This window comes from Pseudomonas sp. 31-12, assembly GCF_003151075.1.
Lineage (GTDB): Bacteria > Pseudomonadota > Gammaproteobacteria > Pseudomonadales > Pseudomonadaceae > Aquipseudomonas.
On record NZ_CP029482.1, the window covers coordinates 461373 to 572375 of the forward strand.

The window sequence follows — 111003 nt, forward strand, 5'->3', positions numbered from 1 at the left end:
AACGTCAGGGCCAGCCACAGCACCACAAAACTGTAGGCCAGGGTCTGGCGGCTGAAGCCGATTTTCTCGCCGATGAACAGCATCAGCGCCAGCAGGATCAGGCCGAAGGTGATGATGATCGTGGTGTGCATGATGCATTCCGTCCTTTAGATGTGTGCTGCCCTCAAGATCGCCTTCGCGGGCAAGCCCGCTCCCACAGGGATCGTCAGTGAACATAATGCTTGTGTTTACCGGCATCCCCTGTGGGAGCGAGGCTTGCCCGCGAAGGCGTCTGGCCTGCCTGCAAACCAGCTTAAACCAATCCACCATTAGCCCGCAGAATCTGTCCATTGACCCAAGCCGAATCCGATCACCGCGCCGATGCCGCGGGAGGCGCCGGTCACGAGGGCAACTTTCGAAGTTTGAGGGGGCATGGCGGTGATTCCTACTGTCCATCAGCGAGGCCGACCGCTTTGTCGACCTGATCGCAGAAGGCGACGACCGCGTCCTGCGCGCCGGCACCTTGAGTGATTTGGCGCTGATCGGAAAACGCATCTCCAACCTGCGCAGGCAGTCACCATCAGTACAAGCATCCGGGCAAGCCCGGAAGGGTGACGATAAAACACCCTGACTCGGATCTTCCAAAAGGGACGATCAACAGCATATTGAAACAGGCGGGTCTGAAATGAGGCCCGAGATCGGAAACGAGAGCCTCGAAGGGCCACATCACAGGAAGGGCTCGCCGAAATGAAATTCCCGGTCGTTCTGCACAAGGATGCCGACTCAGACTACGGAGTGATTATCCCGGACGTACCGGGTTGCTTCTCCGCAGGCGCTACTGTGGCGCAGGCATTTGAAAACGTAAAAGAGGCGTTGTCATTGCACTATGAAGGCCTGGTCGCCGATGGCGATCCACTTCCTCAGATACGCGAGATCGATGCTCACCTTGATAATCCCGATTACGCTGGTGGCGTGTGGGGTGTGGTCGAGTTCGATATCACGCCGTACTTCGGTAAGTCAGTGCGTTTCAATGCCACATTGCCGGAGCAGTTGCTTGAGCGTATCGATCAGACGGTCAGGCGGGATCAGCGATATAGCTCAAGGTCTGGCTTTTTGGCGGCTGCCGCGCTACGTGAGTTGTCGGCTTAAACGTTGAAGGATTAAAAATCTGTGAAACGTTTCAGCATTTTCTCGAGTCCGAGGTTTATCGGCGTTTGTCTGGGCGTATGCTGGGCAACTTGCGAAGCAGTCGATACCAACTTCAAGACAGACAAGAGAGGATTCGATGACTTACACCGCTGCCGAAAACCGCTACGACTCTATCCCTTACCGCCGCGTGGGCCGCAGCGGTCTGGTGCTGCCGGCGCTGTCCCTGGGCTTGTGGCACAACTTCGGCGACAGCACGCCGATCGATACTCAACGTTCGTTGTTGCGCACCGCGTTCGACCTGGGCATCAACCACTTCGACCTGGCCAACAACTATGGCCCGCCGTACGGCAGCGCCGAGATCAACTTCGGTCGTTTGCTGCGTGAAGACTTCAAGCAGTACCGCGACGAGCTGATCATCTCGAGCAAGGCCGGTTGGGACATGTGGCCCGGTCCTTACGGTCAGGGCGGCGGTTCGCGCAAATACGTGCTGGCCAGCCTCGACCAGAGCCTGCAACGCTTGGGCTTGGACTACGTGGACATCTTCTACTCCCATCGCTTCGACCCGGACACGCCACTGGAAGAAACCGCCAGTGCGCTGGCCACTGCCGTGCAGCAGGGCAAGGCGTTGTACATCGGTATCTCGTCGTATTCCGGGGTGAAAACCCGTGAGATGGCGGCGCTGTTGAAAGAGTGGAAAGTGCCGTTGCTGATTCACCAACCGGCGTACAACCTGCTCAATCGCTGGGTGGAAAACGACCTGCTGGATGTCACCGACGAACTTGGCACCGGCGTGATTGCGTTCACGCCGCTGGCGCAGGGCTTGTTGACCGACAAATACCTCAATGGCATTCCGAAGGATGCTCGGGTCAACCGTCCGGGTGGTGGTTCGTTGCAGGAATCTCATCTGTCCGAAGCCAACATCGCCCATGTGCGTGGGCTCAACGAAATCGCCAAGCGTCGCGGTCAGAGCCTGGCGCAACTGGCGCTGGCGTGGACGCTGCGCGATCCGCGCGTGACTTCGGCGCTGATCGGCGCGAGCCGGCCGGAGCAGATTATCGAGAACGTCGGGGCGTTGAAGAATTTGAGCTTTAGTGCTGAGGAGCTGGCGGAGATTGATCGGTTTGCCCAAGAGGGTGGGATCAATCTTTGGGAGAAGCCTTCGACGGCTGAATAAGTGTTCGGCGCCGGGTCTTCCGGCGCCTGTCATGTCGCCTTCGCGAGCAAGCCCGCTCCCACAGGGGAACGCATTCCCAATGTAGGAGCGGGCTTGCTCGCGAAGGGGCCAGACCAGTCAATAAAGAAATCAGCGTTCAGTTAAAAAACGGCACATCCCCCAACACCGTAGCCCGCTGCATCACCCGCCGTGCCGGCCGGTAATCGTCCACGGCGTAATGCTGTGTCACACGGTTATCCCAGAACGCCACATCGTCTTTCTGCCAACGCCAGCGGATCGTAAATTCTGGCCGCGTTGCGTGAGCAAACAGAAACTTCAGAATCGTTTCACTCTCGGTTTCCGACAGCTCATTGATCTTCGATGTGAAGCCTTCATTGACGAATAACGACCGACGCCCGCTCACCGGGTGCGTGCGAATCACCGGGTGCGACAATGGCGGATTTTTGCGGCGCACTTCTTCCCACTGAGCCAATGCTTCAGGCGTGTTGCCATAACGCTCCAGCGGGAACGAGCGAGTGAAATCGTGAGTGGCGGTCAGCCCTTCGAGCAAGCTTTTCAGCGGCGCCGACAACGCTTCATACGCCGCAATGCCGCTGGCCCACAACGTGTCGCCACCAAACTCCGGCAACAGCTTGGCACTCAGCACCGCGCCCATGGCCGGGGTCGGCAGGAAGGTCACGTCGGTGTGCCAGATCGCGTTGTCGCGCACGTCGGTGACGGCGGTGTCGAGGATCAACACTTCGGGCTGTTCCGGCACGTTCGGGTAGATAGGGTGGATGTGCAGATCGCCAAAGTTTGCGGCGAATCGTGCCTGCTGCTGAGGTGTGATCGGCTGGTCGCGGAAGAACAATACTTGATGCTTGAGCAGCGCTTGCTCGATGGCATCGCGCTGTTCCCGATTCAGCGGCTGGCTCACGTCGATGCCGCTGATTTGCGCGCCGAGGGCGTAGCTGAGGGGAACGATGGTCAGGTTACTCATGGTCTTTCTCTTCAATCCAGGGTGCCGAGCTGTCGGCATGGTCAATGACAAATCTTTAGTGAGCCTGGCCGTGCCACGGCACCAGTTTGCGCTGCAGGGCGCGCAGGCCCATTTCCATGGCGAAGGCGATCAGCGCGATGACCAGAATCCCCAGCACCACCACATCGGTGACCAGGAACTGCGCGGCCGACTGCACCATGAAGCCCAAACCGCTGGTGGCGGCAATCAGTTCGGCGGCGACCAGCGTCGACCAACCCACACCCAGACCGATACGCACGCCAGTCAAAATATCCGGCAAGGCACTCGGCAGAATCACATGGCGAATCAACTGCGCCCGGGTCGCGCCCAACGATTGCGCGGCGCGCAATTTGGCCGGGTCGACGGTACGCACGCCGGTCGCGGTAGCGATGGCAATCGGGGCGAAGATCGCGAGGTAGATCAGCAAGACTTTCGACAGCTCACCGATGCCGCACCAGATCACGATCAGCGGCAGATAAGCCAGCGGTGGAATAGGGCGGTAGAACTCGATCAGCGGATCGAGAACGCCGCGCGCGATGCGGTTGTGGCCGATGGCGATGCCGACGGGCACGGCGGTCAGCACGGCAAAGCCAAGGCCCAGACCGATACGGCTGAGACTCGCGCCCAAGTGCTGCCACAACGTGGAATCCATGTAGCCGGTGGTCACCAGTAGCCAGCCTTTTTGCAGCACGGCGGACGGTGGCGGCAGGAACAGCGGTTCGATCATTCCAGTGGCGGTAACGGCCCACCAAATGACAACGAGCGCCACCAGCGTCAGCAAGCTGATCCACCGAGTGCTGAGGCTGCGTCGCACCGGAATGGCTGCGGACCCTGGTTTCACCGCAACGGTAGGAATTTCATAGCTGCTCATGCGCGCTCCTTCCGCTGGGCGGTACTGCGTTGGGAGAACACTTTGGCGAGCACGTGTTCGCGGGTTTCGATGAAGCGCGGGTCGGATTTGATCGAGCGAGCCGACTCACCGGCCGCGTAACGCTGACCGAAATCCAGGCTCAGGCGCTCAACGATTTGCCCAGGATTCGGCGCCAGCAGAATCAAATCCGTGGCGAGGAACACCGCTTCTTCGATGTCGTGGGTAATCAGGAATACCGGTTTGGCGGTGCGCTGCCAGACTTGTAGCAGCAGCTCCTGCATCTGTTCGCGGGTGAAGGCGTCGAGGGCGCCGAAGGGTTCATCCATCAGCAACACGCGCGGGTCGGCGGCGAGGGCTCGAGCCAAACCGACACGCTGTTTCTGACCGCCCGAGAGCTGCCAGATGCGGCGGCTTTCGAAACCGGAAAGGTCCACCAGCGCGAGCATTTCCCGAGCACGGATTTCGCGTTTTTCTCGGGATACACCCGCCAGTTCCAGGCCGAAACCGACGTTGGCCAACACGTCCTGCCAAGGCAGCAGGGCGTCGTCCTGGAACACCACGCCGCGTTCGGCGCTCGGGCCTTTGACCGGTACGCCGTCCAGGGTGATGCGCCCGGCGCTGGGCTCGACGAAACCGGCAATCAGGTTCAACAGCGAAGTCTTGCCACTGCCGGACGGGCCGAGGGCCACCAGCAATTGCTGGGGCCCCAGGCTCAGGGAAATATCCGCCAGTACCGGTTCGGCGGCGCCGGGGTACTGTGCGCTGATGCGCTCCAGCTGTAGCAAAGCCATCGCGGTTAACTCCCGATTAGTTGGTGATGTACTTGGCGCTGACGTACGGCGCGTAGTCCGGCAGCACAGCCTCGACCTTGCCTTGTTCCTTGAGGAACACAGCGGTGTCGGTGATGGCCTTGGTGGTCGGCGCGCCGAGAGTAATCACTTGATCAGCCGCCAGCGGGAAGACGTTGCCCTGCAGCAGCAACGGAATGTCGCTGGCTTTGGCGCCGGAGAGTTTCACCAGTTTGTCTACGTTGGATTGATTGGCGAGCCAGGCTTTGGGGTCTTTGCGGTAATCGGCGTAGGCATCCAGGGTCACTTTGGCGAACGCGGTGACGATTTCCGGGTGCTTCTCGGCGAAGTCTTTACGCACGATCCACGCATCGAAGGTCGGCGCGCCGAACTTGGCCAATTCGCCGGAGGTGATCAGCACCTTGCCGTTTTCCTTGGCGACGCCGAGTGCTGGGTCCCACACGTAAGTGGCGTCGATGTCACCGCGTTTCCATGCGGCGATGATGGCGGGCGGAGCGAGGTTGAGTACGGTGACTTTCGACGGGTCGATGTTCCAGTGCTTCAGCGCCGCCAGCAGGCTGTAGTGGCCGGTGGAAACGAACGGCACGGCGATTTTCTTGCCGATCAGGTCCTGCGGGGTTTTGATCCCGGAACCGTCGCGGGCGACCAGGGCTTCGGCGGCGCCGATCTGGGTGGCGATGAGGAAGGTTTCGACCGGGACTTTGCGGGTGATGGCCGCCGTTAGCGGGCTGGAACCGAGGTAGCCGATCTGCACATCGCCGGAAGCGATGGCGGCGATGATGTCGGCGCCATTGTCGAATTTGCGCCAGTCGATCTTGGCGTTGGTGGCTTTTTCGTAAGCGCCGTCGGCCTGGGCGACTTTCGCCGGGTCTACGGTGGTCTGGTAGGCGACGGTGACGTCAGCCGCCTGGGCAAAGAAACTCGCCGCAGCCAGAGACGCGGCCGCCAGGAGGCGAAGGGGGAAAGTCAGTTTCATTGAGAAGCTCCTTGTCAGGCGACCGAGAGTCGGCGTGAAAAGGAGACTAAATGATCTAAGAATCCGAAAATAAATAACTTTTTCGAATGAGCATATGAGCGGAAAATTCTAAGGCCCGTTACTGTGGATTGCTTTTGTGGCGAGGGGATTTATCCCCGTTGGGCTGCGAAGCGGCCCCAAAACCTTCAATCGCAGTGCATCAGTAAAACCGAATCGAATAGCTTGCGACTGCTTCGCAGCCGAACGGGGATAAATCCCCTCGCCACAGAAAACCCTGTTACCAGAGAGATTGCAGATTAGTTGCTGATCGCCAGAATGCTCGCCTGGTACGACCCGACAAACACATCGAAATCGCCGACTTCGTTCTGCTCCAGCTCCACTTGCTCAGCCAGAGAGGAACGGGCGCGTTCTTCAAACTTCGCCTGGTCTTCGCTATTCAACGGCTCGCTGCGGAAAAACTCCGCATGCGCCTGGCTTTGGCGCAGGGAGAATTGAGCAAAGCTCTCCTTGTGCTCCGCCATCGCCGCCAGCACTTGGGCCGATGGCGTCAGGGACGAGTCCTTGACCTTGGCCAGTTGCGAATCCAATGCCTTGCTGTGGGCATCGCCGCCATGGCTCTGATCCAGCAACGCTGCCAAAGGCGCAATCTTCTCCAGCAATTCGCCGGCCCATTCCTTCAGGTCGACCGGTTGACCATCGCGCTGCAATTGCAGGCCCGGACGACGACCTTCCTTGACCACGCTGAGGAAGTTCGAGGTCGCGTTGCCGCACGAAGTATTGGTCAGCAGCGGGCTGTCGTTCAGCGCGCAATACAGCAGGAACGCGTCGAGGAAACGCGACTCGGTGAGGTCGATGCCCATCGGCAGGAACGGGTTGATGTCCAGGCAACGTACTTCGACGTACTGAATGCCACGGGCCACCAGCGCCTGGATCGGCCGCTCGCCGGTATACGTCACGCGTTTCGGGCGGATATTGGAGTAGTACTCGTTTTCGATCTGCAGGATGTTGGTGTTGAGCTGAACCCACTCACCGTCCTGATGCGTGCCGATTTCGACGTAGGGCGCATACGGCGTGGCGACCGCTTTGCGCAGGCTGTCGGTGTAGCTCGCCAAGTCGTTGTAGCACGGGGTCAAACCGGCCTGGGCGTTGCTCTGGTAACCCAGGTCACTCATTCGCAGGCTGGTGGCGTACGGCAAATACAACGTGTCCGGGTCCAGTTGTTCCAACTGGTGCGAACGACCGCGCAGGAAACCTGCGTCCAGCGCCGGCGAAGCACCGAACAGGTACATCAGCAGCCAACTGTAGCGGCGGAAGTTGCGGATCAGCGCGATGTAGGCCGACGACTGATAGTCGCGGTCGGTGCCGACAAAGCCTTCAGTCTCGCTCAGCAGCGGCCAGAGCTTCTCGGGCAGGGAAAAGTTGTAGTGAATCCCGGCAATGCACTGCATGGTCTTGCCGTACCGCAGGGCCAGGCCCTTGCGGTAGACGTACTTGAGCTGACCGATGTTGGACGTGCCGTAATAGGCGATCGGGATGTCTTCCTCGGCCGGCAACGGGCACGGCATCGATGGGCTCCACAGAAACTCGTTGCCGAGCTTGCTGTAGGCAAAACGGTGGATCTTGTCCAGGCTCGCCAGCGTATCGGCCGGGTCTGGCAGGGCCGGGGTAATGAATTCCAGCAGCGACTCGGAATAGTCGGTGGTGATTTGTTCATTGGTCAGCGCGGAACCCAATTCTTCCGGGTGCGGCGTTTGCGCCAGGCGACCTTCGCCGGTCACGCGCAGGCATTCACGTTCGATGCCGTGAAGGCACTGTTCGAGCAGAGAGAGGTTAGCGCGCTCGCCGAGCAGAGCCAGGCGGCGGTTGAGAAGTTCGCTCAAGTTGGATTCCTTCACGCGTCAGTCGCCCCAATATGGGGGTGGGCAAGACGGTCTACAAGGGTGAAGTTAAAACTGGCGTTTTCGCCTGGTTTTTGAGCCGGTCAGACCAATGTCAGTCAGCCAAGTCGCCACAATCCCTGTGGGAGCGACCTGTGGCGAGGGGGCTTGCCCCCGTTTGAGTGCGTAGCGCTCACAAGATCCTGGAAATTCAGAGATTTTGGGGCTGCTTCGCAGCCCAACGGGGGCAAGCCCCCTCGCCACAGGCTCCCACAGGTTTTCTTAGCGCTGAAATTAACTCAAATCGATGACATCTAGCTACAGGACAGCGAACGTGCCTTGTGCTTTTGCGACGAGTTTGTCGCCTTGCATCACGTCAGCTTCGACCACCAGCGTGCGACGGCCCGGGTGAATCACCCGCGCCGTACACATCACTTCGCCGTCTGAAACAGCGCGAATGTAGTTGATCTTGCATTCGATGGTCGCGCTCTGCTGGTCAAAGCCGTGGGTGCTGGAACAGGCCAGCCCCATGGCAATGTCCACCAGACTGAACAAGGCCCCGCCGTGCAGCTTGCCGCCGCGATTGCGCAGTTCTGGTTCAAGCGCCAGGGCGACTTGCGCCACCCCGGTTTCCAGGCTGTGCAAGCGACAGCCCAGCAGCTTGAAAAACGCGCTTTCGGTCAGGCCGGCGGGAATCTCCATCAACGTTTCTTCAACTGCTTGGCGTTGGCGAACAGCGAAGCCATGGCGTTGTTGGCGGGGGCCGCCGCCGTGGTTTCTTTACGCGGTGCGTTGTTCTGGGACTGGCGTGGAGCCGACCCCGGACGTGCGCCACGGGCACCGTCGATTTTCTCGCCCGGGGTGTCGCTCATGCGCATCGACAGACCCACGCGTTTACGCGGGATATCGACTTCCATGACCTTCACTTTCACCACGTCACCAGCCTTCACCGCTTCACGCGGATCCCTGATGAACTTCTCCGAAAGCGCGGAGATGTGCACCAAACCGTCCTGATGCACGCCGATGTCGACGAACGCGCCGAAGTTGGTCACGTTGGTTACCACGCCTTCGAGGATCATGCCCAGTTGCAGATCCTTCAAGTCTTCGACGCCTTCCTGGAACTCGGCAGTCTTGAACTCGGGACGCGGGTCGCGACCGGGTTTTTCCAGCTCTTGCAGGATGTCGGTGACCGTTGGCAGACCGAAAGTCTCGTCGGTGTACTTCTTCGGATCGAGACGTTTGAGGAAGCTCGCATCGCCGATCAGCGAACGAATGTCACGGTCGGTCTCAGCGGCAATGCGCTGCACCAGCGGATAGGCTTCCGGGTGAACCGCCGACGAATCCAGCGGGTTGTCGCCGTTCATGACACGAAGGAAACCGGCGGCCTGTTCGAAGGTTTTTTCACCCAGGCGTGCGACTTTCTTCAACGCGGCGCGGGTTTTGAATGCGCCGTGCTCGTCGCGGTGGCTGACGATGTTCTGCGCCAGGGTCGCGTTGAGGCCGGAGATGCGCGCCAGCAGCGCCACGGAGGCAGTGTTCACGTCGACGCCCACGGCGTTCACGCAATCTTCGACCACAGCGTCCAGGCCGCGCGCCAGTTTCAGCTGCGACACGTCGTGCTGGTACTGACCGACGCCGATGGATTTCGGATCGATCTTCACCAGTTCGGCCAGCGGATCCTGCAGGCGACGGGCAATCGACACCGCGCCACGGATCGACACGTCGAGGTCCGGGAATTCCTTGGAAGCCAGTTCCGATGCCGAGTAAACCGATGCACCGGCCTCAGAGACCATGACCTTGGTCATCTTCATGGCTGGGTATTTTTTGATCAGCTCAGCGGCGAGCTTGTCGGTTTCACGGCTGGCGGTGCCGTTGCCGATGGCGATCAGGTCGACCGAGTGCTTGGCGCACAGGGCGGCGAGAATCGCGATGGTCTGGTCCCACTTGTTATGCGGCACGTGCGGGTAAACCGTGGCGTGATCCAGCAGTTTGCCGGTGGAATCGACCACGGCGACCTTGCAGCCGGTGCGCAGACCCGGGTCGAGGCCCAGGGTGGCGCGCGGACCGGCCGGGGCCGACAGCAGCAAGTCGTGCAGGTTGTGGGCGAACACGTTGATCGCTTCGGTTTCCGCGCCATCGCGCAGCTCGCCCAGCAAATCGGTTTCGAGGTGGGTGTAAAGCTTGACCTTCCAGGTCCAGCGCACCACTTCGCCCAGCCATTTGTCGGCAGCGCGGTTCTGGTTCTGGATGCCGAATTGCTGGCCGATCATGCCTTCGCACGGGTGCATGGTGCCCGGCAGCTCGTCGCCGACTTTCAGCGCCGAACTCAGAATGCCTTCGTTACGGCCTCGGAAAATGGCGAGCGCGCGGTGCGACGGCATGCTTTTCAGCGGCTCGTCGTGTTCGAAGTAGTCGCGGAATTTGGCGCCTTCCTCTTCCTTGCCGGCGATGACGCGGGCACTGAGGGTGGCTTCCTGCTTGAGGTAGCTGCGCAGTTTGTCCAGCAAGCCGGCGTCTTCGGCGAAGCGTTCCATCAGGATGTATTTGGCGCCTTCGAGGGCGGCTTTCACATCGGCGACGCCTTTTTCGGCATCGACGAAGCGCGCGGCTTCAGCGTCTGGCGTCAGGGTCGGGTCGTTGAACAGGCCGTCGGCCAGCTCGCCGAGGCCGGCTTCCAGGGCGATCTGGCCCTTGGTGCGGCGCTTCTGCTTGTACGGCAGGTACAAGTCTTCGAGGCGGGTCTTGGTGTCGGCGAGCTTGATGTCGCGTTCGAGCTGCGGGGTCAGCTTGCCTTGCTCTTCGATGCTGGCGAGGATGCTGATGCGCCGTTCGTCGAGTTCTCGCAGGTAGCGCAGACGCTCTTCCAGATGACGCAACTGAATGTCATCGAGGCTGCCGGTCACTTCTTTCCGGTAACGGGCGATGAAGGGAACGGTAGAGCCCTCATCGAGTAGCGCGACGGCCGCTTCGACCTGTTGTGGGCGTACACCGAGTTCCTCGGCGATGCGGCTGTTGATGCTGTCCATAAAACCACCTGACAAATTGTGAAAGCAGGCTCGCAGGCGCAGAGATAAGGCCTCGGCGAGTCTGGTTGAGCGGCCTGGCCTGCGCCGCTACCTGGATCAACAGGTATCCCGTTGACCCGTGAAATCGAACAATGACTGCCGGCGCCATGAAAATAAAAAGCGGCCACCTGCAGCCATGATCAGACGTTGCCTGACACAAAAGGCCGCGCATTATAACCAGCGTTCTATCATTCAGGGGCATCGCAGGCGGTAGCGCGAGGGCCGGATTTCTGGCGGTGAAGGAAAAATCTGCTAACAATGCACACGGTGCGTATAACGGCAGCTACGCCATAATGCGCGCCGAGATCAAAGGAGCATCTAATGAGCAGCACTGCAAACAATGCTGAAGGCGAAAAAATTCTTATTGTTGACGACGATCCAGGGCTGAGCAGCCTGCTGGAACGTTTTTTCGTCAGCAAGGGCTACCGAGCCCGCGCCGTACCGAACACTGAACAAATGGATCGCCTGCTGGCGCGTGAAGTGTTCAACCTGGTCGTCCTCGACCTGATGCTGCCCGGCGAAGACGGTCTGACCGCCTGCCGCCGGCTGCGCACGGCGAACAATCAGATCCCGATCATCATGCTGACCGCCAAGGGCGATGAGCTGAGCCGCATCAAGGGCCTGGAACTGGGCGCCGACGATTACCTGGCCAAGCCGTTCAACCCGGATGAGCTGATGGCCCGTGTCAAAGCGGTCCTGCGTCGCCAGTCGACGCCTGTGCCGGGCGCACCGGGCAGCGAAGACGAAAGCGTGACCTTCGGTGACTACGAGCTGTCCCTGGCCACCCGCGAACTCAAGCGCGGTGACGAAGTGCACATGCTGACCACCGGTGAATTCGCGGTGCTCAAGGCCTTGGTCATGAACGCGCGTCAGCCACTGACCCGCGACAAGCTGATGAACCTGGCCCGTGGCCGTGAATGGGATGCCCTGGAGCGTTCCATCGACGTGCAGATCTCCCGTCTGCGCCGGATGATCGAACCCGATCCATCCAAACCGCGTTACATCCAGACGGTCTGGGGCGTGGGATACGTGTTCGTACCGGATGGCGCCGCCACCAAGTGATCGGCGATTTGTAGGAGCGGGTCTTGCGGACGATTGTCCGCAGACTCGCGATCCGCAATATGCGAGCATCGCTCGCTCCTGCAAGTGTGTAGCGGTTATCCATGAAAACCCCCGTTTGGTTCCCCCAGAGTTTCTTCTCCCGCACCCTGTGGCTGGTGCTGATCGTCGTCCTGTTCTCCAAGGCGCTGACCCTGGTTTATCTGTTGATGAACGAAGACGTGCTGGTGGACCGCCAATACAGCCACGGCGTCGCCCTTACGCTGCGCGCCTATTGGGCTGCCGATGAAAAAAATCGAGAGAAAATTGCTGATGCCGCCACGCTGATCCGGGTCGTGGGCGCGGGTGTGCCGGAAGGCGAGCAACACTGGCCTTACAGCGAGATCTATCAGCGGCAGATGCAGGCGGAGTTGGGTGCCGACACCGAAGTGCGATTACGCATGCACTCGCCGCCGGCCCTGTGGGTTCGGGCGCCTAGCCTGGGCGACGGCTGGCTGAAAGTGCCGCTCTATCCGCATCCGTTGCGCGGCCAGAAAATCTGGAACGTGCTTGGGTGGTTCCTTGCTATCGGCTTGCTGTCCACCGCCTCGGCGTGGATCTTCGTCAGCCAGCTCAATCAACCGTTGAAACGTCTGGTGTATGCCGCACGGCAACTCGGTCAGGGGCGCAGCGTGCGCCTGCCGATCAGCGACACGCCGAGCGAGATGACCGAGGTGTACCGTGCCTTCAACCAGATGGCTGAAGACGTCGAGCAGGCCGGTCGCGAGCGTGAGTTGATGCTGGCCGGGGTATCACACGACCTGCGTACGCCGCTGACCCGTTTGCGCTTGTCCCTGGAGTTGATGGGCGACCATAGCGACCTGTCGGACGATATGGTGCGTGACATCGAGGACATGGACGCGATTCTCGACCAGTTCCTGGCGTTTATCCGCGATGGTCGTGACGAGTCTGTCGAGGAAGTAGACCTGAGTGACCTGGTTCGTGAGGTTGCGGCACCGTACAACCAGAACGAAGAAAAAGTGCGGCTGCGCCTGGAGCCGATTCAGCCGTTTCCCCTGCGTCGGGTATCGATGAAGCGGTTGCTGAACAATTTGATCGGCAACGCTTTGCACCATGCTGGCAGCGGGGTTGAGGTGGCGGCTTATGTGTCTGGCGATACCAGCGCGCCTTATGTGGTGCTGAGCGTCATGGACCGTGGGGCGGGGATTGATCCGTCCGAGCTGGAAGCGATCTTCAACCCATTCACCCGGGGTGATCGTGCCCGGGGTGGGAAGGGGACAGGACTTGGACTGGCCATCGTGAAGCGGATTGCTTCGATGCATGGCGGGAATGTTGAGTTGCGCAATCGGGCCGGTGGTGGTCTCGAAGCTCGGGTGCGGTTGCCGCTGGGGTTGATGTTGCCTAGAGACGCGGTGTAGCCAAGAGCCACCCCTCTCCCCACAGGGGAGAGGGGGAAAGGGAGCAGATCTCGGTTGTTTTCAAAACCTGAGCTCGACTCGATTTTTCAGGTCGATGTAGCTCGAAAGAACACCACTGTCAGTCCCCTCGCCCCTTTGGGGAGAGGGTTAGGGTGAGGGGGCTCTTAGCTTTAGCCCTTGCCTTTGGTCCGGGTCATATTCGGCCCGCCATTTTTCTCAAGATGCTCAATGATGATCCCCGCCACGTTCTTCCCGGTGGTGGTCTCAATCCCTTCCAATCCCGGCGACGAGTTCACTTCCATCACCAGCGGCCCGTGATTGGAGCGCAAGATATCCACCCCCGCCACCGCCAACCCCATGACCTTCGCCGCACGCAACGCCGTCATGCGTTCTTCCGGGGTGATCTTGATCAGGCTGGCGCTGCCGCCGCGATGCAGGTTGGAGCGAAATTCTCCAGGCTTGGCCTGGCGCTTCATTGCCGCGATCACCTTGTCGCCGACCACGAAGCAGCGAATGTCCGCGCCCCCGGCTTCCTTGATGTATTCCTGAACCATGATGTTCTGCTTCAGGCCCATGAAGGCTTCAATCACCGATTCTGCGGCGGTCGCCGTTTCACACAACACCACGCCGATGCCCTGAGTGCCTTCCAGCACCTTGATCACCAGAGGTGCGCCGTTGACCATGTCGATCAGGTCGGGAATGTCATCCGGTGAGTGCGCAAACCCGGTCACCGGCAAACCGATGCCACGGCGCGAGAGCAATTGCAGCGACCGCAGTTTGTCCCGCGAGCGGGCGATGGCCACCGACTCGTTGAGCGGGAAAACCCCCATCATTTCGAACTGGCGCAACACCGCACAGCCATAAAACGTCACAGACGCACCGATCCTCGGGATCACCGCATCGAAACCTTCCAGCGGCTTGCCACGGTAGTGGATCTGCGGTTTGTGGCTGGCAATGTTCATATAGGCGCGCAGGGTGTCGATCACCACCATTTCATGGCCACGCTCGGTACCGGCTTCGACCAGACGACGAGTGGAATACAGACGCGGGTTCCGCGACAGCACAGCGATCTTCATGCAACACCTGTGGAGGAGGTAGATACCGGGAACACCGGCTTGTCTTGTACATATTTAATCCCCGGATTGACCACCAGCTGGCCGTCGATCAGGGCTTTGGAACCGAGTAACAGGCGATAACGCATGGATTTGCGGCAGGCGAGGGTGAATTCGACCCGCCATACCCGATCACCCAGGGCCAGTGTGGTGCTGACCACATAACGCATCTGCGCGTGACCGTTGGAGCTTTTAATGGTTTTGCGCGTCACCAGTGGCGCCTCGCAGCGTCGATGACGCAACTGCACCACCGTGCCCAGGTGCGCGGTGAAGCGCACCCAGCTTTCACCGTCGCGCTCGAACGGCTCGATGTCGGTGGCGTGCAGGCTCGAGGTGCTGGCGCCGGTGTCGATTTTTGCGCGCAGGCCCGCGACTCCCAGATCCGGGAGCGCCACCCACTCGCGCAGACCGATAACGGTCAAATGGTCAAATGTCTTCAATAGGAAAAAACCGGCGATTAACGCGTCCACGCCTCAGGCGTTACCTGGGCCAACGCTTTGAATGCAGGCTTGGCGAACCAGTAACCCTGCATCAGAAATATTCCACAGTCCGCCAGGAAATCCCGTTCTCCGGCGCTTTCGATGCCTTCGGCGATGACTGTAACGTTCAACTCCGCACACATTGTGACAACCCCTCGAACGATAGCCTGACGAACACGATCGCGATCGACATCGCGGATCAGTGCCATGTCGAGTTTGATCAGGTCCGGTTGGAAATCAGCCAGCAGATTGAGCCCCGAGTAGCCCGCGCCGAAATCGTCGATGGCGGTCTTGAAGCCGAATTCGCGGTATTCACGCAGAATATTAGTCAAATGGCGATAGTTATCTACGTGCTGGCTTTCCAGCGTTTCGAAAATCAGACGGTTGATGGGGAAGTTGTGTTTTTTCGCGGCCTCCAGAGTAGTGCGGATGCACAGTTCCGGGCGGTACACGGCGTTGGGCATGAAGTTGATGGACAAGTGTGTCTGCATGTTTAGATTGGCCGCCCCTTCAATGGCGCGGGTCCGGCAGAGCTGGTCGAAGCGGTAGCGATTTTCCTCGTTGACCTGATCGAGCACCGACAGTGCGCCTTCCCCGGCAATGCCGCGGACCAACGCTTCATGAGCAAAAATCGACCGGTCGCGCAGATCGACGATCGGTTGGTAGGCAAAAGAAAAATCGAAGCCCAGCGGCTCGCTTTGCTGACAGCCTTGGCAACCGCCCTGGGGCGAAGTCAATGAAGACGGGAATATAGTCACTCGATCACTCCATGCCGGTGAGCCGGCCAAGATCACAGTTTATCTGGAGGGCCGAGTTCTTGCGCCCGACAGAAACGGTAGTACAGTTCCGACTATGGGCTGAAAGAGGAATTCAAGTGGCACAAAAAAACGAAGAGGACGACAAGGTCCGTCTCGATAAGTGGTTGTGGGCTGCGCGTTTTTACAAAACACGTGCCTTGGCCAAGGCGGCGATTGAAAGTGGCAAGGTGCATTGCCGGGGTGAGCGCTGCAAACCGGGCAAGGAACCGAGGGTCGGCGACGAGTTTCAGATTCGTGCAGGGTTCGAGGAACGTACGGTGGTGGTTCAGGCGCTATCGATTGTGCGTCGTGGCGCGCCTGAGGCTCAGACGTTGTATGCGGAAACCGATGCCAGCATCGCCAAGCGCGAAGCGGCCGCGGCCATGCGCAAGGCCGGCGCGTTGGGCGTGAGCACCGATGGCAAGCCGAGCAAGAAACAGCGGCGGGATTTGTTCAAGTTTCGCGGTAGTAGCAACGACGAGTAGTCATTGCTCACATGATTTGTGGCGAGGGAGCTTGCTCCCGCTGGAGGCCGAAGGACTCCCTATACCGACAACCGGGTTCTTTCAGATAGATCCCTGTCGCCTGGTTTTGCGGCTGCTGCGCAGCCGAGCGGGAGCAAGCTCCCTCGCCACAGAAATGGCATCAAGGCATTAGCCGGCCGCCCTTACCACACTCATCCGCGAAACCACCGGCAATTTCCCTAGCAACCCGAACACCGGTGCCGTCACCTTCAGGAAAAACGCCGAAGCGTGATAGGCAAACGGCGTGTAGTAACCCCAGCCCAACGCCCATACCGCCAGCAACACACCACCAATGTAATCGTCCTGGCCCCAATGGGCGCCCGCCACCAAGCGCGGCATCATGAACAGCAGCGCCAAGGACCAAATCACCAATGTCTGCCAGGAATTTCGGCTGAACACGGTCATGAACAGCGCCCAGATCAGCAACACCGAAGCGTGGTCACCCGGAAAGCTTTGCGTCGACCGATCCTTCAATTCCCAGGACTTCTCAAGGCCCGGGAAATAGTCACTCATACGAATCGCACCCTCGATCATCATCGACGGGCTGCTGTGTTGCCAGCTCATGTATACGGCAAGCTTTGAGAACAGCATGCGGATAAACAGCAGCACCAGCAGAACCGCGAGAAAACCGAAAAACGCCTGGCGCACCTCAGTCTTCTCGAACACCCAATCGCCCTTGATCAGCAGCGTCAGCAGAATCACTCCAACCACCACATCGAACGGGCGCAGACTTGCAATCGCCCAGATGCGTAGCCATATCGGGTTGCTGGCCAGCGGCGCATTCAGCAGATGAAATAGCCACTCGTCGAAAATCATACACAGCATCTGACCCGTAGGCCATAACCAGAAGGCCAGCAGTGCCAGAGGCACGAAATTGCATAGAGCCAACCGGCGGAGGTTCCACCTTGCTTGGAACAAACCCGGATTGTTCATAATATGCCTCCCATGGCTGAACATCGCGCACCAAAGCGGTGCTGCAAAGGCGCAATCTTCACGATTTGTAACCATTTTGTCATTACTTCAGATACCCAGACCTATGACCGATCTACCGGATACCGACTACACCCAACGCTTCATCTTCGATGACAGCGACACCCGCGGCGAGCTGGTTTCGTTGGAACGGAGTTACGCCGAAGTGCTCGCCAAGCACCCGTATCCGGAGCCGGTCGCGCAACTGCTCGGCGAGTTGATGGCGGCCGCGTCGTTGCTGGTCGGCACCTTGAAGTTCGATGGCTTGCTGATTCTTCAGGCCCGTTCCGACGGCCCGATTCCGCTGCTGATGATCGAATGCTCCAGCGAGCGCGAAATCCGAGGCCTCGCCCGTTATGAAGCCGACCAGATTGCCCCCGACGCGACCCTCGCCGACTTGATGCCCAACGGCGTTCTGGCGCTGACCATCGACCCGACCCAGGGCCAGCGTTACCAGGGCATCGTTGATCTGGATGGCGAAACCCTGTCGGAGTGCTTCACTAATTACTTTGTGATGTCGCAACAGGTCGGCACCCGATTCTGGCTGTATGCCGATGGCCGTCGTGCCCGTGGCCTGTTGCTGCAGCAGCTGCCTGCCGACCGCTTGAAAGACCAGGAAGAGCGCGACGCCAGTTGGCAGCACATCACCGCGCTGGGCGGCACCCTGACCGCTGACGAATTGCTGAGCCTGGACAACGAAACCGTGCTTCACCGCCTCTACCACGAAGAACAGGTGCGCCTGTTTGATGTGCAGAGACTGCGTTTCCGTTGCAGCTGCTCGCGCGAACGTTCAGGCAATGCTCTGGTCAGTTTGGGTATGGAAGACGCGCAGGCGTTGGTTATCGAGCACGGCGGCAACATCGAGATCGATTGCCAGTTCTGCAACCAGCGTTACCTGTTTGATGCGGCCGATATCTCTCAATTGTTCGCGGGCGCGGGTGTGGATACGCCGTCAGATACCCGGCACTAAAACGGTTCAGCGCAGGTAAATTCACTGGATAGCGCCGGAATAACGCCGTTCTGACGGGAGGGCCCTACTATTTTTGGGCGTTTCTGGCATAATCCGGCCCACTTTTTGTCGCGGTAGTAGTGCACGACTTTCTACTACAAAACGTTTGGAGCACACTCGGCCACTGGCCGACGGGGAATCTCATGACGCAAGCCAATAACGCCGTGTACACCGATCTGAGTGTTGATGATCTGGTAAAAGAAGCCTTGAATCGCGGTGAAGGCGAGCTTGCCGACACTGGCGCGCTGGTTGTTCGCACCGGTCACCGTACCGGTCGCTCGCCAGTCGACCGTTTCATCGTTGAAGAACCGTCCACTCAGGCCGCCATTGCCTGGGGCCCGATCAACCGCAAGTTCCCGGCCGACAAGTTCGATGCCCTGTGGGACCGCGTCGAGGCCTTCAACAACGCGCAAGAGCATTTCGTTTCCCACGTTCATGTAGGTTCGGCTGAAGAGCACTACCTGGCCGTGAAAATGACCACGCAGACTGCCTGGCAGAACCTGTTCGGTCGTTGCCTGTTCATCAATCCGGCTCAGTACAACCCGGCCGGTCGTGAAGAGTGGCAAGTTCTGAACGTCGCCAACTTCGAGTGCGTTCCAGAGCGTGACGGCACCAACTCCGACGGCTGCGTGATCATCAACTTCGCCCAGAAGAAAGTGCTGCTCGCCGGCATGCGTTACGCCGGTGAAATGAAGAAAGCCATGTTCTCGGTGCAGAACTTCCTGCTGCCAGCCGCCGACGTGCTGCCAATGCACTGCGCTGCCAACATCGGTGAAGCGGGCGACGTGACCCTGTTCTTCGGTCTGTCGGGCACTGGTAAAACCACCCTGTCCGCCGACGAAAGCCGTTACCTGATCGGTGACGACGAACACGGTTGGGGCGAAGGCGTTGTCTTCAATATCGAAGGCGGCTGCTACGCCAAGTGCATCGACTTGTCCGAGAAGAACGAGCCGGTCATCTGGAAAGCCATCAAGCACGGCGCAGTCCTGGAAAACGTCGTGATCGACGAGGCCAAGCACGCCGACTACGCTGACGTCAGCCTGACCCAGAACAGCCGCGCCGCTTACCCGCTGGAGCACGTTGCCAAGCGTTCCGAGAAGAACCTCGGCGGCGAGCCAAACGCTGTGATCTTCCTGACTTGCGACCTGACCGGCGTCCTGCCGCCAGTCTCGATCCTCAGCGAAGAACAAGCGGCCTACCACTTCCTGTCCGGCTACACCGCTCTGGTGGGCTCGACTGAAATGGGTTCCGGTAGCGGCATCAAGTCGACCTTCTCCACCTGCTTCGGCGCACCGTTCTTCCCGCGTCCGGCCGGCGAATACGCAGAACTGCTGATCAAGCGTATCCGCGGCTTCGGCTCCAAGGTCTACCTGGTCAACACCGGCTGGACCGGCGGCGGCTACGGCGTTGGCAAGCGCTTCAACATCCCGACCACGCGTGGCGTGATTGCAGCGATCCAGAGCGGCGCGTTGATCGGTGCTGAAACCGAGCACCTCGACACCATCAACCTGGACGTGCCGTTGGCAGTGCCGGGCGTTGAGACTGGCCTGTTGAACCCACGTAACACCTGGGCTGACAAGGCTGCTTATGATGAAGCTGCCAAGGCGCTGGCCGGGTTGTTTGTTGAGAACTTCAAGAAGTTTGAAGTGAGCGACGCGATCAAGGCTGCGGGTCCTAAGCTGTAAGGCTTGGATTTAGCGAATGAAAAAGCCGCCCTTTGAGGGCGGCTTTTTTGTGGGCGCTCGGTTCAGGTTTTCAGGTGCAGAACGAACGCTCCGACTAACACCAAGACCACGCCCAGCACCTGTATTTTCGCCAGCCTCTCCTTGAAGAATACGTAGCCCAGAATCGCCGCAATGCCTCCGGATAACGTGCTGATCACTGTCACCACCGATACCGACCCCGCCACCGCGCCCCAGGCGAATGATGAAAATCCACCAAGGTTCATGAGACTGGCACCGGTCAGCGTCACGCAGTTCTTCAGCGGTGGAATTTTCAGACCATCCTTCACCCTCAACACAATGACCACCAGCACGATCAACCCGATCAGATACGCGAGCCACAGCATCGTCACCGGACCCAGCACCGGAAGAACGAAGCGGCCTTGCAGCCAGAAACTGGTGCCATAAAAGACAGCCGCCAACAGTGCATAGGCAATCGAACTGCTGGCCTGAGTGGTGTGTGGAAGTTTCGAGTCAGAGTGGATGCTGGAAAGGATGACCCCGATCACGCACAGCGCGATGCACAGCAGTTGGATCAGGTTGATCTGTTCACCGCCGGCCCAGGACAGCAACGTGGTGACCACGCCGTAAGAGGTTACCAACGGTGCGACGATAGAGGCTTTGCCGAGGGCGAACGCCTTGGACAAGGCCAGTGCTCCTGACACGGTCAACACAGCGGCGACAATGCCGATCAGCCAGACATCGAGCGATGCCGACAGGGATTTGAGAATGAAGGCAGGAAAGGCGATCAGCAACAGGCTCATGATGCTGAAGCCCAGTGCCTGACCGAAATAGACAGCGCGTTTAACGCCGACCGCGCGGGCGTTCAATCCCACCAGAAAATCCGTGCCGCCCCAAAGCAAGGCGGCGAGCAAACCCATCAATACGTCCACGCTATGTCCTTATAGGTGTGCACTGCGGACGTTAGAGGCTTTCCAGCGTCTGAGTGTCCCAGCGTTGGGCCTTGATGGCCTGGTAGAGCATTGCGATGGTCAGCGGCAGTTTGTCGGCGCGTCCCTTGGCTCTGTGTTTGAGGAACACATCGTAGCCTTGGGAGTGGAAGTAGCGATAGGCGTCGTAGTCCACGAGGTCGATCCCGAACTGCTCCTCCAGTGCTTCCATCAGGTGTCGCGCATCGACGCCGTTGCAGCCCAGGTCGAAGTTGATCGAGGTGGTGAGGCTGATGGTTTTGCGTTCTGGCAGGCCGAGTTCCTCGTGCAGCAGCTGCATGAGCAGGTGCATGGTGTGGTCGTCGGGGAAGTTGGGGGCTAGGTTCATTGCGGGGTGTCCGGTTGGGCTTGGGTGGGTCTTATTGGTCGTCAGGCTTGTGGGGAAGGGCGGAAGCGGATTGCGGCGGTTTGTCTTGTTGGTATTTGGTGAGCGCTTCTTCTCGCGTAGGCAGTGGTTTGTCGAGGTCTGCCGGTGATGTGTCGAAACCAGCGAGATGCAGACTGGCCAGGTAATTAGAGCGGCGGACCTTTTCGTAGTGCGCTTGTTTGTGTTTGAACGTTAATTCAGACATCACGATTGTCTCAGGCGTTGAAGGCTTGATCGTTCCCACGCAGAGCGTGGGAACGATCTTTTCACTCGGCGTCAGGCGGGTGCTTTCCAGCCCATCATGCGTTGTTGGGCGACTTGGAGCAGGTCGCAGCCGTCCTGGGCCAAGAGGAAGAGCGCGTGGGTGATGTGGGGGATGTCTTCGACGTCGCCGTGTTTGAAGCAAACGCAGTGCAGGGTTTTGAGGAGGTCACTGGAGGCTCGGATGCGCTGGAGGGCGGCTTCGAGGATGTCCTGGGGGTTGGCCTCTGTGTCGATGATCAGGGGCGGGGAATCGGTGAGGTTGGTTTGTAGTGGGAGGTAGCGATCGTTTGTAAGTGTCATTATTTGTAGCCTCAAATGCATCAGAAAGAACCGCCGCCACCGTGACCAAGCGATGGGAGGCGGACTGTGTTCGGGTTGGTCAACCGATGAGGCTCACATCCCGGCACGCCCGAAGGCGTCCCAAACACAGCCGCCATAAAGCGTGCAGGCACTTGAAGTGCCGCCAGCATACAACGGACGCTAAGATATGAGCCATTCGGGTGACCAAGCCCGAGTCGCTGATTTGGCAGCGACAGTCACGACTATAGATACGAGCCACCAGCCAGCGATAGACGACAAAGAGTCCCCACTTGTAGGATCTTGCCGAACCTCGGCTAAGCCCTTTCTATAGGACTATTCCGCGACGTATTTTCTCGCGTTTTTCCGCCATCAGCTTCCTTGCGTCCTCATCGGAAATGCTCGGTCGTGGATCATCGATGCTGGCTTGAACTTGCCGGATGAACCACGCATCGTAGGCAGCATCGTCGATGGGAGCCTCACAGCATTTGCATGTCGCTTTTTCCTTCATCGGTTTTACCTCTGATTATTTGCAATTGAGCTGACGACCCCACCCTCATCACTTAACCAATATGCTGATAAGCCGCCACATCCTGCAGGCCAGTGGTCAACCCGGTCGCCGGCGCGTAAATCGTGCCTCTCACCGCCGAGAACTTGACCCCGTTGCTGCCTAGCGAAACGTAGCGCTCGCCCTGGTCCAGTTCGGTGAAGTAGGTGTAGGAGAATTTTTCCATCGCTTTGTATTTAGCGGCGACGCTGGCCATGGCGCTGTGGTGGTTTTGCAGGTCGGTCGGGGTCAGGTTGGAGGTTTTGATCAGCGGAACGCCCCAGCGTTTCAGGCACACTTCGGCGAAGTGGCGGACGATCAGGCCGGGTTCGGCCAGCGCTTTAGGGCCGCTGACACCATCGACTGCGGCGTTGCCAACCAGCGTGCCGTGGCGGCCGGGCATCGGGTAGATGTGGGTTCGGGTGCCGGTGGCCGTTTGCGGGATGACGCAGCTGAAGCCTTTGGAGCGTTCGTCCCGGGCGTAGAAGCCAACGTATTCTTTTACGTTGGCATTCAGTTTTACTTTGTCTTCCTGAAAGTTGCCGATGCCGGGGACCGGATCAATAGCGAAGATATTCACCGGGATGTTCTTCAGTGCGCTGTCCTTGAACATGGCATTGGCCAGCATGTGGCAACTAATGCCGCCGCGGCTCCAGCCAACCAAGTTGACGTAGGTTGGAATAATTCCGTCCTTGCGGAATGTCTTGATAATTTGCTCCTGTAACTTCTGTTGTGTCACGCTGCGGTCGCCGTAGTTGTACTTGCGCCACATCCAGGAGCCTTCGACGATCACATCTTCAATAGGAATGCCGGCAGCCTTGAGACGGTTGTATTCTGCCTCCGTCAGTTTTTCACGCTCCCAGTCACACTTACCTTTGATGATGTTGATGGCGTGCTTGACGTTCTCTTCCCAGCCCTTGCCGAACAGCGTGCCGCTCAGGCCGTAGTCCTTGGATTGGGTGAACAGTTCGTCAGCTTGCAGATTGCTGGTGCCAGGGCCGTCAATCACGATCCAATCGGCAAATTCGCGACCACCGTGATGGGAAGCCAGTGTCGAGACCAACTCTCCATTCCAGTAAGTTGGGTTCTGGCTGTCGAATTTGGTCGAGCCGGTGCCGCAAAAGAAAATAGTTAATGTAGTCATTGTAGTGCTCTTGATTGGTTTAAGAGCTTGCAGACTAATGTTTGTTGTTTGTGAGTTGAAGAAGTTAGTTGTTTCTATGTTTGTGATTTTAAAGTTCTATTCTTTGTCTTCCGATGTCGAGAAGTTCACAGCCATCCTGCGTTAATAAATAAAGTGCATTCACTATATGGGGGATGTCTTTTACATCAGCTTGTTTGAAGCACAGGCAATAAAGTGTTTCGAGCAGGTCGCTGGCGGCACTCAGGCGTTGGTGAGCGGCGTCGAGGACGGCGCGGGTGCTGGCGGCGGTATCAATGACCAACACGGGCGTTTCGCTGTAGCTGGTTTTGAGCGGGCGATAGCGGTCTTGCATGAGGTCAGTCCTGTATTCAGGGGCGCGGCAAACTATAGAGGCGCGGATACAGGCGTCGCAATACAGCGCAAATGGACAGTGTTTGTAGGGGATTTACCTGCGTTGTGGCCTTTTGCCTACGTGTAACCCGAGGCTTTTTTCAGCAATTCCCCTAGAGGTCGAATTTCCTACGGGTTTGTCAGGCGCAACGCACCAATCCTCTGTATCGTGCGCGCCAGAATCTGTAGGACGTTAAAAAACGTCTGTCTAACGCTTAAAGGGAATTAAGTATGCAATGGCTACGTATGGCCTCGATTTTGTTGCTGTGGGCGGGTGTTTGTCGTTTGGCGGGTGCAGCTGACACGGATAACTCTTTGATCCTCGCCAATATGGATCGCACCGGTTGGCCGGATGCGCTGACAAGCCAGGCGAACGTGGACACTGCGTCCCGCGCCGAGGTGTTGATGTTCGGCAAGGCACTGCTGGCCAGCGAAAGGCTCGACGAACAAAGTCTGAAACAGCGACTGGGCGTGCAGGATGTGAAGCTCAAGTCGGTCAGGCAAGTGCGTGACGGTCTGTGGGATCGGTTACTGACCACCTACCGCAGCGCCAGTCAGAACTGCGACGGTGAACCCTTCTGTCCCCGCGTGCGAAGCGTTGCGGATTTGCGTCAATTGGCGGCCGCGTTCACAGGCGAAATCAGCCCGGCTCATGCGGTTTGGGCGAGCAAGAGCCGGGTGTATCAGGAGCAGATATTGAACGAGCAACTGCGGGTGGCGGTGATGGTGCCGTAGCCACCTATGGCGTAGTCGTCAGGACGTTCGCCAGGCTTGTTGGGCTGCGCATTCCAGGGTGTCGCACGTAGCGAGCAATGGGGGTTCTTCGGGAATCCTGTCGCAGCCGTTCAGCAGCAGGGATGTCAGGATCAGGGCGATCGCGAAAAGCGATTTTTGGGACATGGTCGTTCCTTGTTCAAATGCCGCGCTCATCAGGCGTCCTGCCATGATGTGAAGTGCACGGGCGGTGGTTGTGCGAGAAGACCTTAGCGTCAGATCCAAGGGCTGCGCGAGGAACAAAGAGTTTCGTTTGTTTCATCCTGTGGCAAAGGACCCTGGAGCGAGGCTGTATCATCCCGTATCGTTTTGGTCCCCGACCTTTTCTCGACTCGCTGCGTTTGCCGGCTAGGCTTTGGGCTTCGCAGCGGTCAACGGAGTGACAGCTTATGCACAACACCCTGGAACAGGTTTTCGGTTATCCACAGTTTCGGCCCGGCCAGGAGGCGGCGGTCAGCGCGGTGTTGGCCGGGCGCTCGGCGGCGGCGATTTTCCCCACCGGCTCAGGAAAATCCCTTTGCTATCAATTATCGGCCTTGTTGCTGCCGCACCTGACGCTGGTGGTCTCGCCGCTGCTGGCGTTGATGCAAGATCAATTGGCCTTCTTGCAGCGCCACGGTATTGCGGCGGGCAGCATCGATTCGGCCCAGAGCCGCGATGACGCCAGCGAAGTGATGGCCCGGGCCAAGTCCGGCGAACTGAAGATTTTGATGATCTCTGTGGAGCGCCTGAAGAACGAGCGCTTCCGCAATTTCCTGCAGCAGGTGCCGATTTCGCTGCTGGTGGTGGACGAGGCGCACTGCATCTCGGAGTGGGGCCACAACTTCCGCCCCGATTACCTCAAGCTTCCCGATTACCAACGCCAGTTCAACATTCCGCAGGCGCTGCTGCTGACCGCCACCGCAACGCCCAAAGTAATCGCGGACATGGAGGCCAAATTCGGCATTGCGCCGGAAGATGTGGTGACCACGGGTTTCTACAGGCCGAACCTGAATCTGTTGGTCGAGCCGGTACGCGGTCAGGACAAGCGCCGACGTCTGGTCGAGTGGATGAGCGAACGACCCGGCCAGCCGAGCATCGTCTACGTCACCCTGCAAAAAACGGCTGAGCACATCGCCGAACATCTTGAGCGTAATGGCATTCAGGCCGAGGCCTATCACGCTGGTTTGCCCCACGAACAACGCGAAGCCATCCAAAAGCGTTTCATGAGCGGGCAGTCCAATTGCATTGTCGCGACCATCGCCTTCGGCATGGGCATCGACAAGAGCGATATCCGCAACGTGGTGCATTTCGACCTGCCCAAATCCATCGAAAACTACAGCCAGGAAATCGGCCGTGCCGGGCGTGACGGGCAGCCATCCGATTGCCTGGTGCTGGCGAATCGCGACAGCCTTAACGTGCTGGAAAACTTCGTCTACGGCGACACGCCAGAGCTGGATGGCATTCGCTGTGTGCTCGATGAGATGCAAGCTGCTGCGCCAGAGGGGCAATGGGAGTTTCTGTTGGGACCCTTGTCGGACCAGAGCAACATTCGGCAGCTTCCGCTCAAGACCTTGCTCGTGCAACTTGAATTGCGCGGTTTGATCGCACCGCGTTACGCCTACTACGCGGAATACCGCTTCAAGTATTTGCAAGAGCCGGAAGCCTTGCTGGCCCGTTTCGAGGGCGAGCGCAAAGACTTTGTCGCGGCAATCATCCAGACCTCCAGTCGCGCGCGGACTTGGGCCACGGTGAATTTCGACGCGCTGTACGAACAGCATCAAGCCGAGCGCAACCGGGTGGTCAAGGCGCTGGATTATTTCCAGGAGAAGGGCTGGGTCGAGCTGGAAAGCAAGCAGATGACTGAGGTCTACAGTCTGCTGCAAACCGACTTTGATGCTCAGGCCCTGAGTGAAGAATTGCATGCCTATTTCACTCGCCACGAACAAACCGAGATCGCGCGGATTCACGCGATGCTGGATCTGTTCGCCACCGATCATTGCCTGGGCTATCGCCTGGCCGAGTACTTTGGCGACGAAAACGCGCCTCGTCAGTGCGGGCATTGTTCGGTGTGTCATGGGCACGTGGCGCGGCTGCCATCGCCGCCGGAATTGCCGGCGCTTATGGATAAAAACTTTGAAGCGCTGTGCGGTGACTTTATCCACAGGCATGAACAGCACACGGGCAACGTACCGTCGGCCGAACGGATAACGCGGTTTTTGTGCGGGATCAGCGTGCCGCTGTTTACCAAGCTCAAGGCGCGTTCGATTCCGGGATTCGCAGCATTGGAAAATTATCCATACGCCGAGGTGCGGGAGTGGGCAGAAGCGCATCTGCCCAGTTGAAACGCGGACTATTGTGGGAGCGGCGGTGCGACGATTCGACTTGCTCGCTCCCACAGGGATCTTTGGTGTATTCGCGGGTAGATCCATCCGCTGAATGTCCCTCATCACAGGAATAAATTTCAAAAATACCCAGCGGCTGACTATGGTGAGGGCTGTCTTTGGATCGCCAACAAGAGAACAACCATGAGCCAGACACCGTTCAACATTCAGCGCGCCGCCGTGATCGGCGCGGGCACCATGGGCCGTGGCATTGTCATGTGCCTGGCCAACGCCGGCGTCCCGGTGCAATGGGTGGATAACAATCCGCAGATGCTGGAACAGGCGCTGGCCACCGTGGCGGACACTTACGCACACAATGTGCGACAGGGCCGCATCGATCCGGCTGAGGCGGACGCGCGGATCGCTCGGGTCACGGCGGCGGCTGATTATGCGGCGATCCGCGATGTTGATCTGGTGATCGAAGCGGTTTACGAAAACCTGGAGCTCAAGCAAAAAATTTTCCGCGAACTGGACGGACTGCTCAAACCCGAAGCGATTCTGGCCAGCAACACTTCAGCGCTGGATATAGACGCCATCGCCGCGGCGACTCGCCGTCCGGCTCAGGTCCTGGGACTGCACTTCTTCAGCCCGGCTCACATCATGAAACTGCTGGAAATCGTCCGCGGCGCGCAGACTTCATCGGCAGTGCTTGATGCGGCGCTGGAGTTGGGCAAACGCATGGGCAAGGTCAGCGTAGTGGCGGGCAACTGCGACGGTTTCATCGGCAATCGCATGCTCAATACCTACGTGCTTGAAGCGCGCAAGATGCTGCTGGAAGGCGCTTATCCCTATCAGGTGGATGCGGCGTTGCAAGGCTTCGGTTTTGCCATGGGGCCGTTTCGCATGTACGACGTGGTTGGCGTCGATCTGGGATGGCGCGCTCGGGAGTTGGCGGGTACAGGGCAGGATGCGCCCGAGGTTCAGGTGGACAACCGTCTGTGCGAATTGGGGCGTTTTGGTCAAAAGAGCGGCAACGGCTATTACCACTACGAGCCAGGTAGCCGACAGGCTGAGCACGATCCGGAAGTCGATGCGCTGGTGTTACAGGTCAGCGAAGGGTTGGGCTTCCAGCGTCGCGAGATCAGCCCTGAAGAGATTCTCGAGCGCTGCCTGCTGGCACTGGTCAATGAAGGGGCGAAGATCCTTCAGGAAGGTATTGCGGGGTCGGCGCACGACATCGATCTGGTGTACCTCAACGGCTACGGTTTCCCGGCGGATAAGGGCGGGCCGATGGCGTGGGCGGACCAGCAAGGGCTGGCGGATATTCATCAGCGGTTGATGGCGCTGGAGACCCGCCAGGGTGATCACTGGAAGCCGGCGCGGTTGATTGGTGAGTTGGAGGCGGCAGGTAAGGGCTTTTTGGCAGGTGATTGATACAGCGCTTTTGAAGGCCTCTCCGCGAGCAAGCCCGCTCCCACAAGGAACGCGGTCGTGCACGAACGCTGTGTCCATTGCAGATGAACTGTGGGAGCGGGCTTGCTCGCGAAGAACGATAACGCGGTATTCGCCTTAGACTGGCAATCCAACTCCAGGAATCGACACTGATGTCCAACCCGATGCCCCAACGCACCGATTACCCGCACTTCCAGCCCATCACCACCCGCTGGCACGACAACGACGCCTATGGCCACGTCAACAACGTCACCTACTACAGCTTTTTCGACACCGCGGTGAACACTTACCTGATCGACGTCGGTGGCCTGGATATCCATGACGGCGAGGTGGTGGGTTTTGTGGTGAGTTCGTCTTGCGATTACTTCGCCTCCATCGCCTTTCCGGACCGGATCGAGATCGGTCTGCGGGTGGGCAAGTTGGGCAACAGCTCGGTGCAATACGAGCTGGCGGTGTTCAAGGCTGGGGAAGACGAGGCCTGCGCAGCCGGGCGCTTCGTGCATGTTTTTGTGGATCGCGCGTCGAATCAGCCAGTGGCGATTCCTGCCGGGTTGCGCGGTGCATTGGAGCGGTTGGTCGTTTGATGGACAAAAAAATCGCAGCCCTTGGGCTGCGATTTTTTATCTAGCTGTCAGTGATGCCGTTCAGGCCTCAATGATGACGATTGTGTTTGTGATGTTTGCGATGACCATAGGCATGACCACGGCCCGGGTGGCCGTCACGGTAGTAACGACGATCATCGCGGCCGCCGCGATAGGAGCGACGATCATCGTCCTCATCGCTTTTGTTGCCCATGTAGTTACCTAGTGCGCCACCGGCGCCGCCGCCTGCTGCGGAGCCGATCAGGCTGCCGGTGGTGCCGCCCATGCTGCGGCCGACCACGTTACCGCCTGCTGCGCCCAACGCACCGCCAATGGCGGCTTCGCCACGGCTGCGTTTGTCTGCGCCAACTGCGCTACCGCCCGCGCCGCCCAGGGCCGCGCCGATGGTGGAACCTGTATTGCCGCCCAGCGATTGACCGACGACCGAGCCAAGAACCCCGCCCAATGCGCCGCCCACACCTGCTTCGGTGGTGCCTCCGGCAGAAGCGAAGCCACTGACCAGGCCAAGGGACAACAAGAGAATCGAGGAGAACTTCATAGAGGAACCTCAAGGGGATGACGGCGCGATCCTGAGGCTGTGTCATGGTTGTGACAATCGAAATCCGACGAGTAACACGACTTGAGCACATTTCTATAAGTTGCTGTTTTTTGGGCGGAACTTAACGGTTTTTCGCCGGTCTTTAGCTACTTCGGACAGGCCGTTTTTGTGAAAAAACGGCCTTTTTTGTGGGCGATTGGAAAGTTGCCTGCAGTTGAACTGGCAGCCGGCATTCTGCTGTGGCGAGGGAGCTTGCTCCCGCTGGGTCGCGAAGTGGCCCAAAAAACAGCGAACCCAATCTATCGGTCAGATTGGGTTGCCAGGTTTGCGGCTGCTGCGCAGCCGAACGGGAGCAAGCTCCCTCGCCACAATGGTGGTTGTGTACTTTAAGCCGACTTGGCCAAAATCAACCCGGTCTCACTCGCCATTTCCAGACGGATCGCCACAAACTTCGACGTCGGCGTATGGCTGCCATCCCCGGTGCTTTCCAGCGGCACCAGCGGGTTCACTTCCGGGTAATACGCAGCAGCCTGCCCTGCAGGAATATCAAACGCCAGCAGGGTAAAGCCCTTCACCCGACGCTCACGGCCATCATCCCAGATCGAAACGATGTCAGCCTTCTGCCCAGGCTTGAAGCCCAGGCGAATGATGTCAGCTTCGTTCACAAACAACACATCCCGCTGCCCTTTCACGCCACGATAACGGTCATCCAACCCATAAATCGTGGTGTTGTACTGATCGTGAGAACGCATCGATTGCATGATCAGGTCCGGCAACACGCCGGTGGCGCGGGTGCGTTCGTGCACCAGGTCCTTCGGCAGGGCGTTCGGCCGGAAATTGGCGCGTCCTGACGGGGTGTTCCACTTGCGCGCACCGGCACTGTTGCCGAGGTAGAAACCGCCTGGATTCTTGATCTTCTCGTTAAAGTCGCGAAAGCCCGGAATGGTATCGGCGATCAGATCGCGAATGCGGCTGTAATCGGCCACCAGCCAGTTCCAGTCCACCGGTTTGCTGCCCAGGGTCGCGGCAGCTATGCCGGCGATGATCCACGGCTCCGAGCGCATCTGATTCGACAGTGCCTGCAACTGGCCGTTGGAGGCGTGGACCATGCTGAACGAGTCTTCGACGGTCACCGCTTGCGCGCCTTCGGTCTGGATGTCGATGTCGGTACGGCCCAGGCACGGCAGGATCAGCGCGTCTTTACCGTGCGCCAAGTGGCTGCGGTTGAGCTTGGTGCTGATCTGCACGGTCAGGTCGCAATTGCTCAAGGCCTGGAAGGTGCGCGAGCTGTCCGGGGTTGCCTGGGCGAAGTTGCCGCCCAAACCGATGAAGACTTTTGCGCGACCGTCGGCCATGGCGTGGATCGCCTCGACCACGTTATGCCCGTTTTCACGCGGCACCTTGAACTGGAAGCGCCGCTCCAGGGAATCGAGGAACGCCACCGGTGGACGTTCGTTGATGCCCATCGTCCGGTCGCCCTGCACGTTACTGTGGCCGCGCACCGGGCACAGACCGGCGCCCGGCCGGCCGATGTTGCCGCGCAGCAGCATCAGATTGGCGATTTCCTGGATGGTCGCCACCGAGTGGCGGTGCTGGGTGATGCCCATGGCCCAGCACATGATGACGTTCTTGCCTTTGGCGTACATCCGCGCCGCTTGCTCGATTTCTACCAGGGGCAGGCCGGACTGCTCGACGATCTGCTCCCACGAGGTGTCGTCGACGATGCCCAGGTATTCCAGCACGTTGACGCTGTGTTCATTAAGGAAGTCGTGGTCGAACACCGCAGGCTCACCTGCTTTCTGCGCGTCGCGCTCCCATTGCAGCAGAAATTTGGCCATGCCGCGCATGATCGCCATGTCGCCGCCCAATGCCGGACGGAAGTACGCGGTGTTGGTCGGCTTGTCGCCGTTGGTGAGCATCTCGATCGGGTGTTGCGGATGCTGGAAGCGCTCCAGGCCGCGCTCTTTCAGCGGGTTGATGCACACCACTTGAGCGCCGCGTTTAACCGCTTCACGCAGGGGTTCGAGCATCCGTGGATGGTTGGTGCCCGGGTTCTGGCCCCAGACAAAAATGGCATCCGCATGTTCGAAGTCGTCGAAGGTCACGGTGCCTTTGCCGACGCCGACACTTTGCGCCAATGCCACACCGCTGGCCTCGTGGCACATGTTCGAGCAGTCGGGGAAGTTGTTGGTGCCGTAGGTGCGCACGAACAATTGATAGAGGTAGGCCGCTTCGTTGCTGGCGCGGCCTGAGGTATAGAACTCGGCCTGATTCGGGCTCGACAGGCCCTGCAAATGTTTGGCGATCAAGGCGAACGCCGCTTCCCAGCTGATCGGCTTGTAGCGATCAGTGTCGGCGTCATAGCTCAATGGCTCGGTCAGGCGACCCTGATATTCCAGCCAATAGTCACTTTGTTCCAGCAACGAACTGACGCTGTGTTTAGCAAAGAAAGCGCCGTCGACACGCCGTTTGGTCGCTTCCCAGTTCACCGCTTTGGCGCCGTTCTCGCAGAACGCCACCATGCCGGCTTCGTTGGAATCGCCCCAGGCGCAACCGGGGCAATCGAACCCGCCGTTCTTGTTGGTTTTGAGCATCATGCGCAGGTTTTTCAGCGCGTTGTCACTGGTCAACCAGGCCCGGGCAACGCTGGCCAGTGCGCCCCAGCCACCGGCCGGGCCTTTGTAGGGCTTGTAGCGAGGGACGGGTTTCTGGTCGGCTTGACGGTGTTGACTCACGCTTGATTCTCCAATGCCGGGCTGTAGACCCGCGGTGCATTTTTCTGGGGCAGATGGATGAGATTGAGGTTGTGACGACGAGCCCATTGCACGGCAAGGCCCGTGGGCGACGACAGGCTGACGAGGGTCTGGATGCCTGCGCGCAACACTTTCTGGATCAATTCGAGGCTGCAACGGCTGGTGACAATCGCCAGGCCGCCTTCAGTCGGGATCTTCTGGCGAATCAACCCGCCGATCAATTTGTCGAGGGCGTTATGCCGGCCAATGTCTTCACGGCCCAGCAGCAATTCGCCCTGGCCGTTCATGAACACCGCCGCATGCACCGCGCCGGAGTACTGGCCAAGTGGCTGGAACGCACCGATGCGCTGACGCAGGCCATCGAGCCATTCGGCGGGGGGCAAGGGCGCGCCGGGCAAGACCTTGAGGTCCGGCAATGCCTGTTCCACCGCTTCCACGCCGCAGAGCCCGCAACCGCTGGTGCCGGCCATTTGCCGACGCTGCTGTTTGAGGTTCCAGAATGCGCGGTTGGCGATGGTCACTTGCGCGTATTGCGCCGAACCCGAGCCGCTGAGTTGCAAGTCATAGATGTCGGAGGCGTCTTCGATGATGCCGCTGCCGAGACTGAAACCAACGATGAAATCTTCAAGGTCCGTCGGTGTGACCAACATCACCGCCTGGCTGATGCCGTTATAAGCGATCGCCAACGCAACTTCTTCGGCGAGCGCGGTGCTGGCCGATTCGGTGTATTGAAGGTCGCTGTAGCTGTAGGTCTGGCTGGCGGCGGGCGCGGGCGCTTCAAAGGCTGGCGCCGCGCAGGCAGGGCGCTTGGCTTTCATGGGCATCCACCGACGGTTTGGTCAGCTTTAAGCCTAGGCGCGTCAAGATGTCGCGTCTAATCGCTATTACTGATCTGCCGATAGATGACGTCGATCAAGAAGCTGTCAGCGATTTCTGATAGATCGCAAAACAGGCTTCGGCCAATGCCGATCGTGGGGCGCTGCGGCGCATGATCAGCCCAAGCCGGGCAAGGGTCTGGGCGTTTTCGATAGGTTGCAGGCGCAAATGGTCAGTCAGGTTTTCCAGGCCGCCGTCCAGCGGCATCACCGCGCAGCAGAGGCCGCCGTGCACCGCTTGTAACAATTGGTGGACGGCGTCGGTTTGCAAAAGCGGTTGTGGCGTCAGGCCACGGCTGTGGAAATTGTGATCAATGGACTGGCGAAAGTGCATGCCACTGGTGAGCATGCCCAAGGGCAGTTCGATCAAGGACTCCCAGCTCAACGGCGCCTCGCCGAAGCTGAAGAAGCGTTGATCGTAGAGCAGGCCCATGTGGGTTTCGCTGAAAGCCAGGGAATCGAAGCGCTCGTTGTCCAGACGCTCCAGATACGACACGCCGAGGTCCAGGCGATTGTTCGCCAGTTGTTCGAGGATTTGTTCCGAGCTCAGGGCCGAGAGTTCGAAGCGCAGGTTCGGGTGTTCGGTGTGCAGGCGTTGCATCAACGGCAGCGGATCGAAGCTCGACAGCGGCACCACGCCCAGGCGCAGCGTACCGACCAGATTGCCGCGGCAGGCGGCGGCTTCGGCCTGCAAGCCGTCATAAGCCGCCATCACTGTGCGCGCCCACGCCAGCACGCGCTCGCCCGGCGCGGTAAAACCTTCGAAGCGCTGGCCGCGATTGACCAGCGGCAGGTCGAGTTCTTCTTCGAGGCTGCGCAGGCGCATGGACAGGGTCGGCTGGGTGATATGACAGCGCGCCGCGGCCTGACCAAAGTGGCGGGTTTCGTCGAGGGCGATGAGGAATTTGAGCTGCTTGATGTCCATCTTCGCTCCAGGGCGCGTGAAGACGCGGATTCTAGCGCTTGGGGGAGGCGGCGTCATTGGTCGGCTAGTAACCTTGAGTGGCCGGCGTGGTCTAGGCTTTTGCGTCTGGAACCTAAAACCCAAGGAGAGTGCACCATGAGTATTTTTAGCTTTGTGAAAGAAGCAGGCGAAAAACTTATCGATCTGCTGACGCCGGGCAACGCCAATGCCAGCGAGCAGTTGAAGGAACACATCAACAAGGTCGGCCTGGGTAACCCGAATGTGCAGGCCACGGTGGATGGCGACAAGGTCACCGTGACGGGTGAAGTCAGCAGTCAGGAAGAGAAGGAAAAGATCCTGCTGGCCGTAGGCAATATCGCCGGTGTCGGTAGTGTGGATGACCAGATTACAGTGACTGGGCCGGTTGCGAAGGCTGCGGTGTTTGTGACGGTCGTGAAGGGCGACACCCTCAGCGCGATTTCCCTGCGCGTGTATGGCGATGCCAACAAGTACAACAAAATCTTTGAGGCCAACAAACCGATGCTCAAGCATCCGGACAAGATCTATCCGGGGCAGTCGTTGCGGATTCCTGAGTAAGCCTCAAGACCGCCATCGCGTGCAGGCTCGCTCCCACAATAGATCTTCGGTGATTACAAAGTTTGTGCACGAAGGAGATCCAGTGTGGGAGTGAGCCTGCTCGCGATGCAGGCAACTCGGTTTAAAGCCCTGCAATCAACTCCCGATAATCCCCAACCGCGGCAAACTCCGCCGTATCCTTCGGCCCTTTGCGACTGTCCGGTTCACTCACCGCCAGCAAATGCGCCACTCCAAAACTGCGCGCACTGCGCAGGATCGGCAACGTATCGTCGATAAACAGACTGCGCGCCGGATCAAAACCTATGTCCGCCTGCAACGCCTCCCAGAACTGCGGATTCTCCTTGGGAAAACCGTAGTCATGCGAGCTGATCAACCGCTCGAAGTACGGCGCCAGTTCAATCCGTTCCAGTTTCAATGACAGCGAATCCCGGTGTGCATTGGTGATCATCACCACGCGCTTGCCGGCCTGTTTGATCGCCGCCAGGAACGTATCCGCATCCGGGCGCAGGGCGATCAAGTGTGCGGTTTCAAGCTTCAGTTCACGCACCGGCAGTTTCAGCTCGGCGCTCCAGAAATCCAGGCAATACCATTGCAACTGACCGGCGTTGCGTTCGAACAGTGGCTGCAATTCCATCTGGGCCATGGCCCGGCTGACCCCGTGCAACTCGGCGTAACGCTGAGGCAGGTGCTCCATCCAGAAATGGTTGTCGTAGTGCAGGTCCAGCAGCGTGCCGTCCATATCCAACAGAACGGTGTCGATGTCGCGCCAGGGCAGCAGGGACATAAAAAACTTCTCCAGCGGTAATAAAGATATCCGAGGTCAACAATCAGGATAGGCCGGGTATAGTAACCCGCTTACGCCAAGGAGCCTTTCATGCGCCAGAAACCCACCGTACTCGCCCGCGAGATCGTCGCCACCAGCCGTTTGTTCTGCGTCGAAGAGCTGAAACTGCGCTTTTCCAACGGCGTGGAGCGCACCTACGAGCGCCTGGTCGGCAAGGGCGCCGGGTATGGCGCGGTGATGATCGTGGCGATGCTCGATGCGGATCACGCCGTGCTGGTCGAGGAATATTGCGGCGGCACCGATGCCTATGAGCTGTCGTTGCCCAAAGGCTTGATCGAGCCGGGTGAAGACGTGCTGGCGGCGGCAGAGCGCGAGCTCAAGGAAGAGGCCGGGTATGGCGCGCGGCAGCTGGAGCATCTGACCGAGTTGTCGTTGTCGCCCGGTTACATGAGCCAGAAAATCCAGGTGGTGCTGGCCACTGACCTGTACGAAGAAAGCCTGGAGGGCGACGAGCCCGAGCCGATGGGCGTGGACAAGATCAACTTGCGCGAACTCTCGGCCCTTGCGCAGAACCCGCGATTCACGGAGGGCCGTGCCTTGGCGGCGCTGTACCTGGCCCGTGATCTGCTAACTCAGCGTGGGGTGTTTCTGCCATGAATTTTCCGCATCCATTGATGGCGCCGGTGGTTGAGCTGGCGTTGAAGGCTGGCGAAGCGATTCTGCCGTTCTGGCGCATCGGCACGGCGGTGACCGCCAAGGCTGACGATTCACCGGTGACGGCGGCGGACCTCGCCGCTCACCATTTGATTCTGGACGGGCTGACGGCGCTGGACCCGAGTATTCCGGTGCTGTCGGAAGAGGACGACAATATTCCCCAGAGCGTGCGTGCCGGCTGGCAGCGATGGTGGCTGGTCGATCCGTTGGACGGGACCAAGGAGTTCATCTCCGGCAGCGAAGAGTTCACCGTCAATATCGCGCTGATCGAGCAGGGACGGGTGGTGTTTGGCGTGGTGTCGATGCCGACCAACGGACGGTTTTATGTCGGTGGCGCCGGCCTGGGCGCGTGGCGTGGTGATAAAGATGCCGAGGCGTTGCCGATTCAGGTCCGCGAGGTTCCTGCTGCGGGCGAGGCGTTTACCGTGGTCGCCAGCCGCCGCCATTCAAGCCCCGAGCAGGAACGCTTGCTGGCCGGGTTGAGCGCCAGTCTGGGTGAGCTGCAACTGGCGAATATCGGCAGTTCGTTGAAATTTTGTTTGCTGGCGGAAGGGGCGGCGGATTGTTATCCGCGGTTGGCGCCGACGTCGCAGTGGGACACGGCGGCGGCTCAAGGTGTGCTGGAAGGGGCAGGCGGTGAAGTGCTGGATTTGAGCGGGAAGCCGTTTTGTTATCCGGCGCGGGAATCGTTGTTGAATGAGTTCTTTTTGGCGCTGCCGGCGAAGGCTGCGTGGCGCGAGAAGTTACTGGAACTGGCCCGATCCTGAGTTCACCCAAACCTGTGGCGAGGGAGCTTGCTCCCGCTGGGCTGCGAAGCGGCCCCAAAACCTGCAACTCAATTACACCAGGAAAACAGTGGTGACAGGAATGGGAGTGCTGCGCACTCCAACGGGAGCAAGCTCCCTCGCCACAGGTTTTGTGTCTTTACCGGTGGAGGACGTACTGCCCGGTAAACCTCACCGCATCGTCATTGCTATCGGCATTGATGACCCGCGAATGCAACGCTAACCGCGCACGTCCGTATCGCTGATACGTCGCCAGAAACTTCTTCCACACCGCCGCGCTCGGTGCCTGACAGATCGCAATCGCATCCATGGTCACCGGCAGCGGATAAGTGATGTGCCCTTCGTGAATCACGATGTGCCCGCCTTCAATCCCCTCTTCATGCAAGCGCAAATGCAGCCAGCCCCAACCGGCCAGCACCGCGCCGCAATACAGGCTGCCGCCGAACATGGTGCTTTTGTGATTGACGTTGGCGTCCAGCGGCATGTGCAGGCGCAGTTGCTGGTCGTGCCAGTCGAGCACTTTGAGGCCCATGTCCCGGGTCAACGGGATATCGCGATGGAGGACTGATTCCAGGTGACGACTGTCGCGGCTCATGCAAGGGCCTCTTGTTTGAAGATATGGTTTGACGGTAGCTCAATCGAGTTCGTCGGTGTGGCTGCTGGCGCCACCGTCGGCGAAGTTCAGGCCGTGTTTTCGCAGTTTGTCGTGCAAGGTCTTGCGCGGAATGCCGAGGGCTTCGGCGAGGCTACGCACCGAGCTGTGAGAGCGGGCCAGTTCGGCGGCTATCAACGATTTCTCGAAGTTTTCCACCTGCTCGCTCAGGCCGCCGCTGACCACTTCGACCGTCATACCGGCAGCGCCTTCCTGCGTGTTGTTATCCAACGCGAGTTCCAGACCCAGGGCGAAACGTTCGGCGGCGTTTTGCAGTTCGCGCACGTTACCCGGCCAAGTGTGGCGCAGCAGCAGGGCTCGTTGCCCCGGTTGCAATTCATGGGGCGGCAAGCCGTGACGGGCGCTGGCTTCGTCGGCGAAATGCTGGAACAGCATCAGCGCATCTTCGCCGCGTTCACGCAACGGCGGAATGCGCAGCGGCGCGACGTTCAGGCGGTAATACAAGTCGGCACGGAAGCGCCCTTGATCGGCGGACTGGCGCAGGTCTTCCTTGGTCGCGGCGATGATGCGGATGTCCAGCGGGATCAGTTGATTGCCGCCCAAGCGCTCGACCACGCGCTCCTGCAGCAATCGCAGCAATTTCACTTGCACGTCCAGGCTCATGCTTTCAATTTCATCGAGGAACAGCGTGCCGCCATTGGCGAATTCGAACTTGCCGATGCGGCGCTTTTGCGCGCCGGTGAAGGCGCCCGGCTCGTGACCGAACAGTTCGCTTTCCACCACCGACTCAGCCAAAGCCCCAGCGTTGATCGCCACGAAAGGACCGTTACGGCGGCTCGACAAATCGTGCAGCGCCCTGGCCACGACTTCTTTACCGGCACCGGTTTCGCCGAGGATCAGCACGTCAGCCTTGGTCGCCGCCAACGCGCCAATTTGCTCGCGCAAGCGCAGCATCGGGGCCGATCGCCCGACCAGTCGGGTGCTCAGTTCATTGCGATCGCTCAGGGCCAGGCGCAGGCTGCGGTTATCCAGCACCAGTCGGCGCAGAGCCAATGCGCGGCGCACGCTGTCGAGCAGCGCGTCGCTGGCGAAAGGTTTTTCCAGGAAGTCATAAGCACCGGCGCGCATGGCCTGCACCGCCAGCGGCACATCGCCGTGGCCGGTGATCAGCAACACTGGCAGCTCCGGGTCCTGGGCATGCAGTTCGGTCAGCAGTTCGAGGCCGTCCATGCCCGGCATGCGAATGTCGCTGACCACCACGCCCGGCCAGTCGCGCTCCAGTTGCCCGGCCAAGCCTTTGGCTTCGGCCAGAGGCAGGATTTTCAGGCCCGCCAGGTCCAGTGTCTGGCCCAGGGCCTGACGCAGGTGGGGATCGTCGTCGATCAGCACGACCTGGACACGGTTATCGATGGTCATGCACTTCGGTCCTCGGACGGTTGCAGGCTTACACCCGGTGCGCCGGCGCGCAACTTCAGGGTAATCAGGGCGCCGCCTTCCTTGTGGTTGGCGAACGACAGTTCACCGCCGAAGGCGCGCATCAGGGTTTCGCAAATCGCCAGCCCCAGGCCAAGTCCCTGGGTGCGGGTCTTGGTGGTGTAGAAGGGCTCGCTGGCGCGACCAAGGGCTTCCATGCAAAAGCCGGGGCCGTTGTCGCGAATGTACAGAGTGACGCCGTCTGCGGTGGATTGAGCACTCAACCAGAGTTTACGCGGCGGACCTTTCTCGGTCAGCGCGTCCAGCGCGTTCGCCAACAAGTTGCCGAGCACCTGACGCAGACGGGTTTCCCCGGCCTCGACCCACAATGTGGCCGCCGGCAAATCGCGGATCAGTTCGACTTCCATGCTGCGCCGGCGCTTGGCCAGCAACGCCAGCGCGTCATCCAGCGCCGGTTGCAGGGCGACGCTTTCCGGCGCATGGCGATCGCGCCGGGCGAAGGCGCGCAAGTGGGCGATGATCGATGCCATGCGCCCGGTCAGTTCGCTGATCAGCTTGAGGTTGCCGCGGGCATCGTCGGTGCGCTGATGATCGAGCAGCACCTCGGCGTTTTCCGCGTAGCTGCGAATGGCCGCGAGCGGTTGATTCAATTCGTGGCTGATGCTCGCGGACATCGTCCCCAGCGCTGACAACTTGCCAGCCTGGACCAGGTCGTCCTGGGCTCGCACCAGTTCCTGCTGGGCGTGTTCGCGCTCCAGCACTTCCTGTTTCAGTCGACGGTTGAGGCCTTCGAGGTCGCTGGTCCGCTCGGCGACCCGGCCTTCCAGTTCGTGCCGCGCCTTGGCTTCGAAGGCAATGCGTTCGAGGTAATGGCGGCGGCGCTGCATCATCAGGCCGAGCAGCAACATCAAGACCAGCAACGTCGCACCGCCAATGGCGACAACGGTACGCACCGGGCGGTCGATCAGGGTGCGGGGGGCGAGGATGCTGACGTTCCAGCCGGTTTCGGCGATCTGCTGGGTTTGAGTCAGCCAGGCGTTGGGGTTGAGCCGCAACGGTTTCGGGTCGCGGGTCGGGTACGGTTGAATCGCGGTGATCGCTTTGCGTTCTTCTTCGCTCAAGGGCCGGGTCGAACGGAATCGCCACTCAGGCCGCGAGGTGAGGATGACCACGCCGTTATGGTCGGTCAGCAGCAGTTGTTCCGGGGTTTTGCCCCACAGGCTTTCGGTGTGGTCCAGGTCGACCTTGACCACTAGCACGCCGATGATTTTTTCGCCGTTGCGCACAGCGGCGGCGAAGAAATAGCCGCGTTTTGCCGAGGTCGTGCCCAAACCGAAAAAGCGCCCGAGCCGCCCGGCCATGGCTTCGCTGAAATACGGCCGGAAGGAGAAATTGCGCCCGACGAAACTATCGTGCTTGTCCCAGTTCGACGCGGCGAGGGTCTTGCCCGTGGTGTCCATCAAGTACATGACTTCGGCGCCGGTCTGGGCGCTGATGTTTTTCAGCAGGCGATTGGCATTGCCTTGGGTGACGCTGTCGTCCGGCGCCCCGAGCACCGCGCGCAGGGCCGGCAGATCGCCGAGGATCTGCGGCAACACTTCATAACGGTGCAGCGTGCCCAGCAGGTTGGCGACGTACAGGTCGAGGGTCTGACGGTTTTGCCCGGCCAGTTCGCTGCGGTAATAACGCTCGGCCAGATGCTCCAGCGGCCACAGCAATGGCGCCAGGCACAGTGCGAGCAGTGCGAGGCTGCGCCAGCGGGGTCTGGGAGGGAGGGTCGGAGTCATGAGCATCGGGCGCCTGTGAGTACAGGCGCATTATGCCTAGGCTTGCTCGGCAAGACACTCGCGCAGCGCGGTTTGCCAGTCAGGCTGACTGACACCCCATTCGCGTTGCAGGCGACTGCAATCCAGGCGCGAGTTCAGCGGCCGGGCGGCCGGCGTCGGATAATCGCTGGAGGGGATCGGCAGCAGGTTGGCGCAAGGCTTGCCCTGTTCCCGCAGCGCTTCGCCGATGGCCCGGGCGAAACCGAACCAGGAGGTTTCACCCTGAGCGGTCAGGTGATAAGTGCCCCAGGCACCGGCTTGTCCCGCCTGCCAGCGTTCGATCAGTGCGAGAGTGCTGGCAGCGATGGTGCCGGCCCAGGTGGGCGCGCCGATCTGGTCAGCGACAATGCGCATCTCCGGTTTCTCTTGCAGCAGGCGTTGCATGGTCAGCAGGAAATTGCGGCCGTGGGTCGAGTAGACCCAACTGGTCCGCAGGATCAGGTGTTGATCTTGTACTGCGGTGATCGCTTGCTCGCCGGCCAGCTTACTGTTGCCGTAAACGCCGAGCGGGTTGGGCGCGTCGGCTTCGTTGTACGGCTCGGCTTTGCTGCCATCGAACACGTAATCGGTGGAGTAGTGAATCAGCGGGATGCCGAGCGCCGCTGCTTCTTCGGCCAGGATGCCCGGGCCAATCGCGTTGATGGCAAACGCAAGCTCGGGCTCGCTTTCAGCTTGATCGACTGCGGTGTGAGCCGCCGCGTTGATGATCAGGTCCGGGCGAATGTGCTGAACCTGCTGGCGAATCTGTTCCGGTTTGGCTAGGTCGAGCTGATCTCGCCCCAGCACAATCAACTCGCCAACAGCACCAAGGCGAAGCTGCAACTCACGCGAAACCTGACCGTGCTGACCGCTGATTAGAATTTTCATGGAAACAGATCGGCCTCTTTCAGGCTCTTGCCGTTCTGATCCTTGGCCGACAGCTTGGGCGCTTCCTCCAGTTGCCAGTCGATGGCCAGGGTCGGATCGTCCCAGCGAATGCAACGCTCGGCGGACGGCGTGTAATAGTCAGTGGTCTTGTAGAGAAACTCGGCAAAATCGCTGAGCACCACAAACCCATGGGCAAACCCTTGCGGCACCCAGAGTTGGCGATGGTTTTCTGCGGACAGTCGCACCGCTTCCCACTGACCGAAATTCGGCGAGCTGCGACGGATGTCCACCGCGACGTCGAGCACCTCACCGGCGGTTACCCGCACCAGTTTCCCTTGGGTATTTTCCAGCTGATAGTGCAGGCCGCGCAGCACGCCTTTCTGTGAGCAGGAATGATTGTCCTGAACAAACTGCGTGTTCAGGCCTGTCGCTTCTTCGAACGCCTTGGCATTGAAGCTTTCATAGAAAAAGCCGCGTTCGTCACCGAACACCTTGGGTTCGATGATCAGCACGCCGGGCAGGGTGGTTTCAATCACATTCATTGTTCTTCCCCGGCCAGTTTGAACAGGTACTGGCCATAGCCGGTCTTGCCGAAATAGCTGGCGCGCTCCAGCAGCTGTTCGCGGTTGATCCAGCCATTTTCGTAGGCGATTTCTTCGAGGCAGGCGACTTTCAGGCCCTGGCGGTGTTCGATGGTCTGCACGTACTGCGAGGCTTCGAGCAGGCTGTCGTGGGTGCCGGTGTCGAGCCAGGCGAAACCGCGACCGAAGCGCTCGACCTGCAGATCACCGCGCTGGAGGTAGGCATTGTTGACGTCGGTGATCTCCAGCTCACCGCGAGGCGAAGGCTTGACTGCTTTGGCGATCTCGATCACATCGTTGTCGTAGAAATACAGGCCGGTCACGGCATAGCTGGATTTCGGCTTTTTCGGTTTCTCTTCGATCGACAGGGCCCGGCCTTCGCTGTCGAAATCAATCACGCCGAAACGCTCCGGATCCTTGACCCAATAGCCAAATACGGTGGCGCCGGAAGGGCGTATGGCGGCGTTTTTCAACTGATCGCCAAAGTGCTGACCATGGAAGATGTTGTCGCCGAGGATCAGGCACACCGGGTCGTCACCAATGAATTCTTCACCAATCAGGAAAGCCTGGGCCAAACCGTCCGGCGACGGCTGTTCGGCGTAGCTGAAGTTGACGCCGAACTGGCTGCCGTCACCCAGCAGGTTGCGGTATTGCGGCAGATCCTGTGGCGTGGAAATCAGCAAAATATCTTTGATGCCGGCCAGCATCAGTACCGAGATCGGGTAGTAGATCATCGGTTTGTCGTACACCGGCAGCAGTTGTTTGGAGACGCCGAGTGTGATCGGGTGCAGACGGGTGCCGGAGCCACCGGCCAGAACGATGCCTTTCATCATGCGAGCAGCTCCTTGGTATTGATGGCGCCCAGGCGTTCGCCCTGATAGCTGCCGTCCTGAACGCGGCGGCACCACTCCAGGTTATCCAGATACCACTGGACGGTTTTGCGCAGGCCGGTTTCGAAGGTTTCTTCCGGCACCCAGCCCAGTTCGCGTTCGATCTTGCTCGCGTCGATGGCGTAGCGCAGGTCGTGACCCGGACGGTCCTGGACGAAGGTAATGAGGTCGGCGAAGTGCGCCACGCCTTCAGGCTTGTTCGGCGCCAGTTCTTCAAGCAGCGCGCAGATGCCACGCACCACGTCGATGTTCTTCTGTTCGTTGTGACCGCCAATGTTGTAGGTCTCGCCGACCACGCCTTCGGTGACCACTTTGAGCAGCGCCCGGGCGTGATCTTCGACAAACAGCCAGTCGCGTACTTGCAGGCCGTTACCGTAAACAGGCAAAGGCTTGCCGGCCAAGGCGTTGAGGATCACCAGCGGAATCAGTTTTTCCGGGAAGTGGAACGGCCCGTAGTTGTTCGAGCAATTGGTCAGCAATACCGGCAGGCCGTAGGTGCGCTGCCAGGCGCGGACCAGATGGTCGGACGCCGCTTTGCTCGCGGAGTACGGCGAGCTCGGTGCGTAGGGCGTGGTTTCGGTGAACAGATCATCGACGCCGTGCAGGTCGCCGTAGACCTCATCAGTAGAGATGTGATGGAAGCGGAAGGCGCTTTTTTCCGGCTCGGCCAGCGTCTGCCAGTAGGCGCGGGTGGCATCCAGCAGGCTGTAGGTGCCGACGATATTGGTCTGGATGAAATCCGACGGACCGTCAATGGAACGGTCGACGTGGGATTCTGCCGCCAGGTGCATGATCGCCTGCGGCTGGAAGCGTGCCAGTACCGCGCTCACGGTGGCCTGGTCGACGATATCGGCCTGGACGAACTCGTAGCGGGTGTCGGTGGCAATGCTGGTCAGCGACTCGAGATTGCCAGCGTAGGTCAGTTTGTCCAGGTTGAGCACTTCATGCTCAGTGTGCCGAATCAGGTAGCGAATCAGGGCAGAGCCAATGAAACCGGCACCGCCGGTGATGAGAATACGCATGTTGGCCAGCCTTTTTCTGTAAGACGATAAAGCGAATGAGCATAGCTTGTCGGCAGGAGCAGGGCGGTGCAAGAGGGTTGTTGGTCGTAATTGGCATTTGCCGCGCTGTCGGGGGGGTTGATTATCGACCGATGCAGTGGCGATATAAGCGCCTAATAAAACTTCAGGGGTCGTTGTATGCCGCTCGCCACGTTGATTCACCGCGCCAGTTTGCCCAGCCCGCAAGTGTCTGCGGAGCAAGCGCTAGAGCTGCTGGAGGGGCATTACGGGTTGAGCGGCAGGTTGCACGCCCTGGGCAGCCAGCAGGACCTGAACTTCCGGGTCGACAGTGATGAGGGGCGTTTTGTCCTGAAAATCTGCCGGGGCGACTATTCGGCGCTGGAACTGCAAGCCCAGCATGCCGGGCTCAAGCATCTGGGTGAAAAATCCAGTGTGCATGTGCCGCGAGTGATCCCTGCCAAAAACGGCGCTGACCTGCTCACTCTGGAAGTTGCCGGTCAGGCCGTGCATGTGCGCCTGCTCGATTACATCGAGGGCCAGTCGCTGACCCACCTCGATCATCTGCCCGGTTCGGTGGTGGCCGGTTTCGGTCGACTCTGTGGCGAAATGGACCTGGCGCTGGCCGCCTTCGAGCATCCGGGCCTTGAGCGCACGCTGCAATGGGACGGCCGTCATGCCAATGCGTTGATCGGTCATTTGCTGCCGGTGATCAAGGATGATGCGCAACGCCAATTGATCGCCGAAGCCGCAGAACGTGCCGAGCGCCATTTGCAGCCGCTGGTGGAAAAGCTGCCGGTGCAGGCGATTCACATGGACATCACTGACGACAACGTGGTCTGGCAGCGCGACTCGCAACGCCAGTGGCAGTTGCAGGGGGTGATTGATTTCGGCGACCTGATCCGCACCTGGCGCATTACCGATCTGTCGGTTACCTGCGCGGCATTGCTGCACCACGCCGCTGGCGATCCGTTTTATATCTTGCCGGCGGTTCAGGCGTATCACGCCGTCAATCCGCTCACCCATGAAGAATTGTTGGCGTTATGGCCGCTGATCGTCGCGCGCGCGGCGGTGCTGGTGCTGAGCGGAGAACAGCAGGTCAGCATTGATCCGGGCAATGATTACAGCCGCGACAACCTGACCCATGAGTGGGAGATCTTTCGCGTGGCCACGTCGTTGCCGCTGGTATTGATGGAAGCGGCGATTCTGACGTCAGTCGGCCAGACGCTGCCGAGCATTGGCAGCGAAGGTTTCGCGCCATTGCTGCCAAGCCTGGTGGGGCGTGAATTTGCCTTGATCGATCTGGGCGTGCTGAGCCCGCATTTTGAAGCCGGTAACTGGGAGCAGGAGGGCGTTGATCAGCGTTTGCTGACTGAAGCGGCTGCGGCGCACGGCCTGGCGGCCAGCCGATATGGTCAATATCGTTTGTCTCGCACTCAACCGGACAGTGCCGCTGAACCCGACACTTGCCCGTTGCACGTGGAGTTGCGAGTGCCCAACGGCACGGCGGTCGAGTCGCCATTTGCCGGCGTGGTTCATCAGCCGACGGCGGGTGTGCTGCAACTGGACGGTCCGCAACTGAGTGTGCGGTTGTGGGGCGTGACGCCGTCGCTGCACGTCGGTGCGGCGCTGGTCAAAGGCCATGTGCTGGGCGCGGTCAGCGGGCCATTGATCGTGCAGTTGAGCCGAGGCGCTTCGTTCGATGCGCCGTTGTTTTGCACGCCGTCTCGCGCTGCGGCCTGGCAAGCGTTGTGTCCGTCGCCAGCGGCGCTGCTGGGGCTGGCTTGCGATGCTGAAGCAGAGCTCGATTCACAGACATTGTTGGCGCGTCGCGATGCCAGTTTCGCGCGCACGCAGAAGCACTATTACGTCGACCCGCCACGCATCGAACGCGGCTGGCGCAATCACCTGATCGACATGCAGGGCCGCTCCTACCTCGACATGCTCAACAACGTCGCGGTGCTCGGCCACGGTCATCCGCGCATGGCGGCTGTGGCCAGTCGTCAGTGGTCGTTGCTCAACACCAACTCACGCTTCAACTACGCCGCGGTGGCCGAGTTTTCCGAGCGTTTGCTGAAGTTATCGCCGGAGAGCATGGACCGGGTGTTTCTGGTCAACAGCGGCAGCGAGGCCAACGACTTGGCGATCCGCCTGGCATGGGCCTACAGCGGCGGTCGCGACATGCTCAGCGTGCTGGAGGCCTATCACGGCTGGACGGTGGGCGCGGACGCGGTCTCGACCTCGATTGCCGACAACCCGAAAGCCTTGAGCAGCCGTCCCGATTGGGTGCATCCGGTGACCGCGCCGAATATCTATCGCGGCGAATTCCGTGGCCCGGGCAGCGCACCGGACTATGTACGCAGCGTCGAACACAACCTGGCAAAAATCGCCGAGCAGAAACGCCAGTTGGCCGGTTTTATCTGTGAGCCTGTGTACGGCAATGCCGGCGGGATCTCGCTGCCACCGGGTTATCTGAAACAGGTCTATGCGCTGGTTCGCGCGCAGGGTGGTGTGTGTATCGCTGATGAAGTGCAGGTCGGTTACGGCCGCATGGGTCACTTCTTCTGGGGCTTCGAAGAGCAGGGCGTGGTGCCGGACATCATCACCATGGCCAAGGGCATGGGCAACGGCCAGCCGCTGGGCGCGGTGATCACTCGCCGGGAAATCGCCGAGGCGCTGGAGGCTGAGGGGTATTTCTTCTCGTCGGCGGGCGGCAGTCCGGTCAGTTGCCAGATCGGCATGGCGGTGCTGGATGTGATGGAAGAAGAAAAGCTCTGGGAAAATGCTCAGGTGGTAGGCGGGTATTTCAAGGAGCGGCTTGAAGCGTTGATCGATATTCATCCGTTGGTGGGCGCGGTGCATGGTTCCGGGTTCTATCTGGGCGTGGAGCTGATCCGCAATCGCGAGACTCTGGAGCCGGCGACTGAAGAAACTGCGGCGTTGTGTGATCGCTTGCGGGAGTTGGGGATTTTCATGCAGCCGACGGGGGATTACCTGAACGTGCTCAAGATCAAACCGCCGATGGTGACTTCGCGGCGGAGTGTGGATTTCTTTGTCGACATGCTCTCGAAGGTGTTGGATGAAGGCCTGTAAGGCTTGAGATCGCCTTCGCGGGCAAGCCACGCTCCCACAGGTCCGCGTCATACACAGGTTTCACGAACGACACGAAACCTGTGGGAGCGGGCTTGCCCGCAAAGGCGGCATCAGAAATGCCGACAAAACATCGATTGTTATCTGGTTTAAGTGCGTAAAAATAGACGGATTGACGACTAACTGCTTTTAAAGCCGATATTTATCGGATATAACGTCGTCACTGCCAACGTTAAGCACTTGCCCGGAGATGATTCATGAGCCGTATCGTTACCGTCGCTGCCACCCAGATGGCCTGTTCCTGGGACCTTGAAGCCAACCTCGAGACCGCTGAGAAATTGGTTCGTGAGGCCGCGGCCAAAGGCGCGCAGATCATCCTGATCCAGGAACTGTTCGAGGCGCCGTACTTCTGCCAGAAGCCGAATCCGGATTACCTGCAACTGGCCACGGCGGTTGAAGACAACGTCGCCATCAAGCATTTCCAGAAAGTCGCCAAGGAGCTGCAAGTGGTGCTGCCGATCAGCTTTTACGAACTGGCGGGCCGCGCGCGTTTCAACAGCATCGCGATCATCGATGCCGACGGCAGCAACCTCGGGATTTATCGTAAAAGCCACATCCCGGACGGCCCGGGCTATCACGAAAAGTATTACTTCAACCCGGGCGATACCGGTTTCAAAGTCTGGAACACCCGTTACGCGAAAATCGGCGTGGGCATCTGCTGGGACCAGTGGTTCCCGGAATGCGCCCGCAGCATGGCGTTGCTCGGCGCGGAAATCCTGTTCTACCCGACCGCCATCGGCAGCGAGCCGCACGACAAAACCATTTCCTCCCGTGACCACTGGCAGCGCGTGCAACAAGGCCATGCCGGCGCCAACCTGATGCCGCTGATCGCCAGCAACCGCATCGGCAACGAAGAGCAGGACGGCTACGACATCACCTTTTACGGCTCGTCGTTCATCGCCAACCAGTTCGGCGAGAAGGTCCAGGAACTCGATAAGACCGAAGAGGGCGTGCTGGTTCATCGCTTCGACCTCGATGAGTTGGAGCACATTCGCAGCGCGTGGGGCTCGTTCCGCGATCGTCGCCCGAACCTATACAATGCGATCAAAACCCTCGACGGTTCCCTGGAGTCCTGATCGCATGACCACTTTAAACAGCACCCCGCGCGCCGACGGCTTCTACATGCCTGCCGAGTGGGCGCCACAAACCCAGACCTGGATGATCTGGCCCGAGCGTCCGGACAACTGGCGTCTGGGCGGCAAACCCGCACAAGCCGCGCACGTGACCGTGGCCAAGGCCATCGCCCGTTTTGAACCGGTGACCGTGGCGGTCTCCGCCGGCCAATACGAAAACGCCCGAGCCCGTCTCGACGTGCCGAATATTCGTGTGGTCGAGATGTCCAGCGATGACGCCTGGGTTCGCGACACCGGCCCGACATTCGTCATCAACAACAGTGGCGAAGTCCGTGGCGTGAACTGGGACTTCAACTCGTGGGGCGGTTTCGATGGCGGGTTGTATTCGCCGTGGAATCGCGACTCGCAGGTGGGCGGCAAGATCCTTGAGATCGAGCGCAGTCAGCGCTACCGCACCGAAGGCTTCGTGCTCGAAGGTGGTTCGATCCACGTCGATGGCGAAGGCACTCTGATCACCACCGAAGAATGCCTGCTCAACCGCAATCGCAATCCGCACCTTAATCGTGCAGACATCGAAGCGGTGCTCAGCGCCAACCTGGCTGTGGATAAAATCATCTGGCTGCCGGACGGTCTGTTCAACGACGAAACCGACGGCCATGTGGATAACTTCTGCTGCTACGTGCGTCCGGGTGAGGTATTGCTGGCCTGGACCGATGACCCGCAGGACCCGAACTACCCGCGCTGCCAGGCTGCAATGAAAGTGCTGGAAAGCAGCACCGATGCCAAGGGGCGCCCATTCACGGTGCACAAGATGCCGATCCCGGGGCCGCTGTATGCGACCGAGGAAGAGTGCGCTGGCGTGGATCCGGTGGACGGAACTCAGGAGCGTAATCCGACCGTGCGTCTGGCCGGTTCCTACGTGAACTTTCTGATCGTCAACGGCGGGATTATCGCGCCGAGTTTTGACGACCCGCTGGACGGGCCGGCGAAAGAGATTCTGCAGGCGCTGTTCCCGCAGCACGAAGTGGTTATGGTGCCGGGCCGCGAACTGTTACTGGGGGGCGGTAACATCCACTGCCTTACCCAACAACAGCCGGCGCCGCACAAGGAGTGAGTGGGGTTGTAACAGCCTGAACCGGTTGAAAAACCACCAAGGCACCGGTTTATCCCCGCCGTTCATCAAGAAGCCCGCAGCCCGAAAGGACTGCGGGCTTCTTTGTATCCGCTTGTCGACACTTGAGAAACATTGGCACAGCTCTTGTATCTGGCATGGGGTGAAACAGGGAGGGGGAGGACTTCGATGTTCTGTCATAAACCTTGGATAAGTTAGCCGCTCACAAACCGGGAGAGAGCGCCGAAATGAACGCCGAAATGAACGTAGTGAGCGAGCGGGCATTGCATCCCCTGGCAGTCAATAGCGAATCGCTCCAGGTTCTTGCGCACTGGTTGAAGTCCAATGGAACGCGTCAGATCAGAGAACCTGATCCGCGCCGGATGATGATCGATCGTTACCCCGCTGGTTTATTCAGCGAGGCGGAACTGGAAGCGTTGTGGGATGTGATGGAAGGATAAGAAGAATAAACAAAGGATTGATAAAAGCGCTGCCGGGAGGGCGGCGCTTTTTTATGGGCGATGGTTTTTTGAAATACAGACTTTTGGTCACCACCACCCCCTGTGGGAGCGGGCTTGCTCGGGTAGAAACCGGAGACATCCTTTACGTTTTAAACCGGAGACATCCTGTGGTGTTTAGAAGCTATAGGTGCCAGTCACCACCAGGCTACGCGGTTCGCCTGGTTGTATCTGTGCGGCGCTGGTGGCCGACGAGTAATAGGTCTTGTCGCTGATGTTGTTCAGCGCCGCGCGCAAGTCCCAGTCCTTCTGCCGGAACCCGGCCAGTGCATCCCAACGGCCATAACCCGGCAGTACGACGGTGTTGAGGTTATCGGCATAACGCTGGCCGACCAGGGTCAACCCGGTTTCCGCATACCAGCCCATTTCCGGTTTCCAGGTCAGGAACAGGCTACCGTTGTGCTTGGCCACGTTGCTGATGCGTTTGCCTTCAAAGCCGTTGTTGTCCTTCTCGACCGTCGCGTCTTGCACGCCGACGCCACCGCGCACGTACCAGTTGCCGGCGATTTTGCCGGTGCCGGTCAGCTCGATCCCGCGGGAACGTTGCAGGCCCGAGAGCAATGTGATGGTCGGGTTGAGCGGATCGCTGGTGCGACGGTTGTAGAGTTCCAGTTCGTAGATCGCGAGGGTGGTGCTCAGGCGGTCGTCGAGCCAGTCGCTCTTCACGCCGATTTCCTTCTGCTTGGTCAGCTCGGGGCTCAAGTCGTTGCTATTACCGGCAACACCCGGGGTGATGCCGATCAAGCCGCCGCCCACTGGCGAGAATGTCTTGGTCCAGGACGCATAGAACGAGTGATTCTGCAGCGGCGTCCAGACCAAGCCTACACGCGGGCTGGTGCTGTGACTGTCACGGTCTTCGGAAATGTTGCGCAGCTTGTTGGTCGATTCGATGTCGAAGGTGTCGTAGCGCAGACCGGCCAGCAATTGCCATTGGTCGTTCAGGCGCAATTGATCCTGTACGTACACCGCACGGCTTTCGACTTCCGTGTGGTTGTCGCTGGACACCTGCATGCGCCCGGTATGACGCAGATCGCGATTCGGGTTGTACAGGTCCAGCGCCGGCACCGGCGAGCTGCCCGGCCCGGAAGTGGCCGCGTTGTACAAGGTCGGATCGCGGCGCTGGCTGCCGATCTCGATGCCGGTCAGCAAACGATGCTCCAGGCCGAAGGTGTCGAAACCTCCTTCCAGTTCGACGTTGTTATAGACGTTGCGGGTTGTCAGGTCCTGCTGCCAATGCTGACGCGTGACCTTGTTGGTGGCCGGGGAGTAACCAGTCAAATACGTGTTGTCGAAATCGCTGTCGAGCTTGAACACGCCCAGTGTGTGGCGCAGCTGCCAGTTGTCGCTGAGTTCATAGCTGAGTTTGGAACGCAGGGATTGCGATTTGTCGTCGATGAAATCGTGCTCGCTGCCATAGGTCGTATCGCGTCCTACGTCTGCCGGGCGTCCGTTGACGCCGGGGATGCCGCGATCCGGCGTTCGGTTGTAGCGGCTGTATTCGTACTGCACCAGCCAGTTCAGGTCCGGCGTCAGTTGCCAGCTCATCGACGGCGCGAACAGTTGGCGATTGCCGCTGACACCATCGCGGAAGCTGTTCTGATCCATGTTGCCCATATTCAGGCGCAGACTGATGTTCTCGGACGGATCGGTGCTGAGGTCAGCATAAAGGCTGCGCAAGTCATCGCTGCCGCCTTGGGCTTCGAGGGTCGAACGACGGCCGAACTCGGGCAGTTTGCTGACCCGGTTGACGATCCCGCCCTGGCTGCCACGACCGTACAGAACGGCCGCCGGGCCCTTGAGTACTTCGATGCGCTCGATGTTGTGCAAGTCGCGCACGTATTGGCTGTCGTCACGAATGCCATCGAGGTAGAAGTCGTTGCTGGCGTCGAAACCGCGGATGCGCAGGCTGTCGAAACGGGTGTCGGCGCCGCTGCTGACGTTGGGGATGCCACTCAACGCGGTGCCCAGGTCATTGGTGCCGTAATCCGAGACATTCGAAGTTTTCATCGAATCGATGGCCTGTGGCACGTAGCGTACCGGTGTCGCGGTGCGGGTTGCGGTGCTGGTTTCCTTCACTCGCGGATCGTCGACTTCTGCTTCGGCACTGATCGAGGTTTCGGGTAAAACGGTGGTCGCGGCGCAGGTGAAACCGGCAGACAGAAAAGCAGAAAGCCCAAGGGTGACGGGCGTAAGGCGGAAGGGGGCAGGCATCTGAAGCGCATCCGAAAGGGTTGAAGAATTCAAGGGTGCGAATGGTAATGCTTGCTATTTACTTTCGTTAATTATTCTTGAAAAGCACCGTTGTTTGATTGTTTCGAGTTGTGTCGAGATTGCTACGGGGTCTCGGTAAGGGAATTCGCCCGATTCCTGAAACAGACTGAAAGTCATTCCAGAGTTTTTTCGCAACGGTCCGAGGATTAGTCTGCCGGCATCGAATTTTCCTGATGCCCCCCCCTATGATCCTTCACTATATTTACGACCCTTTATGCGGCTGGTGCTACGGCGCCAAACCGCTGGTGCAAGCCGCCCAGGACGTGTTGCCGGTGATCGCCCACGGTGGCGGAATGATGAGCGGCGCCAACCGTCAAACCGTTTCACCACAGTTGCGCAACTACGTGATACCCCACGACCGCCGCATCGCCGAATACTCCGGCCAGCCATTTGGCGAAGCGTATTTCGATGGGCTGTTGTGCGATGACACCGCTGTGTTCGATTCCACACCGCCGATTGCGGCAGTGTTGGCCGCCGAAGAGGTGGCGGGGCGCGGGCTTGAATTGCTGGGGCGTTTGCAGACGGCTCATTACGTGGAAGGTCGGCGCATCGCCGATCACGCGGTTTTGTTTGAACTGGCAAAGGACATAGGCCTGAAACATCAACCTTTCGGGGCCGCTTTCAACAGTGCCGATACCGATCAGCACATCAAGAGCAGTCGCGCCTTGTTGGCCAGAATCGGCGGACAGGGTTTTCCAACGCTGGCCCTTGAGCAAAATGGCCAATTCACGCTGGTCGATGTCAGCCCATGGCTCGGCAATCCGCAGGCCTTTGCAACCTGGCTTGCTCAGTTCGCTTAGACGTTTTCAGCCTATCGTTAGACGATTCATCAAATTGACATGGTGTTCTGGGCGCGGCTAGCATTCGCTCAACGCCTGTGGCTAACCGCCATGACTCATAAAACAATAAAAAGGCCCGCCACGTTTTTCTCGTGGGCGGGCCTTTTTGTTTTGGGGTGAAAAAAGAGTGCGATAGCGCCGTTTCAGCCGTTCGACACAGCGCGTATCAACCGGTAATAAGGAAAAGAACAAAATGTTGAATAAGCGAATCAGCCTGATCGCTCTGGGGATGTTGAGCGCTACACAGGCCATGGCTAACGACCAGGCCGAATCCAAGGGATTTGTTGAAGACAGCAGCCTCAAAGTGCTGCTGCGCAACGCCTACATCAATCGTGATTACAAAGACGGTCGTGCGGACAAAGCCGAATGGGGCCAAGCGGCCATCGGCACGTTCTCGTCCGGCTTCACCCAAGGCACCGTCGGTGTCGGTGTGGATGCTTTCGGTCTGTACGCATTGCGCCTGGATGGCGGCAAGGGTCGCACCGGCGCACAAGGCATCGACTTCTTTAAAAAGGGCGACAGCGGCAACGCGGCTGACGACCTGTCGAAGGGCGGCGCAGCGGTCAAATTCCGCCTCTCCAGCACCACGCTGACCTACGGCGACCAGATGCCGGCCCTGCCGGTGCTGAGCTACGACAACGTGCGTCTGCTGCCAGAAAGCTACACCGGCACCTTGATCACCTCCCGGGAGATAAAAGGCCTGGAGCTGAACGCCGGTCGCTTCACCGCCGAATCGCGCAAAAGCGCTGAAGGCCGTGACAGTGGCGGCCTGAAGTCGATCAACGTGTTGGGCGGTAGTTACCAGTTCACCGAACAATTCAAGGCTGCGCTCTACGCATCCGACGTCGAAGACGTGCTGAAGAAGCAATACGTGAACGCCAACTACGTGTTCCCGATCGACAAGGATCAGTCCCTGACCCTGGACTTCAACGGCTATCGGACCAAGCTGGACGATTCCTACGTCCGCGAAAGCGGCGCTACCGGCGACGACAACAAAATCTGGAGCCTGGCAGCGACCTTCGCCACCGGCCCGCACTCGTTCACGCTGGCTCACCAGCGCAGCACCGGCGACAGCAACCTGGGCTACGCCTACGGCGGCTATCAGAAGGATCAAGGTCGTGTCGGCGACGGTGGCAACACCATCTACCTGGCGAACTCCTACTGGTCCGACTTCAACGCCGAAGACGAGCGCAGCTGGCAGTTGGGCTACGGCCTGGACTTCACCGCATTTGGCGTTCCCGGCCTGAGCTACAACTTCGCCTACGTGCGCGGTGACAACATCACCACGTCCACCAGCGAAGGCGGCACCGAGCGCGAAATCTTCAACCAGTTCAAGTACGTCGTGCAAAGCGGCCCGGCCAAAGACCTGAGCGTGAAACTGCGCAGCTCGATCCTGCGTGTCTCGCAGAAATCCAGCGAGTACAACGTCAGCGGTAACGAAGTGCGTGTGTTTGTGGATTACCCGATCAACATCTTCTGATGATCGATTGAGTGTTCAACACTCGCTGAAAAACCCCGAATGGCTCGGGGTTTTTTTTGCCTGACAACCATCGAAAAACGCATAAAACGGCCATTTTCGATCGTAAAAAGTCGAATTAAAGCCACGTCATCCTCCGTTTCAAGCAGCGCTTGATATGCCTCAAATTCTTTCTCATGGACGTAAATCCTGTGCTCTCTAGATTAGGCAGCTAAATGCACGGAGATTTTTAAAATGATCGTTTTGAACAAAGAAGTGGGCGAATTTCTACGGCGTGACAAATATGCCAATGTCCGGGGTGCTGACTTCAATCTTTTCGGTCATTTCAACGATTTCGTCAGATTGACCAGAAGTTGGGAAAACATGGAGCCGGACAGTTACTACGGTCAGGCCGAGGCGGGCATGCGTTATCGCCGCTACAGCGATTTCGAATACAACCCGGTCACGCGCGACCTGAAGCAACTGGAACACCGCGCCTATGTTCAGTCCAAGGCTAACAACAGCTACGTGGGCGGGATGGTTCGGCACTTCCAGGACTTCTCCGATGAGATCATCAGTTCGCCGGTGATGCGCAGCCTGATCGACACCGACTTCGAAGTGTACAAAAACGTGTTGCCACCCGAGTTGCACGACGAAATCTGGCAATGCCAGATTCATCAGATCCGCATCGAGATCAAGCCGGGCAAACAACTGGAAATCACCCCGGAAGGGATTCACTGCGACGGTTATCCGTTCAGCGGCGTGCACTTCTGGGGACGCAATAACGTTGAAGGGGCAGAGAGCCGTTTGTACGACACCGAAAACCAGGAACACCTGGCCTCGACGACGTATCAGGAAATCCTCGACACCACCTACTTTCTCGATCGCGACATGCGTCACTACGTGACACCGGCACGCAATACCCATTCTCACGACATGGCGTACCGGCAGATTCTGGCGATCTCTTTCTCGCGGCCCGGGACCGCTTTTGACATTGTTCGCTGAACAGTACAACGCCGTAAGCAGCCTCGCCGAGTGCCCCGCACCGGTGATGCTGCGGCGTACGACAGCCAAGGATGCACAGCGCCTGGAACGCTTCTTTCGACAATTCGAAGAGGTGTCTTTCTGTGAATGGCAGGACGCCAAATGCCTGCGCGGTGTGCTGGTGCAGAAAACCACCACCGCGTTTATCGCACTGGATGTCAGCGGCGAAATCGTCGGCGCAGTGTTGGGCGGAATGCTCGGTAGTCGCGGCACGATCAACCACCTCGCCGTGAGCCCGGATTACCGCAGCCAGGGCGTCGGTCAACGCCTGGTTGAAGCGGCATCCTCGGACATGAAACGCGTGGGTGTGCTGCGCATGTTCCTGTTTGTCGACGATGCTAACCTTGCCGGCCAGCGCTTCTGGAGTGCCCAGGGTTTTTGCGAACCGCGCGGTGAAAGAACATTTGAGAGGGACCTATGAATGAGACGTCCAGCAGCCAGCCGCTGATGGTCGAGCCGCATGCTTCGCGCACCTTCGCCGAAGCCAGCCCAGTGGTTGCGGGTTACTTCACGGTGTCGTTTGTGTTCGGTTTGATGGCGGTGAATGCCGGGTTGCCCGTGTGGCTGCCGGTCGCCATGTGCCTGTTCGTGTATGCCGGCGCTTCGCAGTTTGCCGCCCTGGCGCTGATTTCCAGCGGTGCTTCGCTCACCACTATCATCCTCACCACGTTTCTGATCAACGCGCGGCACATGCTGATGTCGGTCTATATGGCCAAGGCGTTGCAAGCCATGGGGCTCAGTCGAATGGAGCGCTGGTGTTACGCGGGCGGGCTGACCGATGAGTCGTTTGCTTTTCACAGCGTCAAACTGGGCAAGGGCTCACCCGTCAACGTGCGTTACCTGATCGGTTTCAACCTGTTTTGCCACACTTCGTGGGTGCTCGGCGGTTTGCTGGGGGCGATTTGCGCGCAGTACGCGGCGCACTTGATCCAGTATCAGCTTGACTACGCGCTGACCGCGATGATGCTCTACGTGCTGGTGTCGCTGTGCAACACGCGTAACAAACTCATCGCCGCACTGGCCGCTGTCGCCTGCATGGGCGTACTGAGCCTGGTCGGCAGCTCGCCCTTCAACGTATTCATCGCCACATTCGTGGGCTGCGGGGTGGGCGTATGCCTGACCAAACGTTCCTGATTCTGGTGGTCGCGCTGATGATGGCCGTGACCTTCTTGCCGCGCGCGTTACCGCTGCAAGTGAACACCGACCATTGGCCGCCCTTCGTCGCCCGGGCGCTGGAATACCTGCCGGTGGCGATCGTCGCTGCAATCAGCCTCACGCCGTTGTTGATCAAGGATCAGCACGTGCAGCTCGATCGCCCGGAATTTTATGCCGCGATTCCGACGTTGTTATGTGCGTATTTCAGCAAAAACCTCTTTCTCTCCGTTGCGGTGGGAACGGCTGCGTACATTGCGCTCGGCTCGTTCATGTAGCGGGAGGTCGACCACATCGTGCAAGGCCTGCCCCGACAACTCCGGATTATTGATCGCCAGCCGCACTTCGAGGGCATCCTCGAAACCGGGGAAAATCGTCAGGCCATTACGCTGGGCGGCATCCCGCGAGACCATGCCGAGGCCGTCCATTTGCGTGATCAACGACAACGTCAGGGTTTCGCTGCACGAATAGACCATCCGCTTGCCCGACTCGTAATTGCCCAGGCCTGCGTCGAGAAAGCGCAGGAAGCTGTGGGAATACGGACAATCGTCCGCCGGGCGCACCTGAAATTTGTTGCCGAGCAACACCAGCGGATCATGTTCCTGACCGCAATGCGCACCGACCACCTGCACCTGGACCTCGGGCAGGATGATGCTGGGCAGCCCTGGCTTCTGCGGACCGATCAGCACCGCCAGGTCGAAGTCCTCGTTCTTCAGCTTGCTGAGGTTTTCCATCGACTCGGCGTAGCTGAATTCCAGCTGATAGTCGGGAAACACCTCGATCAGGCGTCCGATCATTCGCCGATTGAAGTCAGCCGACAGCGTCGTGTTCAGCGCCACCTTGAGCGTGCGCTGCCCCGGCACCTTCAGCGCGGCGACTTTTTCTTCCAGTTGCCGCGTGGCAACCAACACCTTGTCCATGTAAGGCGTGAGTTCCGTGCCCTGCGGAGTCAGGGTCAACCCCTTGTTGGAGCGACGAAACAACCGAAAACCAAACTGCTCTTCAACCTTGTTCAACTGCGCGGCCAACGCCTGCACGGTTAAACAGGAATGCTCTGCCGCCGCCGACAAAGAGCCGGTCTGCACAATGCGCATCAGGTTGCGTAAGGTTCTGCTATCCATTGGGTAATGCCCTCTAAAGTGGGCTGGCTATTGTTGAGTACCTGGCCGCCGGTTGGGCGATACGTGCTGGCTATAATCCTGCACATGAACACGCTTGTCCCGAGTTTAGTAGCGAAATGATGCTGCGTCCGATGGCTGGAGGCTTACATAGAGTCGAGGTTTTTGGGGAGGGGTGGGTGATCGGGGTCAAAAAAATGCTCGGACCGGGAGGTTTGGGCATTTTTTTGGGTGTGTGTCACGGCACACGACGGGAAAGGATCAGCTCGTTTTTCGCTCGGAAGGAACCGTTAGTCTCTTTTACAAAGTAAGGCGGGATCATCTGTTGTGTGAAATGAGGTGAGTATCTAGACTTCTCGGTGTACGCCAATGACGTATAGCAGGGACTGCATGATCTTCATCGAGACGTTAATTTTTACTGCTGACCTACCCAGCCATCTTGGTGACCAAGAGTACAGTGAGTTTCAGCAATATTTGGCCGAACATCCTGAAGCTGGAGCTTTGATTGAAGGAACCGGTGGGCTGAGAAAAATCCGCTGGGCAGCGCATGGCAAAGGTAAGAGTGCCGGTGTGCGAGTCATCTACTATCACGTAACCTCGGCTTTTCAGATACGTTTGCTACTGATTTACCGAAAAGGCATTCAAGACTCCCTTTCGGGTAAAGAAAAAGCAGTTCTTTGTGCCATCAATAAAGGATGGAAATAATGGAAAAAAATCTCTTCGATCGTCTCGTTGAAAGCATGACGCAGATGGATGAGATCGACCGTGGTGAGCGGCAGCCATCGCGTGAATTCCATGTCGATGCAGTTCAGGTCAAAAAAATTCGCCTCGCCACGGGACTGTCCCAGGCCGCTTTTGCAAAGAGAATTGATGTAGCCGTGGGAACGCTTCGGAATTGGGAGCAGGGGCGGCGTGATCCGGAAGGACCTGCCCGTGCTTTGTTACGAGCGATTTATAACGATCCTGAGCACGTTTTAGCAGCGCTCAATCACTAAGGGCTCGATTTGAGGTGGTTTTGAACGCTGTTAAATGCCCGTGCTGCGCGGTGCGGGCACTCATGTTTTGCTGATGGTCGGGATTGATCAGCCCAAAAAACGCAGCCTGATCAGGCTGCGTTTTGTATTTCGGATGCTTGATATTTTGATTCTTCAAACAAAAGGAAAAGAGACCTCACCTGAGCGCTGATATTCAGGTCATCAACGTGGTTCCTGAAGCCGACTATCGCCACTTGAAGGCGATCGGTTGCGCGCTCTTGGGGCGGAGTTTCTGTCCCATAGAGCTCATGTCAATCGGACAGAGAGCCGTACGCCGGCGTCAATCGGGTCCGAAAAAAGCCTACCCAGCGACATCCGCTCTTCACAAAGCCCCTCCACAAATGATCAAAACGATCATTTGAATGATTGGTTTGCGCAAGTCATAACGAAAGCCTAAGATTATTTTGACTGACTCAATCACAAAATGATTGATTCGATCAGTTTCGAGGTGAAGTACGTCTTACCAAACAATTATAAAAGGAGACCCTCGTGGCCCAAATTCCTATCAAGCGCACCATTGAACGCATCCCTGGCGGCATGATGATTGTCCCGCTGCTGATCGGTTCGCTGGTGGCTACATTCCTACCTGACACACCGAAGTTTTTCGGCTCTTTCACCAATGCACTGTTCACCGGGGCGTTACCCATCCTCGCGGTGTTCTACGTCTGCATGGGCGCGAGTATCAACATCAAGGCCACGCCTTATCTGCTGAAGAAGGGCGGCACGCTGCTCATCACCAAGGTCGGCATCGCCGTGCTGATCGGCATTGTGCTGGGGCATTTCCTGGGTGAGCAGCCGATTTCGTCTGGCCTCTTTGCCGGTATATCGACGCTTGCAGTGGTCGCTGCGATGAACGACACCAATGGCGGCTTGTACATGGCGTTGATGGGTCAATACGGTCGCTCCGAAGACGTCGGCGCCTACTCGGTAATGTCCCTGGAGTCTGGACCGTTTCTGACAATGGTCACCCTGGGAATCGCCGGCCTGTCGGCATTCCCGTGGCCGACGCTGGTGGGCAGCATCCTGCCCCTGGCTCTCGGCATGCTGTTGGGTAACCTCGACCGTGACATGCGCGACTTTCTGGCCAAGGCCGTTCCAGTGATGATCCCGTTCTTCGCCCTGGCACTCGGCGCCAGCCTGGACTTGCATAACGTCTGGCAGGCCGGCTTGTTGGGTCTCGGCATGGGCGTTGCGGTGGTTGTGCTGACCGGCATTCCGCTGTTCTTCGCCGATCGTTTGACCGGTGGCACGGGCGTCGCGGGTGTTGCCGCAGCCACCACTGCCGGGAATGCCGCCGCCGTTCCGGCGCTGATTGCAGCGGCCAATCCGGTGTACGCCGAAGCGGCCAAGAGCGCGACGATTCTGGTAGCCGCCTGCGTCGTGGTCACTGCAATCCTCGCACCGCTGCTCACCGCCGCCGTCGCCAAACGCGTGCAGCAGCGCAACCCGGTCGTCATACCCGAGCCGGAGATCGCGCCGCAAAAGCAGGAGGCGTTGCGATGAGGATTCTGATCATCGCTGACGATCTGTCCGGCGCGGCGGATTGCGCCATCGGCTTCGCGAGCGTGGGGATGCAAACCGTCGTCACGCTCGACCCTCTGAATGACAAGGCCGACGCTCAGGTGATTGCCGCCGATACGGACACTCGGCGTCTCTCCCCGGCGCGGGCCGCCGAGCGCACCGTCGCCGCGTTCAAGGCGCTGCATCAACCCGGGCAGCGGTTGTACAAAAAAATCGATTCGACGCTGCGCGGTAACTGGGCGGCCGAAGTTGCCGCCCTGCAACCGTTGGCCGGCCTGGCCATCGTCGCCCCGGCGTTCCCCGCCACCGGGCGTACGCTGCGCGGCGGTCGGGTGTTCGTGAACGGCCAGCCGCTGGAAACCACCGATACCTGGAAGCTGGAAAACGCTGACCGTCCGGCCGATGTCGAAGCGATGCTCGTTGCCGCCGGCCTGAGCACCGCGAAACTCGATCTAGACACCCTGCGCGGCAACGAAAAAGCGCTTGAGCGGCACATTGCTGAAATTGCCGGCAATGGCACCCAGGCATTGATCGTCGATGCGCAAACTGAAGACGATCTGCTGACCCTCGCTCGGTTGACCGCATCGATGGAGCAGCCGCTGTTCTGGATCGGTTCGGGTGGCCTTGCACGGGAAATTGCCAGCCTTCCTGATTTCTCTGAGGTACGTTTCACGGCCAGCGAACCGACAGCGCAGGAAAAAAGCCAGGCGCCGATTCTGATCCTCGTCGGCAGCCTATCCGGCGTTTGCGAGCGGCAGTGCGCTTTGCTCAAAGAACGAGGCGGCGTCAGCGAATTGGTTGTCCCGCCAGAAGTCCTTCGCCAAGGCACAACCCATGACGACTGGGCGCTCTGGCAATCGCGCATCGGCGAACAATTGGACGGCTGGAGTGACCTGCTGCTGCGCATCGGCCGCGATGAAGCGTTCGATCCCCAGGAGGGCGCGCAACTCTCAACCATGCTGGCCGTATTGGTCGAACCGCACTTCGCCAAGGTCGGCGGCCTGATCGCCACGGGCGGCGAGACGGCGCGGGCCATCTTGACCACCGTCGGCATCGACAGCCTGCAACTGCTGACCGAAATCGAAGCCGGCGTCGCCTTCGCCCGCCCGACCGTTTCCCGCCAGGGCCATCGTCCCGGCATCGTCACCAAGGCCGGCGCGTTCGGCACCGACAACGCCTTGTATGCGGCATGGCAGCACTTGAGCGCTAGCGCTGATCGCTCCCCGCCCCAACGCACACGAATCCAAGGACTCGAATGAACACTATGAGCAACTACCTGCCCATCATCGGCATCACCATGGGCGACGCCACCGGTGTCGGTCCGGAAATCATCGTCAAGAGCCTGACTCATGACGTCGTCTACCAACAATGCCGGCCGCTGGTGATCGGTGATGCCCGTCGCCTCGAACAGGCCAACGTCATCGTCGGCGGCAGCGCCAAAGTGCGCCGCATCGAAGACGCCTCCCAGGCGTTGTACGAAGCCGGCACCATTGACTGCATCGACCTCGACCTGATTCCCGACGACCTGCCGTTCGGCGAACTGTCGCCCATCGCCGGTGACGCCGCTTTTCAGTACATCGCCCGCGCCGTGCAACTCGCCGAGGCTAGCCAGATCGATGCGATCTGCACCGCGCCGTTGAACAAGGAAGCGCTGCACGCCGGCGGCCATAAATACCCCGGCCACACCGAAATGCTCGCACACCTGACCAACGTCGACGAAGTCTCGATGATGCTGGTGGCGCCGCAACTGCGGGTGATTCACGTCACGACGCATATCGGCATCATCGACGCGATCCGTAAGATCGAGCCGGGTCTGGTCCAGCGCACCATCGAACGCGGCAACGAGACGCTGATCAAGGCCGGCATCGCCAGACCGCGAATCGGCGTGTGCGGGATCAACCCCCATGCCGGTGAAAACGGTTTGTTTGGCTACGGCGAAGAGGAAGAAAAAATCATCCCTGCGGTGAAGCTGCTGCAGGAACGAGGCCTCGACGTCACCGGCCCGCTGCCCGCCGACACCCTGTTCTTCCGCGCCGGCCGCGGTGACTTCGACCTGGTGGTGGCGATGTATCACGACCAGGGTCACGGCCCGGTCAAAGTGCTCGGACTTGAAGCCGGCGTAAACGTCACCGTGGGTCTGGACGTGATCCGTACCTCGGTCGACCACGGCACGGCTTTCGATATCGCCGGCAAAGGCATCGCCGATGAACGCAGCCTGCTTGAAGCGCTGCGCCAGGGCGCCGAGCTTGCCACGCGACGGGGATGAGTCGCGTGGGTGCTGTCGTGTAAGATCGACCACCGTCCACACAACGAGACCCGCCATGAAAGCCTCCGAACGCCACCGCGCCATCCTCGATCTCGTACGCATTGGCGATGCCAACGTCGAGCAATTGAGCGCGGCACTCGGAGTCTCGGAAGCCACGGTGCGACGCGACCTGACCATGCTCGCCAAGCAGCGGCATCTGGTGCGGACCTATGGCGGCGCCACTTCAGTTGTACGCGTTCACGAACCGGAAGCTTCGCTTGAAGAGCGCAAGACATCGCAGTGGGAGCAGAAAGACGCCATCGCCCAGGCTGCGGCCGCTCATGTTCAGGATGGCGATACCGTGCTGCTCGACGGCGGCACCACGTGTGCTGCGCTGGCCCATCATCTTTGCTCGCGACAAGACGTGCATGTAGTGACCAACAACTTGCTGGCCGTGATGACCTTGGCCAATGCGCCGGGCGTGCGGCTGACTTTGATCGGCGGTGATTTGCGCGGTTCGAGCATGAGCACGCTGGGGCCGTTGGCGGAACTGACGTTGAGCCGGTTGAGTGTGGACAAGGCGTTTTTGGGTGCGGATGGCGTGGTGGCGGAGTTTGGGTTGTGTGAAGCGAGTGCGCAGCAGGCTTATCTCAAGGAATGCATTATCAAGCGGGCGGCGCAGATTGTTGTGCTTGCTGACACTGACAAGCTAGGGCGTGCGCGGCAACAGCACTGGACGCCGATTGAGCGGGAGTGGCGGTTGATTACCGGCTCCACCGCGGATGAGGCGGCGCTTGCACCGTTTTATGCGCTGAAGCAGATCACTGTGCAAACCGTGATCGTCGCTTGATTGCATCCCTACTGAAATGACCAAAACCAAAAAAATGCCTCGACCGATTCGGGGCTTTTTTTTGGATGAAAAGGCAGCGACGTTTCGGGTTTCAGCGTGTGAGGGGTTCAGTGAAATTGTCCGGTTTCGAAACGGTTTTGTGCAAAAAGCCAGATTTATGATCGTTTTTGAGCAAGTAAAATCGTTTTTATGCGTTTGAGGTCAGTTCGACGGTGCACCAATTCCATTGGTAGAGCTCAATTTGAAGTGCTCTAAATGTTCGTTTTTATGCATTAGTCCCAAAAAATAATCATTTTTATGCAGCAAAACCTGATTTTGATCGTTAATCTCCATTTATGGCGGTTTGATTTGGCCGAGGATTTAAAAGGAGTGTGACGTGAGCGAGTTTCCCGTAGACCCCATCGGTGCGGCTTGGCTAGCGACGACATTCGACGTGCGGCCGATGGCACGGCTACCCGTGTTAAGTCAGGTCGGTAGCCGACGGTCAACTCAGGTCGAAGACGGTTTTCGTCTTGAGACCTATACGGAAAACATGCGCCCCGATCCGGACTTTTCATCCCATCTGCAATTTCACCTGCGGCATGAAGTCCCGAACCTTGAGTTCTTGACCAGACTGTTTACCAAGGTGGGTCCTGCACCGTTACAAGGCTGGTTGAATGACGAGCCCACCGGCCAATATGCCCGCAGGTCAGCGTTCTTGTTTGAGTGGCTCACTGGCGAGCAGTTGCAGGCGCCAGAACCCATCGGCGGTAAGTATGTCGACGCCATCAACGCCGATCTGTTGGTGGCGGCTTCACCCGAAGAGGCGGTGAAGGTGCCGCGTTGGCGGGTGAATGACAACCTGCCAGGCACGCGCTATTTCTGCCCAGTCGTCGTCAAGACAGCAGCAGTCCAGTCAGCAGCGGACCTCGATGTGCCTCACCTCTTCGGTCAACTGACTGCAGAGTTTGGCGAAGCGCTTCTGCTGCGCGCCGCCGCATGGATGACGCTCAGGGAAAGCAAAGCCAGCTTCGCCATTGAAGGGGAGGCGGATCGTTCTACGCGTATCCAGCGTTTCGCAGATGTATTGGCGCGACGAACCGGTCAGGGCGAACTGCCGCTCACCGATGCTGCACTGGCTGAGATGCAAGAAGAAATCCTTGGCGCAGTGACCACACTGACACGTATGGGGATTCGGCAATCTCCGGTGTTTGTTGGCGAAACTGTCCGTTATCAGGAGATTGTCCATTACGTCGCTCCCCCGGAAGGCGATCTGGAGCGGATGTTGGAAGGCATCCGCGTCTTTCTGAATCGTACTCAAGGGCAATCCCCGGTCATGCGCAGCGCGGTAGCAGCGTTCGCTTTCGTCTATATCCATCCGCTGGCTGATGGCAACGGCCGGGTCCATCGCTTCCTGATCAACGACATTTTGCGTCGTGATGGAGCCATTCCAGACCCGGTGATTCTTCCGATTTCAGCTGTTATCACTGACGACTCTGCTGAGCGGCGTCTATATGACAGCGTGCTGGATCAGGTTTCAAAACCGCTCATGCAGGGCATACGAGACCAGGTAGCATTCGCCAATACGCGTACGCAATACCCTGACGGCGTGGTCTCGAATATTGAATTCACAGGCCAGGATCAGGCCCGCCCGGTGTGGCGCTATCCGAACCTGGGTCCACACGTTGTTTTCATGTCTAACGTCATTCGCCGCACCATCACGGAACAGATGCGTGAAGAGTCGCGGTATTTGCGCAGCCACATAAGGGCCAGACAGGCAATCAAGGAAGTCGTTGAGATGCCTGATCACCAGGCTGATCGGCTCTTGCGATCCATAGAGCAAAACGAAGGGAAGCTGAGCAACGTGTTGGCAAAGGAAATGCCTGTGCTGGCAAGGCCGGATATTTGGGCCGCGATTATCGAAGCGGTGGCTCAGTCGGTTCGGGGGGAGGAGCCGATAGACAGTAGCGTGAGTGATCGATACCACCCGAATCAGCCAGTGGGTCGATGACCGACTTACGCAAAAAGCCCCGATTGATTCGGGGCTTTTTCATGCGTGCGATTTGTTTATGGTGCGACGTTACTGGCTCGGTTGTTACATGGCGCGTCCAACACCTTCACCACATCATCAATGATCGCCTTGCTCATATCCTGCAAATAATGCGATGCCCAGGCATGCCGGTCGGTGTCGCGAACCATGGCCGCGTCTGACGCGAGCAGTTTGGCGACGTGGAGCAGGTCGGAGGCGTGGGAGAGGGCTTCGATCACCGGGACGCCGGCGTTGATGCGGAAGAGCGGTTCGTTGGCGTGGTAGGAGAAAGGGGTGAGGCCGATGGTTTTGAGGTCTTGGGGGTTGGTCATTGGGCACCTCCGGTTTTTGGGCGGTGGTGGGTGGTGACCGGTGGAGCAGTAGCGCAAATGTTGGACGGACCGATAGCGGGCATTAGCAAAAACTCCTGAATCAAAGTTTGAGCTACCACGTTCGTTATCAGGCGAATGGGTGGCAGCTATGCGCGGGCTGATAAACCGGAGATACAGGAACCCGGCAGACCCGAAGGTCTCCCACGCACAGCCGCCATTACACGGAAATGCAGGCACAAAAAAACGCCAACAATCGTGATTATGGGCGCTTGTGCGCCTGTATCTTACTCGGGTTATCAGGCCCGGTCGCTGAATTGGCAGCGACGGTCTGAAGGTAGCTTGAGGGCGGCGGATGCGCAATCGTGGCTAGGTGGTGGCGTAGGGTGAGAGCTTCAGTGATTTACTGGTCCTGAGGCTTGGGAATGCGTGAATGACCCACGTCTAACCTGACGCCGGCTTCATTCTCTTCGACGCCAGGCTTTTGAGGGCAATCAGTGACGATCGATAGCTCCACTTCCCCCACCATTTTGTTGGCAATTTCCTCGTCGTGCGTGACATGGAACGGGCTGTCGAAGAATCGAATTGTCATGAGCATTTCTCCATTTTTTGGCGATATCTAAACGTTGCGGTAAATGGAAGTTGGCCGATTAATCATTTTCTACGCAAACAGTTTTAGCGTCTTCCATCGAGACAATCATTACACCAAGTAACTAATGATGTTCCCGTCCCCACCTTTATCCCCTCCAGCTAACTCCCTACATTGAGCTCCAACGCCGACCCATTCATTCCGAAGGGAAGGTCACTGGAGATTCCTCATGCCTTTCGTAAGCGTACGCATCACCCGCGATGGCGTTACCTCTGAGCAGAAAGCTCAGGTGATCGCCGAAATCACTGAAACCCTGGAACGCGTCCTGAAGAAGGATCCGCACCTGACCCACATCGTGATCGAAGAAGTCGACACCGATAACTGGGGCTACGCCGGCATCACAACCACCCAGTATCGAAAGCAGCTGGCTGAGGCGGAGGACAAGTCATGACCGCGACCGTCTCCATCGATTTCATCTCCGACGTGGTGTGCCCTTGGTGTGCCTTGGGTGCGACGGCGCTGGAGCAGGCGATCGAGAACGTGGCCGGTGAGATTTCAGTAGAGCTGACCTACAAGCCCTTCGAGTTGAACCCGGACATGCCGGCAGTCGGCGAAAAAGCGGTCGAGCATTTGATGCGCAAATATGGACGCACCGCCGCAGATGTCGCCGCCGGCAAGGCGATGCAGATCGAACGTGGCGCGGCCCTGGGTTTCAAGTTCGATCTGGAGAAGCGCACCCACTTCTACAACACGTTTGATGCGCATCGGCTGCTGTTGTGGGCGTTGCAGGAAGGGCGGCAGGTCGCTCTCAAGAAAATCCTGCTCCGCGCTTACTTCACCGACGGCCAGAACCCGAGCGATCGCGAGACGCTGGTTCGTCTGGCGGCTGAAGCGGGACTGGATGCGGCGGCTGCTCAAGAGGTGTTGGCGTCCGGCGCGTTTGCCAAAGAAGTGCGTGAGCTTGAAGCGTTTTACCGCCAGCACGGCATCAACTCGGTCCCGGCCATGGTGCTGAACGGTCGTCACCTGGTGTCTGGTTCGCAGTCGGTCGAGTACTACGAACAAATGCTGAGACAAATGGCCAAGGCCCCCGCTGAAGCCTGATTACTTACTTTTTCAAACCATTCTTAATTAGTAGAGGTTCATCATGAGCAATTCGAAAAAAGTCATCGTTATCACCGGCGCTTCCCAAGGTCTCGGCGCAGGCATGGTCAAAGCCTTCCGCGAACTGGATTACAAAGTTGTCGCCACTTCGCGTTCGATCAAACCGTCCACCGACCCGGACATCCTCACCGTGGCAGGCGACATCGGCGACCCGGCTGTTGCGCAGCAAGTGATTCGTGAAGCCATCGCACGTTTTGGCCGCATCGATACCCTGGTCAATAACGCAGGGATCTTCGTCGCCAAGCCGTTCACTGCCTACACCCCTGAAGACTACGCCGCGGTGTTGTCGGTGAACCTGAATGGTTTCTTCTACATCACCCAACTCGCGATCACCGAGATGGAAAAACAAGGCAAAGGCCACGTCGTCAACATCACCACCAGCCTGACAGACCACGCAATTGACGGTGTGCCGTCGGTATTGGCCTCGCTGACTAAGGGTGGTTTGAACTCTGCGACCAAGTCCTTGGCGATTGAGTACGCCAAGCGCGGGATTCGGGTGAATGCGGTTTCCCCTGGCATCATCAAGACCCCGATGCACGGCGAAGAAACCCATGCAGCGCTGGGCAGTCTGCACCCGGTCGGCCACATGGGCGAAATCAACGACATCGCTCAGGCGGTTGTGTATCTGGACAACGCCAACTTCGTCACCGGCGAAATCCTGCACGTCGATGGCGGTCAGAGCGCCGGTCACTAAGACCTGGGTTGACTTGTCCACAGCGCCGTCGATCACTATCGACGGCGTTTTTATTGGAGAACGCAGCATGAACACCCACGCTCACAAGGTTTTCCTGATCACCGGCGTCAGTTCAGGTTTCGGCCTGGCCTTTTCGCAAGCAGCGCTGGCGGCGGGACACACGGTGGTTGGCACGGTGCGGCGCGAATCCGAGCGCGTCGCGTTCGAAGCGCTGGACGCCCATCGCGCTAAAGCGTTCGTGCTCGACGTCACCGATTTCCAAGCAATCGAACCGCTGGTGGCTGACATCCTGCGCGAGGTGGGGCAGATCGACGTACTGGTCAACAACGCCGGCTATGGGCACGAAGGCATTCTCGAGGAATCGCCACTGACTGAAATGCAGCGCCAGTTCGACGTCAACGTGTTTGGCGCGGTGGCAATGATCAAAGCAGTCCTGCCCGGCATGCGTGAACGGCGCAGCGGGCATATCGTCAACATCACCTCCATGGCCGGCTTCATCACCTTGCCGGGCATCGCTTACTACAGCGGCAGCAAATTCGCCCTTGAAGGCGTCAGCGAAGCGCTGGCCAAAGAAGTCGAAAGCCTGGGCATCCACGTGACCGCCGTGGCACCTGGCTCATTTCGCACCGAATGGGCGGGGCGCTCGATGATCCGATCCGGTCGCACCTTGAGTGACTACGACGCGGTGTTCGATCCAGTGCGCAAGGCGCGGGAAGAGAAGAGTGGCAAGCAGGCTGGTGATCCGCACAAAGCTGCGCAGGCGTTGCTGACCTTGGTCGCTGCTGAAAAGCCGCCGGTTCATCTGTTGCTGGGTAAGGATGCGGTGAGGTTGGTGCGTGAAAAGATTGCGCGGTTGCAGGGGGAGATTGATGCTTGGGAGCATCTTTCGGTTTCTACGGAGTTTGAGTGATTGATGGCCGGTGTATAAAAATCCAGAACCCAGAAACAACAAAGCCCTCGTATTTCTACGAGGGCTTTGTTTTGTGGTGTCGGCAATAGATCTGAAAATCATTTGGGCGCCCGCCTCCTCTCGTAGGAGGCGAGTGATTCCATTCGCTACAGTCAGAAAAGCGCCACATCTTCGTCGTCGGGGACTTCGTCCGTAACAATCACTCGTGCGTGTGCGCTGTGCTCGTCCTCCATGCGCAACCCGAAGTAGCGGGTATCGTTGGCGTCCCAAAATGCCTCTATCTGCGCCATGGGTGCATGTTCAAGCAGCACCTCGGCGCTGTGCTCCAAGATGATCGAGTAACGTCGTTCGGTGTTCATTACAAAGAGGCTCGCAACGGCGGAGTGAAGTGGCAGGTTGTGCATAAGCACTGCTGTCATTATGCCGCCTCACTGATTTTCAACCGTAACCGCTCATCGTTTCGGTGAGGTATGTAGATGCGCGGTACCAGAATTGGATGCATCGATTCCGCACCTTTGACGAATATAACCACCCTTCAGCGAGCGGGGGGCAAAAGGGGGCGAACACGAAACGGGGAGCGCGCAGAGGAAACTCAGGAGCGTAAGACCCATAAACGAAAAAGGCCCACCTTTCGGTGAGCCTTTTTCGATACTGCGTATGGTGCCGGCACCAGGAGTCGAACCCGGGACCTACTGATTACAAGTCAGTTGCTCTACCAACTGAGCTATACCGGCGTGTTAGGGCGACGATTATAGCGATTGGGTTGGTTCTGTAAACCCCTGAATTCAGACTATTTTTACGCAGGCTTCCGGTCAGGCGCGAAGCAGGGTTTTCTTGAGTTTCTGAAGGGCTTTCCAGGTGCGGCTGTTTTGCATTGCGCGCAGCTGCGCTTCGACCTGTTCGGCGCGTTGCAGGGCGGCGGCGAGCTGGTGTTCGGCGTCGCTTACGGGGTGGCTGAAGTTGTGGCCTTTGCAGAACTGGAATTCGTCCAGGTTGCACGGCGGGATGTCGAAGGCGGGTTTGAGGTTCAGGTGTTCGTTGGCGAGGTAGTAGGTGTTGATGCCGTCGAACAGGATGGAGTGGTAGCCGGCGTCGGTGACGAGGGTTTCCCAGATCTGGTCGCGGTCCCATGGGGTTTCGATGAGGATGACCCACGGCCGCCATTGGGTGAAGTCCATGCCGCGCAGGACGGTTTCTTCGTGGCCTTCGACGTCGATTTTCAGGAAGTGGATCTCGCGGCCCTGGGCGTGTTCTTCGCAGATGGAGGTCAGGGTGCGGGACTGGACGGTTTGGCTGCGCACGTCCATGCCGGCGTCTTTGTGCATTTGCGCCATGGCCGGGTCGAGCGTGGAGAGGCCGGTACCGGCGATGCCATAGAAGGTCAGGTCGTCGGCGCTTTCGCCGGCCACGCATTGCAGGTTGGTGTCGTTGGGGCGTTCCTGGCACAGGGCGTCGTAATAATTGGGCATCGGCTCGACGTTGATGCCGGTCCAGCCACGGTCATAGAAAGCTTTGGTCACGGAGTCGTGGGTGGGGTGGTTGGCGCCGACGTCGATGTAGAAGCCGTCTTCCACAGTTTTGAGTGCGCGCCACAGGCGTATGTCTTCGAAATTCTGTGCGTAAGAAATGAACGTCACTGTGGCTTCCTGTCTGTCAGAGATTTCTTGTTCGTGGGCGCACTTTGGCGCTCTTGTCTGCCTGTATAACAAGGGTGGCCGTGACGTGCAATTTTCCGCCGGGCGCGACCGGGTTTCGGCGGTTATGTCGTTTTCGTCTGATGCTTATGCACAACGGGCGTACTCAGAAACGGCGCTCATGACTTTTTTGTGGACCCGTTCTCATTTGTGCGCAAATGCCTGTTTTTCTCGGTTTTTTATCAGGTGTACGAAAATTGAACAGTTGCGTTTCACCCCTGAAACAGCTGCTTATATTGGATCCACGATAATTTCATCAACAGAGTTATCCACAGGCTGTGGATTTTTATGAGCGTTCGGCAAGGAGCAGGAAGTTGCGCGGCGTGAGCGGGGTTTCGCAGAAGGTTCCGAGCCGAACGGTGTAACCCTGATCGGCGAGGAAAAGAGCCCGATCGAGTACCAGCCAAAGCTCCAGCGGGCGTCGGAAAAGGCCGCGCAGCAGTTCCAGGTTGCGTACTTCGGCGAGTCGTTGCCAGCCAGCGGCTTCGAGTGCGGACCAATCTTGCGGGCCGACTGTGGATAACTCTTTCAGCTCGGCCAGATGATGGCAGTAGTCGGCAAAGGATTTGTCCAGCCAGGTACTGGGCAAGGAAGGGGTTGGCAGGTAGTCGTCAATGCCGCGCAGTTGCCGTTGCAACAGGTCGAAACCCAAGCGCCGGGCCATGGAGGTATCGCGCTGGCGTCGGACGCGAGCCCCGGCGGTGACAGTTTCGCTCATCGGCAGCGAGAGATCGTCGAGCGAGAGTTGTAGGTCGGATCGCAAACCGGCCGGGGAAAGCGCTTGGTACGCAGGAAGGTTGATCCGGTTATAGCAGCAGGGCGCGATGGCCAATTGTTTGCAGCCTGCCGCACTGGCGAGCTGCATTAACCGTACATGCAGATCCCCGCAGGCGTGCAGCGCTACTGGCGTGTGATCGGCATTCAACATAGCCGCAGCATCCACCGCGAGTACATCCTGTTCGACATGCAGCGCATGCAAGTGATGACGTTGGCTAAGTGCCTGACCACTGGCAACCAGCGCCGGGTCGTATTCCAGACACGTCAGTTGTTGCCCGGGTTGCAGCAAACGCCGACCCAAGTGGCCCTTGCCCGAACACCAATCCAGCCAATGCTTCGGCGGCGAGGTAAACGACAAGCAGCCGGCAAAGGCCTCAATCTGCTGCCATTTACGCCCCGGCACATCGACATTCAATCGATGCCCGGCCGCTCCCAGCGTATGCGCTGGCAACTCACCCACCGAACTCAACTCAAGGGACAGCGCCGCCAACGAAGCAAACGGCTCCGGCGCATTCAGCAAACCAGGTTGGTTATGACTGCTTTCCGCCTCTTCCAACGACCGCCCGCGTAGCCAAATCGCCAGTTCCGGGTAGGACGCTTCCCAAGGAAGCTGCAGATGAGTAAACGGACGAGGCTTCCACAGCGCTTGATGCTCAATCAGAAAAGCATCCAGCGTCGTGAAACGGGCGAGTAAGGCGTCGCCCGTCAACACGTGGGAATCAGCGCCCTTGGCAGGCATCGACGCGCAGCCAGCGCTCCAGCAGCTTGAAGCCGCGCACCAGCACGTAAGCCATCAGCAGATAGAACATGCCCGCGGCGAAGAAGATCTCCACCGGCAGGTAGGTCCGGGCAATGATCGTGCGGGCCATGCCGGTCAGTTCCAGCAGGGTCACGGTGCTGGCCAGCGCGCTGGCCTTGAGCATCAGGATCACTTCGTTACTGTAGGCCGGCAGGCCGATGCGCGCGGCACGGGGCAGGATGATGTAGAACAGCGCCTTGGCCTTGGACATGCCCAAGGCGCGTGCGGCTTCGATCTCGCCCGGCGGAATCGCTTGAATCGCGCCGCGCAGGATCTCGGCGATGTAGGCTGCCGTGTGCAGGGTCATGGTTGCTGTGGCGCACCAGAACGGATCGCGCAGGTACGGCCACATCGAGCTGTTACGAACCGCGTCGAACTGCGCCAGGCCGTAATAGACCAGGAACAACTGAACCAGCAACGGCGTGCCACGGAAAAAGAAGATGTAGCCGTAGGGAAATGCCCGCACCCACCACAGGCGCGACGAGCGCGCGATGCCCAGCGGAATCGCCAGCAACAACCCGGCGATCACAGCGATGGCCACCAGTTCCAGGGTCAGCGTCGCGCCTTGGGCCAGTTTCGGCAGCCACTTGATGATGACTTCCCAGTTCATTGGGTGCTCCTCGCGAAGCCGCGAGCGGCGCGTTTTTCCATGAAGTGCATACCGGTCATGGCCAAAATGGTCAGGCCCAGGTACATGAACGCGGCCACCATATAGAAGGTGAACGGCTGTTTGGACACGGTCACGCCGATTTGCGCATGGCGCATGATTTCTTCCAGGCCGATCACCGACACCAATGCGGTGTCCTTCATCAGAATCATGAACAGGTTGCCCAAGCCGGGCAGGGCGATGCGCCACATCTGCGGCATGATCAGCCGAGTGAAAATGCGGAATTTCGACAGGCCCAGAGCCACGCCCGCTTCACGGTGACCTTTGGGAATCGCCAGAATCGCTCCGCGGAACACTTCCGTGGCGTAGGCGCCAAAGCACAGCCCTAGCGCAATCACGCCGGCGGCGAAGGCGTTGAGTTCGAGGTCGGGGTTGCCGAAGAACTCGCCCAGGGCACGCATGAGGTTGACCGTGCCGAAGTAGATCAACAGCACCCAGAGCAATTCAGGGATGCCGCGCACCAGGGTCGAATACGTACCGCCAAGCCACTGCAGCGGCTTGTACGGGGAAGTCTTGGCCAAGGCGCCGAGCAGACCGAGCACCAGCCCCAGGCACAAGGCCGAGAGTGCCAGTTTCACAGTCATCAGCGCGCCAGCGGCGAGCGCCGGGCCGAATCCGTAGAGATCGATAGTCATGGATTTCTTTTCAATGTGCAGCAGGCAATGCCAGGGGCTGGCGCCGTCAGAGAGCGGCGCCAGCCAGGCAAGTCAGAATCAATAGATGCTGAACGGGAAGTACTTGTCGTTGATCTTCTTGTAAGTGCCGTCCTCGACGATTTCTTTCAAGGCAAGGTTCAGCCTCGCGCGCAGGGTGTCGCCTTTACGCACAGCGATACCGATCTTGTCGCTTTCTTCCACCGGGTCGCCCTTGAATTCATACGAACGACCGGCGTCGCTTTTCAGCCACTCATAGTTGACGTACTTGTCCGCCAGGATGCCGTCCAGACGACCGGAAGTCAGGTCGAGGTAAGCGTTTTCCTGAGTGTCGTAGAGTTTGACTTCAACGCCGGGCATGTTGTCTTCCATCCAGGTGCCAGCGAGGGTCGCACGTTGTGCGCCGATCACTTTGCCCTGCAGAGAGTCCTTGTCGGTTTTGAACTCTTTGTCTTTCGGCGCGATGAACTGCAGTTTGTTCGAGTAGTACGGTTCGGTGAAGTCCACCGCTTGCTTGCGCTCGTCGGTGATCGACATCGAGGAGATCAGGAAGTCGAACTTCTTGGCGTTCAGGGCCGGGATGATGCCGTCCCAGTCGGACGTGACCACGGTGCAGTCGACTTTCATCTTGGCGCACAGGGCGTCGCCGATTTCTTTGTCGAAGCCGACGACATTGCCACTGGCATCTTTGTTGTTGAACGGCGGGTAGGCCGCTTCGATGCCCATCTTCAAGGTTTCGGCGGCGGCACCGGCGCTGAACGCCAGGGTGACGGCGGCCGCCAGGAAGATTTTTTTGTAGTTCTGCATGCGGTTAGCTCCGTTAGCGGTTGCTGGACATGAATTGTTTGCAGCGCGCCGAAAGCGGGTTTTCGAACACCTGCTGTGGCGATCCTTGCTCTTCTACCAGGCCCTGGTGGAGGAACACCACCTCGCTGGACACCTGACGGGCGAAGCCCATTTCATGGGTGACCAACAGCATGGTGCGGCCTTCCTCGGCCAATGCGCGGATGACATTAAGTACTTCCTGGACCATTTCCGGGTCAAGGGCGGAGGTGGGTTCGTCAAACAGAATCACCTTCGGCTGCATCGCCAGCGTGCGGGCGATGGCGGCGCGTTGTTGCTGGCCGCCGGACAGTTGCGCCGGATAGGCGTGGCGTTTGTCAGCGATGCCGACCTTGGCCAGCAGGGCTTCGGCGACTTCGATGGCCTCGGCCTTGCTCTGGCCGAGCACCCGACGCGGGGCTTCGATGATGTTGTCGAGCACGCTCATGTGCGGCCACAGATTAAAGTTTTGGAACACAAAACCAATCTCGCTGCGCAAGCGGTTGATCTGCTTGCCGTCGGCAGCGACCAGTTCGCCGTTCTTGGCGGCTTTGAGCTTGAGTTCTTCGCCGGCCACCAGGATCTGGCCCTGGTGCGGGTTTTCCAGCAGGTTGATGCAACGCAGGAACGTGGACTTGCCGGAACCGGAAGAACCCAGGATCGAGATCACGTCGCCGTCGCGGGCGGTCAGCGAGATGCCTTTGAGCACCTCAAGCTGTCCGTAGCGTTTGTGCAAGTTGCGGATTTCAAGCGCGGGCGTGGCCTCAGCCATGTGCGTTCCTCATAGTGTTTCGCTCCTGCTGTTGGTTGGCCTTCCTGGCGAGGCGGCCAAGCTAGCATAGCGTTCGAATGGCAGCCAACAGCGCTACGGGCGGTAAACGGGTGGCATGTGGCAGGTTGTCGCATCGGTACAGCAGACTGTCGCGCTGCTATCAACCGAACAGCCGTTTGAACCAGCTGCCCCGAGGGTGTCGCGTAAAAAAGGGCGCGATGTTGCCAGCTTTGACGGGGTGTTGGAAGCGCTAACCGGCCAAACGTTCCTGATCTGCACTTTTATTGTGCGTCGTAACATTTTCCGGTGTGTTTCTGGTGCGCTGGTTCGTTCCCAAAGTGAGTCGCAGGGTAACGCTCTGGCGAATTGCCATTAATCTCAAGGACTTGCGATGACTGTCCGGTCACGCCACAGCCCCCGCGCATAAGGAGTTTGAAACATTTTGGCGCAATTATTGCGTGCAGAATCCGAAACGCCCTGTTGGTTTCTTTTTACGAGAAGGAACGCCAGACGGGATGGATGCAAATCGCTTTCCCTTACAAAGGTAGTTTCAATGAGCAGTACCCCAAGCTCCAATGGCCTCGAACAGGGGCTCAAACCGCGTCACGTGACCATGTTGTCGATCGCCGGGGTTATCGGCGCAGGGCTGTTCGTCGGCTCGGGCCATGCCATCGCCGCCGCCGGTCCGGCTGTTCTGTTGGCTTACGCTGCCGCCGGTGCTCTGGTGGTTCTGGTCATGCGCATGCTCGGCGAGATGGCTGTTGCGTCGCCAGATACAGGCTCCTTTTCGACCTACGCCGATCGCGCGATCGGTCACTGGGCGGGTTTCACCATCGGCTGGTTGTACTGGTGGTTCTGGGTGTTGGTGATTCCGCTGGAGGCCAACGCCGCCGCGACTATCCTGCATGCCTGGTTCCCGAATGTGGCGATCTGGGCCTTCACCTTGGTCATCACCTTGCTGCTGACAGTGACCAACCTGTTCAGCGTGAAGAACTACGGCGAGTTCGAATTCTGGTTCGCCCTGGTCAAAGTCATCGCGATCATCGGCTTCATTGGCCTCGGCATCATGGCGATCTTCGGCTTCTTGCCGAACAGCCAGGTCAGCGGTGTTTCCCATCTGTTCGACACTCAGGGCTTCCTGCCAAACGGCATGGGCGCGGTACTGGGCGCCATTCTGACTACCATGTTTTCCTTCATGGGCACCGAGATCGTGACCATCGCGGCCGCGGAATCGAAGAACCCAGGTCAGCAAATCTCCAAGGCCACCAACTCGGTGATCTGGCGGATCGGCCTGTTCTACCTCGTGTCGATCTTCATCGTCGTGGCCCTGGTGCCATGGAATGACCCGGTGCTGGCCGCTGTCGGTTCCTATCAGACCGTGCTTGAGCGTATGGGCATCCCGAATGCCAAGCTGATCGTCGACATCGTGGTGCTGGTCGCTGTGACCAGCTGCCTGAACTCGGCGCTCTACACTGCATCGCGCATGATGTTCTCCCTGGGCAAGCGCGGTGATGCACCGGCCGTTTCCCAGCGCACCAACAAAAGCGGCACGCCGTACTGGGCCGTCATGTTGTCCACTGGCGCCGCGTTTCTCGCCGTGTTCGCCAACTACGTGGCCCCGGCTGCGGTGTTCGAATTCCTGCTGGCCAGTTCTGGCGCCATCGCGCTGCTGGTGTACCTGGTGATCGCGATTTCGCAACTGCGTATGCGCAAACAGCGTATGGCTCGCGGTGAAAAAATCGTCTTCAGCATGTGGCTGTTCCCGGTCCTGACCTACGCGGTGATCATCTTCATCGTCGCCGCCCTGACCATCATGCTGTTCCAGGAAGCCCATCGCGTGGAGATCCTCGCGACCGGTCTGCTGAGCTTGTTGGTCGTGGCTGCGGGCCTGTTTGTGGCGCGCCGTCGTCGCAACGAGAAGTTGATCGCAGCGGTAGCGCGCTGAGTGTCTTGACTCAAGACAAGCGCTGTTAAAGCACAGAAACGACCGCCATCAGAAATGATCGCGGTCGTTTCTGCTTTTATTCAGGCGAGTTATCGAGCGGTTACCTGATGGACACGATGATGGCGAGATAGTAGCCTTCTCGCCGAATGTGTATCTCGCTGTTGCGGGATGCAATGGAGTTTCAGGACACGGATTGTTCGACGCCCCCAGCCTTTCTGGCTAAAGCCCCGACCCTTTCTTGCCTGCTTCCCTCATCTGACGCGAGTCATAGATGCATTTACGTGTGTTTGCCGTTTAAAGAGCTGCATGGAGATAGCCCGGCCATTCAGCCAACCTATTGGGGCATCAAGGAGTCAGGCATGGCGTTTACATCGGTTGTGTTCAAAAACCCTAACACCGGTGCCATGAAAGAAGCGCCAATCGGCTTCTCGTGGACCGTATTTTTCTTCGGCTTTTTCCCGGCCTTGTTCCGTGGTGATTTCAAGTGGGCGGCGATCATGTTCGTGGTGGCCTGCTTCACGTTCAGCCTCAGCAACCTTGTGTTCATGTTCATCTACAACAAGCTGTACGTGCAGGACCTGATCGGTGCCGGTTACAAGGCTCAGTCCATCGCCAAAGGCGATCTGAACTATGCCAGCGCCAAGATCGGTATTGAAATTCCGCGTCTGGAAGGTGTTGCTGCCTGATTGTTGTTAGTCAGGTTAAAAAAACGGCCGCTGTCAGTGATGACAAGCGGCCGTTTTTCCTTTCAAGGCGAGTTTTATTCGCTCTTTTCTTCCTGCGCATCCAGCGACTGACGATAGCTGTCCAGCGCATCGCCAAAATCAGTGATGAATTGCGGATCGGTCAGCCAGGCTTGAGCGGCATCGCGGTCCATGCCGTCGGCCCACATGCGGTAGTCGATCAGCATGTCGGCAGCCAGGTGAGTGGCGGCCATGGCTTCGTTGTCGGCGTTTTCCATGTCCAGCAGTTCTGGATGGTCGCTGATGATCCCGGCGAGGTCTGTCAGCAGGGCCAGTAGCATGTCGTTGCGGCTGATGGCTTCGGCGTCGCGCATTTTGCTGAACATCGCCAGGGTGTATTCCGGGATCGGCTCGCCGATTTCGCCCAGGTCATCGTCCAGCGCGGCGGGTTTGCGGCCGTGGATGTTGATCTGTCTGGCTTTGATCTTGGCCCGCTTGGCGCGTTTTTGCTGCTTGTTCAGGGATGCCATTAAATTCAGTTCGCTTTCTGTTGGGTTTGGGCCGCAATGACGTCGGACGCCGCGACGTAGTCAGCCTGGAAGGCCGGTGATTCGATCCACGCCAGGGCGCCGGCTTCATCGGCCTCGGTGGACCATTGGCGATATTCGATCAGCGCAGCGAGGATGAAATCCATCGCGCCTTCTTCGCCTTCCTGCTCGTACACCAGTTCCAGCAGCGGGTCTTCGAGGAAGGCCAAGCACATCGCTTGCTGGCTGGTTTTTTCGGCATCGATCATTTTCTTGAACAGTTCGGTCAGGTCCACCGATTCGAAGTCGATGCGATCATCGTTCGGGTCCAGCTCGACCGGCGCGGCAGCCCGCTGGGTGCGGTTTTGCTTGGCCTTTGCCTTGGCGCGGGAAGCGCGTTTGTTCTGCTTGTTGGCGGATGCCATGGGTGAAATTCCGTCATTCGGTGAAAGGGGCGGGTCAATCAGTTGCGTGGCACTCGCCGCCCGGGTGTATCGGGGGCCAGTTCGCCGGTCTGCAACCAGGACAATGCAATGGGCCATAGTGTGGCTTGGTATGCGCTGCGAAAAAAGGCGAAATGTCCGACTTCTTCTTCGCCGATGTCTTCCGGGGTGATTCGCAGGTGGGTGTTTGTGCTGCCGGTGAAGTAGCCGAGCAGGCGTTCAATGGCGGCGATCGTACCGTAAGGATCGTCGCTGATGCTGATGGCCAGGGTTTTTGCGGTGACTGATGCAAAGGGAAGCCGGCCGGTTTTTGCGTGCATGACACGACCGCTGGGCCGCGTTTCGTAGCGCGCAGTGGGCGTGCTCCAGTCGCGAACCACTGCGGCGGGCGTGTCCTCCAGCCAGCCGAGACGTTTGCCGGGGAAGTAGCCGTAAAGCAGGGTCATCAACGGCATCACCACGTGCCACTTGCCGAACATCCGCCAGCGATGGGTGGGCGCATAGTCGCGCCAGTACGCGAATTGCGCGCCGACCGTCACCAAGTGCCGAATCAAATGCCCAGACGCTCCCAGGCCCGCTGCACAGCCTCCAAAGCTGTGGCCGACCACGTCGATGGGCTGGCCAGGGAATTCGCGCTGAGCGCGCTTGAGCATCGCCTCGAAATCCAGCACGCCCCAATCAGACCAGGACGCCTCCAGCCCTTTCAACGACGTTGGCCGCGATTCGCCGATGCCGCGGTAGTCATAGGTGATGACATCGAAGTCGTTGGCGAACAGGTAGTCGGCGAAGCGCGAATAGTGTCGGCAACGAACCGAGGTGGCCGCGTTGATGATGACGACCGGGCGCGCGCTGTCCTGAGAGGCGTGCCGCCAAGTGAAGCCGCCGAGGATGAAGGCGTCTGCGGCGGGCTCCTTGAACGGTTCGCCAGCAGTGTCAGTGGTCAGCGACAACTCGATTTGAGTCGGTGACAGTGAAGGCATGTCCTGCAAATTCATCGGCTTTGGACCTTTGCGGGTAGTTGCCAACGATAGTCCTCACACCGTTTGTGAACAATCCGCCCGTCGTTTTCACATCTTGCGATTGAGCTGTCGATCCTCAAGTAGGGCCCGTTCCCGATCCAGTTCCGCACGAAGTTCCTCTTCGCTCGGCAGTACCGGCTTGTACTTACTGGCGAACAGTTGCTCATTGCCCTCCAACACTGAATAGCGCACCACCGACTCATCTTTCTGCGCGCAGAGAATGATGCCGACGGTAGGGCCGTCCTCCGGTCCGCGTTTGAGGTCGTCGTACATACGCACGTACATGTCCATCTGGCCGACGTCCTGGTGGGTCAGTTCGCCACGCTTGAGATCGAAGATGACGAAGCAATTGAGCAGGTAGTTGTAGAACACCAGGTCGATGTAGAAGTCTTTGCTGTCGGTGCTGATGCGTTGTTGGCGGGCGATGAAGGCAAAGCCTTTGCCCAGTTCAAGCAGGAAGGCTTGAAGCTGCTGGATCAGTGCTTGTTCGAGATCGGTTTCCTGGGTCAGGCCTGCGTCGGGTAAACCGAGAAACTCCAGCATCACCGGATCCCTGATGAACTCCCGAGGGTGTGCGTTCATTTTCTGGATGTTGGTAGCGGCTTCCTGTTTGACGGCAGGGCGGTCGCGGCTTGCTAGCAAGCGTTCGTAGTAGAGGGTGTTGATCTGGCGTTCCAAAGCGCGGGATGACCAATTTTGAATGGCAGATTCGTTCATGTACCAATGGCGGGCGTGTTCGTTATCGACACGCAGTAGCCTGCGGTAGTGGGTCCAGCTCAATTCGTGACGCAGTGCGTCACACTTTGGGAAGGCTTGATAGAAAAGGCGCATGTAACGGAGGTTGGAGGCGTCAAAGCCCTTCCCAAACTGTGTTGTTAAAACCTTGGCTAACGTCGGCAGCAACTGCTTGCCGTACTCAGCCCGCCGAGCCCCCTCCTGCTCAAACTCGACAATATGCCTTCCAATCTGCCAGCAAGTTTGTACCTGAACGGTATCGACCGCTCGCAATACCTTCTGGCGTGCCTGAAGTATCAATTCCCCAAGGTTTCCCACCAGAGAGGCGAGTTGTGGGTCTTGAGTGTTTTCGGTTTTGACGATGCTCATGAAGTCTTCCGCGGCTGGAGGAACAGGCGAAAGAGAATGCCAAGAGAGGGCAGGGTGGCGATGCAGGGCGTGGCCGGGAAATCCGCAGGAAATGCCGGATTCGTTTTGCAGGATCGTGCCGACGGCTGCGCGTGTTTGAGGAATACAAGGCGTAGTCCATTTCGCAGTGAGCTCAAGGTCGAATCAATCTAAAACTTGGACATCGCCCGGCAAATCAAAAGTGAAGGATCAGGAGGGCGCTGTGAAGCCCAGGAGTCGTCATCATGAAGTACCTCCATTCACTCATGTTGCCCATCGTCGCTATTGGCCTATTGATGTTTCCAGCCACGTCGTGGGCTGCGAGCCTCGAGCCCATCGATAGTTCAGGCGTGCAGATTCAGCGTCAGGAACAGAATGGGATTACCTATTTGTCCGGCGGTATTGGCGAGGATGAAGCGAAGGCCATTCAGCAAACGACCGGCTACAACCTGCACATGACCTTTTCCATTGGGCCGGAGGGCAAATATGTACCTGATGTGGAATTGGTTATCCAGAGTGCTCAAGGGCAATCAGTGCTGACACTCAGTCAGGCAGGGCCTTTGGTATATGTGCAGTTACCGGCTGGCAAGTACACCGTCGTCGCCACCCGTAACGGTGAGGCAAAGCGCGACACGACAGATGTCGACAGCGCTGGTGTGCGTAATCTGGTGTTCAACTGGAAGGGTGATGAGTGACGGTGGCAGTCCTTCGAGACTGCCGCCCGCCGATTGATCAGGCTTGCGTCGTCTGGCCGCGCAGGATCAGTTGTTTGCGCTGTTCTTCAGGCAAGTCGTTGATGCAGTAATTCACGTAAAAAATGTTCAGGAAGAACGTATAGAACCCGTTCATGCGCAAGTCGATTTTGTGCTCGTTGAGGGCGTATTCCGACAGCGCGTTTTTGGCCTTGAAGGCCCACACGATGTACAGCGCGTTCAATGCGATCAGCAGAATGCCGGAAAGCGAGTCGAACAACACGTCGCCCAGGTTCGACAGCGCGCCGCTCCAGCCAAGGCAGACGGCGACCCAAATAATGTAAGTGTCGTCGACCACCTTGATTTTCGTCGTTTCGTTGATCTTCTGGTTGCTCTTGTACAACCACAACAGCAAGTAGATCCCGGCGGTCGCAATCGACAGCAGGACCATGTTCAAGGTTTTGGTGTTGACCTTGTCTTTCAGTTCATTGATGTCGGACATAACTGTTCCATGTTCAGGGCTTTCGAGAAGGGAGCGTGCCTGCTTCGGGCCGTCGAACAGGGGAGCATTTTGCGGGGAGGGGTGAAAAGCACGCACTCCTTGCGCTGTCTCTATCCTGTATCGACTGATTCGGATGCGGGGGCATCAGGATCAATGTTGGCTATATTCCATGCACGCGCAAAATCATAGCACGGTGCCATCATCGTGCCCGAGTACTAAAGAGTGATTGTTTTTCCGGCATCTTTGCTGCGGTGGATTGTCGTTATCAAATCCCAAGCATAAAAAAACCCTGAATCTTGCGATTCAGGGTTTTCGGTATTTGGTGCCCAGAGACGGAATCGAACCGCCGACACGGGGATTTTCAATCCCCTGCTCTACCGACTGAGCTATCTGGGCAACGGGGCGCATTAAACGGGTTTTTCAGGGGGTCGTCAAGCAAGTTTTCAAAAAAAATTTAACTATTACCGTCGCTTACGTTCCGACCCCCAATAAAACGGGATTATTCAGCCGGCGGAACGTAGCCGTCAGCCTTGGCGTATTCCTCGCCGGAAAAGAACTTGTCCATCTCGCCCTGAAGGTATTTGCGGTCTTCGGCGTTCATCATGTTCAGGCGTTTTTCGTTGATCAGCAGGGTCTGGTGTTTCTGCCAGTCGGCCCAGGCCTTGGCCGAGACGTGGTCAAAAATGTCCTGACCTTTGGTTCCCGGGAATGGAGCGCGCTCCAGGGCGGGCAATTCTTCTTTGTACTTGCGGCACATGATGGTGCGGGTCATGACGACTCTCCTGCGTTCAATACGGCGGCCGCGCGTTCGAGCAAGGTTTTGACCGGGGCGGCAAGGCCCAGGCGCGGCGGGGTGGCGAGGTTATACCAGAGCCAGTCGGCCTCGGCCACGTGATGGCCGGCCTCCTGGACCTGAACCAGCCAGGGTTCGATGGACAACTGGAAGTGGCTGAAGGTGTGGACCAGGCTCGGCAGCGCTTGTTGGCTGCCCAGTTCCAGCGAGTGCTGCGTGGCCAGATGTTGCAGGTCGTCGAGGTCGTCGAGTTCCGGCAGGCTCCAGAGACCGCCCCACAAGCCCGTGGAAGGCCGGCGGTAAAGCAGAATCGCGCCTTCGCCGTTGGCGAGCATCGGCATCAACGTACGCTTCTGTGGCACGGTTTTGCGCGGCTTGGGAATCGGGTAGCGGGTTTCCAGGCCGAGCATGTGGGCTTCGCAGCCCTTTTTCAGCGGACACAGCAGGCAGCTCGGTTTGCTGCGGGTGCAAAGCGTGGCGCCCAGATCCATCATCGCCTGGGTGTAGGCGTTGACCCGATCATGCGGTGTAAAGCGCTCAGCGTTCGCCCACAGCTGCTTGGCGACTTTCGGCTCGCCCGGATAACCCTCTTGCGCGGTAAAGCGTGCCAGGACCCGTTTGACGTTGCCGTCGAGGATCGGCGCCCGCAGGCCCATGCTCAGGCTGGCGATAGCACCGGCCGTAGACAGGCCGATCCCCGGCAACTCGACAAGCTTTTCGACATCCCGGGGAAACTCGCCACCGTACTCCGCCACGACAATCTTCGCCGTCTTCTGCAAATTGCGCGCGCGGGTGTAGTAACCGAGGCCGGTCCACAGGTGCAGCACTTCGTCTTCCGGCGCAGCGGCCAGCGCCTCGACCGTCGGCAGCGAGGCCATGAACCGGTCGAAGTAATTCAGCACGGTGCTGACCTGGGTTTGCTGCAACATGATCTCCGAGACCCACACTCGATACGGCGTGATGCCTTGTTGCCAGGGCAAATCGTGGCGGCCGTGGCGGTCGTACCAGTCCAGCACCGCCGATGAAAACTGCTCGGCTCTCATCGCTTGAACAGCCCCTTCAGCGCGTCTTTCAGTTCAGGGCTGACCTTGTCGCCAAGCTTCTCGTCGATTTTTTCGCTGATCCGCTCGCCCGCCAGCTTGCTTGCCACCTGGCCCATGCGTTCGTTATCGAGGCGGCAAGCCTTGGCGCCCAGCTCAAGCGGGCCACGGCAGCGCAGCGGCCATTCGATGCCGACGAACTTCTCGCCGACCTGGCACGCCGGGTCCGGCATGTCGCTCTTGTCGCCTTCGACGATGACGCCGACGCGGTAATCCATGCCCAGCACCCGCAGGTCGACATCGCCATCACCCTTCACGGTCATGCCCGGGATGCGCACTTTCAGGTCAGGGTTACTGGCCACGCCGTTACGGAACGTCAGGTTGCCGTTGAGCTCCTGGAATGGAGTGTCCTTGCCCCGTGGCTCGCCGCTGAGGGATTTGCGGTTCAGGGTGGCGATGCCTTTGCACAGCTGTTGCTCGAGGTTGGCATTGAGCAGCACGCCGTTGTTGATGACGAAGCTGGCATTGCCGTTGAGGGTCTCGATCAGCGCTTGCTGGCTATTGCCGCTGCCAGTCAGCGCACTGTTGAGCGTTACCAGGCCTTGGACCGGTGGATTCTTCCCTTGGCTTTCGAGGATTTTTTCCACCGGCACTTTAGTGATGCGGGTCTGCATGTTCAGCGCCGGCACTTCCTGGCGCACGTCCAGAGTGCCCTTGGCTTCGAAGTTGCCGCCGTACAGATCGCCGCGCAGGTTCTCCAGGGTCAGCAGGCCGCCTTGGCCGGTGGCCTTGAGTGCTGCGTTCTGGATCGGCAGTTTGTCGAGGGTCAACTGGCCGAAGGTCAGGTCGGCGTCCACGTCGAGTTTTCTCAAGCGTTCTACCGGCAACAGGCGTTCAGTGCTCCATGCGGTTTTGGTCGGTGCGGCGGGCAACGGTGTGCTGCCGGCGCCTGCCATGGCATCGGCCTCTGTGCTGGCGACTTCGGCCTGGCGCACTTGAGTCGCGCTGTTGGCTTCGGCGGATTTTGGCGGCAGGTAACGGTCGACGTTGAAGGTGTCAGCCTTGAGGTTTGCGCGCAGCGATTGCTTGGCGAAGTCCTCGACGGCGATGCGGCCGCTGAAGCTGCTGTCGTCGACTTTCAGGTTGATGTTGTCGAGCGACAGGCTCGCAGGCGTGCCCGCCAGACGGCTGACCAGCTCGACCTTGCTCAGGCTGCCTTCGGCCATGACCGGGAGTTTCTGGCCGATGCTGTCGACGAATTTCGCCAGGTCGAACTGGGCGATCGAAATGCCGCCGCTGATTTGCGGCGTCTTGTCGAGGTCGTTGACCTTCAGTTCGCCCAATGCGCGCAATTGGTTGGCGGAGATTTTGATGCCGGTCCATTCGGCGATGTTCGCGGCTTTATCCAGCAGCAACTGGCCTTGGGCGGCGAAAGTCATGGTCTTGCCTTGCAGCGGATCGCCGGCGACTTCGCCGGAGAGTTTCATGTCTTCGAATTTGTAGCGCTGCAAGGCGCGTTCGAAACGCAGCTCGCCATTGAGCTCGGTGCGTACGCGCAAAACCGGCTGATTGGTGCCGAGGAACGCGGTGAGCTTGACCGGGATGTTGGTCGAGTCGTGGACCGGGCCGGTACTCAGCTGGATGCTTTCGGCGCTGAACTGCTTGCCGGTCTTCTCGTCGTTGTATTCAACGCGGGCGTTGTTGACGGTCAGGCTGTCGATGTCCAGGCGAATCGGCTGGGCCGGTTTTTCCGCCTGGGCGGTGGTGTCTGGCGCAGGAGCCGGTTCGCCAGGCGTGGCCGCTGGGGTAGCTGGCGCCGGGGCCTTGCCGATGTCTTCCCAGTTGCCATGGCCATCTTTGTCGCGGCTCAGGCGCAGGTTCAAGCCTTCGACGCGTACGTCACTCATCTGCACTTCGCGGCGCAGCAGCGGCAGCACGCGCACGGACAGGCCAAGCATCTGCAAGTCGGCGAACGGCTCGGTGGGCTTGGCCAGAGTCGCGACACTGGCTTCGTGCAATTCCAGGCCAAGCCACGGGAACAGGCTCCAGCCGATATCGCCATTGAGCGTCAGCTCGATGTGGGCCTTGTCGCGGGCAATCTGGCGAATCTCGTCTTTATAGTCGTTGGGATCGAAGAGGTGGGTCAGGGCAAAGCCCAGCGCCACAATGATCAGCAACAGCCCGAGAAGTACCAGACCCAGGATTTTGCCGAACGCTTTCATGGGCGAGTCCTTGTAGTTAGTCGAATTCGAAATTTAGCCGGGGAGTATAGCGCTCCGAAGCGGACGACCGGTCAGCGATCACGCCGGCAACACATCCAGCGGCACTTTCAGCTTGGCGGCCAGGGCTTGTGCTTCGAGATGCCCGGCAGGTGCAAGCAAACGCAATGTCGCGCCCGATTGCGACGCCATCTTCTGCGCTTCGTTCACCATCCGCTCGGCAACGCCTCGACGACGGGTAATTTTTCGCACGCAAAGTTGGGACAAGTGCCAGACGTCCTGGTGCCGTTGCAAACGGGCCGCACCGAGCAGTCGATCATTGAAGCGTCCGGCGATCAGCGAACCGTCGCCCAGGCAGCCTTCGATCAACTGTACATCCCCGGAAAACGGGGCGAACAGCCAGTCCGGGGCGTCGCGGTAAATCTTTTGCAGGTCTTGCTGATCCTGATAAGTGGCTTCGTTCAGCGGCTCGACAATGATCGGCATGGCGGTTCCTTCAGTGGTACGAGAACAGACGACTTACAGAAAGGTGATATCACTTTGGTTTTTCTGTCACGTACAGATGGTAACCTCTGCCAGTTCGTCCGTCCTTCTGCGACGTGATGTCGCACCAAAATGGAGCTTCACCCTGAAAAAGACAGTCATGCGTGCGCATAAGGCTGGGGGCGAAGAGTGGCTGGCGAACCATACTAATAATTGGGGGATACACAATGACCACGAGCATCACGGCGGACGGCCTCAAAGCCGATCAGCCCGCGTTCCTGTCCAAGGAACGCATCATCGCCAAGCCCGGTTTCAACCGTTGGCTGGTTCCACCGGCCGCTTTGGCCATCCACCTCTGCATCGGCATGGCCTATGGCTTCTCGGTGTTCTGGCTGCCGCTGTCCAAAGCCTTGGGCGTAACCAAGGCAGTGGCCTGCGCACCGGACATGAGCTTCATCTCGCAAGTTTTCTCGTCGCAATGTGACTGGCCGATCTCGATGCTCGGCTGGATCTACACCCTGTTCTTCATCTTCCTCGGCTGCTCGGCAGCGATCTGGGGCGGCTGGCTGGAACACGCCGGGCCGCGTAAGGCTGGCGTTGTATCGGCTTTGTGCTGGTGTGGCGGACTGCTGATTTCAGCGCTGGGGGTATATACCCACCAGATCTGGCTGATGTGGATCGGCTCCGGGGTTATTGGCGGTATCGGTCTGGGGTTGGGTTACATCTCGCCGGTGTCGACCCTGATCAAGTGGTTCCCGGACAAGCGCGGCATGGCGACCGGCATGGCAATCATGGGCTTCGGCGGTGGTGCGATGGTTGGTGCTCCACTGGCCGCAGCCTTGATGGGTCACTTCGCTTCGGCAGAGAGCGTCGGCGTATGGCAGAGCTTCCTGGTGATGGCCGCGATCTACTTCGTGTTCATGATCGGTGGCGCACTGTCCTACCGCGTGCCGCCAACCGGCTGGAAGCCTGAAGGCTGGACTGCTCCGGCGAAGAAAGCCTCGAATGCGATGATCACTCACCGTCACGTCCACGTGAATGTGGCGTGGAAAACCCCACAATTCCGTCTGGTGTGGCTGGTGCTGTGCCTGAACGTGTCGGCGGGTATCGGCATCCTGGGCATGGCTTCGCCACTGTTGCAGGAAGTCTTCGCTGGCAAATTGCTCGGCACTGACCAGACGTTTGGTCAGCTGGACGCCGCGCAATTGGCGTCGATTGCTGCCATCGCTGCCGGTTTCACCGGTTTGTTGAGCCTGTTCAACATCGGTGGCCGATTCTTCTGGGCTTCGTTCTCGGATTATCTGGGCCGTAAAAACACCTATTTCGTGTTCTTCGCCCTCGGTTTCGCGCTGTACGCGTTGATTCCGAACCTCGGTCACCTGGGCAACGTTGCGCTGTTCGTGGCGGCGTTCTGCATCATCTTGTCGATGTACGGCGGTGGTTTTGCGACCGTGCCGGCTTACCTGGCGGACCTGTTCGGTACGCAAATGGTTGGCGCGATCCACGGTCGTCTGCTGACGGCATGGGCAGCGGCGGGCGTGTTGGGTCCGGTGTTGGTGAACTACCTGCGCGAGTATCAGCTGAGCATCGGCGTTGAACGCGCTGCGGCTTACGACATCACCCTGTACATCCTCGCGGGCCTGCTGGTGCTGGGTTTCCTGTGCAACCTGATGGTTCGCCCGGTGGCCGACAAGTACTTCATGACCGACGCTGAACTGGCCGCCGAACAGGCGCTGGGCCACGACAAGGGTGCTGATGCCAGCACCGTGCTGGAGTGGAAAGCGGATGCGGGCACCAAGCCGTTGGCAGTAGCTGCGTGGCTGGTGGTGGGTATTCCGTTGGCGTGGGGTGTTTGGGTGACGCTGCAGAAGACCGCGGTCCTCTTCCACTAATAAACGTTTAGCGCATTACCCCTGTGGGAGCGGGCTTGCTCGCGAAGAGGGAGTGTCAGTCGACATAAATGTTGGCTGACACTGCGCATTCGCGAGCAAGCCCGCTCCCACATTTGTTTCTTGTGTCCAACAAAACGGTTGTATGGACATGTCTATCCCCGACAGCGCGGGGTTCTGTCCGTCAGTCATATCACCTCCCGTGTTTCTGTTTCGCGCCCGCGCCCCTATAATGGCTGCCTTTTTCGCCCAATGATTTTGCGGAGCTGGTGATGGCCGAACGTAAGGCGTCAGTCGAGCGCGACACTCTGGAAACCCAGATCAAAGCCTCGATCAACCTGGATGGCACCGGAAAGGCCCGATTTGATATCGGTGTCCCTTTTCTTGAGCACATGCTGGACCAGATCGCCCGTCACGGGCTGATCGACCTGGATATTGTCAGCAAAGGCGACCTGCATATCGACGACCACCACACTGTGGAAGACGTCGGTATCACCTTGGGTCAGGCCTTCGCCAAAGCCATCGGCGACAAAAAAGGCATCCGTCGCTATGGCCACGCCTACGTGCCGCTCGATGAAGCGCTGTCGCGCGTGGTGATCGACTTCTCCGGCCGTCCTGGCCTGCAGATGCACGTTCCCTATACTCGCGCCACCGTTGGCGGTTTCGACGTGGACCTGTTCCAGGAATTCTTCCAGGGCTTCGTCAACCACGCGCTGGTCAGCCTGCACATCGACAACCTGCGTGGCACCAACACCCACCACCAGATCGAAACCGTGTTCAAGGCATTCGGCCGCGCCCTGCGCATGGCCGTAGAGCTCGATGACCGCATGGCCGGTCAGATGCCGTCGACCAAAGGCGTTCTGTAATGCAGACGGTCGCGGTTATCGATTACGGCATGGGCAACCTGCACTCGGTGGCCAAGGCTCTTGAGCACGTGGGTGCCGGCAAGGTCTTGATCACCAGCGATGCCGATGTGATTCGTGAAGCCGATCGGGTGGTTTTCCCCGGTGTCGGCGCGATTCGCGATTGCATGGCGGAGATCCGTCGCCTGGGCTTCGACTCGCTGGTGCGCGAAGTCAGCCAGGACCGTCCGTTCCTCGGCATCTGCGTGGGCATGCAAGCCTTGCTCGACAGCAGTGAAGAGAACGACGGCGTGGACTGCATCGGCCTGTTCCCGGGCGCGGTGAAGTTTTTCGGCAAAGACCTGCATGAAGATGGCGAACACCTGAAAGTCCCGCACATGGGCTGGAACGAAGTGAAGCAGACGATCTCGCATCCGCTGTGGCACAACATTCCGGACCTGGCGCGGTTCTACTTCGTGCACAGCTACTACATCGCCGCCGGCAATGCGCGGCAGGTGGTGGGTGGCGGTCACTACGGTGTCGATTTCGCCGCGGCGCTGGCCGATGGCTCGCGCTTCGCCGTGCAGTTTCACCCGGAGAAGAGCCATACCCATGGCCTGCAATTGCTGCAGAACTTCGCCGCGTGGGATGGTCGCTGGTAAATGGCCGTCAAGAAGAAGCCGCCGATCCTGACCCTCACTCCTGAACAGGAGAACGAGGCCAATCACAAGATCAAACGCTTCATGGAGGATCGCTTCGAACTGGACCTGGGTTCGTTCGAAGCGGCCGAAATCCTTGAGCTGTTTACCCGTGAAATTGCGCCGCACTATTACAACAGGGCGATTTTCGATGTGCAGACGCACCTCAAAGAGAGGTTCGAAAGCATCGAAAGCGACTTGTGGGCGCTCGAGAAAAACTGATTTCCGAGCGAAGCTGAACACTCGAATTTGAAGGTTTGCCAGATGCTGATTATTCCCGCTATCGATCTTAAAGACGGTGCCTGTGTTCGTCTGCGCCAGGGCCGCATGGAAGATTCCACGGTGTTCTCCGATGACCCGGTGAGCATGGCAGCCAAGTGGGTGGAAGGCGGTTGCCGTCGACTGCATCTGGTCGACCTGAACGGCGCCTTCGAAGGCCAGCCGGTCAACGGCGAAGTGGTTACCGCCATCGCCAAGCGCTACCCGAACCTGCCGATCCAGATCGGCGGCGGTATCCGTTCCCTGGAAACCATCGAGCACTACGTCAAAGCGGGCGTGAGCTACGTGATCATCGGCACCAAAGCCGTGAAAGACCCGGCCTTCGTGGCTGAAGCCTGCCGCGCATTCCCGGGCAAAGTGATCGTCGGTCTGGACGCCAAAGACGGCTTCGTGGCCACCGACGGCTGGGCTGAGATCAGCACCATTCAGGTCATCGACCTGGCCAAACAATTCGAAGCCGACGGCGTGTCCGCGATCGTTTATACCGACATCGCCAAAGACGGCATGATGCAGGGTTGCAACGTACCGTTCACCGCTGCGCTGGCTGCTGCCACACGCATTCCGGTCATCGCTTCCGGCGGTATCCACAATCTGGGTGACATCAAGTCGCTGCTCGACGCCAAGGCGCCAGGCATCATCGGCGCGATCACCGGCCGGGCGATCTACGAAGGCACCCTCGACGTCGCTGAAGCGCAAGCTTTCTGCGATTCGTACAAAGGCTGAGGACTGACCATGGCGCTGGCCAAACGCATCATCCCTTGCCTGGACGTGGACAACGGCCGGGTCGTCAAAGGTGTGAAGTTCGAGAACATTCGTGATGCCGGTGACCCGGTGGAAATCGCCCGTCGCTACGACGAGCAGGGCGCCGACGAGATTACCTTTCTCGACATCACCGCCAGCGTCGATGGCCGCGACACCACGCTGCATACCGTCGAGCGCATGGCCAGCCAGGTGTTCATCCCGCTGACCGTGGGCGGCGGCGTGCGCACCGTGCAGGACATTCGCAACCTGCTGAATGCTGGCGCGGACAAGGTCTCGATCAACACCGCAGCGGTGTTCAACCCGGAATTCGTTGGCGAAGCCGCTCAGCATTTCGGTTCGCAGTGCATCGTCGTCGCCATCGACGCCAAGAAAGTCTCCGGCCCGGGCGAAACCCCGCGCTGGGAGATCTTCACTCACGGTGGTCGCAAACCTACCGGGCTCGACGCCGTTGAGTGGGCGAAGAAAATGGAAGGCCTCGGTGCCGGCGAAATCCTGCTGACCAGCATGGATCAGGACGGCATGAAAAACGGCTTCGACCTGGGCGTTACACGCGCCATCAGCGACGCCCTGGGTATCCCGGTGATTGCCTCCGGTGGCGTCGGCAACCTGCAGCATTTGGCCGACGGCATTATCGAAGGCCACGCTAGTGCCGTGTTGGCGGCGAGTATTTTCCACTTCGGCGAATACACCGTGCAGGAAGCCAAGGCCTACATGGCCCATCGCGGCATCGTGATGCGATAACGCGTCCGGAAAAAAACTTCCGGGCCGATGTCAGTTGGCAACTTCAGCCATGGGAGTCGCCGCTTCGTGAGTGTCTGTCGAGGAGCCCAACAAGTCGACCCTCGGCGCTGACGCCTGCCCCGACTTGTCGTAGGCAATAGAGCAGAGCTTGCCCGGAAGCTTGTCGCTTGGAACGAAGAAATCCATTTCCATGTTGTTCCTGTATTTGTCAGGTTGATTGCAGTCTGTTGTTGCGGCGGGACCATATTTTATCGAATAGGTCCTGTGCGGCTCTTCTGCTTTCGCCAGGGTCACAAAAACTTCGGTGACGATCGACAGAACAGGCGGGGTGGTTGGCTGGTTATCCAGTATCTCGACTGGCAGGGACAGTGCATTTTTCAGAAGCCCCGATTCGGGGTTTTGCGTCGCAGAATCCAATCCGAGAATGCAAAGAAAATAGAGACCGGGTTCACTCCCTATTTCGGAATTGATGAAGGCATTCGCTGAGCTTTCAACATCGCTGTAGTGATGAGGGCTCTCGCACTCCATTGCCTTGCGTACGGTTTTATGGCGATAAAAGTCGGTGCTGATCGAGAATCGATAGTTCCAGGTCGGAATGACAATTGAACCGTCATCCTGCTGTTTGACCCGTTGATAACTTTCCAGCGTGGTAGCGTCAGTGTCGATGGTGAACGCCGGGAAGAGTTGGCAAGACGACGGCGGGTTTTTTGCGATCCGACCTTCCAAGAAGCACCCGTTGAGAAATGCCGTCGGATTGCCGTATACATTTCCCGGTATTGCCTGATAAGCCTCTCCAGCGAGTGTGCAAGGAGCATGCACGCGGCATGGAACAAGGCCTTCATCAAAATTTCCTGTCCCGATCACTCCAACGATCTCATTGGAGGAGCGATCGAGTAGCGGGCTTCCTGATCCGCCTCCCCGGATATCCTGACAGCGTGTCATGAACGTGTTGCGCCATACCCAGGCGCCTTCAACTATTTCCTGCGTCGGTTGCAGAGCACAGGCCGACATCCGCAACGTGGTTTGATCAAAGCCTTTTGGCGCCCCGACGATCAATACGTCGGTCCCGTCCGCTGGTGTTTCACGCGCCAGTTTCAATGGTTGTACACCATTCTCGATGAGCTTCTGAAGGCTGACATCCAGTTCGACGATGGCCATATCAACGCCTTGCATGCTCCGCCATGTCGTCGTCTTCAGCGGATAGGGCTTGAACTCGGTGCTGTCAGTGAAATAGTTGAACGTGAGGGTGCCGGTAATCGGTTTGTCTGTGACGATGTTGCCATTGGTCAATTCGATGCAGTGGCCCGCAGTGAGCACGTAAGCAGGAGTTCCAGGCCGCTCGAGTTCATCGCGGGTATCCAGGAGGGTCGCGGTACAGTTGCCTGATCCGGTGGTCAGGCGCCCGATGCCTTGCCAGTGGTCGCGAGAGCCGTCGGTGTTTTCAAGGACTACGGAAGGCGTCAGATTCTGCAGGCCTTCTCCATAATCACTGCCGTTTGCAAAGCACGGAATGCACAGTGAGCACACAGCGCTGGCAAGAAGTAAGGGGATCGAATTCATTGAGCGTTGTCTCTGATTAATATGAAAAAACCGGCCTGTCGCCGGGTATTGGCAATTAATCAGAAGCGGTGGGGTGGAGTGCGGTATCTATCTACCGCAGTGACGGTCACACCCGTTATTTCAACGATATGCATACGGCTGTTATCAAAAGGCCAGTAGACAGTGTGTCGGGCTCAAGGCACTCTTGGGCACGCCATGGATTTCGGTAGCCCGACATGATCAAACGCCTGCTTCTTGCCCTCGCCAGCGCTTCTCTGTTGCTCATCAATGGAGTCCACGCTGAAGAAAGTCCCGCCACCGACCTGGTGCTGCTGACGGAAAATTTCCCGCCGTACAACATGGCGAAGAACGGCAAGAACTTCGCTCAGGACGAGAACATCAACGGCATCGCCGTGGACATCGTCCGCGAGATGTTCAAGCGTGCCGACATCACCTACAGCCTGACGCTGCGCTTCCCTTGGGAGCGAATCTACAAACTCGCCCTAGAGAAGCCCGGTTACGGCGTATTCGTGATGGCGCGTTTGCCGGACCGCGAGAAGCTCTTCAAGTGGGTCGGCCCGATCGGCCCGGATGACTGGATCATGCTGGCCAAGGCTGACAGCAAGATCAGCCTTGAGTCGCTGGAACAGGCGCGCAAATACAAGATCGGCGCGTACAAGGGCGATGCGATTGCCGAGACACTGGCCAAGCAGGGCCTCAAACCCATCGTCGTTTTACGCGATCAAGATAACGCGAAGAAACTGGTCAACGGCCAGATTGACCTATGGGCCACCGGAGACCCGGCCGGGCGCTATCTGGCGCGTCAAGAAGGCGTGAACGGCCTCAAGACAGTACTGCGCTTCAACAGCGCCGAACTCTATCTGGCCTTGAACAAAGATGTACCGGATGAAGTGGTGGCCAAGCTGCAAGCCGCGCTGGATCAGCTGCGCAAGGAAGGCGTAGTGGACGACATCATGGCGCGGTATCTCTAGCGTTTGTTAGAGACACCCCTCACCCCAGCCCTCTCTCCAAGGGGTAGAGGGGTAAAGGGAGCGAATTGGAGGTTGTTCGAGATCTAAGTTCGACTCAGGATTTTCAGGTCGATGTATTTCAACTAAACACCTCGGTCAGTCCCCTCGCCCCTTGGGGAGAGGGTTAGGGTGAGGGGGCTCTTCAGGCTCTACCGATAAACCCCATCCTTCCCGTGAGCCGCCGTTGCGCGATTGCTGCGCACGCTGATCATCTGTTTGATGTCGATCCACTCAATGCCCTGAGCCTTGAGCTTGGGCAACTCCCGCTCCAGCACCGCCAGCGTCTGCGGATACGGATGGCCGATCATCACGGCTGAACCCTGCTTGCGCGCCAGGCTGATCGCCGTCTGTAGCTGCGTAAAAATCGCCGCTTCCGTGGGCTCATCATCCAGGAACACATCCCGCGAAACGCTCGCCAATCCAATCTTCTGCGCCTCGGCCGCCGCAACCGTCTGCGCGCTGGTGCGACTGTCAACGAAGAGCTTGTGTCGCTGCTGCAAGTTCGCCATCAACCAGGCCATGGCCGGTCGCTGAGCGGTCATGCGGCTGCCCATGTGATTGTTGATGCCAGCGGTGTAAGGCACGACTTTGAACGCCGCGTTCAAGCGTTTCTCAAGTTCTTCGATGGGCAGCTCGGGATGCCAGGCGAACGGACCGGTGGCCGGATCCATGGGCATGTGCAGGATGACGATCTTGCCGGAGCGATGGGCTTCGCGGGCGAATTCGGTGGCGTGGGGCGTGTCGGGCATGATTGCCGCAGTGACCGGGCCGGGCAGGGCCAGCACGCGACGATCCCGGGGCAAATTCTGCCCCAGGTCATCGATGATCAGCGTGAGATAAGCCTTTTGCGGCGCAGGTGTAGCGGGCATCGCGTGGGCAACACCCGCCAGACAACACAGCAGGCCGATAAAGCATCGCAGGCGCACCTCAACGACCGGAGGTGATGCTCAGCCCTTTGAGCAGGCTCAGCGCCTGGGCCAGTTGGTAATCATCATCCTGTGGCATTGCCTTGGCTTTGCTGCTGGAAGTCGGTTTGTCGGCACCGCCGTTGCCATTACCCAGGTGACCTTGCAGATCGGCTTCCTTGAAGTACTCGCCGTCCTGCTCGCTGGTTATCTTGGCCTTGCGCACTTCGATGTCCGGGACGATGCCCTGGGCCTGGATCGAGCGTCCGTTCGGCGTGTAGTACAGCGCCGTGGTGATCTTCAGTGCGCGATCGTTGTTCAGCGGCAGCACGGTTTGTACCGAGCCTTTGCCGAAACTGGTGGTGCCCATGATCACTGCGCGTTTCTGATCCTGCAAGGCGCCGGCGACAATTTCCGAAGCCGAGGCGCTGCCGCCGTTGATCAGCGCAACCATTGGCACGGCTTCGCTTTCGTCTTTGCCGGTGGCAGAGAAGCGCAGCTCGGAGTTGGCGATGCGGCCCTTGGTGTAGACGATCAGGCCCTTGGTGATGAAGTGGTCGACCACTTCCACCGCTGATTGCAGCACGCCGCCCGGGTTGTTGCGCAGGTCGAGAATGATGCCGTTGAGCTTCTTGCCGTTGTCCTTGCGCAGCTTGGCCAAGGCTTTGGAGACTTCTTCGCCGGTCTTGACCTGGAACTGGGTGATGCGGATGTAGCCGTAGCCCGACTCCAGCAGCTGCGCCTTGACGCTCTTCACCTGAATGATCGCGCGGGACAAGGTCACGTCGAACGGCGTACCGCCATCGCGCACCAGGGTCAGGGTGATTTTCTGGCCGATCTTGCCGCGCATCTTGTCCACGGCTTCGGTCATGCTCTGGCCGCGAGTCGGCTGGCCGTTGATCTTGACGATGAAGTCGCCGGCCTGGATGCCAGCCTTGGACGCAGGGGTGTCATCGATGGGCGAAACCACTTTGATGAAACCGTCTTCGGCGCCGACTTCGATGCCCAGGCCGCCGAATTCGCCGCTGGTGCTTTCCTGCAATTCAGCGAAGTCTTCCGGGCCCAGGTAGGCAGAGTGCGGATCGAGGTTGCTGAGCATGCCCTTGATGGCATTTTCCAGCAGGGTCTTGTCGTCTACCGGCTCGACATAGGCTGCCTTGATCCGATCCATGACCTCGGCAAAGGTGCGCAACTCTTCCAGAGGCAACGGCGCCTTGGTGGTCGCAGCAGTGCCCGCAGGCGCGACAGCCGGGGCAGGTTGAGCGGCGAACGCCAGAGGCGCGCCGATCACCAGGGCGATCGTCAGAGCCAGCGAGGTAAGGCGGGACAAATGCAGCATGTCGAACGAACTCCTAATGTAGGTGACTCAACGCCTATCCTTGCGCGCGGCACCATTGCGCCGGATCACTCGGGTGACCCTGCTGACGAATAGCGAAATACAGCGCTGGTGTGTCCTGCCCGCCACTGTTACCGACAGTGGAGATGGATTCACCGGCTTTTACTACGTCACCCGCAGACTTGAGTAGCGTCTGGTTGTGACCATAAAGACTCAAAAAGCCGTTGCCGTGGTCGAGAATCACCAGCAGTCCGGCGCCGCGCAGCCAGTCGGCGAACACCACGCGACCGCCATGCACGGCGTGCACCTGGCTGCCGGCGGAAGCGCTGATCATCACGCCGTCCCACTTGGTGCGGGCATCGTCGCCACGGGATTCACCGAAGCGCGCAAGCAGTCGACCATCAACGGGCCACGGAAGTTTTCCCCGGCTTGAAGCAAAAGGGCCGCCAAAGGTTTCGCCTGAACTGGAAACCAATGCGCCCGGTGTCGATTTGACCGGTTTGCGTGGGGCGTCAGTGGCGTTTGCCTGTTCCTGAGCCTCACGTAAACGCTTTTTTTCGGCTTCCTGCTGGGCGATGAGCGCTTTTTGGCGCGCTTCTTCCGCCTCTCGAGCCTGGCGGGCCAGGGTTTCTTCGATGGTTTTAAGGACTTTAGACAGGTCTGCCTGATCCTGCTCGCGGGCGGCCAGCTTCTGATCGCGCGCCTTCACGTCGTCGCTCAGCTTGGCCAGGACTTGCTGGCGCTCCTTGCGAACCTTTTCGAGTTCGTCGCGCTGGCTGTCGAGACTGCTCTTCTGCACCAGCAATTGCGCCTGCTGCAAGGCGATGTCTTTTTCGACGTTGGCCAGTTGGCGCAAGGTTTCGTTGAAATTCTTCAGCTGCTCCAGGCGGGCCTGGCTCAGGTAGTCGTAATAGGTGAGGGTGCGGGCGAATTTTTCCGGATTCTGCTGGTTCAGCAACAGCTTCAAGTACTCCTGACGGCCGTTCTGATAGGCCGCACGGGCCTGAATGGCGATCAGTCGTTGCTGTTCAGTGCGCGCGCTCTGGAGTTTTTTTTTCTCACCATCGAGTCGCTGCAGCTCGGATTCGCTTTTCTTCAGCTCTTTTTGCAGGGCTTCGACCTGCTTCTCGAGCTTGCCCATCTCGGTCTCGGTGCCCTTGAGGTCTTTCTGCACACCGGATTTTTCTTCCTGGAGCTTGCCCAGCAGCTTTTTCAGCTCGGCAATGTCCTGACGCGTGGCGTCCAACTGTTGTTGGGTTTGCGCGCGCTCGTCAGCGAAGGCCGGTTGGAGCAGGCAAGTCAGAGCAAGGGCTATCAGGACGCGAAGCATAGAGGCGGGCGACACCAGGGAAAGGGACGGCCTAGTATGCCCGCCAAGCGCCGCAAAAAAAACGCCCAATTGGGGTTGTGTGATAACCGGGCTGGCAAGTGGGTGCAATTAATCTTTGAAACCACCAGAAACCACTGTGGGAGCGGGCTTGCCCGCGATGGTGTCCTGACATTCAACATATTAGTTGGCTGTCAGATTGCTATCGCGGGCAAGCCCGCTCCCACAGGGTTTGCGGCTTTCGAAGAGGCTGATTACACCAGAATCGACGTACCGGTCATTTCCGCCGGTTTTTCCATCCCCAGCAGCATCAGCATGGTCGGCGCCACATCCGCCAGCACGCCGCCATCGCGAACCTTGAAGTCCCGCTTGCCGACATAAATGAACGGCACCGGCTCGGTGGTGTGAGCGGTATGCGCCTGGCCAGTGGATTCATCGGACATTTGCTCGACGTTACCGTGGTCGGCAGTGATCAGCGCTTCGCCGCCCACCTTGTCCAGCGCATCGACGATGCGGCCAACGCACAGGTCCAGGCATTCAACGGCTTTCACCGCCGCATCAAACACGCCGCTGTGGCCGACCATGTCGCCGTTGGCGTAGTTGACCACGATCACGTCATAACGCTGGTTTTCGATCGCGTCTACGATGCGGTCGGTGACTTCCGGCGCGCTCATCTCAGGCTGCAAGTCATAGGTGGCGACTTTCGGCGACGGGATCAGGATGCGCTCTTCGCCCGGGAACGGTTCTTCGCGACCGCCGGAGAAGAAGAAGGTCACGTGAGCGTATTTCTCGGTTTCGGCGATGCGCAGTTGCGTCTTGCCGTTTTTCGCCAGGTAATCGCCCAGCACGTTGTCCAGGCTGCCGGCGGCGAAGGCCGATGGCGCAGGGATGCTGGCAGCGTATTGGGTCAGCATCACGAAACCGGCCAGTTTCGGCTGGCGCGCACGTTCGAACTCCTTGAAACCGTCTTCGACGAACACACGGGTCAGTTCACGGGCGCGGTCGGCGCGGAAGTTCATGAAGACCACGGCGTCGCCGTCTTCGACTTTCACCGGCTCGCCGATGGAGGTGGCTTTGACGAATTCGTCGCTCTCGCCACGCTCGTAAGCGGCTTGCAGGCCTTCCTGGGCGGTGGCGGCGTTGAATTCGCCGTTGCCGTCGACAATCAGGTTATAGGCCTGGGACACGCGGTCCCAACGGTTGTCACGGTCCATGGCGAAGTAGCGGCCAACGATGCTGGCGATCCGGCCTTTGCCGAGGGCCTGGAAGGTCGCGTCGAGCAGTTCGATGGACGACTGGGCACTTTTCGGCGGTGTGTCGCGACCGTCGAGGAAGGCGTGCAGGTAAATTTTTTCGGCGCCGCGCTTGTAGGCCAGTTCGGCCATGGCAACCAGGTGATCCTGGTGGCTGTGAACGCCGCCATCGGACAGCAGGCCCATGAAGTGCACGGCTTTGCCGGCAGCAACGGCTTTATCGACTGCAGCGCAGATGGTCGGGTTCTCGAAAAACTCGCCGTCGCGGATCGATTTGGTCACGCGTGTGAAGTCTTGATACACCACGCGACCGGCGCCCAGGTTCATGTGGCCGACTTCGGAGTTGCCCATCTGGCCGTCCGGCAGGCCGACGTCCATGCCGCTGCCCGAGATCAGGCCGTTCGGCACGGTGGCCCACAAACGGTCCAGTACGGGCTTCTTCGCCGCAAACACGGCGTTGGATTCAGGGCTCTCACTGTGACCGAAGCCGTCGAGAATAATCAGGACCAAAGGTTTAGGCGTGGTAGTCATGGATTCCACTCGTGGCTGAATTAAAAGAGGGCGATGGAAAAGGGAGTGGCAGTTTAAAGCGAAGTTCCTGCGCCGTCACCGCCGGACGGGGTTTGGCCCACCATAGTGGCTGTGTATACTGGCCGACATTTTAACGCCCTGGAACCTCCTTCGATGGTTGCTAACCTGATTCAATTCGCCACTAACCACTATCTGCTCGTCGGTATCTTCGTCGTACTGCTGGCGTTGCTGATCGCTTATCAGATGCAAGGCGGCGGCCGCAGCCTGAGCACCGGTGAACTGACCGGGCTGGTCAACAAGGACGCGGGCGTTGTGATCGACATTCGTCCGGTCAAGGATTTCGCCGCCGGTCACATTGTTGGCGCGGTGAACATTCCTCACGACAAACTGACCGCTCGCGTCGGCGAACTGGAAAAGCACAAGGCCAAGACCATCATCCTGGTCGATGCCATGGGCCAGACTGCCGGCACCCATGCCCGCGAGCTGATGAAGTCCGGCTTCACCGCCGCCAAGCTCTCCGGCGGTATTTCCAGCTGGAAAGGCGACAACCTGCCGCTGGTGAAGTGATATGAGCAACGTCGTCGTCTATTCCAGCGATTACTGCCCTTACTGTTCGCGAGCCAAATACCTGCTCGAGAACAAAGGCGTGGCCTTCGAAGAGATCAAGGTCGATGGCAAGCCGCAGGTGCGCGCCGCCATGGCCCAGAAGGCCGGACGTACGTCCGTGCCGCAGATCTGGATCGGCGAGCGCCACATTGGTGGCTGTGATGATTTGTTTGCCCTTGAGCGCGCCGGCAAGCTCGACGCCATGCTCAAGGCCTGAACGCCTTCCCTATAAGACCCCAAGATCAGAAAGGATCTGAGATGACTGACCAACAGAACACTGCAGCTAGCGAAGAAGAAACCGCACCGCAATTCTCCTTGCAGCGCATCTACGTACGTGACTTGTCGTTCGAAGCCCCGAAAAGCCCGGCGATCTTCCGCCAGCAGTGGGAACCGAGCGTCGGTCTGGATCTGAATACCCGTCAAAAGGCCCTGGAAGGCGACTTCCACGAAGTCGTGCTGACCCTGTCCGTGACCGTGAAAAACGGTGACGAAGTGGCGTTCATCGCTGAAGTGCAACAGGCCGGCATCTTCCTGATCAAGAACCTGGACGACGCTTCGATGAGCCACACCCTCGGCGCGTTCTGCCCGAACATCCTGTTCCCGTACGCTCGCGAAACCCTGGACAGCCTGGTGACCCGCGGTTCGTTCCCGGCCCTGATGCTGGCTCCGGTGAACTTCGACGCGCTGTACGCACAAGAGCTGCAACGCATGCAAGCGGCTGGCGAGACTCCTACCGTTCAGTAAGCGTCGCTGCTGAAAATCGCGGGCAAGCCCGCTCCCACAGGATTGTGCAAAACCTGTGGGGGCGGGCTTGCCCGCGATTGTTTCTGTCAGGCGAAAATGATTGTCGAGTTACTTGAACCCGAGCTGGCGCCAGCCTTCGTAGACGGCGACCGCCACGGTGTTCGATAGGTTCAGGCTGCGGCAGCCTTCACGCATCGGCAAGCGCAGGCGTTGTTCGCCGGGCAGTGCATCGAGCACTTCGGCCGGCAAACCACGGCTTTCCGGGCCGAACAGGAACGCGTCGCCCTCGGCAAAACTGGCATCGTGGAACGGCCGTGAGCCTTTGGTTGTGAAGGCGAACAGCCGTGGATGACCGAGGCTTTCCAGGCAACTGGCGAGGTCCGCGTGGCGTTGCAGGGTGGCATACTCGTGGTAGTCGAGGCCGGCCCGGCGCAGGCGCTTGTCGTCCATCTCGAAGCCCAGCGGTTCGATCAAATGCAGGTGGCAGCCACTGTTGGCGCACAGCCTGATAACGTTGCCGGTATTCGGCGGAATTTCTGGTTGGAAAAGGATGACGTGAAACATGCACGGCTCCGAAGGTAAAGATGAGCGGCATTCTACGCCGCCCATCGATCCACGTTCGAAACTATTACCTCGGGTCATGGGGTCGCTGGCGATTGTCGGACTGATGGTGGGGCTGATGATCGGCCGCCTGACCACGCCTGACCCCAGCGAATTGCAACAGGTCGAGGTGACGGACGATGGGCTGGTGGTGTGGTTCAACAACGAACCCAAGGCCCACGGCGAGTTTGTCGACGGCAGCCTCGCGTTGCTGTTCGAGGCGCAAGGCAAGGCGCAGAAAGGCCAGCTCAAACTCAACGACAAGGTCGTGAACTGGCGGACGCGCTTGAGTGACGGAGGGTTGTTGCTGACGGTAGTGGCGGCCCGGCCATTGCAGGGCGAGTGGACCGGTAGCGAGGTCGATGACCGCTGGCGGCTGGAGATCCATCTCCGGGAGCAATAAAAGAGGGAATCCCCGGCCTGCCTGTACCAAGGTCCCCAAAACGGCAGGGCTCGCGCATGGCGTCGAGCCCGGTGTAAAGAAGGAACCCCTGACCTGCCTGTATCAAGGGCCCCAAAACTGGGGGCTCGTCGCTTATGCGGTGTGAGCCCGATGTAAAGAGGGGAATCCCCGGCCTGCCTGTACCAAGGTCCCCGAAACCGGGTAGTGAACTGAATCACTGAATGGACTATTGCAGGGGGCGTGCCAGGTTTTAACAAGTTGAAACAGAATGTCGCGCTGAAACGTCGAAAGCCCCGTATTCCGCGGCTTTCGTGTTTTTTCGATAGGGGTTCGATTGCGAACTCAGGCGGGATTTCGGATCTGTTGCCGTGCGCGATTGCGGTTCACGGTGCATTGCGGCGGTGCACAGAGGGCTTGCGGTGCATTCTTAATGGGGACTAATCCTTGAATCGACCCCTCACCCTAACCCTCTCCCGGAGGGAGAGGGGACTGACCGAGTGGTTTGATCGAAGTGCTGCGACCTGAGACATCGAGCCGAACTCTGGATTTGAAAGTTGTCGAGATCGGCTCCCTTTCCCCTCTCCCCTCTGGGGAGAGGGCTGGGGTGGTTCTCAGGTCTGCCGATTAACCCTCTTCCCCCTCATCATCATCCCCACCATCAACCTTCATCCCCAATTCCTTGATCTTGCGCGTCAGGGTATTACGCCCCCAACCCAGCAAAACCGCAGCATCCCGACGCCGTCCGGCGGTGTGTTTGAGTGCGGTCTCGATCATGATCCGTTCGAACGCCGGCACGGCGCTGTCGAGCAGGCTCGACTGGCCGCGAGCCAACGCCTGGTCAGCCCACTGACGCAGCGCCTGCTCCCAGTTGGTCACCGGCGCCGAATCCTGCGGCAGGCTCAACAGCTCCGGCGGCAGGTCGCTGATGTGCACTTCGCGACCCGAAGCCATCACCGTGATCCAGCGGCAGGTGTTCTCCAGCTGACGCACGTTGCCGCCCCACGGCAGGTTCTTCAGGTATTCCTCGGTTTCGCTTTTCAGCAGCTTCGGCTCCACCGCCAGTTCTTGCGCAGCGCGGCTGAGGAAGTGCTTGGCCAGGGTCGGGATGTCTTCGCGACGGTCCGACAGCCGTGGGATGTGGATGCGGATCACGTTGAGGCGGTGGAACAAGTCCTCACGGAATTTCCCGGCATGCACCAGGGTTTCCAGGTTCTGGTGAGTCGCGGCGATGATCCGTACATCGACCTTCACCGGCGTATGACCGCCGACGCGGTAGAACTCGCCGTCGGCCAGTACGCGCAGCAAACGCGTCTGGGTGTCCGCCGGCATGTCGCCGATTTCGTCGAGGAACAGCGTGCCACCGTCCGCCTGCTCAAAGCGCCCGCGACGCAGGTTGGCCGCGCCGGTGAATGCACCTTTCTCATGGCCGAACAACTCGGATTCCATCAGGTCTTTCGGGATCGCCGCCATGTTCAGCGCGATGAACGGCGACGCCGCCCGTGGACTGTGACGGTGCAGGGCGTGGGCTACCAATTCTTTACCGGTACCGGATTCGCCGTTGATCAGCACGGTGATGTTGGAGTGGCTCAAGCGCCCGATGGCGCGAAACACTTCCTGCATCGCTGGCGCTTCGCCGATGATTTCCGGGGTGCGGGTCAGGGCGACCGGGACTTCCAGGCCTTGTTGTTCCTGAGCATGCTGGTTCGCACGCTTGACCAGCGACACTGCTTCGTCGACGTCGAACGGTTTTGGCAGGTACTCAAACGCGCCGCCCTGATAGGACGCGACAGCGCTGTCCAGATCGGAGTGCGCAGTCATGATGATCACTGGCAACCGTGGGTGTTGCTCGCGAATCCGCGCCAGAAGGTCCAGGCCACTGGCACCCGGCATGCGGATGTCGGAGATGATCACATCCGGCTGCTGGCGCGCCAGGCGGCTCATCACGCCATCGGCGCTATCGAAGCTTTGCGTGGTCATGCCTTCTTGCTGCAAGGCTTTTTCCAGGACCCAACGGATAGAACGGTCGTCATCGACGATCCACACGGTTTCACTACGGCTCATGTCGATGTGGCTCCTTGTTCCAGTGGCAGAAAGATCGAGAAGGTGGTGTGGCCTGGATGGCTGTCACATTCGATCAGGCCCTGGTGCTGGCTGATGATGTTCTGGGTAATGGCCAGGCCCAGTCCGGTACCGTCCGGACGACCGCTGACCATGGGGAAGAAGATGGTTTCCTGCAGGTCTGCGGGAATGCCGGGACCGTTGTCGATGATTTCGATCTTGGTCACCAGGCGATGGCGCACGTGGCCGATGGTGAACTGGCGCATGGCGCGGGTGCGCAAACTGATGCGGCCCAGACGCAGCTCGTTCTGGCTGCTGATGGCCTGCATCGCGTTGCGCACGATGTTCAGTACGGCCTGAATCATTTGTTCGCGGTCGATCAACACGTCCGGGATGCTTGGATCGTAGTCGCGCACCAAAGTGATGCAGCCCTGACTTTCGGCCTCCACCAGATGACAGACGCGTTCGAGCACTTCATGGATGTTGCACATCGCCAGCGACGGCAGTTTGTTAGAGCCGAGCATGCGGTCGACGAGGTTTCGCAGACGGTCGGCTTCTTCAATGATCACGTTGGTGTAGTCGCGCAAGCTTTCTTCCGGCAGTTCGCGGGCAAGCAATTGTGCGGCGCCGCGAATCCCGCCCAGCGGATTCTTGATTTCGTGAGCGAGGCCGCGCACCAGCATCTTGCTGGTCTCTTGCTTCGACAGTTGCGCCTCTTCCTTGGTGATCCGCAGCAAGCGGTCGCGAGGATGGACTTCCAGCAGCAGCATTGTGGCGCCGTTGGCCAGGATTGGTGTCACCGCGTAGTCGACGGTCAGCGTCTGGCCGGTGAGGGCGGTGAGCATGGCTTCGCGCTTGGTGAACGGGTGCGCCTGCTCGACTGCCTGGCGCAAGGAATTCAGCGCTTCGGTGGATTCGGTGAACAACTCGCTGATGAACTGCCCATGGCTGCGCTGACCGCTGATGGCCAGGAGCATCTCCGCCGCCGGGTTCATGTACTCGAGGCGCAGTTCGGCGTCGAGCAGGATGGTGGCGGTGGTCAGGTTGTCGAGAAGCAGACGATGCAGTGCGTCACTGATGGTCATTTAGGACCTCTTTTGGAGCAGGGCATGCGCGTGAATAACGCGCCTATACAAGGAAAATGCAAAAACCAAACCAAGGCTCCGAAAAGAAGCGTTTAAAGCCTGAAACGGGCGTTTGACGCTCGTTTGCGTGGCGTTCTGCCAGCTTTCGCGGGTACTTTCGAACCAAAATGGGTTGAGATGTGGGAACGGTGCAACCTATTGCACCAATATAGTGCGCAAAGCTGAACGAAGTTAGAAGAAACGCAGGAAGGGATTTTTTTCTTCTTCGGGTTTGTCTTTAAGCGGACATTCCGGCCGTTGACCGTAGTCGGTGAGGGTGCAGGGCTTGACCTTGCGTTTCTGTGCGAGGGAGATGCGCAGCATCTGGAAGGGTTGATTGGCTGTTCGTTCGACCGTGCGGCCTTGTTCGTCGAGGATTTCCACGGACAGGTTGTGGCTGCCGCGGTCGATGTTGCTCAGGGCAAACACCGGGCTGAGGCCGGGCTCGGCGGTGGGTTGGCCGTCGAGCAGCAATCGGTAGCGATGGCCCCGTTGCAGGCCGGGTTCATTGGTGACACTGACGATCAGTTCCCCGGCATTGCTACGGACCGTAGCGTCGGGTTCCGGGACCAGCACGCGGAGCATGTCGTAGTGGAACAGCGGCAATTCTTCATTCTTTTTTGCAGCAACCACGGGGCTCGCGCCAGTCGGGTTGGCAGACATGCGATTGCTCGTCGCCAGCGGCACGCGCTTGGCGTTGCCTGAGCCTGGTCGGTCGGTGTAGACCCGGTTGCCGTGAGCGTCGACGTAGGTGAAGACCTCGGCTGTAACCGGCAGTGCGATCAGGCAGGCGATCAGCAGCCACACCCTCATGGTTTATGCACTCGCTGCACGGTGAACGTCACCGTCGGGCTTTGCTGGACGATGTTCTCGCCGTCTATCACCTGCACCGCCAGGCTGTGTTCTCCACGGTCGATGTTCACCAGTTGCAGGATCGGCACGTTGCTCGATTGCCCGTAGGGTTGATCGTCCAGCAGCAACCTGAACAGGTGCGGCGCTTGAAGGCGTGGTTTGATCATGACGCTGACCGTGAACGTACCATTGTTGGCGCGCAGGGCTTCGTCGGTCGGCAGACCGGTCAACTCCAGCACCTCGTAGGCGCTGTGCAGTTGTTCGCGGTTGCTGGCTTCGGCAGCGGGCGCAGGAGGTGCCTGGCGCTCAACGCTGTTGAGCGGAGGCAGCTCGACGGGCTGCGCCTTGACGCCGTCGGGCGGTTGATTACTGTAGGCGGTGTTGCCGGAGGCGTCGGTGTACTTATAGATCTGCGCTGCGGCGGGCAGGGCGATCAGCAGCAACATCAGTAAAAAACCACGACCCATAAAATCGACCAGAAACGAAAGCGTTGGGGTGCAGCATAGGTCAGGGGCGGCGATTGACCCAATTCATAAACATCAGGGCATGAATTGCCGAAATCCCTCAAACACCACACCCCCCCCTGTGGGAGCGGGCTTGCTCGCGAAAGCGGAGTGTCAGTCACCATCAATGCAAGCTGACACACTGCATTCGCGAGCAAGCCCGGTCCCACATTGGTACTGAGTTGGTCTCTAAATCGCGGGCACAAAAAAGACCTCCCGAAGGAGGCCTCTTTTTTTGTCACGCCGCTTGCGCAGGCGCTACCGGATCAGCAGCTGTAGTACAGCTCATATTCCAGTGGGTGTACGAAGGTGCGAACCTTGATTTCTTCTTCGCTTTTCAGAGCGATGTAAGCGTCGATGAAGTCATCGGAGAACACGCCGCCTTTGGTCAGGAACGCACGACCTTTGTCCAGCTCTTCCAGGGCTTCTTTCAGGCTGCCGCAAACTTGTGGGATCTCTTTCGCCTCTTCAGGCGGCAGGTCGTACAGGTTTTTGTCAGCGGCGTCGCCTGGGTGGATCTTGTTCTGGATGCCGTCCAGGCCAGCCATCAACAGGGCAGCGAAGCCCAGGTACGGGTTGGCTGCCGGATCCGGGAAGCGGGCTTCGATACGGCGAGCGCGAGGGCTGGACACGTAAGGAATACGGATCGAAGCGGAACGGTTGCGCGCCGAGTAGGCCAGCATCACTGGAGCTTCGAAACCTGGGACCAGACGCTTGTAGGAGTTGGTCGACGGGTTGGTGAAGCCGTTCAAGGCCTTACCGTGCTTGATGATGCCGCCGATGAAGTACAGGGCGGTGTCGGACAGGCCGGCATAACCTTCGCCAGCGAAGGTGTTCTTGCCATCTTTGGCGATGGACAGGTGAACGTGCATACCCGAACCGTTATCGCCGTACAGCGGCTTAGGCATGAAGGTCGCGGTGCGGCCGTATGCATCAGCAACGTTGTGTACGCAGTACTTCAGGGTCTGAACTTCGTCAGCCTTGGCCACCAGGGTGTTGAACTTCACACCGATTTCGTTCTGGCCGGCAGTGGCCACTTCGTGGTGGTGAACTTCGATGACCAGGCCCATTTCTTCCATGGCGTTGCACATGGAGGTACGGATTTCGTGGTCGTGGTCGAACGGCGGAACCGGGAAGTAGCCGCCTTTGACGCCTGGACGGTGGCCTTTGTTACCGCCTTCCACGTCCTGGTCGGACATCCACGAACCTTGTTCGGAGTAGATCTTGAACATCGAGCCGGAGATGTCGGACTTGAACTTCACTTCGTCGAAGATGAAGAACTCTGGCTCCGGGCCAACGAATACGGTGTCACCGATACCGGTCGACTTCAGGTATTCCTCGGCACGCTTGGCGATCGCACGTGGGTCACGGTCGTAGCCTTGCATGGTCGAAGGCTCGATCACGTCGCAGACCAGGATCAGGGTTGGCTCTTCGGTGAACGGGTCGAGGACAGCGGTGGAATCGTCCGGCATCAGGATCATGTCGGAAGCTTCGATGCCTTTCCAGCCAGCGATGGAGGAACCGTCGAACATTTTGCCTTCTTCGAAGAAAGCTTCATCCAGCGCGTCGCGAGCCGGCATGGTCACGTGGTGCTGAGTGCCTTTGGTGTCCGTGAAGCGCAGATCAATCCACTTGACGTCATGATCTTTGATGAGTTGAACCGACTTCGACATAGTGTCCTCCGGGTGGCTTCGGGCTTAGTAGTGGATGCCCTTAGAATGTGGGTGATGCCGGCGCGAATACTCTGCCAAGGCAACCTGCCTCACAAGGGAGCAAATTGCATGCCAGTGCCCCAGCATGGGTTTTTTGCCCCAATATCACGCTTATAAAGGCACAAAGCGTCTGTAAGCGGAAAATCTCGCCCTACAATGTAGCGTTAAAATCGCTAAATGACCCGTTTTGGTGCGCGCAAAACCTTCTGCACATTAACTGGTTAAACCTTGAGCAATTTCCGCTATAATCCGCGCCCCCCTTTTTCGGCTGGGCCTGCGCGCGCTGTTTTCATGAAATTAATCGTAAAAGTCTTCCCCGAGATCACCATCAAGAGCCGCCCGGTACGGATGCGTTTCATCCGCCAGTTGGCCAAAAATATCCGTACCGTGCTCCGCGACCTGGACCCGGCTGTGGTGGTGAACGGTGTGTGGGACAATCTCGAGCTGGAAACCCGCGTCAGCGAGCCCAAGGCCCTGAAGGAGATGACGGAGCGCCTGAGCTGCATGCCGGGCATCGCGCATTTCCTGCAAGTCGATGAATACCCGCTGGGTGACTTCGACGACATCGTCGCCAAGTGCAAGCAGCACTTCGGTGAGGCGTTGGCCGGGAAGATCTTTTCGGTGCGCTGCAAGCGTGCCGGCAAGCATGAATTCAGTTCGATGGACGTCGAGAAATACGTCGGCAGCCAACTGCGTCGTCAGTGCGGCGCTGCCGGAATCTCGCTGAAAGAGCCGGAAATCGAAGTTCGCATCGAAATTCGCGACAAACGGTTGTTCGTGATCCATAGCCAGCACAACAGCATCGGTGGATATCCGCTGGGTGCCCTGGAACAGACGCTTGTGCTGATGTCCGGCGGCTTCGATTCGACCGTTGCCTCTTACCAGATCATGCGCCGTGGCCTGATGAGCCATTTCTGCTTCTTTAATCTGGGCGGAAGGGCCCATGAACTGGGCGTCATGGAAGTCGCGCACTTCATCTGGAAGAAGTACGGCAGCTCCCAACGCGTGTTATTTGTGAGTGTGCCATTCGAGGAAGTACTGGGAGAAATTCTCGGGAAAGTCGATAACAGTCATATGGGTGTAGTTTTGAAGCGTATGATGTTGCGCGCTGCTTCCCGTATTGCCGATCGGCTGGACATCGAAGCGCTGGTTACTGGCGAGGCGATTTCCCAGGTGTCGAGCCAGACACTGCCGAACCTGTCCGTGATCGACTGCGTGACCGACAAGCTGGTCTTGCGTCCGCTGATCGCCAGTCACAAGCAGGACATCATCGACCTGGCCAACGAAATCGGCACTGCCGACTTCGCCAAGCACATGCCGGAATACTGCGGGGTCATCTCGGTGAACCCCAAGACCCACGCCAAGCGTCCGCGCGTGGAATACGAAGAACAACAGTTCGACATGGCAGTCCTTGAGCGTGCGCTCGAGAACGCCAAACTGGTGCCGATCGATCGTGTGATCGACGAATTGGGCCAGGACTTGCAGATCGAAGAAGTCAGCGAAGCGCTGGCTGGTCAGATCGTCATCGACATCCGTCATCCGGATGCCGCTGAAGACGACCCGCTGGGCCTCGATGGCATTGAGGTACAAACGATGCCGTTTTATGCATTGAACGCTCGTTTCAAGGAACTGGACCCTACTCGCCAGTACCTGCTGTATTGCGACAAAGGCGTGATGAGTCGCCTGCATGCCCACCATTTGCTCAGTGAGGGGCATGCCAATGTGCGCGTTTATCGACCGAGCTAAGAGCCCGGGGCTGTATGCCTGTGGCCTGCGTCACCGGCCCCCCGACTCTGCCGTCAAGCTGTAACGGCAAGGCCTGACTCTACTGTAAATCGCTGCCAAGACTTGTCAGCACACCGAATCCTCTGATCGAGATACACAAGTGATCGAAAATCTACGCAACATCGCCATCATTGCTCACGTTGACCATGGTAAAACCACCCTGGTAGACAAACTCTTGCGTCAATCCGGCACCCTGGAGCGCAACGAGCTCAACGACGAGCGCGTGATGGACTCCAACGACCAGGAGAAAGAGCGCGGTATTACCATTCTGGCGAAAAACACCGCCATCAACTGGAACGGCTACCACATCAACATCGTGGACACCCCGGGCCACGCCGACTTCGGCGGCGAAGTTGAACGCGTAATGTCGATGGTTGACTCCGTTCTGCTGCTGGTTGACGCTCAAGACGGCCCTATGCCGCAAACCCGTTTCGTGACCAAGAAGGCTTTCGAAGCCGGCCTGCGTCCAATCGTGGTCATCAACAAGGTTGACCGTCCAG

Annotated in this window: 114 protein-coding genes, 2 tRNA genes and 3 pseudogenes (2 of these 119 running past the window's edge); 54 read left to right on the forward strand and 65 right to left on the reverse strand. The window is 59.0% G+C overall.

All coding sequences use genetic code 11. The features are described 5' to 3' along the window. Positions 1-131: the 5' portion of a hypothetical protein gene (locus DJ564_RS02115; protein WP_109627310.1), read on the reverse strand. It extends 130 nt beyond the left edge of the window; the window shows 131 of its 261 coding nt (coding positions 1-131); its start codon is at positions 129-131; the stop codon falls past the left edge of the window. Between the two features lie 296 nt (positions 132-427). Between DJ564_RS02115 and DJ564_RS32305 the strand changes: the two are divergent. The 4 genes and pseudogenes from DJ564_RS32305 to mgrA form a co-directional block, all read left to right on the forward strand. Next, positions 428-550, forward strand: a pseudogene (locus DJ564_RS32305) (LysR family transcriptional regulator); the annotation flags it as partial. Next, positions 549-668 (forward strand): annotated as a pseudogene (locus DJ564_RS02125) (type II toxin-antitoxin system HicA family toxin); the annotation flags it as partial. The pseudogenes DJ564_RS32305 and DJ564_RS02125, both read left to right, overlap by 2 nt. Positions 669-726: 58 nt before the next feature. After that, positions 727-1128, forward strand: coding sequence for a type II toxin-antitoxin system HicB family antitoxin (locus DJ564_RS02130; RefSeq protein ID WP_109627312.1), 402 nt, complete (start codon positions 727-729; stop codon positions 1126-1128). 136 nt (positions 1129-1264) lie between these two features. Continuing rightward, complete coding sequence (mgrA, locus tag DJ564_RS02135) at positions 1265-2302, forward strand: L-glyceraldehyde 3-phosphate reductase (RefSeq protein WP_109627314.1); 1038 nt, start codon at positions 1265-1267, stop codon at positions 2300-2302. 136 nt (positions 2303-2438) lie between these two features. On the opposite strand, the gene tauD is transcribed toward mgrA, so the two are convergent. The 7 genes from tauD to DJ564_RS02170 form a co-directional block, all read right to left on the reverse strand. Continuing rightward, positions 2439-3281: a taurine dioxygenase gene (gene tauD / locus DJ564_RS02140; RefSeq protein ID WP_109627316.1), complete on the reverse strand. Its 843-nt coding sequence runs from the start codon at positions 3279-3281 to the stop codon at positions 2439-2441. A 55-nt stretch (positions 3282-3336) separates the two neighbouring features. Next, the gene (gene tauC, locus DJ564_RS02145; protein WP_109627318.1) at positions 3337-4170 is read right to left on the reverse strand and encodes a taurine ABC transporter permease TauC; all 834 of its coding nucleotides are present in this window, start codon (positions 4168-4170) and stop codon (positions 3337-3339) included. Then, positions 4167-4961 carry a taurine ABC transporter ATP-binding subunit gene (gene tauB, locus DJ564_RS02150; RefSeq protein ID WP_109627320.1) on the reverse strand — a complete coding sequence of 265 codons (795 nt, stop codon included), beginning with the start codon at positions 4959-4961 and terminating at the stop codon, positions 4167-4169. The genes tauC and tauB overlap by 4 nt, the downstream gene beginning before the upstream one ends. 16 nt (positions 4962-4977) lie before the next feature. After that, positions 4978-5955 carry a taurine ABC transporter substrate-binding protein gene (gene tauA / locus DJ564_RS02155; protein ID WP_109627321.1) on the reverse strand — a complete coding sequence of 326 codons (978 nt, stop codon included), beginning with the start codon at positions 5953-5955 and terminating at the stop codon, positions 4978-4980. A 296-nt stretch (positions 5956-6251) separates the two neighbouring features. Beyond that, a complete protein-coding gene (gene gshA, locus DJ564_RS02160) occupies positions 6252-7835 on the reverse strand; it encodes a glutamate--cysteine ligase (protein ID WP_109627323.1) in 1584 nt (527 codons plus the stop codon). Between the two features lie 315 nt (positions 7836-8150). Then, complete coding sequence (locus tag DJ564_RS02165) at positions 8151-8534, reverse strand: PaaI family thioesterase (RefSeq protein WP_008019061.1); 384 nt, start codon at positions 8532-8534, stop codon at positions 8151-8153. After that, positions 8534-10858: a Tex family protein gene (locus tag DJ564_RS02170; protein WP_109627325.1), complete on the reverse strand. Its 2325-nt coding sequence runs from the start codon at positions 10856-10858 to the stop codon at positions 8534-8536. Before DJ564_RS02170 ends, DJ564_RS02165 begins: the two co-directional genes overlap by 1 nt. Before the next feature lie 360 nt (positions 10859-11218). Between DJ564_RS02170 and ompR the strand changes: the two genes are divergently transcribed. Both ompR and DJ564_RS02180 read left to right on the forward strand, forming a co-directional pair. Continuing rightward, the gene (gene ompR, locus DJ564_RS02175) at positions 11219-11959 is read left to right on the forward strand and encodes a two-component system response regulator OmpR (protein ID WP_010464774.1); all 741 of its coding nucleotides are present in this window, start codon (positions 11219-11221) and stop codon (positions 11957-11959) included. 101 nt (positions 11960-12060) lie between these two features. Beyond that, positions 12061-13374: an ATP-binding protein gene (locus DJ564_RS02180; protein WP_109627327.1), complete on the forward strand. Its 1314-nt coding sequence runs from the start codon at positions 12061-12063 to the stop codon at positions 13372-13374. Positions 13375-13544: 170 nt separating this feature from the next. Here DJ564_RS02180 and rimK read toward each other — a convergent pair whose 3' ends face one another. From rimK to DJ564_RS02195, 3 genes are read right to left on the reverse strand one after another with little or no spacing between them, the layout of a single operon-like run. Next, positions 13545-14450 (reverse strand): 30S ribosomal protein S6--L-glutamate ligase, encoded by a 906-nt coding sequence (gene rimK, locus DJ564_RS02185; protein WP_007949201.1) that lies wholly within the window; start codon positions 14448-14450, stop codon positions 13545-13547. Next, on the reverse strand, positions 14447-14908 hold the full coding sequence (locus DJ564_RS02190; RefSeq protein ID WP_169857612.1) for an ATP-dependent zinc protease: 462 nt from the start codon (positions 14906-14908) through the stop codon (positions 14447-14449). Before DJ564_RS02190 ends, rimK begins: the two co-directional genes overlap by 4 nt. Positions 14909-14943: 35 nt before the next feature. Next, on the reverse strand, positions 14944-15723 hold the full coding sequence (locus DJ564_RS02195; RefSeq protein WP_109627329.1) for an EAL domain-containing protein: 780 nt from the start codon (positions 15721-15723) through the stop codon (positions 14944-14946). 116 nt (positions 15724-15839) lie between these two features. Here DJ564_RS02195 and DJ564_RS02200 point away from each other — a divergent pair, with 116 nt between their 5' ends. Next, positions 15840-16247, forward strand: coding sequence for an RNA-binding S4 domain-containing protein (locus tag DJ564_RS02200; protein WP_109627331.1), 408 nt, complete (start codon positions 15840-15842; stop codon positions 16245-16247). Between the two features lie 168 nt (positions 16248-16415). On the opposite strand, the gene DJ564_RS02205 is transcribed toward DJ564_RS02200, so the two are convergent. Next, positions 16416-17219: a phosphatase PAP2 family protein gene (locus tag DJ564_RS02205; protein ID WP_109627333.1), complete on the reverse strand. Its 804-nt coding sequence runs from the start codon at positions 17217-17219 to the stop codon at positions 16416-16418. 103 nt (positions 17220-17322) lie between these two features. On the opposite strand from DJ564_RS02205, the gene hslO reads away from it, so the two are divergent. Together hslO and DJ564_RS02215 are read left to right on the forward strand one after the other, a co-directional pair. Further along, positions 17323-18225, forward strand: coding sequence for an Hsp33 family molecular chaperone HslO (gene hslO / locus DJ564_RS02210; protein ID WP_109627335.1), 903 nt, complete (start codon positions 17323-17325; stop codon positions 18223-18225). 182 nt (positions 18226-18407) lie between these two features. Continuing rightward, positions 18408-19949 carry a phosphoenolpyruvate carboxykinase gene (locus DJ564_RS02215; protein WP_109627337.1) on the forward strand — a complete coding sequence of 514 codons (1542 nt, stop codon included), beginning with the start codon at positions 18408-18410 and terminating at the stop codon, positions 19947-19949. A 62-nt stretch (positions 19950-20011) separates the two neighbouring features. Here the strand turns inward: DJ564_RS02215 and DJ564_RS02220 are convergent, their stop codons facing one another. From DJ564_RS02220 to DJ564_RS02250, 7 genes and pseudogenes are all read right to left on the reverse strand, one after another. Further along, the gene (locus tag DJ564_RS02220) at positions 20012-20866 is read right to left on the reverse strand and encodes an EamA family transporter (protein WP_109627339.1); all 855 of its coding nucleotides are present in this window, start codon (positions 20864-20866) and stop codon (positions 20012-20014) included. Between the two features lie 43 nt (positions 20867-20909). Next, complete coding sequence (locus tag DJ564_RS02225; RefSeq protein WP_109627341.1) at positions 20910-21263, reverse strand: DUF1493 family protein; 354 nt, start codon at positions 21261-21263, stop codon at positions 20910-20912. A gap of 88 nt (positions 21264-21351) precedes the next feature. Next, a pseudogene (locus tag DJ564_RS02230) lies at positions 21352-21507 on the reverse strand (YhfG family protein); the annotation flags it as partial. A 71-nt stretch (positions 21508-21578) separates the two neighbouring features. Further along, positions 21579-21866: a hypothetical protein gene (locus DJ564_RS02235; RefSeq protein WP_109627345.1), complete on the reverse strand. Its 288-nt coding sequence runs from the start codon at positions 21864-21866 to the stop codon at positions 21579-21581. A gap of 325 nt (positions 21867-22191) precedes the next feature. Then, complete coding sequence (locus DJ564_RS32685) at positions 22192-22374, reverse strand: hypothetical protein (RefSeq protein ID WP_109627348.1); 183 nt, start codon at positions 22372-22374, stop codon at positions 22192-22194. Between the two features lie 52 nt (positions 22375-22426). Then, positions 22427-23554, reverse strand: coding sequence for a hypothetical protein (locus DJ564_RS02245; protein WP_109627349.1), 1128 nt, complete (start codon positions 23552-23554; stop codon positions 22427-22429). 88 nt (positions 23555-23642) lie between these two features. Beyond that, entirely contained in the window at positions 23643-23906 is a 264-nt protein-coding gene (locus DJ564_RS02250; protein WP_109627351.1) for a hypothetical protein, read from the reverse strand. A gap of 269 nt (positions 23907-24175) precedes the next feature. On the opposite strand from DJ564_RS02250, the gene DJ564_RS02255 reads away from it, so the two are divergent. Further along, a complete protein-coding gene (locus DJ564_RS02255; RefSeq protein ID WP_109627353.1) occupies positions 24176-24679 on the forward strand; it encodes a polysaccharide deacetylase in 504 nt (167 codons plus the stop codon). An 18-nt stretch (positions 24680-24697) separates the two neighbouring features. Here the strand turns inward: DJ564_RS02255 and DJ564_RS32130 are convergent, their stop codons facing one another. Continuing rightward, positions 24698-24844, reverse strand: coding sequence for a hypothetical protein (locus DJ564_RS32130; protein ID WP_178082278.1), 147 nt, complete (start codon positions 24842-24844; stop codon positions 24698-24700). Between the two features lie 263 nt (positions 24845-25107). Here DJ564_RS32130 and DJ564_RS02260 point away from each other — a divergent pair, with 263 nt between their 5' ends. From DJ564_RS02260 to DJ564_RS02270, 3 genes are all read left to right on the forward strand, one after another. Continuing rightward, the gene (locus DJ564_RS02260; protein ID WP_109627355.1) at positions 25108-27042 is read left to right on the forward strand and encodes an ATP-dependent DNA helicase RecQ; all 1935 of its coding nucleotides are present in this window, start codon (positions 25108-25110) and stop codon (positions 27040-27042) included. A 183-nt stretch (positions 27043-27225) separates the two neighbouring features. Continuing rightward, complete coding sequence (locus DJ564_RS02265) at positions 27226-28455, forward strand: 3-hydroxyacyl-CoA dehydrogenase (RefSeq protein WP_109627357.1); 1230 nt, start codon at positions 27226-27228, stop codon at positions 28453-28455. 170 nt (positions 28456-28625) lie between these two features. Beyond that, complete coding sequence (locus DJ564_RS02270; protein ID WP_109627359.1) at positions 28626-29057, forward strand: thioesterase family protein; 432 nt, start codon at positions 28626-28628, stop codon at positions 29055-29057. Positions 29058-29124: 67 nt separating this feature from the next. On the opposite strand, the gene DJ564_RS02275 is transcribed toward DJ564_RS02270, so the two are convergent. The 4 genes from DJ564_RS02275 to DJ564_RS02295 all read right to left on the reverse strand — a co-directional run bounded on the left by DJ564_RS02275 (position 29125) and on the right by DJ564_RS02295 (position 34166). Next, the gene (locus DJ564_RS02275; RefSeq protein ID WP_109627361.1) at positions 29125-29613 is read right to left on the reverse strand and encodes a glycine zipper domain-containing protein; all 489 of its coding nucleotides are present in this window, start codon (positions 29611-29613) and stop codon (positions 29125-29127) included. A gap of 386 nt (positions 29614-29999) precedes the next feature. After that, positions 30000-32348, reverse strand: coding sequence for an FdhF/YdeP family oxidoreductase (locus DJ564_RS02285; protein WP_109627365.1), 2349 nt, complete (start codon positions 32346-32348; stop codon positions 30000-30002). Continuing rightward, on the reverse strand, positions 32345-33184 hold the full coding sequence (gene fdhD, locus DJ564_RS02290; protein WP_109627367.1) for a formate dehydrogenase accessory sulfurtransferase FdhD: 840 nt from the start codon (positions 33182-33184) through the stop codon (positions 32345-32347). Before fdhD ends, DJ564_RS02285 begins: the two co-directional genes overlap by 4 nt. Before the next feature lie 94 nt (positions 33185-33278). After that, positions 33279-34166: a LysR family transcriptional regulator gene (locus DJ564_RS02295; protein WP_109627368.1), complete on the reverse strand. Its 888-nt coding sequence runs from the start codon at positions 34164-34166 to the stop codon at positions 33279-33281. Between the two features lie 135 nt (positions 34167-34301). Between DJ564_RS02295 and lysM the strand changes: the two genes are divergently transcribed. Next, entirely contained in the window at positions 34302-34742 is a 441-nt protein-coding gene (gene lysM, locus DJ564_RS02300) for a peptidoglycan-binding protein LysM (RefSeq protein WP_109627370.1), read from the forward strand. A 121-nt stretch (positions 34743-34863) separates the two neighbouring features. Here the strand turns inward: lysM and yrfG are convergent, their stop codons facing one another. After that, positions 34864-35526, reverse strand: coding sequence for a GMP/IMP nucleotidase (yrfG, locus tag DJ564_RS02305; RefSeq protein ID WP_109627372.1), 663 nt, complete (start codon positions 35524-35526; stop codon positions 34864-34866). Positions 35527-35616: 90 nt separating this feature from the next. Between yrfG and nudE the strand changes: the two genes are divergently transcribed. Together nudE and cysQ are read left to right on the forward strand one after the other, a co-directional pair. Then, complete coding sequence (gene nudE, locus DJ564_RS02310; protein ID WP_109627374.1) at positions 35617-36183, forward strand: ADP compounds hydrolase NudE; 567 nt, start codon at positions 35617-35619, stop codon at positions 36181-36183. Further along, on the forward strand, positions 36180-37007 hold the full coding sequence (gene cysQ / locus DJ564_RS02315; protein ID WP_109627376.1) for a 3'(2'),5'-bisphosphate nucleotidase CysQ: 828 nt from the start codon (positions 36180-36182) through the stop codon (positions 37005-37007). Before nudE ends, cysQ begins: the two co-directional genes overlap by 4 nt. A gap of 157 nt (positions 37008-37164) precedes the next feature. Here the strand turns inward: cysQ and DJ564_RS02320 are convergent, their stop codons facing one another. From DJ564_RS02320 to rfbB, 7 genes are read right to left on the reverse strand one after another with little or no spacing between them, the layout of a single operon-like run. Continuing rightward, the gene (locus DJ564_RS02320) at positions 37165-37620 is read right to left on the reverse strand and encodes a YiiD C-terminal domain-containing protein (protein WP_109627378.1); all 456 of its coding nucleotides are present in this window, start codon (positions 37618-37620) and stop codon (positions 37165-37167) included. A gap of 39 nt (positions 37621-37659) precedes the next feature. Beyond that, positions 37660-39054 carry a sigma-54 dependent transcriptional regulator gene (locus DJ564_RS02325; protein ID WP_109627380.1) on the reverse strand — a complete coding sequence of 465 codons (1395 nt, stop codon included), beginning with the start codon at positions 39052-39054 and terminating at the stop codon, positions 37660-37662. Further along, positions 39051-40859, reverse strand: a complete 1809-nt coding sequence (locus DJ564_RS02330; RefSeq protein ID WP_109635917.1) for an ATP-binding protein — start codon at positions 40857-40859, stop codon at positions 39051-39053. Before DJ564_RS02330 ends, DJ564_RS02325 begins: the two co-directional genes overlap by 4 nt. A 36-nt stretch (positions 40860-40895) precedes the next feature. Then, the gene (rfbD, locus tag DJ564_RS02335; RefSeq protein ID WP_109627382.1) at positions 40896-41765 is read right to left on the reverse strand and encodes a dTDP-4-dehydrorhamnose reductase; all 870 of its coding nucleotides are present in this window, start codon (positions 41763-41765) and stop codon (positions 40896-40898) included. Next, positions 41762-42307, reverse strand: coding sequence for a dTDP-4-dehydrorhamnose 3,5-epimerase (gene rfbC, locus DJ564_RS02340; RefSeq protein ID WP_109627384.1), 546 nt, complete (start codon positions 42305-42307; stop codon positions 41762-41764). The genes rfbD and rfbC overlap by 4 nt, the downstream gene beginning before the upstream one ends. After that, complete coding sequence (gene rfbA / locus DJ564_RS02345; RefSeq protein ID WP_109627386.1) at positions 42304-43179, reverse strand: glucose-1-phosphate thymidylyltransferase RfbA; 876 nt, start codon at positions 43177-43179, stop codon at positions 42304-42306. The genes rfbC and rfbA overlap by 4 nt, the downstream gene beginning before the upstream one ends. Further along, positions 43176-44258, reverse strand: a complete 1083-nt coding sequence (rfbB, locus tag DJ564_RS02350) for a dTDP-glucose 4,6-dehydratase (RefSeq protein WP_109627388.1) — start codon at positions 44256-44258, stop codon at positions 43176-43178. The genes rfbA and rfbB overlap by 4 nt, the downstream gene beginning before the upstream one ends. Positions 44259-44435: 177 nt before the next feature. Here rfbB and DJ564_RS02355 point away from each other — a divergent pair, with 177 nt between their 5' ends. The 4 genes from DJ564_RS02355 (at position 44436) to DJ564_RS02370 (ending at position 50050) form a co-directional block, all read left to right on the forward strand. Beyond that, positions 44436-47348 carry an aminotransferase gene (locus DJ564_RS02355; RefSeq protein ID WP_109627390.1) on the forward strand — a complete coding sequence of 971 codons (2913 nt, stop codon included), beginning with the start codon at positions 44436-44438 and terminating at the stop codon, positions 47346-47348. 254 nt (positions 47349-47602) lie between these two features. Continuing rightward, complete coding sequence (aguB, locus tag DJ564_RS02360) at positions 47603-48481, forward strand: N-carbamoylputrescine amidase (protein WP_109627392.1); 879 nt, start codon at positions 47603-47605, stop codon at positions 48479-48481. Between the two features lie 4 nt (positions 48482-48485). Further along, entirely contained in the window at positions 48486-49592 is a 1107-nt protein-coding gene (gene aguA, locus DJ564_RS02365; RefSeq protein ID WP_109627410.1) for an agmatine deiminase, read from the forward strand. 245 nt (positions 49593-49837) lie between these two features. After that, on the forward strand, positions 49838-50050 hold the full coding sequence (locus DJ564_RS02370; RefSeq protein WP_109627411.1) for a hypothetical protein: 213 nt from the start codon (positions 49838-49840) through the stop codon (positions 50048-50050). A 174-nt stretch (positions 50051-50224) separates the two neighbouring features. On the opposite strand, the gene DJ564_RS02375 is transcribed toward DJ564_RS02370, so the two are convergent. Then, on the reverse strand, positions 50225-52318 hold the full coding sequence (locus DJ564_RS02375) for a TonB-dependent siderophore receptor (RefSeq protein ID WP_109627413.1): 2094 nt from the start codon (positions 52316-52318) through the stop codon (positions 50225-50227). A gap of 245 nt (positions 52319-52563) precedes the next feature. Between DJ564_RS02375 and DJ564_RS02380 the strand changes: the two genes are divergently transcribed. The 6 genes from DJ564_RS02380 to DJ564_RS02405 all read left to right on the forward strand — a co-directional run bounded on the left by DJ564_RS02380 (position 52564) and on the right by DJ564_RS02405 (position 57147). After that, complete coding sequence (locus DJ564_RS02380; protein ID WP_109627414.1) at positions 52564-53178, forward strand: DsbA family protein; 615 nt, start codon at positions 52564-52566, stop codon at positions 53176-53178. Between the two features lie 232 nt (positions 53179-53410). Then, complete coding sequence (locus DJ564_RS02385; RefSeq protein ID WP_109627416.1) at positions 53411-54697, forward strand: OprD family porin; 1287 nt, start codon at positions 53411-53413, stop codon at positions 54695-54697. A 231-nt stretch (positions 54698-54928) separates the two neighbouring features. After that, a complete protein-coding gene (locus DJ564_RS02390) occupies positions 54929-55678 on the forward strand; it encodes a 2OG-Fe dioxygenase family protein (protein WP_094469618.1) in 750 nt (249 codons plus the stop codon). 46 nt (positions 55679-55724) lie between these two features. Continuing rightward, positions 55725-56138, forward strand: a complete 414-nt coding sequence (locus DJ564_RS02395; protein ID WP_178082335.1) for a GNAT family N-acetyltransferase — start codon at positions 55725-55727, stop codon at positions 56136-56138. Then, positions 56135-56851 (forward strand): AzlC family ABC transporter permease, encoded by a 717-nt coding sequence (locus DJ564_RS02400; protein ID WP_109627418.1) that lies wholly within the window; start codon positions 56135-56137, stop codon positions 56849-56851. The genes DJ564_RS02395 and DJ564_RS02400 overlap by 4 nt, the downstream gene beginning before the upstream one ends. After that, complete coding sequence (locus DJ564_RS02405; protein WP_094469616.1) at positions 56830-57147, forward strand: AzlD domain-containing protein; 318 nt, start codon at positions 56830-56832, stop codon at positions 57145-57147. The genes DJ564_RS02400 and DJ564_RS02405 overlap by 22 nt, the downstream gene beginning before the upstream one ends. On the opposite strand, the gene DJ564_RS02410 is transcribed toward DJ564_RS02405, so the two are convergent. Further along, complete coding sequence (locus DJ564_RS02410) at positions 57064-57990, reverse strand: LysR family transcriptional regulator (protein ID WP_109627420.1); 927 nt, start codon at positions 57988-57990, stop codon at positions 57064-57066. The genes DJ564_RS02405 and DJ564_RS02410 overlap by 84 nt on opposite strands. A gap of 387 nt (positions 57991-58377) precedes the next feature. On the opposite strand from DJ564_RS02410, the gene DJ564_RS02415 reads away from it, so the two are divergent. From DJ564_RS02415 to DJ564_RS02445, 8 genes are all read left to right on the forward strand, one after another. After that, entirely contained in the window at positions 58378-58692 is a 315-nt protein-coding gene (locus DJ564_RS02415; protein ID WP_109635921.1) for a hypothetical protein, read from the forward strand. Continuing rightward, positions 58692-58982: a DNA-binding transcriptional regulator gene (locus DJ564_RS02420; RefSeq protein WP_109627422.1), complete on the forward strand. Its 291-nt coding sequence runs from the start codon at positions 58692-58694 to the stop codon at positions 58980-58982. Before DJ564_RS02415 ends, DJ564_RS02420 begins: the two co-directional genes overlap by 1 nt. A gap of 34 nt (positions 58983-59016) precedes the next feature. Then, positions 59017-59172 (forward strand): hypothetical protein, encoded by a 156-nt coding sequence (locus DJ564_RS31920; protein WP_162556160.1) that lies wholly within the window; start codon positions 59017-59019, stop codon positions 59170-59172. Positions 59173-59510: 338 nt separating this feature from the next. Beyond that, positions 59511-60524: a 2-keto-3-deoxygluconate permease gene (locus DJ564_RS02425; RefSeq protein ID WP_109627424.1), complete on the forward strand. Its 1014-nt coding sequence runs from the start codon at positions 59511-59513 to the stop codon at positions 60522-60524. Further along, positions 60521-61801: a four-carbon acid sugar kinase family protein gene (locus DJ564_RS02430; protein WP_109627426.1), complete on the forward strand. Its 1281-nt coding sequence runs from the start codon at positions 60521-60523 to the stop codon at positions 61799-61801. Before DJ564_RS02425 ends, DJ564_RS02430 begins: the two co-directional genes overlap by 4 nt. A gap of 5 nt (positions 61802-61806) precedes the next feature. Further along, a complete protein-coding gene (gene pdxA, locus DJ564_RS02435) occupies positions 61807-62808 on the forward strand; it encodes a 4-hydroxythreonine-4-phosphate dehydrogenase PdxA (protein ID WP_109635923.1) in 1002 nt (333 codons plus the stop codon). A gap of 55 nt (positions 62809-62863) precedes the next feature. After that, positions 62864-63637, forward strand: coding sequence for a DeoR/GlpR family DNA-binding transcription regulator (locus tag DJ564_RS02440; protein ID WP_109627427.1), 774 nt, complete (start codon positions 62864-62866; stop codon positions 63635-63637). 376 nt (positions 63638-64013) lie between these two features. Then, entirely contained in the window at positions 64014-65627 is a 1614-nt protein-coding gene (locus DJ564_RS02445) for a Fic family protein (protein ID WP_109627429.1), read from the forward strand. Between the two features lie 56 nt (positions 65628-65683). On the opposite strand, the gene DJ564_RS02450 is transcribed toward DJ564_RS02445, so the two are convergent. Next, a complete protein-coding gene (locus DJ564_RS02450) occupies positions 65684-65977 on the reverse strand; it encodes a DUF3077 domain-containing protein (protein WP_109627432.1) in 294 nt (97 codons plus the stop codon). Between the two features lie 400 nt (positions 65978-66377). After that, positions 66378-66566: a hypothetical protein gene (locus DJ564_RS02455; RefSeq protein ID WP_109627434.1), complete on the reverse strand. Its 189-nt coding sequence runs from the start codon at positions 66564-66566 to the stop codon at positions 66378-66380. A gap of 226 nt (positions 66567-66792) precedes the next feature. On the opposite strand from DJ564_RS02455, the gene DJ564_RS02460 reads away from it, so the two are divergent. The 4 genes from DJ564_RS02460 to DJ564_RS02475 all read left to right on the forward strand — a co-directional run bounded on the left by DJ564_RS02460 (position 66793) and on the right by DJ564_RS02475 (position 69331). Further along, positions 66793-67014 carry a 4-oxalocrotonate tautomerase family protein gene (locus tag DJ564_RS02460; RefSeq protein ID WP_077747530.1) on the forward strand — a complete coding sequence of 74 codons (222 nt, stop codon included), beginning with the start codon at positions 66793-66795 and terminating at the stop codon, positions 67012-67014. Further along, the gene (locus tag DJ564_RS02465) at positions 67011-67667 is read left to right on the forward strand and encodes a DsbA family oxidoreductase (RefSeq protein ID WP_109627436.1); all 657 of its coding nucleotides are present in this window, start codon (positions 67011-67013) and stop codon (positions 67665-67667) included. The genes DJ564_RS02460 and DJ564_RS02465 overlap by 4 nt, the downstream gene beginning before the upstream one ends. 43 nt (positions 67668-67710) lie before the next feature. Beyond that, a complete protein-coding gene (locus DJ564_RS02470; protein WP_109627437.1) occupies positions 67711-68421 on the forward strand; it encodes an SDR family NAD(P)-dependent oxidoreductase in 711 nt (236 codons plus the stop codon). Positions 68422-68488: 67 nt separating this feature from the next. After that, on the forward strand, positions 68489-69331 hold the full coding sequence (locus tag DJ564_RS02475) for an oxidoreductase (protein WP_109627439.1): 843 nt from the start codon (positions 68489-68491) through the stop codon (positions 69329-69331). A 152-nt stretch (positions 69332-69483) separates the two neighbouring features. Here DJ564_RS02475 and DJ564_RS02480 read toward each other — a convergent pair whose 3' ends face one another. The 8 genes from DJ564_RS02480 to DJ564_RS02515 form a co-directional block, all read right to left on the reverse strand. Next, a complete protein-coding gene (locus DJ564_RS02480; RefSeq protein ID WP_042932964.1) occupies positions 69484-69690 on the reverse strand; it encodes a hypothetical protein in 207 nt (68 codons plus the stop codon). A 299-nt stretch (positions 69691-69989) separates the two neighbouring features. Beyond that, positions 69990-70065 (reverse strand) — tRNA-Thr (locus DJ564_RS02485). Between the two features lie 78 nt (positions 70066-70143). Further along, a complete protein-coding gene (locus tag DJ564_RS02490) occupies positions 70144-70968 on the reverse strand; it encodes an FkbM family methyltransferase (RefSeq protein ID WP_109627441.1) in 825 nt (274 codons plus the stop codon). A 343-nt stretch (positions 70969-71311) separates the two neighbouring features. Beyond that, the gene (locus tag DJ564_RS02495; protein WP_109627443.1) at positions 71312-72541 is read right to left on the reverse strand and encodes a methyltransferase; all 1230 of its coding nucleotides are present in this window, start codon (positions 72539-72541) and stop codon (positions 71312-71314) included. Next, positions 72522-73211, reverse strand: a complete 690-nt coding sequence (locus DJ564_RS02500; protein WP_109627445.1) for an ABC transporter permease — start codon at positions 73209-73211, stop codon at positions 72522-72524. The genes DJ564_RS02495 and DJ564_RS02500 overlap by 20 nt, the downstream gene beginning before the upstream one ends. Continuing rightward, complete coding sequence (locus DJ564_RS02505) at positions 73208-73903, reverse strand: ABC transporter permease (protein ID WP_059406395.1); 696 nt, start codon at positions 73901-73903, stop codon at positions 73208-73210. Before DJ564_RS02505 ends, DJ564_RS02500 begins: the two co-directional genes overlap by 4 nt. Before the next feature lie 78 nt (positions 73904-73981). After that, positions 73982-74728 carry an ABC transporter substrate-binding protein gene (locus DJ564_RS02510; RefSeq protein WP_109627446.1) on the reverse strand — a complete coding sequence of 249 codons (747 nt, stop codon included), beginning with the start codon at positions 74726-74728 and terminating at the stop codon, positions 73982-73984. A gap of 13 nt (positions 74729-74741) precedes the next feature. Continuing rightward, on the reverse strand, positions 74742-75515 hold the full coding sequence (locus DJ564_RS02515; protein ID WP_007897462.1) for an ABC transporter ATP-binding protein: 774 nt from the start codon (positions 75513-75515) through the stop codon (positions 74742-74744). 553 nt (positions 75516-76068) lie between these two features. Between DJ564_RS02515 and gabP the strand changes: the two genes are divergently transcribed. Next, the gene (gene gabP, locus DJ564_RS02520; RefSeq protein ID WP_109627448.1) at positions 76069-77460 is read left to right on the forward strand and encodes a GABA permease; all 1392 of its coding nucleotides are present in this window, start codon (positions 76069-76071) and stop codon (positions 77458-77460) included. Positions 77461-77819: 359 nt separating this feature from the next. After that, positions 77820-78146 (forward strand): hypothetical protein, encoded by a 327-nt coding sequence (locus tag DJ564_RS02525; RefSeq protein WP_094469599.1) that lies wholly within the window; start codon positions 77820-77822, stop codon positions 78144-78146. Positions 78147-78220: 74 nt separating this feature from the next. Here DJ564_RS02525 and DJ564_RS02530 read toward each other — a convergent pair whose 3' ends face one another. The 4 genes from DJ564_RS02530 to DJ564_RS02545 form a co-directional block, all read right to left on the reverse strand. Beyond that, positions 78221-78673 (reverse strand): hypothetical protein, encoded by a 453-nt coding sequence (locus DJ564_RS02530; protein ID WP_109627449.1) that lies wholly within the window; start codon positions 78671-78673, stop codon positions 78221-78223. A gap of 5 nt (positions 78674-78678) precedes the next feature. Continuing rightward, complete coding sequence (locus tag DJ564_RS02535; protein WP_109627451.1) at positions 78679-79095, reverse strand: hypothetical protein; 417 nt, start codon at positions 79093-79095, stop codon at positions 78679-78681. A 38-nt stretch (positions 79096-79133) separates the two neighbouring features. After that, positions 79134-80108 (reverse strand): alpha/beta fold hydrolase, encoded by a 975-nt coding sequence (locus DJ564_RS02540; protein WP_109627452.1) that lies wholly within the window; start codon positions 80106-80108, stop codon positions 79134-79136. A 72-nt stretch (positions 80109-80180) separates the two neighbouring features. After that, a complete protein-coding gene (locus DJ564_RS02545) occupies positions 80181-81236 on the reverse strand; it encodes a YhcG family protein (protein WP_109627454.1) in 1056 nt (351 codons plus the stop codon). Between the two features lie 263 nt (positions 81237-81499). Here DJ564_RS02545 and DJ564_RS02550 point away from each other — a divergent pair, with 263 nt between their 5' ends. Next, positions 81500-81949 (forward strand): hypothetical protein, encoded by a 450-nt coding sequence (locus tag DJ564_RS02550; RefSeq protein ID WP_109627456.1) that lies wholly within the window; start codon positions 81500-81502, stop codon positions 81947-81949. Positions 81950-81986: 37 nt separating this feature from the next. Here DJ564_RS02550 and DJ564_RS02555 read toward each other — a convergent pair whose 3' ends face one another. The 6 genes from DJ564_RS02555 to DJ564_RS02580 all read right to left on the reverse strand — a co-directional run bounded on the left by DJ564_RS02555 (position 81987) and on the right by DJ564_RS02580 (position 86986). Further along, the gene (locus DJ564_RS02555; protein WP_109627458.1) at positions 81987-82448 is read right to left on the reverse strand and encodes a DUF4234 domain-containing protein; all 462 of its coding nucleotides are present in this window, start codon (positions 82446-82448) and stop codon (positions 81987-81989) included. A gap of 320 nt (positions 82449-82768) precedes the next feature. Continuing rightward, positions 82769-82844 (reverse strand) — tRNA-Phe (locus DJ564_RS02560). A gap of 103 nt (positions 82845-82947) precedes the next feature. Then, a complete protein-coding gene (locus tag DJ564_RS02565) occupies positions 82948-83220 on the reverse strand; it encodes an oxidative damage protection protein (RefSeq protein WP_109627460.1) in 273 nt (90 codons plus the stop codon). Then, the gene (gene mutY, locus DJ564_RS02570) at positions 83217-84284 is read right to left on the reverse strand and encodes an A/G-specific adenine glycosylase (RefSeq protein ID WP_109627461.1); all 1068 of its coding nucleotides are present in this window, start codon (positions 84282-84284) and stop codon (positions 83217-83219) included. Before mutY ends, DJ564_RS02565 begins: the two co-directional genes overlap by 4 nt. Further along, positions 84281-86503, reverse strand: a complete 2223-nt coding sequence (locus DJ564_RS02575) for an AsmA family protein (protein ID WP_109627463.1) — start codon at positions 86501-86503, stop codon at positions 84281-84283. Before DJ564_RS02575 ends, mutY begins: the two co-directional genes overlap by 4 nt. A 78-nt stretch (positions 86504-86581) precedes the next feature. Beyond that, positions 86582-86986 (reverse strand): acetyl-CoA sensor PanZ family protein, encoded by a 405-nt coding sequence (locus DJ564_RS02580; protein ID WP_109627465.1) that lies wholly within the window; start codon positions 86984-86986, stop codon positions 86582-86584. Positions 86987-87210: 224 nt separating this feature from the next. Here DJ564_RS02580 and DJ564_RS02585 point away from each other — a divergent pair, with 224 nt between their 5' ends. From DJ564_RS02585 to hisF, 6 genes are all read left to right on the forward strand, one after another. Then, the gene (locus DJ564_RS02585; protein WP_109627467.1) at positions 87211-88875 is read left to right on the forward strand and encodes an OFA family MFS transporter; all 1665 of its coding nucleotides are present in this window, start codon (positions 87211-87213) and stop codon (positions 88873-88875) included. Positions 88876-89144: 269 nt separating this feature from the next. Continuing rightward, a complete protein-coding gene (gene hisB / locus DJ564_RS02590) occupies positions 89145-89738 on the forward strand; it encodes an imidazoleglycerol-phosphate dehydratase HisB (RefSeq protein ID WP_003218037.1) in 594 nt (197 codons plus the stop codon). Then, positions 89738-90376: an imidazole glycerol phosphate synthase subunit HisH gene (hisH, locus tag DJ564_RS02595; protein WP_084318199.1), complete on the forward strand. Its 639-nt coding sequence runs from the start codon at positions 89738-89740 to the stop codon at positions 90374-90376. The genes hisB and hisH overlap by 1 nt, the downstream gene beginning before the upstream one ends. Then, a complete protein-coding gene (locus DJ564_RS02600; protein WP_008024930.1) occupies positions 90377-90634 on the forward strand; it encodes a DUF2164 domain-containing protein in 258 nt (85 codons plus the stop codon). It abuts the gene before it with no gap. Between the two features lie 42 nt (positions 90635-90676). Then, a complete protein-coding gene (hisA, locus tag DJ564_RS02605) occupies positions 90677-91414 on the forward strand; it encodes a 1-(5-phosphoribosyl)-5-[(5-phosphoribosylamino)methylideneamino]imidazole-4-carboxamide isomerase (RefSeq protein WP_010464588.1) in 738 nt (245 codons plus the stop codon). A gap of 9 nt (positions 91415-91423) precedes the next feature. Then, complete coding sequence (hisF, locus tag DJ564_RS02610; RefSeq protein WP_007972752.1) at positions 91424-92194, forward strand: imidazole glycerol phosphate synthase subunit HisF; 771 nt, start codon at positions 91424-91426, stop codon at positions 92192-92194. A 30-nt stretch (positions 92195-92224) separates the two neighbouring features. Here hisF and DJ564_RS02615 read toward each other — a convergent pair whose 3' ends face one another. Then, positions 92225-93754 carry a serine protease gene (locus tag DJ564_RS02615; protein WP_109627469.1) on the reverse strand — a complete coding sequence of 510 codons (1530 nt, stop codon included), beginning with the start codon at positions 93752-93754 and terminating at the stop codon, positions 92225-92227. A 215-nt stretch (positions 93755-93969) separates the two neighbouring features. Here DJ564_RS02615 and DJ564_RS02620 point away from each other — a divergent pair, with 215 nt between their 5' ends. Then, entirely contained in the window at positions 93970-94725 is a 756-nt protein-coding gene (locus tag DJ564_RS02620; RefSeq protein ID WP_109627470.1) for an ABC transporter substrate-binding protein, read from the forward strand. A 188-nt stretch (positions 94726-94913) separates the two neighbouring features. Here the strand turns inward: DJ564_RS02620 and DJ564_RS02625 are convergent, their stop codons facing one another. From DJ564_RS02625 to gpmI, 4 genes are all read right to left on the reverse strand, one after another. After that, entirely contained in the window at positions 94914-95690 is a 777-nt protein-coding gene (locus DJ564_RS02625) for a divergent polysaccharide deacetylase family protein (protein ID WP_109627472.1), read from the reverse strand. A gap of 1 nt (position 95691) precedes the next feature. Further along, a complete protein-coding gene (locus DJ564_RS02630; protein ID WP_109627473.1) occupies positions 95692-97008 on the reverse strand; it encodes a S41 family peptidase in 1317 nt (438 codons plus the stop codon). 34 nt (positions 97009-97042) lie between these two features. Further along, the gene (locus tag DJ564_RS02635; protein WP_109627475.1) at positions 97043-98335 is read right to left on the reverse strand and encodes a murein hydrolase activator EnvC; all 1293 of its coding nucleotides are present in this window, start codon (positions 98333-98335) and stop codon (positions 97043-97045) included. A gap of 251 nt (positions 98336-98586) precedes the next feature. Beyond that, positions 98587-100116, reverse strand: coding sequence for a 2,3-bisphosphoglycerate-independent phosphoglycerate mutase (gene gpmI / locus DJ564_RS02640; RefSeq protein WP_109627476.1), 1530 nt, complete (start codon positions 100114-100116; stop codon positions 98587-98589). Positions 100117-100269: 153 nt separating this feature from the next. Between gpmI and DJ564_RS02645 the strand changes: the two genes are divergently transcribed. From DJ564_RS02645 to secB, 3 genes are read left to right on the forward strand one after another with little or no spacing between them, the layout of a single operon-like run. Further along, positions 100270-100683, forward strand: a complete 414-nt coding sequence (locus tag DJ564_RS02645) for a rhodanese-like domain-containing protein (protein ID WP_109627478.1) — start codon at positions 100270-100272, stop codon at positions 100681-100683. A gap of 1 nt (position 100684) precedes the next feature. After that, positions 100685-100939, forward strand: coding sequence for a glutaredoxin 3 (gene grxC, locus DJ564_RS02650; RefSeq protein WP_010464569.1), 255 nt, complete (start codon positions 100685-100687; stop codon positions 100937-100939). A gap of 41 nt (positions 100940-100980) precedes the next feature. Further along, positions 100981-101466, forward strand: a complete 486-nt coding sequence (secB, locus tag DJ564_RS02655) for a protein-export chaperone SecB (protein WP_007949026.1) — start codon at positions 100981-100983, stop codon at positions 101464-101466. A gap of 108 nt (positions 101467-101574) precedes the next feature. Here the strand turns inward: secB and DJ564_RS02660 are convergent, their stop codons facing one another. Then, positions 101575-102030, reverse strand: coding sequence for a tRNA (cytidine(34)-2'-O)-methyltransferase (locus DJ564_RS02660; protein ID WP_007949025.1), 456 nt, complete (start codon positions 102028-102030; stop codon positions 101575-101577). Here DJ564_RS02660 and DJ564_RS02665 point away from each other — a divergent pair. Further along, positions 102029-102469 carry a hypothetical protein gene (locus tag DJ564_RS02665; protein WP_109627480.1) on the forward strand — a complete coding sequence of 147 codons (441 nt, stop codon included), beginning with the start codon at positions 102029-102031 and terminating at the stop codon, positions 102467-102469. The genes DJ564_RS02660 and DJ564_RS02665 overlap by 2 nt on opposite strands. A gap of 624 nt (positions 102470-103093) precedes the next feature. Here DJ564_RS02665 and ntrC read toward each other — a convergent pair. The 5 genes from ntrC to glnA all read right to left on the reverse strand — a co-directional run bounded on the left by ntrC (position 103094) and on the right by glnA (position 108679). After that, on the reverse strand, positions 103094-104530 hold the full coding sequence (ntrC, locus tag DJ564_RS02670) for a nitrogen regulation protein NR(I) (RefSeq protein WP_010464563.1): 1437 nt from the start codon (positions 104528-104530) through the stop codon (positions 103094-103096). Next, positions 104527-105612, reverse strand: coding sequence for a nitrogen regulation protein NR(II) (gene glnL, locus DJ564_RS02675; protein ID WP_109627482.1), 1086 nt, complete (start codon positions 105610-105612; stop codon positions 104527-104529). The genes ntrC and glnL overlap by 4 nt, the downstream gene beginning before the upstream one ends. Before the next feature lie 231 nt (positions 105613-105843). Then, a complete protein-coding gene (locus DJ564_RS02680; protein ID WP_109627484.1) occupies positions 105844-106464 on the reverse strand; it encodes a DUF4124 domain-containing protein in 621 nt (206 codons plus the stop codon). Continuing rightward, on the reverse strand, positions 106461-106970 hold the full coding sequence (locus DJ564_RS02685; RefSeq protein ID WP_109627486.1) for a DUF4124 domain-containing protein: 510 nt from the start codon (positions 106968-106970) through the stop codon (positions 106461-106463). Before DJ564_RS02685 ends, DJ564_RS02680 begins: the two co-directional genes overlap by 4 nt. A gap of 302 nt (positions 106971-107272) precedes the next feature. Beyond that, positions 107273-108679, reverse strand: coding sequence for a glutamate--ammonia ligase (gene glnA, locus DJ564_RS02690; RefSeq protein ID WP_010464555.1), 1407 nt, complete (start codon positions 108677-108679; stop codon positions 107273-107275). Positions 108680-109009: 330 nt separating this feature from the next. Between glnA and thiI the strand changes: the two genes are divergently transcribed. Both thiI and typA read left to right on the forward strand, forming a co-directional pair. Further along, the gene (thiI, locus tag DJ564_RS02700) at positions 109010-110464 is read left to right on the forward strand and encodes a tRNA uracil 4-sulfurtransferase ThiI (RefSeq protein ID WP_109627489.1); all 1455 of its coding nucleotides are present in this window, start codon (positions 109010-109012) and stop codon (positions 110462-110464) included. A 139-nt stretch (positions 110465-110603) separates the two neighbouring features. Further along, positions 110604-111003: the start of a translational GTPase TypA gene (typA, locus tag DJ564_RS02705; protein ID WP_109627491.1), read on the forward strand. The gene runs 1421 nt beyond the window's last position; 400 of the gene's 1821 nt are visible here — the first part of the coding sequence; the start codon lies at positions 110604-110606; the stop codon falls past the right edge of the window.

Bases quoted from the DNA above. Each gene is read 5' to 3' on its own strand.
- DJ564_RS02130 (WP_109627312.1), top strand. From the start codon at position 727: ATGAAATTCCCGGTCGTTCTGCACAAGGATGCCGACTCAGACTACGGA.
- mgrA (WP_109627314.1), top strand. From the start codon at position 1,265: ATGACTTACACCGCTGCCGAAAACCGCTACGACTCTATCCCTTACCGC.
- tauD (WP_109627316.1), bottom strand. From the start codon at position 3,281: ATGAGTAACCTGACCATCGTTCCCCTCAGCTACGCCCTCGGCGCGCAA.
- tauC (WP_109627318.1), bottom strand. From the start codon at position 4,170: ATGAGCAGCTATGAAATTCCTACCGTTGCGGTGAAACCAGGGTCCGCA.
- tauB (WP_109627320.1), bottom strand. From the start codon at position 4,961: ATGGCTTTGCTACAGCTGGAGCGCATCAGCGCACAGTACCCCGGCGCC.
- tauA (WP_109627321.1), bottom strand. From the start codon at position 5,955: ATGAAACTGACTTTCCCCCTTCGCCTCCTGGCGGCCGCGTCTCTGGCT.
- DJ564_RS02165 (WP_008019061.1), bottom strand. From the start codon at position 8,534: ATGGAGATTCCCGCCGGCCTGACCGAAAGCGCGTTTTTCAAGCTGCTG.
- DJ564_RS02170 (WP_109627325.1), bottom strand. From the start codon at position 10,858: ATGGACAGCATCAACAGCCGCATCGCCGAGGAACTCGGTGTACGCCCA.
- ompR (WP_010464774.1), top strand. From the start codon at position 11,219: ATGAGCAGCACTGCAAACAATGCTGAAGGCGAAAAAATTCTTATTGTT.
- DJ564_RS02180 (WP_109627327.1), top strand. From the start codon at position 12,061: ATGAAAACCCCCGTTTGGTTCCCCCAGAGTTTCTTCTCCCGCACCCTG.
- rimK (WP_007949201.1), bottom strand. From the start codon at position 14,450: ATGAAGATCGCTGTGCTGTCGCGGAACCCGCGTCTGTATTCCACTCGT.
- DJ564_RS02205 (WP_109627333.1), bottom strand. From the start codon at position 17,219: ATGAACAATCCGGGTTTGTTCCAAGCAAGGTGGAACCTCCGCCGGTTG.
- hslO (WP_109627335.1), top strand. From the start codon at position 17,323: ATGACCGATCTACCGGATACCGACTACACCCAACGCTTCATCTTCGAT.
- DJ564_RS02215 (WP_109627337.1), top strand. From the start codon at position 18,408: ATGACGCAAGCCAATAACGCCGTGTACACCGATCTGAGTGTTGATGAT.
- DJ564_RS02220 (WP_109627339.1), bottom strand. From the start codon at position 20,866: ATGGGTTTGCTCGCCGCCTTGCTTTGGGGCGGCACGGATTTTCTGGTG.
- DJ564_RS02225 (WP_109627341.1), bottom strand. From the start codon at position 21,263: ATGAACCTAGCCCCCAACTTCCCCGACGACCACACCATGCACCTGCTC.
- DJ564_RS02235 (WP_109627345.1), bottom strand. From the start codon at position 21,866: ATGACACTTACAAACGATCGCTACCTCCCACTACAAACCAACCTCACC.
- DJ564_RS32685 (WP_109627348.1), bottom strand. From the start codon at position 22,374: ATGAAGGAAAAAGCGACATGCAAATGCTGTGAGGCTCCCATCGACGAT.
- DJ564_RS02245 (WP_109627349.1), bottom strand. From the start codon at position 23,554: ATGACTACATTAACTATTTTCTTTTGCGGCACCGGCTCGACCAAATTC.
- DJ564_RS02250 (WP_109627351.1), bottom strand. From the start codon at position 23,906: ATGCAAGACCGCTATCGCCCGCTCAAAACCAGCTACAGCGAAACGCCC.
- DJ564_RS02255 (WP_109627353.1), top strand. From the start codon at position 24,176: ATGCAATGGCTACGTATGGCCTCGATTTTGTTGCTGTGGGCGGGTGTT.
- DJ564_RS32130 (WP_178082278.1), bottom strand. From the start codon at position 24,844: ATGTCCCAAAAATCGCTTTTCGCGATCGCCCTGATCCTGACATCCCTG.
- DJ564_RS02260 (WP_109627355.1), top strand. From the start codon at position 25,108: ATGCACAACACCCTGGAACAGGTTTTCGGTTATCCACAGTTTCGGCCC.
- DJ564_RS02265 (WP_109627357.1), top strand. From the start codon at position 27,226: ATGAGCCAGACACCGTTCAACATTCAGCGCGCCGCCGTGATCGGCGCG.
- DJ564_RS02270 (WP_109627359.1), top strand. From the start codon at position 28,626: ATGTCCAACCCGATGCCCCAACGCACCGATTACCCGCACTTCCAGCCC.
- DJ564_RS02275 (WP_109627361.1), bottom strand. From the start codon at position 29,613: ATGAAGTTCTCCTCGATTCTCTTGTTGTCCCTTGGCCTGGTCAGTGGC.
- fdhD (WP_109627367.1), bottom strand. From the start codon at position 33,184: ATGAAAGCCAAGCGCCCTGCCTGCGCGGCGCCAGCCTTTGAAGCGCCC.
- DJ564_RS02295 (WP_109627368.1), bottom strand. From the start codon at position 34,166: ATGGACATCAAGCAGCTCAAATTCCTCATCGCCCTCGACGAAACCCGC.
- lysM (WP_109627370.1), top strand. From the start codon at position 34,302: ATGAGTATTTTTAGCTTTGTGAAAGAAGCAGGCGAAAAACTTATCGAT.
- yrfG (WP_109627372.1), bottom strand. From the start codon at position 35,526: ATGTCCCTGCTGCCCTGGCGCGACATCGACACCGTTCTGTTGGATATG.
- nudE (WP_109627374.1), top strand. From the start codon at position 35,617: ATGCGCCAGAAACCCACCGTACTCGCCCGCGAGATCGTCGCCACCAGC.
- cysQ (WP_109627376.1), top strand. From the start codon at position 36,180: ATGAATTTTCCGCATCCATTGATGGCGCCGGTGGTTGAGCTGGCGTTG.
- DJ564_RS02320 (WP_109627378.1), bottom strand. From the start codon at position 37,620: ATGAGCCGCGACAGTCGTCACCTGGAATCAGTCCTCCATCGCGATATC.
- DJ564_RS02325 (WP_109627380.1), bottom strand. From the start codon at position 39,054: ATGACCATCGATAACCGTGTCCAGGTCGTGCTGATCGACGACGATCCC.
- DJ564_RS02330 (WP_109635917.1), bottom strand. From the start codon at position 40,859: ATGACTCCGACCCTCCCTCCCAGACCCCGCTGGCGCAGCCTCGCACTG.
- rfbD (WP_109627382.1), bottom strand. From the start codon at position 41,765: ATGAAAATTCTAATCAGCGGTCAGCACGGTCAGGTTTCGCGTGAGTTG.
- rfbC (WP_109627384.1), bottom strand. From the start codon at position 42,307: ATGAATGTGATTGAAACCACCCTGCCCGGCGTGCTGATCATCGAACCC.
- rfbA (WP_109627386.1), bottom strand. From the start codon at position 43,179: ATGATGAAAGGCATCGTTCTGGCCGGTGGCTCCGGCACCCGTCTGCAC.
- rfbB (WP_109627388.1), bottom strand. From the start codon at position 44,258: ATGCGTATTCTCATCACCGGCGGTGCCGGTTTCATTGGCTCTGCCCTG.
- DJ564_RS02355 (WP_109627390.1), top strand. From the start codon at position 44,436: ATGCCGCTCGCCACGTTGATTCACCGCGCCAGTTTGCCCAGCCCGCAA.
- aguB (WP_109627392.1), top strand. From the start codon at position 47,603: ATGAGCCGTATCGTTACCGTCGCTGCCACCCAGATGGCCTGTTCCTGG.
- aguA (WP_109627410.1), top strand. From the start codon at position 48,486: ATGACCACTTTAAACAGCACCCCGCGCGCCGACGGCTTCTACATGCCT.
- DJ564_RS02370 (WP_109627411.1), top strand. From the start codon at position 49,838: ATGAACGCCGAAATGAACGTAGTGAGCGAGCGGGCATTGCATCCCCTG.
- DJ564_RS02375 (WP_109627413.1), bottom strand. From the start codon at position 52,318: ATGCCTGCCCCCTTCCGCCTTACGCCCGTCACCCTTGGGCTTTCTGCT.
- DJ564_RS02380 (WP_109627414.1), top strand. From the start codon at position 52,564: ATGATCCTTCACTATATTTACGACCCTTTATGCGGCTGGTGCTACGGC.
- DJ564_RS02385 (WP_109627416.1), top strand. From the start codon at position 53,411: ATGTTGAATAAGCGAATCAGCCTGATCGCTCTGGGGATGTTGAGCGCT.
- DJ564_RS02390 (WP_094469618.1), top strand. From the start codon at position 54,929: ATGATCGTTTTGAACAAAGAAGTGGGCGAATTTCTACGGCGTGACAAA.
- DJ564_RS02395 (WP_178082335.1), top strand. From the start codon at position 55,725: ATGCTGCGGCGTACGACAGCCAAGGATGCACAGCGCCTGGAACGCTTC.
- DJ564_RS02400 (WP_109627418.1), top strand. From the start codon at position 56,135: ATGAATGAGACGTCCAGCAGCCAGCCGCTGATGGTCGAGCCGCATGCT.
- DJ564_RS02405 (WP_094469616.1), top strand. From the start codon at position 56,830: ATGCCTGACCAAACGTTCCTGATTCTGGTGGTCGCGCTGATGATGGCC.
- DJ564_RS02410 (WP_109627420.1), bottom strand. From the start codon at position 57,990: ATGGATAGCAGAACCTTACGCAACCTGATGCGCATTGTGCAGACCGGC.
- DJ564_RS02415 (WP_109635921.1), top strand. From the start codon at position 58,378: ATGATCTTCATCGAGACGTTAATTTTTACTGCTGACCTACCCAGCCAT.
- DJ564_RS02420 (WP_109627422.1), top strand. From the start codon at position 58,692: ATGGAAAAAAATCTCTTCGATCGTCTCGTTGAAAGCATGACGCAGATG.
- DJ564_RS31920 (WP_162556160.1), top strand. From the start codon at position 59,017: ATGCCCGTGCTGCGCGGTGCGGGCACTCATGTTTTGCTGATGGTCGGG.
- DJ564_RS02430 (WP_109627426.1), top strand. From the start codon at position 60,521: ATGAGGATTCTGATCATCGCTGACGATCTGTCCGGCGCGGCGGATTGC.
- pdxA (WP_109635923.1), top strand. From the start codon at position 61,807: ATGAGCAACTACCTGCCCATCATCGGCATCACCATGGGCGACGCCACC.
- DJ564_RS02440 (WP_109627427.1), top strand. From the start codon at position 62,864: ATGAAAGCCTCCGAACGCCACCGCGCCATCCTCGATCTCGTACGCATT.
- DJ564_RS02450 (WP_109627432.1), bottom strand. From the start codon at position 65,977: ATGACCAACCCCCAAGACCTCAAAACCATCGGCCTCACCCCTTTCTCC.
- DJ564_RS02455 (WP_109627434.1), bottom strand. From the start codon at position 66,566: ATGACAATTCGATTCTTCGACAGCCCGTTCCATGTCACGCACGACGAG.
- DJ564_RS02460 (WP_077747530.1), top strand. From the start codon at position 66,793: ATGCCTTTCGTAAGCGTACGCATCACCCGCGATGGCGTTACCTCTGAG.
- DJ564_RS02465 (WP_109627436.1), top strand. From the start codon at position 67,011: ATGACCGCGACCGTCTCCATCGATTTCATCTCCGACGTGGTGTGCCCT.
- DJ564_RS02470 (WP_109627437.1), top strand. From the start codon at position 67,711: ATGAGCAATTCGAAAAAAGTCATCGTTATCACCGGCGCTTCCCAAGGT.
- DJ564_RS02475 (WP_109627439.1), top strand. From the start codon at position 68,489: ATGAACACCCACGCTCACAAGGTTTTCCTGATCACCGGCGTCAGTTCA.
- DJ564_RS02480 (WP_042932964.1), bottom strand. From the start codon at position 69,690: ATGAACACCGAACGACGTTACTCGATCATCTTGGAGCACAGCGCCGAG.
- DJ564_RS02495 (WP_109627443.1), bottom strand. From the start codon at position 72,541: ATGCCTGCCAAGGGCGCTGATTCCCACGTGTTGACGGGCGACGCCTTA.
- DJ564_RS02500 (WP_109627445.1), bottom strand. From the start codon at position 73,211: ATGAACTGGGAAGTCATCATCAAGTGGCTGCCGAAACTGGCCCAAGGC.
- DJ564_RS02505 (WP_059406395.1), bottom strand. From the start codon at position 73,903: ATGACTATCGATCTCTACGGATTCGGCCCGGCGCTCGCCGCTGGCGCG.
- DJ564_RS02510 (WP_109627446.1), bottom strand. From the start codon at position 74,728: ATGCAGAACTACAAAAAAATCTTCCTGGCGGCCGCCGTCACCCTGGCG.
- DJ564_RS02515 (WP_007897462.1), bottom strand. From the start codon at position 75,515: ATGGCTGAGGCCACGCCCGCGCTTGAAATCCGCAACTTGCACAAACGC.
- gabP (WP_109627448.1), top strand. From the start codon at position 76,069: ATGAGCAGTACCCCAAGCTCCAATGGCCTCGAACAGGGGCTCAAACCG.
- DJ564_RS02525 (WP_094469599.1), top strand. From the start codon at position 77,820: ATGGCGTTTACATCGGTTGTGTTCAAAAACCCTAACACCGGTGCCATG.
- DJ564_RS02530 (WP_109627449.1), bottom strand. From the start codon at position 78,673: ATGGCATCCCTGAACAAGCAGCAAAAACGCGCCAAGCGGGCCAAGATC.
- DJ564_RS02535 (WP_109627451.1), bottom strand. From the start codon at position 79,095: ATGGCATCCGCCAACAAGCAGAACAAACGCGCTTCCCGCGCCAAGGCA.
- DJ564_RS02540 (WP_109627452.1), bottom strand. From the start codon at position 80,108: ATGAATTTGCAGGACATGCCTTCACTGTCACCGACTCAAATCGAGTTG.
- DJ564_RS02545 (WP_109627454.1), bottom strand. From the start codon at position 81,236: ATGAGCATCGTCAAAACCGAAAACACTCAAGACCCACAACTCGCCTCT.
- DJ564_RS02550 (WP_109627456.1), top strand. From the start codon at position 81,500: ATGAAGTACCTCCATTCACTCATGTTGCCCATCGTCGCTATTGGCCTA.
- DJ564_RS02555 (WP_109627458.1), bottom strand. From the start codon at position 82,448: ATGTCCGACATCAATGAACTGAAAGACAAGGTCAACACCAAAACCTTG.
- DJ564_RS02565 (WP_109627460.1), bottom strand. From the start codon at position 83,220: ATGACCCGCACCATCATGTGCCGCAAGTACAAAGAAGAATTGCCCGCC.
- mutY (WP_109627461.1), bottom strand. From the start codon at position 84,284: ATGAGAGCCGAGCAGTTTTCATCGGCGGTGCTGGACTGGTACGACCGC.
- DJ564_RS02575 (WP_109627463.1), bottom strand. From the start codon at position 86,503: ATGAAAGCGTTCGGCAAAATCCTGGGTCTGGTACTTCTCGGGCTGTTG.
- DJ564_RS02580 (WP_109627465.1), bottom strand. From the start codon at position 86,986: ATGCCGATCATTGTCGAGCCGCTGAACGAAGCCACTTATCAGGATCAG.
- DJ564_RS02585 (WP_109627467.1), top strand. From the start codon at position 87,211: ATGACCACGAGCATCACGGCGGACGGCCTCAAAGCCGATCAGCCCGCG.
- hisB (WP_003218037.1), top strand. From the start codon at position 89,145: ATGGCCGAACGTAAGGCGTCAGTCGAGCGCGACACTCTGGAAACCCAG.
- hisH (WP_084318199.1), top strand. From the start codon at position 89,738: ATGCAGACGGTCGCGGTTATCGATTACGGCATGGGCAACCTGCACTCG.
- DJ564_RS02600 (WP_008024930.1), top strand. From the start codon at position 90,377: ATGGCCGTCAAGAAGAAGCCGCCGATCCTGACCCTCACTCCTGAACAG.
- hisA (WP_010464588.1), top strand. From the start codon at position 90,677: ATGCTGATTATTCCCGCTATCGATCTTAAAGACGGTGCCTGTGTTCGT.
- hisF (WP_007972752.1), top strand. From the start codon at position 91,424: ATGGCGCTGGCCAAACGCATCATCCCTTGCCTGGACGTGGACAACGGC.
- DJ564_RS02615 (WP_109627469.1), bottom strand. From the start codon at position 93,754: ATGAATTCGATCCCCTTACTTCTTGCCAGCGCTGTGTGCTCACTGTGC.
- DJ564_RS02620 (WP_109627470.1), top strand. From the start codon at position 93,970: ATGATCAAACGCCTGCTTCTTGCCCTCGCCAGCGCTTCTCTGTTGCTC.
- DJ564_RS02630 (WP_109627473.1), bottom strand. From the start codon at position 97,008: ATGCTGCATTTGTCCCGCCTTACCTCGCTGGCTCTGACGATCGCCCTG.
- DJ564_RS02635 (WP_109627475.1), bottom strand. From the start codon at position 98,335: ATGCTTCGCGTCCTGATAGCCCTTGCTCTGACTTGCCTGCTCCAACCG.
- gpmI (WP_109627476.1), bottom strand. From the start codon at position 100,116: ATGACTACCACGCCTAAACCTTTGGTCCTGATTATTCTCGACGGCTTC.
- DJ564_RS02645 (WP_109627478.1), top strand. From the start codon at position 100,270: ATGGTTGCTAACCTGATTCAATTCGCCACTAACCACTATCTGCTCGTC.
- grxC (WP_010464569.1), top strand. From the start codon at position 100,685: ATGAGCAACGTCGTCGTCTATTCCAGCGATTACTGCCCTTACTGTTCG.
- secB (WP_007949026.1), top strand. From the start codon at position 100,981: ATGACTGACCAACAGAACACTGCAGCTAGCGAAGAAGAAACCGCACCG.
- DJ564_RS02665 (WP_109627480.1), top strand. From the start codon at position 102,029: ATGCACGGCTCCGAAGGTAAAGATGAGCGGCATTCTACGCCGCCCATC.
- DJ564_RS02660 (WP_007949025.1), bottom strand. From the start codon at position 102,030: ATGTTTCACGTCATCCTTTTCCAACCAGAAATTCCGCCGAATACCGGC.
- ntrC (WP_010464563.1), bottom strand. From the start codon at position 104,530: ATGAGCCGTAGTGAAACCGTGTGGATCGTCGATGACGACCGTTCTATC.
- glnL (WP_109627482.1), bottom strand. From the start codon at position 105,612: ATGACCATCAGTGACGCACTGCATCGTCTGCTTCTCGACAACCTGACC.
- DJ564_RS02680 (WP_109627484.1), bottom strand. From the start codon at position 106,464: ATGAGGGTGTGGCTGCTGATCGCCTGCCTGATCGCACTGCCGGTTACA.
- DJ564_RS02685 (WP_109627486.1), bottom strand. From the start codon at position 106,970: ATGGGTCGTGGTTTTTTACTGATGTTGCTGCTGATCGCCCTGCCCGCC.
- glnA (WP_010464555.1), bottom strand. From the start codon at position 108,679: ATGTCGAAGTCGGTTCAACTCATCAAAGATCATGACGTCAAGTGGATT.
- thiI (WP_109627489.1), top strand. From the start codon at position 109,010: ATGAAATTAATCGTAAAAGTCTTCCCCGAGATCACCATCAAGAGCCGC.